General features: G+C 64.8%; 100 protein-coding genes and 1 tRNA gene. 41 read left to right on the top strand and 60 right to left on the bottom strand.

All coding sequences use genetic code 11. The features are described 5' to 3' along the window. Window positions 1–92: 92 nt before the first annotated feature. Both IB236_RS21780 and xseA read right to left on the bottom strand, forming a co-directional pair. Window positions 93–674, bottom strand: coding sequence for a superoxide dismutase (locus IB236_RS21780; protein WP_056062412.1), 582 nt, complete (start codon window positions 672–674; stop codon window positions 93–95). 209 nt (window positions 675–883) lie between these two features. Further along, window positions 884–2,209: an exodeoxyribonuclease VII large subunit gene (xseA, locus tag IB236_RS21775; protein WP_099730138.1), complete on the bottom strand. Its 1,326-nt coding sequence runs from the start codon at window positions 2,207–2,209 to the stop codon at window positions 884–886. A 352-nt stretch (window positions 2,210–2,561) separates the two neighbouring features. Here xseA and IB236_RS21770 point away from each other — a divergent pair, with 352 nt between their 5' ends. The 6 genes from IB236_RS21770 to adk all read left to right on the top strand — a co-directional run bounded on the left by IB236_RS21770 (window position 2,562) and on the right by adk (window position 6,707). Continuing rightward, window positions 2,562–3,209: a MotA/TolQ/ExbB proton channel family protein gene (locus tag IB236_RS21770; protein WP_056062406.1), complete on the top strand. Its 648-nt coding sequence runs from the start codon at window positions 2,562–2,564 to the stop codon at window positions 3,207–3,209. Window positions 3,210–3,214: 5 nt separating this feature from the next. Further along, window positions 3,215–3,649, top strand: a complete 435-nt coding sequence (locus IB236_RS21765) for a biopolymer transporter ExbD (RefSeq protein ID WP_056062402.1) — start codon at window positions 3,215–3,217, stop codon at window positions 3,647–3,649. 5 nt (window positions 3,650–3,654) lie between these two features. Beyond that, on the top strand, window positions 3,655–4,755 hold the full coding sequence (gene lpxK / locus IB236_RS21760) for a tetraacyldisaccharide 4'-kinase (protein WP_192422194.1): 1,101 nt from the start codon (window positions 3,655–3,657) through the stop codon (window positions 4,753–4,755). Between the two features lie 28 nt (window positions 4,756–4,783). Next, window positions 4,784–4,966 (top strand): Trm112 family protein, encoded by a 183-nt coding sequence (locus tag IB236_RS21755; RefSeq protein WP_056062396.1) that lies wholly within the window; start codon window positions 4,784–4,786, stop codon window positions 4,964–4,966. Continuing rightward, on the top strand, window positions 4,963–5,793 hold the full coding sequence (gene kdsB, locus IB236_RS21750; RefSeq protein ID WP_192422193.1) for a 3-deoxy-manno-octulosonate cytidylyltransferase: 831 nt from the start codon (window positions 4,963–4,965) through the stop codon (window positions 5,791–5,793). The genes IB236_RS21755 and kdsB overlap by 4 nt, the downstream gene beginning before the upstream one ends. Before the next feature lie 257 nt (window positions 5,794–6,050). Then, a complete protein-coding gene (gene adk, locus IB236_RS21745; protein ID WP_056062394.1) occupies window positions 6,051–6,707 on the top strand; it encodes an adenylate kinase in 657 nt (218 codons plus the stop codon). A 152-nt stretch (window positions 6,708–6,859) separates the two neighbouring features. On the opposite strand, the gene IB236_RS21740 is transcribed toward adk, so the two are convergent. The 3 genes from IB236_RS21740 to IB236_RS21730 are packed head-to-tail and all read right to left on the bottom strand — an operon-like array spanning window position 6,860 to window position 8,770. Further along, window positions 6,860–7,330, bottom strand: coding sequence for a DUF6152 family protein (locus IB236_RS21740; RefSeq protein ID WP_121943015.1), 471 nt, complete (start codon window positions 7,328–7,330; stop codon window positions 6,860–6,862). Between the two features lie 41 nt (window positions 7,331–7,371). Beyond that, complete coding sequence (locus tag IB236_RS21735; protein WP_192422192.1) at window positions 7,372–7,791, bottom strand: hypothetical protein; 420 nt, start codon at window positions 7,789–7,791, stop codon at window positions 7,372–7,374. 19 nt (window positions 7,792–7,810) lie between these two features. Beyond that, window positions 7,811–8,770, bottom strand: a complete 960-nt coding sequence (locus IB236_RS21730) for an asparaginase (protein WP_192422191.1) — start codon at window positions 8,768–8,770, stop codon at window positions 7,811–7,813. Window positions 8,771–8,853: 83 nt separating this feature from the next. Here IB236_RS21730 and lexA point away from each other — a divergent pair, with 83 nt between their 5' ends. The 3 genes from lexA to IB236_RS21715 all read left to right on the top strand — a co-directional run bounded on the left by lexA (window position 8,854) and on the right by IB236_RS21715 (window position 11,602). Beyond that, window positions 8,854–9,528, top strand: coding sequence for a transcriptional repressor LexA (gene lexA, locus IB236_RS21725; protein ID WP_056062380.1), 675 nt, complete (start codon window positions 8,854–8,856; stop codon window positions 9,526–9,528). Between the two features lie 566 nt (window positions 9,529–10,094). Further along, window positions 10,095–10,280, top strand: coding sequence for a hypothetical protein (locus tag IB236_RS21720; RefSeq protein ID WP_192422232.1), 186 nt, complete (start codon window positions 10,095–10,097; stop codon window positions 10,278–10,280). 314 nt (window positions 10,281–10,594) lie between these two features. After that, the gene (locus IB236_RS21715) at window positions 10,595–11,602 is read left to right on the top strand and encodes a D-2-hydroxyacid dehydrogenase family protein (protein WP_056746014.1); all 1,008 of its coding nucleotides are present in this window, start codon (window positions 10,595–10,597) and stop codon (window positions 11,600–11,602) included. Between the two features lie 129 nt (window positions 11,603–11,731). Here the strand turns inward: IB236_RS21715 and IB236_RS21710 are convergent, their stop codons facing one another. From IB236_RS21710 to IB236_RS21695, 4 genes are all read right to left on the bottom strand, one after another. Next, entirely contained in the window at window positions 11,732–12,859 is a 1,128-nt protein-coding gene (locus IB236_RS21710) for a branched-chain amino acid ABC transporter substrate-binding protein (RefSeq protein WP_056062370.1), read from the bottom strand. Window positions 12,860–12,990: 131 nt separating this feature from the next. Beyond that, window positions 12,991–13,191 (bottom strand): hypothetical protein, encoded by a 201-nt coding sequence (locus tag IB236_RS24420; protein ID WP_225581307.1) that lies wholly within the window; start codon window positions 13,189–13,191, stop codon window positions 12,991–12,993. A 392-nt stretch (window positions 13,192–13,583) separates the two neighbouring features. Continuing rightward, complete coding sequence (locus tag IB236_RS21700; protein ID WP_056062368.1) at window positions 13,584–14,018, bottom strand: DNA polymerase III subunit chi; 435 nt, start codon at window positions 14,016–14,018, stop codon at window positions 13,584–13,586. A gap of 6 nt (window positions 14,019–14,024) precedes the next feature. Next, a complete protein-coding gene (locus IB236_RS21695; protein ID WP_192422189.1) occupies window positions 14,025–15,581 on the bottom strand; it encodes a leucyl aminopeptidase in 1,557 nt (518 codons plus the stop codon). A gap of 23 nt (window positions 15,582–15,604) precedes the next feature. On the opposite strand from IB236_RS21695, the gene lptF reads away from it, so the two are divergent. The 5 genes from lptF to IB236_RS21670 all read left to right on the top strand — a co-directional run bounded on the left by lptF (window position 15,605) and on the right by IB236_RS21670 (window position 20,463). Further along, window positions 15,605–16,711 (top strand): LPS export ABC transporter permease LptF, encoded by a 1,107-nt coding sequence (gene lptF / locus IB236_RS21690; protein ID WP_056746020.1) that lies wholly within the window; start codon window positions 15,605–15,607, stop codon window positions 16,709–16,711. Then, complete coding sequence (gene lptG / locus IB236_RS21685) at window positions 16,708–17,817, top strand: LPS export ABC transporter permease LptG (RefSeq protein WP_056062363.1); 1,110 nt, start codon at window positions 16,708–16,710, stop codon at window positions 17,815–17,817. The genes lptF and lptG overlap by 4 nt, the downstream gene beginning before the upstream one ends. A gap of 27 nt (window positions 17,818–17,844) precedes the next feature. Further along, on the top strand, window positions 17,845–18,216 hold the full coding sequence (locus tag IB236_RS21680; protein WP_056746021.1) for a sirohydrochlorin chelatase: 372 nt from the start codon (window positions 17,845–17,847) through the stop codon (window positions 18,214–18,216). Between the two features lie 72 nt (window positions 18,217–18,288). Next, a complete protein-coding gene (locus tag IB236_RS21675; protein ID WP_056746023.1) occupies window positions 18,289–19,230 on the top strand; it encodes a CysB family HTH-type transcriptional regulator in 942 nt (313 codons plus the stop codon). Between the two features lie 66 nt (window positions 19,231–19,296). Then, complete coding sequence (locus IB236_RS21670; protein ID WP_056746026.1) at window positions 19,297–20,463, top strand: pyridoxal phosphate-dependent aminotransferase; 1,167 nt, start codon at window positions 19,297–19,299, stop codon at window positions 20,461–20,463. Window positions 20,464–20,485: 22 nt separating this feature from the next. Here the strand turns inward: IB236_RS21670 and IB236_RS21665 are convergent, their stop codons facing one another. Then, the gene (locus IB236_RS21665; protein WP_192422188.1) at window positions 20,486–21,388 is read right to left on the bottom strand and encodes a DMT family transporter; all 903 of its coding nucleotides are present in this window, start codon (window positions 21,386–21,388) and stop codon (window positions 20,486–20,488) included. Between the two features lie 491 nt (window positions 21,389–21,879). Between IB236_RS21665 and kdpF the strand changes: the two genes are divergently transcribed. From kdpF to IB236_RS21635, 6 genes are all read left to right on the top strand, one after another. Next, the gene (gene kdpF / locus IB236_RS21660; protein WP_056062349.1) at window positions 21,880–21,975 is read left to right on the top strand and encodes a K(+)-transporting ATPase subunit F; all 96 of its coding nucleotides are present in this window, start codon (window positions 21,880–21,882) and stop codon (window positions 21,973–21,975) included. Further along, window positions 21,972–23,765, top strand: a complete 1,794-nt coding sequence (gene kdpA, locus IB236_RS21655) for a potassium-transporting ATPase subunit KdpA (protein ID WP_192422187.1) — start codon at window positions 21,972–21,974, stop codon at window positions 23,763–23,765. The genes kdpF and kdpA overlap by 4 nt, the downstream gene beginning before the upstream one ends. Before the next feature lie 20 nt (window positions 23,766–23,785). Then, a complete protein-coding gene (gene kdpB, locus IB236_RS21650) occupies window positions 23,786–25,852 on the top strand; it encodes a potassium-transporting ATPase subunit KdpB (RefSeq protein WP_192422186.1) in 2,067 nt (688 codons plus the stop codon). 173 nt (window positions 25,853–26,025) lie between these two features. Beyond that, window positions 26,026–26,643: a potassium-transporting ATPase subunit KdpC gene (gene kdpC / locus IB236_RS21645; RefSeq protein ID WP_192422185.1), complete on the top strand. Its 618-nt coding sequence runs from the start codon at window positions 26,026–26,028 to the stop codon at window positions 26,641–26,643. Between the two features lie 67 nt (window positions 26,644–26,710). Next, entirely contained in the window at window positions 26,711–29,428 is a 2,718-nt protein-coding gene (locus IB236_RS21640) for a DUF4118 domain-containing protein (protein ID WP_192422184.1), read from the top strand. A gap of 23 nt (window positions 29,429–29,451) precedes the next feature. Further along, entirely contained in the window at window positions 29,452–30,174 is a 723-nt protein-coding gene (locus tag IB236_RS21635; RefSeq protein ID WP_056746036.1) for a response regulator, read from the top strand. Window positions 30,175–30,181: 7 nt separating this feature from the next. Here the strand turns inward: IB236_RS21635 and IB236_RS21630 are convergent, their stop codons facing one another. Beyond that, window positions 30,182–31,147 carry a YafY family protein gene (locus IB236_RS21630; RefSeq protein WP_192422183.1) on the bottom strand — a complete coding sequence of 322 codons (966 nt, stop codon included), beginning with the start codon at window positions 31,145–31,147 and terminating at the stop codon, window positions 30,182–30,184. Between the two features lie 94 nt (window positions 31,148–31,241). Between IB236_RS21630 and IB236_RS21625 the strand changes: the two genes are divergently transcribed. Further along, window positions 31,242–31,850, top strand: coding sequence for a glutathione S-transferase family protein (locus IB236_RS21625; protein WP_056746038.1), 609 nt, complete (start codon window positions 31,242–31,244; stop codon window positions 31,848–31,850). 186 nt (window positions 31,851–32,036) lie between these two features. Here IB236_RS21625 and rng read toward each other — a convergent pair whose 3' ends face one another. The 7 genes from rng to IB236_RS21590 form a co-directional block, all read right to left on the bottom strand. Next, window positions 32,037–33,527: a ribonuclease G gene (rng, locus tag IB236_RS21620; protein WP_056062322.1), complete on the bottom strand. Its 1,491-nt coding sequence runs from the start codon at window positions 33,525–33,527 to the stop codon at window positions 32,037–32,039. Between the two features lie 45 nt (window positions 33,528–33,572). After that, window positions 33,573–34,187: a nucleoside triphosphate pyrophosphatase gene (locus tag IB236_RS21615; RefSeq protein WP_192422182.1), complete on the bottom strand. Its 615-nt coding sequence runs from the start codon at window positions 34,185–34,187 to the stop codon at window positions 33,573–33,575. A 100-nt stretch (window positions 34,188–34,287) separates the two neighbouring features. Then, complete coding sequence (rlmH, locus tag IB236_RS21610) at window positions 34,288–34,755, bottom strand: 23S rRNA (pseudouridine(1915)-N(3))-methyltransferase RlmH (protein WP_010458753.1); 468 nt, start codon at window positions 34,753–34,755, stop codon at window positions 34,288–34,290. Between the two features lie 73 nt (window positions 34,756–34,828). After that, on the bottom strand, window positions 34,829–35,692 hold the full coding sequence (gene rsfS / locus IB236_RS21605; protein ID WP_192422181.1) for a ribosome silencing factor: 864 nt from the start codon (window positions 35,690–35,692) through the stop codon (window positions 34,829–34,831). 184 nt (window positions 35,693–35,876) lie between these two features. Next, window positions 35,877–36,866, bottom strand: a complete 990-nt coding sequence (hemF, locus tag IB236_RS21600; RefSeq protein ID WP_192422180.1) for an oxygen-dependent coproporphyrinogen oxidase — start codon at window positions 36,864–36,866, stop codon at window positions 35,877–35,879. Continuing rightward, window positions 36,866–38,146 carry a phosphoribosylamine--glycine ligase gene (purD, locus tag IB236_RS21595; RefSeq protein ID WP_056062310.1) on the bottom strand — a complete coding sequence of 427 codons (1,281 nt, stop codon included), beginning with the start codon at window positions 38,144–38,146 and terminating at the stop codon, window positions 36,866–36,868. The genes hemF and purD overlap by 1 nt, the downstream gene beginning before the upstream one ends. 114 nt (window positions 38,147–38,260) lie before the next feature. Next, window positions 38,261–38,980 (bottom strand): YebC/PmpR family DNA-binding transcriptional regulator, encoded by a 720-nt coding sequence (locus IB236_RS21590; protein ID WP_192422179.1) that lies wholly within the window; start codon window positions 38,978–38,980, stop codon window positions 38,261–38,263. A 250-nt stretch (window positions 38,981–39,230) separates the two neighbouring features. Between IB236_RS21590 and IB236_RS21585 the strand changes: the two genes are divergently transcribed. From IB236_RS21585 to IB236_RS21540, 10 genes are all read left to right on the top strand, one after another. Next, window positions 39,231–40,769: a helicase HerA-like domain-containing protein gene (locus tag IB236_RS21585; RefSeq protein WP_192422178.1), complete on the top strand. Its 1,539-nt coding sequence runs from the start codon at window positions 39,231–39,233 to the stop codon at window positions 40,767–40,769. Window positions 40,770–40,957: 188 nt separating this feature from the next. After that, the gene (locus tag IB236_RS21580) at window positions 40,958–41,770 is read left to right on the top strand and encodes a hypothetical protein (RefSeq protein WP_192422177.1); all 813 of its coding nucleotides are present in this window, start codon (window positions 40,958–40,960) and stop codon (window positions 41,768–41,770) included. A gap of 170 nt (window positions 41,771–41,940) precedes the next feature. Next, complete coding sequence (locus IB236_RS21575; protein WP_056746054.1) at window positions 41,941–42,783, top strand: enoyl-CoA hydratase-related protein; 843 nt, start codon at window positions 41,941–41,943, stop codon at window positions 42,781–42,783. Between the two features lie 205 nt (window positions 42,784–42,988). After that, on the top strand, window positions 42,989–43,963 hold the full coding sequence (locus IB236_RS21570; RefSeq protein ID WP_056062298.1) for a threo-3-hydroxy-L-aspartate ammonia-lyase: 975 nt from the start codon (window positions 42,989–42,991) through the stop codon (window positions 43,961–43,963). 83 nt (window positions 43,964–44,046) lie between these two features. Then, window positions 44,047–44,676 carry a uracil phosphoribosyltransferase gene (upp, locus tag IB236_RS21565; protein WP_056062295.1) on the top strand — a complete coding sequence of 210 codons (630 nt, stop codon included), beginning with the start codon at window positions 44,047–44,049 and terminating at the stop codon, window positions 44,674–44,676. A gap of 313 nt (window positions 44,677–44,989) precedes the next feature. Next, window positions 44,990–46,000, top strand: coding sequence for a BMP family protein (locus tag IB236_RS21560; protein WP_056062290.1), 1,011 nt, complete (start codon window positions 44,990–44,992; stop codon window positions 45,998–46,000). Window positions 46,001–46,224: 224 nt separating this feature from the next. Beyond that, the gene (locus tag IB236_RS21555) at window positions 46,225–47,196 is read left to right on the top strand and encodes a 5'-methylthioadenosine/S-adenosylhomocysteine nucleosidase (protein ID WP_192422176.1); all 972 of its coding nucleotides are present in this window, start codon (window positions 46,225–46,227) and stop codon (window positions 47,194–47,196) included. Further along, window positions 47,197–48,753 (top strand): ABC transporter ATP-binding protein, encoded by a 1,557-nt coding sequence (locus tag IB236_RS21550; RefSeq protein WP_056746062.1) that lies wholly within the window; start codon window positions 47,197–47,199, stop codon window positions 48,751–48,753. Between the two features lie 25 nt (window positions 48,754–48,778). After that, window positions 48,779–49,840, top strand: coding sequence for an ABC transporter permease (locus IB236_RS21545; protein WP_056746064.1), 1,062 nt, complete (start codon window positions 48,779–48,781; stop codon window positions 49,838–49,840). 114 nt (window positions 49,841–49,954) lie between these two features. Continuing rightward, entirely contained in the window at window positions 49,955–50,878 is a 924-nt protein-coding gene (locus tag IB236_RS21540) for an ABC transporter permease (RefSeq protein WP_056746065.1), read from the top strand. On the opposite strand, the gene IB236_RS21535 is transcribed toward IB236_RS21540, so the two are convergent. Continuing rightward, a complete protein-coding gene (locus IB236_RS21535; protein ID WP_192422175.1) occupies window positions 50,857–51,225 on the bottom strand; it encodes a VOC family protein in 369 nt (122 codons plus the stop codon). The genes IB236_RS21540 and IB236_RS21535 overlap by 22 nt on opposite strands. Before the next feature lie 71 nt (window positions 51,226–51,296). Between IB236_RS21535 and IB236_RS21530 the strand changes: the two genes are divergently transcribed. Continuing rightward, window positions 51,297–52,571 carry an amidohydrolase family protein gene (locus IB236_RS21530; RefSeq protein ID WP_056746069.1) on the top strand — a complete coding sequence of 425 codons (1,275 nt, stop codon included), beginning with the start codon at window positions 51,297–51,299 and terminating at the stop codon, window positions 52,569–52,571. Window positions 52,572–52,636: 65 nt separating this feature from the next. Here IB236_RS21530 and IB236_RS21525 read toward each other — a convergent pair whose 3' ends face one another. The 10 genes from IB236_RS21525 to IB236_RS21480 form a co-directional block, all read right to left on the bottom strand. Continuing rightward, window positions 52,637–53,770: an ABC transporter permease gene (locus IB236_RS21525; RefSeq protein WP_192422174.1), complete on the bottom strand. Its 1,134-nt coding sequence runs from the start codon at window positions 53,768–53,770 to the stop codon at window positions 52,637–52,639. 1 nt (window position 53,771) lies between these two features. Continuing rightward, window positions 53,772–56,576, bottom strand: coding sequence for a ribosome-associated ATPase/putative transporter RbbA (gene rbbA, locus IB236_RS21520; RefSeq protein WP_192422173.1), 2,805 nt, complete (start codon window positions 56,574–56,576; stop codon window positions 53,772–53,774). Further along, entirely contained in the window at window positions 56,540–57,610 is a 1,071-nt protein-coding gene (locus tag IB236_RS21515) for an HlyD family secretion protein (protein ID WP_192422172.1), read from the bottom strand. The genes rbbA and IB236_RS21515 overlap by 37 nt, the downstream gene beginning before the upstream one ends. 228 nt (window positions 57,611–57,838) lie before the next feature. Then, window positions 57,839–58,477 carry a DUF1569 domain-containing protein gene (locus tag IB236_RS21510; RefSeq protein ID WP_225581306.1) on the bottom strand — a complete coding sequence of 213 codons (639 nt, stop codon included), beginning with the start codon at window positions 58,475–58,477 and terminating at the stop codon, window positions 57,839–57,841. 164 nt (window positions 58,478–58,641) lie between these two features. Beyond that, complete coding sequence (locus IB236_RS21505) at window positions 58,642–59,733, bottom strand: GGDEF domain-containing protein (RefSeq protein WP_370539941.1); 1,092 nt, start codon at window positions 59,731–59,733, stop codon at window positions 58,642–58,644. A gap of 355 nt (window positions 59,734–60,088) precedes the next feature. Next, the gene (locus IB236_RS21500) at window positions 60,089–61,381 is read right to left on the bottom strand and encodes a hypothetical protein (RefSeq protein WP_192422170.1); all 1,293 of its coding nucleotides are present in this window, start codon (window positions 61,379–61,381) and stop codon (window positions 60,089–60,091) included. A 169-nt stretch (window positions 61,382–61,550) separates the two neighbouring features. Further along, the gene (locus IB236_RS21495) at window positions 61,551–62,312 is read right to left on the bottom strand and encodes a hypothetical protein (RefSeq protein WP_192422169.1); all 762 of its coding nucleotides are present in this window, start codon (window positions 62,310–62,312) and stop codon (window positions 61,551–61,553) included. A gap of 5 nt (window positions 62,313–62,317) precedes the next feature. Beyond that, window positions 62,318–62,893, bottom strand: a complete 576-nt coding sequence (locus IB236_RS21490; protein WP_056746082.1) for a hypothetical protein — start codon at window positions 62,891–62,893, stop codon at window positions 62,318–62,320. Beyond that, complete coding sequence (locus IB236_RS21485) at window positions 62,890–63,186, bottom strand: DnaJ domain-containing protein (RefSeq protein WP_015014301.1); 297 nt, start codon at window positions 63,184–63,186, stop codon at window positions 62,890–62,892. Before IB236_RS21485 ends, IB236_RS21490 begins: the two co-directional genes overlap by 4 nt. Before the next feature lie 84 nt (window positions 63,187–63,270). Continuing rightward, on the bottom strand, window positions 63,271–63,984 hold the full coding sequence (locus tag IB236_RS21480) for a YebC/PmpR family DNA-binding transcriptional regulator (protein ID WP_056062254.1): 714 nt from the start codon (window positions 63,982–63,984) through the stop codon (window positions 63,271–63,273). 277 nt (window positions 63,985–64,261) lie between these two features. On the opposite strand from IB236_RS21480, the gene IB236_RS21475 reads away from it, so the two are divergent. Next, window positions 64,262–65,491 (top strand): nucleoside recognition domain-containing protein, encoded by a 1,230-nt coding sequence (locus IB236_RS21475; protein ID WP_099730105.1) that lies wholly within the window; start codon window positions 64,262–64,264, stop codon window positions 65,489–65,491. 63 nt (window positions 65,492–65,554) lie between these two features. On the opposite strand, the gene IB236_RS21470 is transcribed toward IB236_RS21475, so the two are convergent. From IB236_RS21470 to sbcB, 3 genes are all read right to left on the bottom strand, one after another. Beyond that, on the bottom strand, window positions 65,555–66,883 hold the full coding sequence (locus tag IB236_RS21470) for a protein kinase (RefSeq protein WP_192422168.1): 1,329 nt from the start codon (window positions 66,881–66,883) through the stop codon (window positions 65,555–65,557). Window positions 66,884–66,921: 38 nt separating this feature from the next. Continuing rightward, a complete protein-coding gene (locus tag IB236_RS21465) occupies window positions 66,922–68,169 on the bottom strand; it encodes a cystathionine gamma-synthase family protein (RefSeq protein ID WP_192422167.1) in 1,248 nt (415 codons plus the stop codon). 168 nt (window positions 68,170–68,337) lie between these two features. Next, on the bottom strand, window positions 68,338–69,786 hold the full coding sequence (sbcB, locus tag IB236_RS21460) for an exodeoxyribonuclease I (protein ID WP_192422166.1): 1,449 nt from the start codon (window positions 69,784–69,786) through the stop codon (window positions 68,338–68,340). Window positions 69,787–70,007: 221 nt separating this feature from the next. On the opposite strand from sbcB, the gene IB236_RS21455 reads away from it, so the two are divergent. Beyond that, window positions 70,008–71,381: a lytic murein transglycosylase gene (locus IB236_RS21455; RefSeq protein WP_192422165.1), complete on the top strand. Its 1,374-nt coding sequence runs from the start codon at window positions 70,008–70,010 to the stop codon at window positions 71,379–71,381. 154 nt (window positions 71,382–71,535) lie between these two features. Here the strand turns inward: IB236_RS21455 and clpA are convergent, their stop codons facing one another. From clpA to dnaE, 3 genes are all read right to left on the bottom strand, one after another. Further along, the gene (gene clpA, locus IB236_RS21450) at window positions 71,536–73,884 is read right to left on the bottom strand and encodes an ATP-dependent Clp protease ATP-binding subunit ClpA (RefSeq protein WP_056063359.1); all 2,349 of its coding nucleotides are present in this window, start codon (window positions 73,882–73,884) and stop codon (window positions 71,536–71,538) included. Between the two features lie 57 nt (window positions 73,885–73,941). Further along, window positions 73,942–74,310: an ATP-dependent Clp protease adapter ClpS gene (clpS, locus tag IB236_RS21445; protein ID WP_015013909.1), complete on the bottom strand. Its 369-nt coding sequence runs from the start codon at window positions 74,308–74,310 to the stop codon at window positions 73,942–73,944. A gap of 97 nt (window positions 74,311–74,407) precedes the next feature. Further along, window positions 74,408–77,941 carry a DNA polymerase III subunit alpha gene (gene dnaE / locus IB236_RS21440; protein ID WP_192422164.1) on the bottom strand — a complete coding sequence of 1,178 codons (3,534 nt, stop codon included), beginning with the start codon at window positions 77,939–77,941 and terminating at the stop codon, window positions 74,408–74,410. A gap of 209 nt (window positions 77,942–78,150) precedes the next feature. Between dnaE and IB236_RS21435 the strand changes: the two genes are divergently transcribed. After that, entirely contained in the window at window positions 78,151–78,948 is a 798-nt protein-coding gene (locus IB236_RS21435; RefSeq protein ID WP_056744462.1) for an outer membrane protein assembly factor BamD, read from the top strand. On the opposite strand, the gene IB236_RS21430 is transcribed toward IB236_RS21435, so the two are convergent. Next, window positions 78,911–80,983, bottom strand: a complete 2,073-nt coding sequence (locus tag IB236_RS21430) for an ATP-dependent DNA helicase (protein ID WP_192422163.1) — start codon at window positions 80,981–80,983, stop codon at window positions 78,911–78,913. The genes IB236_RS21435 and IB236_RS21430 overlap by 38 nt on opposite strands. Next, complete coding sequence (locus IB236_RS21425; RefSeq protein WP_108499247.1) at window positions 80,983–81,186, bottom strand: YdcH family protein; 204 nt, start codon at window positions 81,184–81,186, stop codon at window positions 80,983–80,985. Before IB236_RS21425 ends, IB236_RS21430 begins: the two co-directional genes overlap by 1 nt. A 107-nt stretch (window positions 81,187–81,293) precedes the next feature. On the opposite strand from IB236_RS21425, the gene IB236_RS21420 reads away from it, so the two are divergent. Then, entirely contained in the window at window positions 81,294–82,100 is an 807-nt protein-coding gene (locus IB236_RS21420) for a PP2C family serine/threonine-protein phosphatase (protein ID WP_056063373.1), read from the top strand. Window positions 82,101–82,233: 133 nt separating this feature from the next. Here IB236_RS21420 and IB236_RS21415 read toward each other — a convergent pair whose 3' ends face one another. The 5 genes from IB236_RS21415 to IB236_RS21395 form a co-directional block, all read right to left on the bottom strand. Then, complete coding sequence (locus IB236_RS21415) at window positions 82,234–82,929, bottom strand: hypothetical protein (RefSeq protein ID WP_192422162.1); 696 nt, start codon at window positions 82,927–82,929, stop codon at window positions 82,234–82,236. After that, complete coding sequence (zapE, locus tag IB236_RS21410; RefSeq protein WP_056063379.1) at window positions 82,926–84,023, bottom strand: cell division protein ZapE; 1,098 nt, start codon at window positions 84,021–84,023, stop codon at window positions 82,926–82,928. The genes IB236_RS21415 and zapE overlap by 4 nt, the downstream gene beginning before the upstream one ends. 81 nt (window positions 84,024–84,104) lie before the next feature. Next, on the bottom strand, window positions 84,105–85,532 hold the full coding sequence (gene lpdA / locus IB236_RS21405) for a dihydrolipoyl dehydrogenase (protein WP_146870766.1): 1,428 nt from the start codon (window positions 85,530–85,532) through the stop codon (window positions 84,105–84,107). 90 nt (window positions 85,533–85,622) lie between these two features. After that, on the bottom strand, window positions 85,623–86,894 hold the full coding sequence (gene odhB, locus IB236_RS21400; RefSeq protein ID WP_192422161.1) for a 2-oxoglutarate dehydrogenase complex dihydrolipoyllysine-residue succinyltransferase: 1,272 nt from the start codon (window positions 86,892–86,894) through the stop codon (window positions 85,623–85,625). Window positions 86,895–86,945: 51 nt separating this feature from the next. Continuing rightward, complete coding sequence (locus IB236_RS21395) at window positions 86,946–89,825, bottom strand: 2-oxoglutarate dehydrogenase E1 component (protein WP_192422160.1); 2,880 nt, start codon at window positions 89,823–89,825, stop codon at window positions 86,946–86,948. A gap of 243 nt (window positions 89,826–90,068) precedes the next feature. Between IB236_RS21395 and IB236_RS21390 the strand changes: the two genes are divergently transcribed. Further along, window positions 90,069–91,133 (top strand): AI-2E family transporter, encoded by a 1,065-nt coding sequence (locus IB236_RS21390; RefSeq protein ID WP_192422159.1) that lies wholly within the window; start codon window positions 90,069–90,071, stop codon window positions 91,131–91,133. Between the two features lie 140 nt (window positions 91,134–91,273). Here the strand turns inward: IB236_RS21390 and IB236_RS21385 are convergent. The 5 genes from IB236_RS21385 to tolB form a co-directional block, all read right to left on the bottom strand. Beyond that, window positions 91,274–91,349: transfer RNA gene (locus tag IB236_RS21385), tRNA-Lys, on the bottom strand. A 42-nt stretch (window positions 91,350–91,391) separates the two neighbouring features. After that, window positions 91,392–92,219: a ThiF family adenylyltransferase gene (locus tag IB236_RS21380; RefSeq protein WP_225581305.1), complete on the bottom strand. Its 828-nt coding sequence runs from the start codon at window positions 92,217–92,219 to the stop codon at window positions 91,392–91,394. Next, complete coding sequence (gene ybgF, locus IB236_RS21375) at window positions 92,219–93,010, bottom strand: tol-pal system protein YbgF (protein ID WP_192422157.1); 792 nt, start codon at window positions 93,008–93,010, stop codon at window positions 92,219–92,221. The genes IB236_RS21380 and ybgF overlap by 1 nt, the downstream gene beginning before the upstream one ends. Beyond that, complete coding sequence (gene pal / locus IB236_RS21370) at window positions 93,010–93,552, bottom strand: peptidoglycan-associated lipoprotein Pal (RefSeq protein ID WP_099730420.1); 543 nt, start codon at window positions 93,550–93,552, stop codon at window positions 93,010–93,012. The genes ybgF and pal overlap by 1 nt, the downstream gene beginning before the upstream one ends. A gap of 44 nt (window positions 93,553–93,596) precedes the next feature. Continuing rightward, entirely contained in the window at window positions 93,597–94,916 is a 1,320-nt protein-coding gene (gene tolB, locus IB236_RS21365) for a Tol-Pal system beta propeller repeat protein TolB (RefSeq protein WP_192422156.1), read from the bottom strand. Window positions 94,917–95,056: 140 nt separating this feature from the next. Between tolB and msbA the strand changes: the two genes are divergently transcribed. Then, complete coding sequence (gene msbA / locus IB236_RS21360; protein ID WP_192422155.1) at window positions 95,057–96,859, top strand: lipid A export permease/ATP-binding protein MsbA; 1,803 nt, start codon at window positions 95,057–95,059, stop codon at window positions 96,857–96,859. Window positions 96,860–96,950: 91 nt separating this feature from the next. On the opposite strand, the gene IB236_RS21355 is transcribed toward msbA, so the two are convergent. The 6 genes from IB236_RS21355 to mltG all read right to left on the bottom strand — a co-directional run bounded on the left by IB236_RS21355 (window position 96,951) and on the right by mltG (window position 101,559). After that, window positions 96,951–97,625, bottom strand: coding sequence for an ankyrin repeat domain-containing protein (locus IB236_RS21355; RefSeq protein ID WP_192422154.1), 675 nt, complete (start codon window positions 97,623–97,625; stop codon window positions 96,951–96,953). Continuing rightward, window positions 97,622–98,428, bottom strand: a complete 807-nt coding sequence (locus tag IB236_RS21350) for a TatD family hydrolase (RefSeq protein WP_056744435.1) — start codon at window positions 98,426–98,428, stop codon at window positions 97,622–97,624. The genes IB236_RS21355 and IB236_RS21350 overlap by 4 nt, the downstream gene beginning before the upstream one ends. Before the next feature lie 63 nt (window positions 98,429–98,491). After that, window positions 98,492–98,851, bottom strand: a complete 360-nt coding sequence (locus IB236_RS21345; RefSeq protein WP_015013859.1) for a PilZ domain-containing protein — start codon at window positions 98,849–98,851, stop codon at window positions 98,492–98,494. Window positions 98,852–98,866: 15 nt separating this feature from the next. Further along, window positions 98,867–99,874 (bottom strand): DNA polymerase III subunit delta', encoded by a 1,008-nt coding sequence (locus IB236_RS21340; RefSeq protein WP_192422153.1) that lies wholly within the window; start codon window positions 99,872–99,874, stop codon window positions 98,867–98,869. Then, window positions 99,871–100,548 carry a dTMP kinase gene (gene tmk, locus IB236_RS21335; RefSeq protein ID WP_121942774.1) on the bottom strand — a complete coding sequence of 226 codons (678 nt, stop codon included), beginning with the start codon at window positions 100,546–100,548 and terminating at the stop codon, window positions 99,871–99,873. Before tmk ends, IB236_RS21340 begins: the two co-directional genes overlap by 4 nt. Before the next feature lie 24 nt (window positions 100,549–100,572). Continuing rightward, window positions 100,573–101,559: an endolytic transglycosylase MltG gene (mltG, locus tag IB236_RS21330; protein ID WP_370539940.1), complete on the bottom strand. Its 987-nt coding sequence runs from the start codon at window positions 101,557–101,559 to the stop codon at window positions 100,573–100,575. 45 nt (window positions 101,560–101,604) lie between these two features. Here mltG and IB236_RS21325 point away from each other — a divergent pair, with 45 nt between their 5' ends. After that, window positions 101,605–102,522, top strand: a complete 918-nt coding sequence (locus IB236_RS21325; RefSeq protein ID WP_192422152.1) for a folate-binding protein YgfZ — start codon at window positions 101,605–101,607, stop codon at window positions 102,520–102,522. Between the two features lie 63 nt (window positions 102,523–102,585). On the opposite strand, the gene IB236_RS21320 is transcribed toward IB236_RS21325, so the two are convergent. From IB236_RS21320 to IB236_RS21310, 3 genes are all read right to left on the bottom strand, one after another. Continuing rightward, a complete protein-coding gene (locus IB236_RS21320) occupies window positions 102,586–103,443 on the bottom strand; it encodes a YbgC/FadM family acyl-CoA thioesterase (protein ID WP_192422151.1) in 858 nt (285 codons plus the stop codon). An 8-nt stretch (window positions 103,444–103,451) separates the two neighbouring features. Further along, window positions 103,452–104,372 (bottom strand): alpha/beta hydrolase, encoded by a 921-nt coding sequence (locus IB236_RS21315; protein WP_225581310.1) that lies wholly within the window; start codon window positions 104,370–104,372, stop codon window positions 103,452–103,454. A gap of 103 nt (window positions 104,373–104,475) precedes the next feature. Continuing rightward, the gene (locus tag IB236_RS21310; protein WP_099730427.1) at window positions 104,476–105,348 is read right to left on the bottom strand and encodes a 2-keto-4-pentenoate hydratase; all 873 of its coding nucleotides are present in this window, start codon (window positions 105,346–105,348) and stop codon (window positions 104,476–104,478) included. 96 nt (window positions 105,349–105,444) lie between these two features. On the opposite strand from IB236_RS21310, the gene IB236_RS21305 reads away from it, so the two are divergent. Together IB236_RS21305 and IB236_RS21300 are read left to right on the top strand one after the other, a co-directional pair. Further along, window positions 105,445–106,581: an iron-containing alcohol dehydrogenase gene (locus IB236_RS21305; RefSeq protein ID WP_099730428.1), complete on the top strand. Its 1,137-nt coding sequence runs from the start codon at window positions 105,445–105,447 to the stop codon at window positions 106,579–106,581. A 267-nt stretch (window positions 106,582–106,848) separates the two neighbouring features. Next, window positions 106,849–109,671: an EAL domain-containing protein gene (locus IB236_RS21300; RefSeq protein WP_099730429.1), complete on the top strand. Its 2,823-nt coding sequence runs from the start codon at window positions 106,849–106,851 to the stop codon at window positions 109,669–109,671. Between the two features lie 331 nt (window positions 109,672–110,002). On the opposite strand, the gene IB236_RS21295 is transcribed toward IB236_RS21300, so the two are convergent. From IB236_RS21295 to IB236_RS24415, 4 genes are all read right to left on the bottom strand, one after another. Then, a complete protein-coding gene (locus IB236_RS21295) occupies window positions 110,003–111,175 on the bottom strand; it encodes a patatin-like phospholipase family protein (RefSeq protein WP_056745124.1) in 1,173 nt (390 codons plus the stop codon). 99 nt (window positions 111,176–111,274) lie between these two features. Beyond that, complete coding sequence (locus IB236_RS21290) at window positions 111,275–112,105, bottom strand: HDOD domain-containing protein (protein ID WP_056063447.1); 831 nt, start codon at window positions 112,103–112,105, stop codon at window positions 111,275–111,277. Window positions 112,106–112,192: 87 nt separating this feature from the next. Next, window positions 112,193–114,562 (bottom strand): Tex family protein, encoded by a 2,370-nt coding sequence (locus IB236_RS21285; RefSeq protein WP_192422149.1) that lies wholly within the window; start codon window positions 114,560–114,562, stop codon window positions 112,193–112,195. Beyond that, window positions 114,516–114,812 (bottom strand): hypothetical protein (locus tag IB236_RS24415; RefSeq protein WP_225581304.1); only part of this gene is annotated, 297 nt, incomplete at its 5' end. The genes IB236_RS21285 and IB236_RS24415, both read right to left, overlap by 47 nt.

Raw genomic sequence — 114,812 nt, 5'->3', positions numbered from 1 at the left:
TCAAATTTTCTGTCGTGCAACAAAAAACGGCCCTCGGGCCGTTTTTTGTTGCCTGCACGATGTGAGCGCCACACCGCGACTGCGCGGGTCGATCAGGCGAAGTTGGCTTCAGCAAACTTCCAGTTCACCAGCTTGTCGAGGAAGGTTTCGACGAACTTGGGACGCATGTTGCGGTAGTCGATGTAGTACGCGTGTTCCCACACGTCCACCGTCAGCAGGGCCTTGTCGGCGGTGGTCAGGGGCGTGCCAGCGGCGCCGGTGTTGACGATGTCCACGCTCCCGTCGGCCTTCTTCACCAGCCAGGTCCAGCCCGATCCAAAGTTGCCCACGGCGGACTTCACAAAGGCTTCCTTGAAGGCGGCGTAGCTGCCCCACTTGGCGTTGATGGCTGCGGCCAGTGCGCCCGACGGCTCACCGCCACCCTGGGGAGCCATGCAGTTCCAGAAGAAGGTGTGGTTCCAGATTTGCGCAGCGTTGTTGTAGATGCCACCGCTGGCCTTCTTGATGATCTCTTCCAGCGTCAGGGATTCGAACTCGGTGCCCTTTTGCAGGTTGTTGAGGTTCACCACGTAGGCGTTGTGGTGCTTGCCGTGGTGGTACTCCAGGGTTTCCTGGCTGTAGTGCGGGGCCAGGGCGTCGATGGCGTAGGGCAGCGGGGGAAGGGTGTGTTCCATGGTGGTGTTTCCTCGTGGTTTGAAATTCTGGGATGCCGTCTGCAACGCGGGCTTTCCTGAGCAATGCAGTCGGACACAGCGCGAAGGGGGCATTGTAGGAACATCAGGTGACCTGTGCAGCATGTGGGCTCCCGGTTCCCCACCCGCAACGCCACAAACCGCCGCTGTCCTACAAAAAAGCCCTGCCGCCCTCGCCCTCCGCGATCCGCTCACAGCAACCGTGGCTGCGACACCGTCACATCCACGGCGCCGTCGGCCAGCGTGGCCCGCAGCGCGTCGCCCGGCTGGGCCTGGCGCACGCTGGTCACCGCCTGGCCGCTGGTGTCGGTCAGCAGCGCATAACCGCGCTGCAGTACCAAGCGTGGGTCCAGCAGCTCCAGCCGCAAGGCAGCACGGTCCAGCCGCTCGGCGTGCTGCGCAGCACTGCGTTGCAAAGCCTGGGGCAATTGGGTTTCCAGTGTTTGCTGGCGTTGCGCCAGGCGCTGCATTTTCAGGAGCACCCCATGGCGCATGCGCTGCGCAAGGCGCGCCAGTTGCAGCTGCTGGCGCGCCACCAGGCCCGAGGGACGGCCGAGGCGGGCTGCGGCCTGGTCCAGACGCTGGTGGCGGGTATCCAGCTGGCGCTGCACACCATCGCTGAGGCGGCCTGCCAGCAAATCCAGCGCGCCCAGCCAGACCTCGCGCGGCTGAGCCACCAGCTCGGCCGCCGCGGTGGGGGTGGGTGCGCGCAGATCGGCGCAAAAGTCAGCGATGGTGAAATCGGTCTCATGCCCCACCCCGCTGACCAGGGGCACCGGGCTTTGCACGATGGTGCGGGCCAGTTGCTCGTCGTTGAAGGCCCACAGGTCCTCGATGGAGCCTCCCCCACGGACCAGCAAAATCACGTCAATGGGCGGATGCCGGTTCGAATCAGCCCCAGGCGCCTGCCCCGCTTGCGCGAGCAGATACAGTTTTGATAGCGCCGCAATGATCGACGGCGGGGCTGCCACACCCTGGACCTGCGCTGGCACCAGCACCACCGGAATGTGCGGCACACGCCGGCGCAACGCCGTGACCACATCGTGCAGCGCGGCTGCGCCGGCTGACGTGACCAGGCCAATGCCGCGGGGCTGCAGCGGCAGCGGGCGCTTGCGCGCCGTGTCGAACAGGCCTTCGGCGTCAAGCTGCGCCTTGAGCCGCAGGAACTGCTCGAACAACGCGCCCTGCCCCGCGCGCTGCATGCTTTCCACGATGAACTGCAGGTCGCCCCGCGCCTCATACACACCGAGACGCCCGCGCACTTCCACCAATTCACCATCGCGCGGCGAAAAGTCAAGCAGCGTGGCTGCGCGGCGGAACATGGCGCAGCGCAACTGCCCGTTGGCGTCCTTGATCGAAAAATAACAATGACCGCTGGACGCGCGCGAGAAGCCCGTAATCTCGCCGCGCACCGCGACAGGATTGAAGCGCGCCTCCAGGGCATCAGCAATGGCGCGGCACAGCGCGCCAACTTCCCAGATACGGGGCGCCGCTGCTGGGCTTGAACGATCAAACATGAGAAACGGCGCGCGTTGGCGCCGCGCCCCCCCGGCAAGTACTCCACAGTTTCGAGCCAGCGGGAGTCGCCTTCAAACTGGGCACCCCAATCGGCCGCAAAACACGAGAGCACGTGCAAGTTATTGATTTATATACATTTTTCACTGCACAATTTTTCATCAATCTGTTGCAAGCACGGCGCGGAGCCACTTTGCGAGGCTGTGGATGTGGGTTGCCCACAAAGTTATCCACAGTTTTTGTGGGTGAGCGCGGTGATGGGTGGCGTGCGCGATAACGTAACGGTTTGTGACGCGGTGGCCGCCGCAAGCTAGGCCATAATCGCCGATTGCTTTCATCTGCGCGGAGAGAGATTTGCTGTCCATCATACAAGCCGCAGGCTGGCCCATCTGGCCCCTGATCGCGTGTTCCGTCCTGGGACTGGCACTGATTTTTGAACGTTTTCTCGCCCTGAAAACGGCCCGCGTGGCCCCCCCCAAACTTCTCGACGAAGCCATCACGGTGTCGTCCAAGGCCTTGCCCACCCCCGACGTGGTGAACCAGCTGGCCCAGAACTCGGCCCTGGGTGAAGTGCTGGCCAGCGGCCTGCGCACCCTCAACAGCAACCCCCAGTGCAGCGAAACCGACCTGCGCGCCGCCATGGAAGGCACCGGCCGCGCGGTAGCGCACCGGCTGGAGAAGTACCTGTCGGCCCTGGCCACCATCGCTTCAGCCGCGCCACTGCTGGGCCTGCTGGGCACCGTCATCGGCATGATTGAGATTTTTGGTTCGCAGGCGGGCGGCGGCGGTGTGGGCCAGGCCATGGGTGGCGGCAACCCGGCCCAGCTGGCGCATGGCATCTCCATCGCGCTCTACAACACCGCGTTTGGCCTGATCGTGGCGATCCCCTCGCTGATCTTCTGGCGCTACTTCCGGGCCCGCGTGGACGCGTATCTGCTCACGCTGGAGCTGGCGTCGGAGCAATTTGTTCGCCACATCCTGCGCCTGCGCAAAGCCAAGTAAGCGCCATGAACTTTCGTCCCCGCGCCAAGGATGAGCCTGAGATCAACCTGATCCCGTTCATCGACGTGCTGCTGGTGATCCTCATCTTTCTGATGCTCACCACCACCTACAGCAAGTTCACGGAGCTGCAACTCACCCTGCCCGTGGCCGATGCCGAGCAGCAGCGCGACCATCCCAAGGAAGTGATCGTGTCGGTGGCCGCAGACGGCCGCTACGCCGTCAACAAGACCGGCGTGGAAGGCAAGAGTGTGGATGCCATCGCCCAGGCTCTGCGCAGTGCCGCCACCGCAGGCCGCGACAGCGTGGTCATCATCAGCGCCGACGCCATGTCGCCACACCAGTCCGTGGTCACCGTGATGGAAGCCGCGCGCCGCGTGGGCCTCACGCAGATCACGTTTGCCACGCAGTCGTCCGCGTCGGGACGCGCGGCCAGCCGCTGACGGGCATGGCCGCTTCCGGGCCGCAGCCGCCCCGGGCTTCGGCCCCGCAGGTCTCTCCGCCCACGGCCGAACAACGGCTTCACAACATCTGGCAGTCCCGGGGTCCAGCGGCTTGGGCACTGTGGCCCGTCTCCCTGATGTATGGCGCGTTGGTGGCGCTGCGCCGCTGGCTGTATGGCAGGGGCTGGCTTCGCTCCGAACACCCGGGCCGCCCCGTCATCGTGGTGGGCAACGTGATTGCCGGAGGCGCCGGCAAGACCCCGATAGTCATCGCACTCGGCAAACACCTGCAGGCGCGTGGTCTGCGCCCGGGCGTGATCTCGCGCGGTTACGGTCGCAGCACACAAGACTGCCGAGCCGTGCAACCCGACAGCCCCGCCAGCGAGGTGGGCGACGAGCCGGCCTTGATTGCCCGCAGCGTAGCGGGTGGCGGCACGGTGCCGGTGTTTGTGGCCCCGCGCCGCATCGCTGCCGCACGCGCGCTGCTGGCCGCGCACCCTGACACCGACGTTCTCATTTGCGATGACGGCTTGCAGCACCTGGCGCTGCAGCGGGACTTGGAGATCTGCATCTTCAATGACCAGGGCATCGGCAACGGATTTCTGCTGCCTGCCGGCCCGCTGCGGGAGCCCTGGCCCCGCGCCGTGGACATCGTGCTGCACACAGGCAGTGCGCCACCGCACGGGACCACCGCGCCTGCATTTGAGCTGCAGCGTAGCCTGGCGCCCTATGCCCTGCGGTCGAACGGCCAGCAGGTGCCACTGGCCCAATTGCAGGGGCAACCGCTGCATGCGGTGGCAGCCGTGGCCAGGCCCAGCGAGTTTTTTGCCATGCTGCGCACCCAGGGCCTGGCGCTGGAGCGCACCGAGGCCCTGCCAGATCACTATGATTTTGATAGCTGGCAGCGCATATCCGACCAGCGCATGCAGCTTGTTTGCACTGAAAAAGACGCCGTAAAGCTCTGGACCCGCCATCCTGACGCACTGGCTGTTCCCCTGGTCGCGCAGATGGACCCGCAATTTTTTACCGCCCTCGATGCCTGGCTCCATCGAATTACGACCGGCCCAGGAGCCCAAAGGCCGCCGCTATCATCTGCCCCTGCCTGAACGAACCCTCCCGGAAAGCTCCTCCCCCATGGACCCCAAACTGCTTGAACTGCTGGTCTGCCCCGTCACCAAAGGCCCCCTGACCTATGACCGCGAGGCGCAGGAACTCGTGTCGCGCAGCGCGCGGCTGGCCTACCCGGTGCGCGACGGAATTCCGGTGTTGCTGGAAAACGAAGCACGCACCCTGACCGACGAGGAACTGGAGCAGTGAGCGCACCCGTGCCCGCCTTAGCCCACACCCCCTTCACCGTGCTGATCCCGGCACGCATGGCCTCAAGCCGCTTGCCAGACAAGCCTCTGGCCGACATTGCGGGCCTGCCCATGGTGGTGCGCGTGGCCCGGCGTGCTGCGCAGAGCGCCGCAACCCGCGTCGTGGTGGCGGCCGACGATGCCCGCATCCTGCAAGCCTGCGCAGTGCATGGCGTGGATGCCGTCATGACGCGCACCGACCACGCCAGCGGCAGCGACCGCCTGGCCGAGGCCTGCCTACAGCTGGGACTGGACGGCGACGACATCGTGGTCAATGTGCAGGGTGACGAGCCGCTGATAGACCCCGGCCTCATCAATGCCGTGGCAAGCCTGCTGCAAGACCGAGATGGAAAGCGCCCCGAAGCCAGCATGGGTACCGCTGCCCATGCCATTGCGTCTCTGGCCGACTACACCAACCCCAATGTGGTGAAGGTGGTGCTGGACGCGCGGGGTCTGGCCCATTACTTCAGCCGTGCACCCATCCCTTTTGGCCGCGACCACGCGAGCACGGCCTGGTGGGAGGGCGCGGCACAGGCCGCCCAGCCCGGCGTCAAGGCACTGCAAGGCTTTGCACCGCTGCGGCACGTGGGCATCTACAGCTATCGCGCAGGGTTCTTGCGGAAATTTCCGCAGCTGGCGCCAGCACCGACCGAGGCGGTGGAGGCCCTGGAGCAGCTGCGCGCACTCTGGCATGGCCACCACATCGCCGTGCACCTGGCAGACGCAGCGCCCGGCCCTGGCGTGGATACGCCGGAGGACCTGGAGCGGGTGCGCGCGCTGTTTCGCTGAAAGCTCTCTGGCGCCGCCATGCGGTGTGCGCTGCGGGCGCACTTTCAACGCACTGGGGACGTACAGCGGGGCGCCGTGGTGGGCACGTGGAGGCGCCGACCTAGAAACGGTCACCCATGTAAGTCAGCGCAAGGTGGTCACATGCTATCCTCAACTGTAACGAGAGCACCGCATCCCGGGCGCACAGAACGGCTTCAGGCGCCCTTCGAACGTCCCCGCCAGCGGCGCCACCCGATTTCTAACCTTCGAGGACATCCATGAGACTGATTCTGTTGGGCGCGCCTGGCGCCGGAAAGGGCACGCAAGCCACGTTCATCTGCCAGAAGTACGGCATCCCCCAGATCTCCACCGGCGACATGCTGCGCGCAGCGGTCAAGGCCGGCACCCCCCTGGGCCTGCAGGCCAAGGCCGTGATGGATTCGGGCGCCCTGGTCAGTGACGACATCATCATCGGTCTCGTCAAGGAGCGCATCACGCAGGCAGACTGTGCCAACGGCTTCCTGTTCGACGGTTTCCCCCGCACCATTCCCCAGGCCGACGCCATGAAGGCCGCAGGCGTCAAGCTGGACTATGTGCTCGAAATCGACGTGCCCTTTGACGCCATCATTGAGCGCATGAGCGGCCGCCGCTCGCACCCCGCCAGCGGACGCACTTACCACGTCAAGTTCAACCCCCCCAAGGTGGAAGGCAAGGACGACGTGACCGGCGAAGAACTGATCCAGCGCGAAGACGACAAGGAAGAAACCGTCAAGAAGCGCCTGCAGGTCTACAGCGACCAGACGCGCCCCTTGGTGGACTACTACAGCAACTGGGCCAAGGATGAACCCGCTGTAGCGCCCAAGTACCGCGCCATCAGCGGCACCGGCAGTGTGGACGAGATCACCGCACGCGCGCTGCAGGCGCTGGCCAGCTGATACATTGAACCAGGAGCAAAAAACCGCCTGACACACGTTGGGCGGTCAAGCCCCATCAAAGCGACGCACCGCACCAGGGCGTCGCTTTTTTCATGGGCCGCCTTGAAGCATGGCAGCCGCGACAGCCGCCTGCTGCGGGCGTGTGCGTTGACTCAGGCAGGACTGGACCGCAGGCCGTAGGCTTTGCCGTCCACAAACAGGTACTCGGCGCGCAGTACCGCCTCGCCCTTTTCGTCCCGCAGGCCAAAACCCACGACTGATACAGCGGTGCCTGGCTTGATCTCTGGCACCTGCCACGCCTGCATGCGGGTCAAAGGCGCCAGCTCAATCTCCCAGACGCGGTCCTTGCGGGTGGGGAGCACCGTTTTGGCCAGCAGCGCGCGGCCATCCACGGGCGCTGCCTGCGCGGGGATGGCACGTTGCGCAAGGTCCGCTGGCAACCGGAGCGCAGCGGGCAGTTCCAGCTCCAGCTCTGCGTGCGGGTTTTGCCAGCGCACTTTGCGCGCTGTGCCCTCCAGATACAGCGGTCGGTCTGCATCGAAACTGCTCCAGCCATGGTGGGCGTGCACCCCCAAAGGCAAGGCACTGGCGGCGATCAGCACATGACGACGTTGCAAGCCCATAAAGACTCCCGCAGGAATAAAACCCGGTTCAAGAGGCCATATCAAAGGTACGCAATCCAGCGGCCACAGGCCACCACCGACAGCCAGATCACGGTGGACACCAGCATCTGCAGACGTGCCAACCCGTCCAGGCGTGCAAGCGAACCGCGTGCATGAAACCACGCCGCGTTACAGCCCGCAAGCATTAACAACAGCATCTTCAAGGTAAAGGCGCGGTTGCTGAGCAGCTCCGCAGGCTGGGTGGCAAACATCAACAGACCCGATGCTGCCGCCAATCCAAAGCCACACACGGCCAAAGTCAGACCCAGCCGCGCGAGGTCTTTCATCGGCAAGGCCGCACCGCGCCCAAACACCCGCAACTCCAGCAACACCAGATTGCCCAGCAACAGCGCAATGCCCACAATGTGGACGACTTCGAGCGCTGGATAAGCCCAGGCGTGTGTCTTGAGTGCGGTGAACACGGCTGGCAGTCCTTTTGGATCAATCCGCCCGCAGCAAATCAAGCATCAGAGCGACCCGCGCCTTGACTGGCGACAGGCCTTGCGAGGCAGACAGCGCATCACCCGGCTTGGGTAGCACCTGTCCCTCGGCGCAGCGGGTGGAGCGCACCACCCGCACTCCGGCTTTCTGCGCGCGCACCAGGGCAGCCTCCAGATCGTGGTGGATCGTGCCATTGCCGGTGCAAGCCACCACCAGGCCCTGCACCCCCTCTCGCACCAGAGCATCAACCGCCCTGCCCGACGCGCCTGCGTGGTTCATGACGATTTCCACCCAGGGCCAGGCAACAGCGTTCACTATACTATTTATAGCGTTATCGGCATGATTGACATGCGCTACCGGGCTAGTGCAGGCCCAACGGACCACGCCCTCTTCCACCCAGCCCAAAGGACCGGCCTCGCCCGATCTGAAAGCATTGACGCGGTAGGGATGCACTTTTTGCACATGCCGAGCGCCATGCACTTCACCCGCAGCAACGGCCAGCACACCTGTTGTACCCGGTGCCAACACCAAAGCCACCGCATCCAGCAGGTTCTGGGGTCCATCGGGGGTCAGGGCTGTGGCGGGCCGCATGGCGCAGGTCAGCACCACGGGCTTGCGCGCATCCAGCACCTCGTGCAAAAACCACGCGGTCTCTTCCAGGGTGTCTGTGCCATGGGTGATGACCACACCTCTCACCTCCGGGTCGCTCAAATGGTGCGCGCACCGCAGAGCCAGCGTGCGCCACACCTCGCAATCCATGTCCTTGCTGTCGATCTGCGCCACCTGCTCAGCAGCCAAGGCGCCCCCTGCCAGTGCCTGCAGGCCTGGCACGGCCGTCAGAAGTTGCTCCACCCCCACCTGGGCAGCGGTGTAGCCAATGTTGTCTCCCGCCTGCGCAGAGGTGCCCGCAATCGTGCCACCGGTGCCCAAAACCACAATTTTTTGCCCACTCACTTGCATACTCCGAAAAACTGGTGAAAAATACAGTTACTGGATTAAAAAACAGTTGTTCGCCACTGTAACCGCCTGCACCGGAAACCACCATGCTCGACAACCCCAAACTCACCGCCCGCCAGCAGCAGATTCTGGATCTCATCCAGACCGCCATCGCACGCACCGGCGCGCCTCCCACCCGCGCAGAAATCGCGGCCGAGCTGGGTTTCAAGTCAGCCAACGCGGCAGAAGAGCACCTGCAGGCCCTGGCCCGCAAAGGGGTGATCGAACTGGTCAGCGGCACCTCGCGCGGCATCCGCTTGCGCGGAGACACAGTGCGCTCCATCAACGCAGCCCGTGGCAACCAATTCAGCCTGCCCATCCCGGGTCTGTCGCAGCTGGTCTTGCCCCTGGTAGGTCGGGTGGCTGCTGGGTCGCCCATTCTCGCGCAGGAACATGTGGACCAGACCTACAGCGTGGAAAACAGCCTCTTCCAACACAAGCCCGACTACTTGCTCAAGGTGCGGGGCATGTCCATGCGCGACGCCGGCATCATGGATGGTGACTTGCTCGCCGTGCAGTCCACCCGTGAGGCTCGCAATGGTCAGATCATCGTGGCCCGCCTGGGCGATGATGTCACCGTCAAGCGACTTCGCCGCACGGCCACTGCCATCGAGTTGCTGCCCGAAAACCCCGACTATCCCGTGATCGTGGTGCAGCCCGGCGAGCCTTTCGAAATCGAAGGACTGGCAGTGGGACTTATCCGCAACACCATGCTGATGTAGCTTGTGCCCCAGGGGCCGCACCGTGGGTGGCGGGCGTTTGGTGAACGGATACAACCGATTCACCAGCCCTGCGGTGCAGGTCCCGTTGAATGCCAAGGCCTCTCAGGCAATGCTTGATGGATCGGCGGAGCAGCTGGCTGCACTGTCGAGGGATCAACTCGCACTGCGTCTGTCTGCACTGGTTTTCGACCACTTTGCAATCCTGCCTATGTTCAACCCCCGACTTTCGGAGTTTTCACATGGGAATTGCTTTGTTCACCCTGTCTGCTGTGCAGAACCCTCTTCGCAGTCTTAAAAAGCTGCTTGCCAACCCAGCCGGTGCCCCCAAAGACAGACTGGACCTGCGGGCACAGCCAGTCGGCATGAGACGTGCCAGGCCAGGCAACGCCCCAGCATCGGCCTCCCGCAGCGATGAAGCTCAAGCCCTGGTTCCCAGCAACTCCACAGAGCCAAAGGCGCAACGTCCATTGCGCGGAAATTGGCCCTTTACCGCCAAACCTCCAGCACGAACGCCGGAAAGCCCGACCAGACCCTCTGCCACCCACCGCTCCTTCCTGCCAACACACATGGCCAGCAGCAAACGACAGGCCTTCTTGGCGTCGGTGGGTGCAGACCACTGCCCACCACAATCCACCCGGGTGCTGCGTCGGGCCTCTGACACAGGCACCTGCCGCCTGGTAATTGCTGGCCGCATGGCCGATGTGTGCGCAGAGCTGGACCGCCTGGCAGCGTCCGAGGCGCTCCGGGCCTGATTCGCAGAGCGCAGCAGGCGGCACGAGCGCCAAGCCCTCTTCTACGCCCCGCGCACCAAGGCTGCGGCAATGTCAGGCAGTGCTCGATCCGCAAACGTCTAACACCGGGGCACCGGCAGGTCCAAAAATCTGCGCCGAGCTGCAGCAGTCGTGGTGCATGGAACTCTCTGAGTGCGGACTTCCGTGCACGCGCAGTGCAAGAAATACGTCTGCGGGGCCCATGCAGCACTCAGTCACCAAAAAACCGCAGGCTTTGGTATGCCCAGCACGGCCCCTGTTGCATTCCCCTGCGCCCGTCAAGGCACAATGTCGGCATGAATATTGTGATCCTCGACGATTACCAGGATGCAGTGCGCAAGCTGCATTGCGCCTCTCGGCTCGACGCATACACCGCCAAGGTGTACACCAACACGGTCAAAGGGCTGGGGCAGCTTTCGGTGCGGCTCAAAGACGCCGACATCATTGTGCTGATCCGCGAACGGACCCAGATCACACGCCAACTGGTTGAAAAGCTCCCGCGGCTCAAGCTCATCGCCCAAACTGGCAAGATTGGGAGCCACATTGATGTAGCGGCATGTACCGAGCGGGGGATCGCCGTGGCAGAAGGGGTCGGCTCCCCTGTGGCTCCCGCCGAGCTGACCTGGGCCCTGGTGATGGCCTCCATGCGCCGCCTGCCACAGTACATCTCCAACCTCAAGCATGGCGCTTGGCAGCAGTCCGGTCTCAAGACCGCGTCCATGCCCCCCAACTTCGGAGTCGGCAGCGTGCTGCGGGGTAAAACACTGGGTATCTGGGGCTATGGCCGCATAGGACAACTGGTGGCCGGCTATGGACGGGCGTTTGGCATGAACGTGCGCGTCTGGGGGCGTGAAGCCTCGCGCGCGCAGGCGCTGACGGATGGATACCAGGCCGCCGCCACGCGCGAAGAGTTTTTTTCGCAGTGCGACGTGATCTCGTTGCACCTGCGCCTGAACGACGAAACGCGCGGCATCATCTCGCTTGAAGACCTTTCGTGCATGAAGCCCACCTCGCTGCTGGTCAACACGTCGCGTGCAGAATTGATTGAACCCGACGCGCTCATCGCAGCACTCAACCGGGGTCGCCCGGGCCTGGCAGCCGTGGACGTGTTTGAGAGCGAACCCATCCTGCAAGGCCACGCCCTGCTCCGCCTGGAAAACTGCATCTGCACGCCACACATCGGGTACGTGGAGCAGGACAGCTACGAGCTCTACTTTGGTGCAGCTTTCGACAATGTGGTGAATTTCATCAAAGGCACGCCTACCAACATCGTGAATCCTGGCTCGCTACAAGTCAGGCGCTAACAGATCAACCCGTTGCAGCGTTGGCAACGCTGACCACACCGCGCAATTAAAAAAGGCTTCCCGAGGGAAGCCTTTTTTGCGATTGTTGCAAGGCACCGAAAAGCCCCGCAGCAGAAAGCAACACTCCAATTACAGAGGTGTCTTCTTGCCGTCCTTGTAGACGTACAGCGTGATCGCTGGGTTCTTCATTTCGCCGTTGGGTTCAAAGGCGATGGTGGAGGTCACGCCCTTGAAGTTGGACTTGGCGAGTTCGTTCACGTACACCTTGGGGTCCACGGAGTTGGCGCGCTTCATAGCGTCCACCAGCAGGAACGTGGCGTCATAGGTGTAGGGGCTGTACACCTGGAACTGGTTGGGGTACTTGGCGTCGTACTTGGCCTTCCAGGCCGTACCGCCAGGCATCTTGGCCAGCGAGGAGCCGCCTTCCGCGCAGATCACGTTAGCCAGGGTCTTGGCACCGGCAGCCAGCTTGGCGATTTCGGACGTGCAGACGCCGTCACCACCGAAGTACTTGACGTTGGCCATGCCCAGCTGTTCCATCTGACGCAGCATGGGGCCGGCTTGAGGGTCCATACCACCGTAGAACACGGCATCAGGGTTCTTGGCCTTGATGGCGGTCAGGATGGCCATGAAGTCCGTGGCCTTGTCGGTCGTGAACTGCTCGTCCACCACCTTCATGCCCTTGGCCGTAGCGGTCTTCTTGAACACATCGGCAACACCTTGGCCGTAAGCAGTACGGTCATCGATGATGGCAACGGTCTTGAGCTTCAGGGTGTCCACAGCGTAGAAGGCCAGACCAGCGCCCAGGGCGTTGTCGTTGGCGATGATACGGAACGTGGTCTTGTAGCCAGGCTTGGTCAGGTTGGGGTTGGTCGCAGCGCCCGTCACCATGGGGATGCCGCAATCGTTGTACACCTTGGAGGCGGGGATCGTGGTACCGGAGTTGAGGTGGCCGACAACGCCAGCGACCTTGGAGTCGCACAGCTTTTGTGCGGCAGCAGTGCCCTGCTTTGGATCGGCAGCGTCATCTTCAGCCTGCAGCTCGAACTTGATCTTCTTGCCGCCGATGGTGACGCCTTGAGCGTTCAGCTCTTCAATGGCCATGCGGGCGCCATTTTCGTTGTCCTTGCCGTAGTGGGCTTGGGCGCCGGAAACCGGAGCCACGTGGCCGATCTTGACCACCTGCTCTTGTGCAGAGGCCACACCAGCAACAGCCGCGATAGCAGCAACCACGGTCAGTTTCAACTTCAATTGCATATCAAATCTCCAGTAAAGATAAACGCTGAGAATCTTCTTGTGTCTCAACGCAGGCGAACATATCGCAATTTACGGGCCAGATCATTAGGGAACACGATTAAACGCAAGAGAAACCACAGGGGAATACCCTGTCATCCCTTGGACACAGGGGGCGCACCACTCGCCAGCTCGTCCGCCACCGCCTCGTACACCGCATGCCGCACCACCGATTCGATCTCTTCGCGCAGACGCGGAAGCACTGACCGCGTCTGCTCCTGCACCACTGTGGCGATTGCTTCGCGCAAGCGCTGGTCCAGCACTACATCCACGCGCTGCATGACGCGGTGCACCATGAACTCCTCCATCCCATCTGGCAAGGCGCGGGCCGCAACGGGCGCAGCCCCTGGCTTTGGGCCAGCAGGGGTGGCAGCATGAACCGCCGGGCGAGGTTGGACATGGGATACCGGAGAACGTGATGCCAGGGGAGCAGCCACAGGGATTGGCGCAGCCACCGGGGAGGCCACAGGACGCTCTGTGGCAGGGGGCGCAGCGACCTGCGCCGCACCAGCCGGTCGCGCAGTGGGCAATGCAGGCCTGGCCAACGCCACAGACTGCGACGGCGACAGGACGGTGGTGCGGACCGCCGGATTTGGAGCCCCCGGCGCGAGGGGCGCCACGCCAGGCACCTGCACCACTTCGGTGAGCGTGGGTACAAACCGTGGAGGGGTTTTGGGTGGGAGCGCCATCAGCCCGCTTTCAACACCAGATCATGGCGGGTAATGGCATAACCTCGGGACGCGTAATGGCGCCAACGCGCACGCGCCTGAGCACGGTCGGCTTCGTCCTGGGCGCTCACCACTTCGACCAGACGGTCAAACCGGCCAAAACCTTCCGGGACTTCCGCATTCAGGTTCAACAGCACTTCGTGATGCGGTGCCAGGCGTGCATCCTGCGCCAGCAACACCGGAGAGGCCTGAACCAGCTCCTCGTCCGAGTCGGCATGGCAATGGGCCACAAAGTCCTGAGGGGCCAACAACCAGAGCATGCGGTCCAGCGCCTGAAGCGCATCCGCAGGCGCGGCAATGACCAAACGAGCCCCGCTGCGCTGCACCTTGCGCGCAAACCGGCATGCGTAGGCCAGCTTGTCGGGCGCGTTGAAGTGAAAGGCCACCTCGGTCATGACGCGTCAAGCAGCCTTGGGGCTGGAGGACCGCTTGGCGGCTGGCTTGCCCACAGCTCCAGCAGCGGCCGTCCTGGTCACGGAGCGTGACGCGGACTTGGGTGCCTTGGCTTGTCGGACCTGCGACCTGGACTGCTCCAGCACATAGTGCACCAGCAGGCCGACCGGGCGTCCTGTGGAACCCTTGGCCGCGCCTCCCTTCCAGGCAGTGCCCGCAATGTCCAGGTGAGCCCAGGGCATGTCGCCGACGAACTTTTGCAAGAACTTGGCAGCGGTAATGGAGCCACCCGCACGCCCCGCCACGTTGCCCATATCGGCAAAGTTGGTCTTGAGGCCGTCGGCATAGTCATCGTCCAGCGGCATGCGCCAGCAGAGGTCTTGCGCGGCCTCACCAGCCGCCTGCAAGGACTCCGCCAGACCGTCGTTATTGGCAAACAGACCGCTGCGTACGCCTCCCAAGGCGATCACGCAGGCGCCGGTCAGCGTCGCAATGTCCACCACAGCAGCAGGCTTGAATCGCGCTGCATAGGTCAACGCGTCACACAACACCAGGCGCCCCTCCGCGTCGGTGTTCAAAATCTCGATGGTCTGGCCGCTCATGCTGGTGACCACATCACCAGGCTTGACGGCGCGCCCGTCCGGCATGTTTTCGCATGCGGGGATCAGGCCCACCACATTGACGGCAGGCTGCAGTTCGCCCAGCGCGCGGAAGGTTCCCAGCACGCTGGCAGCGCCGCACATGTCGAATTTCATCTCGTCCATCTCGGGCGCGGGCTTGATCGAGATGCCGCCGGTGTCAAAGGTGATGCCCTTGCCCACCAGCACGATGGGTGCCTGGTCCTTGGCAGCGCCGTTGTAGCGCAGCTCGATGAAACGCAGGGGCTCTTCAGAGCCCTTTGCCACAGCCATGAAGGCGCCCATGCCGAGACGCGCCACCTCTGCCGGGCCATGGACCTTGCACTGGATGCGTGGCAACTTGGCCAGGGTTTTGGCCGCATCCGCCAGCAGGCTGGGAGTGGCGTGGTTGGCTGGGCGATTGCCCCACTCCCTCGCAAACTCCACACCAGCGACCAGGGCGACCCCGCTGTCAAACCCGTCACGCGCACCGGTGGCATCGGGCACACCCACCACACAGCGGCTCAGGCTGCGTGCCTCCACCTTGGTCTTGGTGGTGGTGTAGACATAGCTCACGTCTGCCACCGCCTGCACAGCAGCGCTGACAGACGCCGCCGGGGCTGCGCCGGCAAAACACAGCACCACGCGCTTGGTCTGGGGCGCCTTGATGGCACCACCCAGTGCCTGCAGCGCCTGGCGCGTTGCGCGCGCCGATCCATCGCCCAACCCCACCAGCACCACGCGGCGGGCTGCAACGGCAGGCACCTGGTACAGCTGTAGGTGCTTGCCCGCCTTGGTGGTCAGATCTCCGTTCTTGAGTGCCAAGGCCGCCAGAGCAGAAAGCGCGTCCTTGCCCGGCTTGAAGCCCTCGGGAAGCAGGACGATCAGCAGGTCGCATTTCTCCGAGGCTGCCGCAGCAAGTTCAAGGGTCTTGAGATCAAAGTTCATAATTGGTGTTTTCCTTCCAGCCAATGTTATTCGATTCATCCATCCGCAAGGAGCTGGCGCGCAGCTTCGGCGCGACCCTTGTGGTGCTGGTGACCGTGGTCATGACCATGATGCTCATCCGCACGCTGGGCCAGGCCTCCAAGGGCAGTGTCAGCCCATCCGACGTGATGCTCGTCATGGGCTTCACCGTCTTGGGGCAATTGCCCACCATTCTCAGCCTCAGTCTGTTCATTGCGGTGGTCGGCACGCTGTCGCGCATGTACCGCGACAGCGAAATGGTGATCTGGTTCGCCAGCGGGCGCGGCCTGATCAGTCTGGTGCGACCCCTGCTGCGCTTTGCCTGGCCGGTGATGGTGGTGATTGCCGTACTGTCGCTGCTGGTGTGGCCTTGGGCCAACTCCCAGATCCAGGAACTCAAGACCCGCTACGAGCAGCGCAGCGACATCGACCGCATTGCACCGGGCGAGTTCCAGGAGTCGTCCAACGGCAGCCGGGTGTTCTTCATCGACAAGGACACCCCAGACACGCAGGCCGCCAACAACGTCTTCATTGCCGCCAATGACGGCAAACGCGAATCCGTCACCTCCGCCCGCAGCGCCCGGCTGGAGACCCAGGGCGGTGAACGCATGGCCCTGCTGAGCGACGGTCAGCGCCTGGAGACCTCGCGGGACAAGCCTGGCGTGAAGATCAGCGAGTTCAGCCTGTACGGCACCCGCATCGGTAGTGCAGCCCCAGGTGCGGCGGAAGAACTGGCGGTGAAGACACGCACGACCTACGACCTCGTGATGCGGCCGCTGCCGGCCTACCGCGCCGAGCTGGGCTGGCGGCTGGGCCTGGCACTGGCCGCGCTCAACTTTGTGCTGCTGGGTCTGGCTGTGGCCAGCGTCAACCCACGCGCAGCGCGCAGCACGAGCATGGTGTTTGCGCTGTTTGCCTTCATCGTGTACTACAACCTCATGACCTTGGGCCAGAGCTGGGTGGGCGCGGACCGGCTGGGCCTGACCAGTTTCATGGTGCTGCTGCATGGCGGCATGCTGGCGGCCTCACTGCTGGTGCTTGCTGTCCGACACAACCAATGGACGATGGGCCGGCTATGGCAGTCCGTGCGCGCCGGAGGGCAGTCCGCATGAAAACCATCCGCCGCCTGATCCACCGTGAGGCGCTGGGCGCCGTCACCTTCGTCACAGTGGGCTTTCTGGCCCTGTTCTTCTTTTTTGACTTGGTGGATGAGCTCCGCTGGGTGGGCCGTGCGGGGGAGGATGGCTACCAGCTATCGCACGCGCTGCTGTTTGTGGTGCTCAGCATTCCCAGCCATCTGTATGAACTGCTGCCCATCACCGTGCTGATCGGCACCATCTTTGTGATGGCCCGCCTGGCCCAAAGCTCGGAGTTCACCATCATGCGCACCAGCGGCATGGGCCCCTGGCGGGCGCTGCGCACCCTGCTCACGCTGGGTGGCGTCTTCGTGCTGCTGACCTTTGCTGTCGGTGACTACCTGGCCCCCCTGACGGACCGCACCGCCCAGCTCATCAAGGTGCGCTACCTGGGGCGGCTGACAGCAGGCGCCACGGGCGCATGGCTCAAAGAGCGGCAGGAAGATCACTCCTTTGCCGTCAACGTGCGCGCGCTCACCCCCAATGGCGGCATGCTGGACGTGCGCATCTTCGAGTTTGACGACAAGGGCCGTCTGGCGTCGCAGACGCGGGCCGCGTCAGGGCAGTTCGGCTCGGATGGAGCGTGGACCCTGGAGAAGGTGCAGCGCAGTCACTTTGAACAGCAAAGCGACAAGAACGAGGCCCGCGTGGAGCACCTGGAAAGCCCCTCCCTGCAGTGGCCGACCAAGATCAGTGCCGACATGGTGGCAGCCTCTTTGCTCAAGCCCGACCGCATGGCCACTCTGGACCTCTTTCAGTTCATCCGGCACCTGAACGCCAACGGCCAGTCTGCCCAAAAGTACGAGATCGAGTTTTGGCGCAAGGTGTTCTACCCCTTGAGCTGTCTGGTGATGGTGGTGCTGGCGCTGCCTTTTGCGTACCTGCATTTCCGCTCGGGCGGCATCGCGGGCTACGTGTTCGGCGGCGTGATGGCGGGCATCAGCTTCTTCCTGCTCAACAACGTCTTTGGCTATGCGGGCAACCTGCAAAACTGGTCGCCATGGCTGACAGCGGCGGCGCCCGGCCTGATCTACTCCCTGCTCTCGCTGGCGGCCTTTGGCTGGCTGGTGCTGAGACGCTGACACCCTGACCTCGCCCCGCCCCGCCCCATGACCCACGCCATCGTCCTGTTTGCCCACGGGTCCCGAGACCCCCTGTGGCGCGCCCCTATGGAGGCAGTCGCAACGCGCATTGCAGCGCAAAGTCCGGGCCGCCGAGCCATCTGTGCCTACCTGGAACTGTGTGAACCAGCCCTGCCGGACGCCGTCCGGCAACTGGTGGCCGATGGGGCCACCGCCGTCACGGTGGTTCCGATGTTTCTGGGCACCGGCAAACACGCGCGGGAGGATTTGCCCCTGCTGGTGCAGGAGCTGCGCACCGCCCACCCCGCCGTGCAATTCCACGTCCAGGCCGCCATCGGGGAGGATCCACGCATGACGGCCTTGATGGCAGAGATCGCCTGCGAAAGCCCGCCGCTCTGAAATTTCTGCGGTGCGGTTCATTCGCTTAGACGATTACAGCATAATGATGCAATCTTTTAGGCGATATTCGATATGAATCTGCACCAATTCCGCTTCGTTCAAGAGGCTGCGCGCCGCAACCTCAACCTGACCGAGGCCGCCAAGGCCCTGCATACCTCGCAGCCAGGCGTCTCCAAAGCCATCATCGAGCTGGAAGAAGAACTGGGCGTGGACATCTTCGCCCGACACGGCAAACGCCTCAAGCGCATCACCGAACCCGGCCAGCATGTGCTCAAAAGCATCGAAGTCATCATGCGCGAGGTAGGCAATCTGAAGCGCATTGGCGAGCAGTTCAGCGCGCAAGACAGCGGCACCCTCAGCATCGCCACCACCCACACCCAGGCGCGCTACGTGCTGCCGATGCCTGTGGCCCGCCTGCGCGAGGCCTACCCCAAGGTCAACGTGAGCCTGCACCAGGCCACACCGCACGAAGTGGCCCGCATGATCATCGACGAGGTGGCCGAGATCGGCATGGCCACCGAATCCCTGGCCGACTACCCCGAACTTGTCACCCTGCCCTGCTACGAATGGCAGCACGTGCTGGTGGTGCCCAACGACCACCCTCTGGCGCAAAAGGAACGCATCGGTCTGGACGACCTTGCGCACGAAGCGCTGATCACCTACCACCCCTCCTTCACCGGGCGCGGCAAGATCGATCACGCCTTTGCAGCGCGCAAGCTCACGCCCCGCATCGTGCTCGAAGCCATCGACTCTGACGTGATCAAGACCTATGTGCGCCTGGGCCTGGGCATCGGCATCGTGGCCGAGATGGCCATGCGCGACGACCCGGTGGGCGACCTGGCCGTGCGCCCCGTGGGTCACTTGTTTGGGCAGAGCGTGGCCCGCGTGGCCTTCAAGCGCGGCGCCTACCTGCGCAACTTTGTCTACAAGTTTGCCGAGCTGCTCAGCGACCGCCTGAGCCGCGAGCTGATTGCCCGTGCAATGACTGGGCACGTCAACGATTACGAACTCTGACTTGCGCTCTCCACCAGAAGCCTTCTGACTCTTCCAGAATTCCCCCGTTTTCCAAGCTGCTGCGCCATGACCTCCACCACCGCCCGCACACCCGCCTTCCCCAGCAAGCTGCCCAACGTCGGCACCACCATCTTCACCGTGATGTCGGCGCTGGCCACCGAACACAAGGCGGTGAACCTGGGCCAGGGCTTTCCTGACTTTGAATGCGCGCCCGAGCTGGTGAACGCTGTCACCGCCGCCATGCAAGCCGGCCACAACCAGTACCCGCCCATGACCGGTGTGCCCGCCCTGCGCGAAGCCGTGGCCCGCAAGATCGAGACACTGCATGGCCGCGCCTACAACCCCAACACCGAAATCACCATCACCGCCGGTGCCACGCAGGCCATCATCACCGCCATCCTGGCCATCGTGCACCCGGGTGACGAGGTGATCGTGCTCGACCCGTGCTACGACAGCTATGTGCCCAACATCGAGCTGGCCGGCGGCAAGGCCGTGCGCGTACCGCTCACACCCGGCACCTTCCGGCCCGACTTCGCCAAGATCAGCGCGGCCATCACACCCCGCACCCGCGCCATCCTCATCAACAGCCCGCACAACCCCAGCGCCACCATCTGGACGGCCGAGGAAATGCGCCAGCTGGAAGACCTGCTCGCCCCCACCGACATCCTGCTTATCAGCGACGAGGTGTACGAACACATGGTGTTCGACGGTGTCGAGCACCAGAGCGCTGCGCGCTTTCCCGGCCTCGCCGCGCGGGCCTTCATCGTGTCCAGCTTTGGCAAAACCTTCCACGTCACCGGCTGGAAAGTCGGCACTGTGGCAGCGCCTGCAGCGCTCACAGCAGAGTTCCGCAAGGTCCACCAGTTCAACGTGTTCACCGTCAACACACCGGTGCAGCACGGCCTGGCGGCCTACCTGCAAGACCCCACGCCCTACCTGCAGTTGCCCGCGTTCTACCAGGCCAAGCGCGACCTGTTCCGCGAGGGCTTGGCGGGCTCGCGCTTCAAGCTGCTGCCCAGCACCGGCAGCTACTTCCAGTGCGTGGACATTTCGGCCATCAGCGATTTGAACGAGGCCGATTTCTGCCAGTGGCTCACCCGCGAGGTGGGCGTGGCGGCGATTCCACTGTCCGCGTTTTATGGCGACGGGTTTGACCAGCGTGTGGTGCGGTTCTGCTTCGCCAAGAAGGACGAGACGCTGCGCGCCGCGCTGGAGCGGCTGCGCAAGCTCTGATCCGCAGGGCCCTCCAGGACTCTTACTTCGTCTGCCGCGCCAGCCACACACCCGCAGCCGCCAGCGCCATCCCCGCCAGCGCCCAGCCGCTGAGCGTCTCGCCAAACATCGCCCAGGCGATCAGCGCTGTGGTGGGCGGGGTCAGGTAGAACAGGCTGGCCACATTGACCGCGCCGCCCCGGCGGATGAGCAGGTTCAACAGGCTCACGGCCCCCAGTGAGAGCACCAGCACCAGCCAGCCCAGCGCAAACACAAACTCGCCGGTCCACGATATGGCCATGGATTCGGTGGCGTAGGCGACGGCGGCCATGGCCACCGCACAGGGCAGGTACTGAATGACAGAGCCCGTGCGCAAGTCGAACGAGGGGCAAAACCGCTTCTGGTACAACGTGCCCGCCGTGATGCCCAGCAGCGCGACCACCGCCGGCAGCAGCATGCCCAGCAAAGCACCAGCCGGCACGGTAGCCACCTTGCCGGCCACTACCAGCGCCACGCCGGTGAAGCCCAGGGCCAGGCCCGCCCATTGGGCTGACCGCACCTTCTCGCCCAGCAAAGCCCCGGCCACCAGGGCTGTCAGCAGCGGCTGCAACCCCACCACCAGCGCTGTAATGCCCGACGGCAGCCCGTGCCCGATGGCCATGAACACCCCGCCCAGGTACACACCGTGCACCAGCAGGCCCGACACCCCGATGTGCAGCCAGGCCCTGCCCGAAGGCGGCCACGGCGCACGCGCTACGGCGACCACCGCGAGCATGAGCACGATGACGATGGCAAACCGCAGCGCCAGAAAGGTCAGCGGCTCCACATACGGCAGCCCCAGCTTGGCGCCGATAAATCCGGTGCTCCAGAGCGCCACAAACAGCAGGGGGACGAGGGAATCGAGCGGACTGGAAGCGCTGGGACGGAGCGGTGTGGCCTGGGTCATGGAGAACAGAAGCGTGATGCAGGGTGGGATGATCGCAGCTTGCGAGCGCTTTTGCTGCAGGCCAATGTGAGCGTTCTCTAATGACCCGTTGGAAGAACGGACAGACCTCAAGGTGCGCCACACCTGCCGAGCGCGCAGACGCCCGAAACCAGTGCGAGAACCGGCAAACCCGCGCTTCAAAGTAACGTTTTGAATAAAAACGGCCTGTAGCGCTTGAATGGCAAGCGCATAAAGCTATAAATTCAATAGCAAATTGCTATGCATCTTGATGCCAGCACAGCCTGGCGCCCGCGCATCTTGATGCGATCTTGATACCCCGCGCCCCACTCTTGCGCCCGTCTTGATGCGGCCGTTCCTAGCATCGGTCCATGTCTCAAGGAGGACGCTATGGACTGGATATTGATGGCGGTGGGAGGCCTGCTGTGGCTGGCCGTCTATGGCTTGGCCAAGGGTTGCGCGCTGCTGCAACGCCAGGCACAAGGGGGGCGGTCATGACCAGCGGCTGGATGATTCTGGCGGCCGTGCTCGCCGCTGCGCTTTTGGTGTACCTGATCGCCGTGCTGCTGCGGCCGGAGGACTTTTCATGAGCACCGGTGCCTGGCTGCAATTGGCGGTGTTTTTGGCACTGCTGCTGGCGCTGGCTTGGCCGCTGGCGCGTTATATCGACACCGTGATGGCGGGCCGCTTTGCGCTGGGACGGAGGCTGGAAGGCCCGCTCTTCAGGCTGGCAGGCGTGCGGCCCGACGAAGAGACCGGCTGGCTGCGCTACGCGCTGGGCCTGCTGGTGTTCAACGGCCTGGGCGTGCTGGCGGTGTATGCACTGCAGCGTTGGCAGGCTGTGTTGCCGCTCAACCCGCAGGGCATGGCTGCGGTGGCGCCCGATTCGGCCTTCAACACCGCCATCAGCTTTGTCACCAACACCAACTGGCAAGGCTATGGCGGCGAGAGCACCATGAGCTACCTCACGCAGATGCTGGCGCTGACGGTGCAGAACTTTCTGTCTGCCGCCACGGGCTTGGTCGTCGTCATTGCGCTGGTGCGTGGCTTTTCAAGGCACTCAGCACAATCCATTGGCAATGTGTGGGCCGACCTGACCCGCGCCACGCTGTGGGTGCTGCTGCCCCTGTCGCTGGTGTTGGCCGTGGTGTTTGCAGGCCAGGGCGTGATCCAGAACCTGTCGCCTTACACCGAAGTACAGACACTTGAGCCCGTGCACTACGACGCGCCCAAGCTCGATGGTGCGGGCCAGCCGGTGCTGGACGCCCAGGGCGCCCCGGTGACGGAACCCGCCACGCAAGCCACCCAAACGCTGGCCATGGGCCCCGTGGCCTCGCAGTTGGCCATCAAGATGCTGGGCACCAACGGTGGCGGCTTCTTCAACGCCAACTCGGCCCACCCGTTCGAGAACCCCTCGGCCGCCAGCAACCTGCTGCAGATGCTGGCGATCTTCCTCATCCCCGCCGCGCTGTGCCTGGTGTTTGGCCGCATGGTGGGCGATGAGCGCCAGGGCTGGACGATTCTGGCCACGATGAGCCTGCTCTTCGTGGTCGCAGTAGTGGCAACCACCGCCTTCGAGCAGCAAGGCAACCCACTGCTGGCATCGCTGGGTGTGGACCAGGCAGCCAGCGCCCTGCAGGCAGGCGGCAACATGGAAGGCAAGGAAACGCGCTTTGGCATCGCCACCTCGGCCCTGTTCGCAGTGATCACCACGGCCGCCAGCTGCGGCGCGGTGATTGCGATGCACGACAGCTTCACCCCCCTGGGCGGCATGGTGCCCATGGTGCTGATGCAGATGGGCGAGGTGGTGTTTGGCGGTGTCGGCTCGGGCCTGTACGGCATGCTGGTGTTCGCCATCATGGCGGTGTTCATCGCCGGGCTGATGATTGGCCGCACGCCCGAGTACCTGGGAAAGAAGATCGAGACGCATGAGATGAAGCTCGTCTCCATCGCCATCCTCGTCACGCCCCTGCTGGTGCTGCTGGGCACGGCCGTGGCGGTGATGAGCGAGGCAGGCCGCGCAGGCCTCTCCAACCCTGGCGCGCACGGCTTCAGCCAGGTGCTGTATGCGCTGTCTTCCGCCGCCAACAACAACGGCAGCGCCTTCGCTGGCCTGTCGGCCAACACCCCCTTCTACAACGTGCTGCTGGCCGTGGCCATGTGGCTGGGCCGCTTTGGCGTGATCGTGCCGGTGCTGGCCATGGCCGGGTCGCTGGCCGCCAAGAAGCGCGCCACCGCCACCGATGGCACCTTGCCCACCCATGGCCCGCTGTTTGTGGCGCTGCTGGCGGGCGTGGTGCTGCTGGTGGGCTTGCTGAACTATGTGCCCGCCCTCGCGCTGGGCCCGGTGGTAGAGCATCTCGTGCTCACACCCCGTTAAGAAATGGCTGGGAGATTGTGATGACCCGCAAAACATTGACCCTGTTCGACCCTGCCCTGGTGCGCCCCGCGCTGCTGGAGGCTTTCAAGAAGCTGGACCCGCGTGTGCAATGGCGCAACCCGGTGATGTTTGTGGTGTATGTAGGCAGCGCCTTCACCACCGCGCTGGCCGCCAGCAAGCCCGAGGGCTTCACCGCCGCCGTGGCGCTGTGGCTGTGGTTCACCGTGCTGTTTGCCAACTTTGCCGAGGCCATGGCCGAAGGCCGCAGCAAGGCCCAGGCGGCCTCGCTACGCGGGCTGAAAAAGCAGACCTGGGCCAAAAAGCTCGACGGCCAGTTTGACCGCACCACGCCACGCTCCGAGCTGACCTGGCTGCCGCTGGAGGCTGCGAACCTGCGCAAGGGCGATGTGGTGCTGGTGGAAGCCGGTGACACCATTCCCGCCGATGGCGAGGTGATCGACGGCGTGGCCTCGGTGGACGAAAGTGCCATCACGGGCGAATCGGCCCCGGTGATCCGCGAATCGGGCGGCGACTTCTCGGCCGTGACCGGCGGCACTCGCGTGCTGTCCGACTGGATCGTGGTGCGCGTGGCCGTGAACCCCGGCGAGACCTTTGTCGACCGCATGATCGCCATGGTGGAGAACGCCAAACGCCACAAGACACCCAACGAGATCGCGCTGACCATCCTGCTGGTGGCGCTGACCATCGTGTTCCTGGGCGTGGTGGTTACGCTGCTGCCGTTCTCGCTGTTCAGCGTGCAAGCCAGCGGCGCGGGCGAGCCTGTGAGCCTGGTGGTGCTGGTCGCCCTGCTGGTGTGCCTGATCCCCACCACCATTGCGGGCCTGCTCAGCGCCATTGGCGTGGCGGGCATGAGCCGCATGATGCAGGCCAATGTGATCGCCACCTCAGGCCGCGCGGTGGAGGCGGCAGGTGATGTGGATGTGCTGCTGCTGGACAAGACCGGCACCATCACCCTGGGCAACCGCCAGGCCAGCCAGTTCGTGTCTGCGCCCGGAGTGACCGATGCCGCATTGGCCGATGCCGCCCAGCTCGCATCGCTGGCCGACGAAACCCCCGAAGGCCGCAGCATCGTGGTGCTGGCCAAGCAGAAGTTCAACCTGCGCGAACGTGACCTTTCCAGCCTGCAGGCCCAGTTTGTGCCCTTTACGGCGCAAACCCGCATGAGCGGGGTGGACTTGCCCGGCCCACGCCTGCTGCGCAAGGGCGCGGCCGATGCCATCCGCAAACATGTGGAGGCACTGGGCGGGCGCTTTCCTACCGCCGTGCAGACGGCGGTGGACGATGTATCACGCCGTGGCAGCACCCCGCTGGTGGTGGCCGACGGCGCCCACGTGCTGGGCGTGGTGGAGCTCAAGGACGTGGTCAAGGGCGGCATCAAGGAGCGCTTTGCCGAGCTACGCCGCATGGGCATCAAGACCGTGATGGTGACCGGCGACAACCGCCTCACGGCCGCCGCCATCGCGGCCGAGGCGGGTGTGGACGACTTCCTGGCCGAGGCCACGCCTGAGGCGAAGCTGCAGCTCATCCGCAGTTACCAGGCCAATGGCCAGCTGGTGGCCATGACCGGTGACGGCACCAACGACGCGCCCGCCCTGGCCCAGGCCGACGTGGCCGTGGCCATGAACACCGGCACCCAGGCCGCCAAGGAGGCGGGCAACATGGTGGACCTGGACAGCAACCCCACCAAGCTCATCGAGATCGTGGAGACCGGCAAGCAGATGCTGATGACGCGCGGCTCGCTTACCACCTTCAGCATTGCCAACGACATCGCCAAGTACTTCGCGATCATCCCGGCGGCGTTTGTCACCACCTACCCGCAGCTGTCGGCGCTGAACTTCATGCACCTGGCCAGCCCCTCGTCGGCCATCCTGTCGGCCGTGGTGTTCAACGCATTGATCATCATCTTTTTGATCCCGCTGGCCTTGAAGGGCGTGGCTTACCGCGCCGTGGGTGCCGCCGCGCTGCTGCGCCGCAACCTGGCCATCTACGGGCTGGGGGGCATGGTGGTGCCGTTCATTGGCATCAAGCTGATTGACATGGTGTTGGCCGCAGCCGGGTTGACTTGAACCAGGACCTCCCCCTGTGTCGCTTCGCGCCTTCCCCCTCCTCTCGCTTCGCTGCGCTACGCGGGGAGGGGGACGACACCCTCGCTGCGGGGCGGCCCTTGCTCGGTGTCCCCTGGCCTGGGCCGCGCCAGTCTGATGCGCAGCTCCCGGAATTTCATTGAAAGGAAAATCGTATGCCTATCCGTATTCCCCGCGACGACGTGCCCGCCAGCCCAGGCGGCCTGTTGCGCCCTGCCCTCACGCTGTTTATCGTGCTGTCCCTCGTCACCGGCCTGCTCTACCCGCTGGCCGTGACCGGTGTCGCACAAACGGCCTTCCCGCACCAAGCCAACGGCAGCCTCATCGCCCAGGGTGGCAAGGCGGTGGGCTCCGAGCTGATCGGCCAGTCGTTCAGCGAGCCCGGCCACTTCTGGGGCCGCCCATCGGCCACAGCGCCCATGCCCTACAACGCATCGGCCTCGGGCGGCTCCAACCTGGGCCCCACCAACCCGGCGTTGACCGATGCCGTCAAGGCGCGCATTGAAGCCCTGCGTGCTGCCGACCCGGGCAACACCCGCTCCGTGCCGGTGGACCTGGTCACCACATCGGCCAGCGGGCTGGACCCACACATCAGCCCGGCAGCCGCCGCCTACCAGAGCGAACGCGTGGCCCGTGCCAGAGGCCTGCCCGTGGGACAAGTGCAAGCCTTGGTGCAGCAGCACACCGACACCCCCTGGCTGGGCCTGCTGGGCGAGCCGCGTGTGAACGTTCTGGCCTTGAATCTGGCACTCGATTCGCTATCAAATAAATAGCCATCAGCGCAATTGATACTAGCGCTTGAGGCCTATTCGACATCAAATTGGTGGATACACTGTGCCCATGCAGGATCGCCCCGACCCCGACGCGCTGCTGCAGCGCATCCAGCAAGAGCGGGCCCAGCAGCAGCGCGGGCGGCTCAAGGTGTTTTTTGGCGCCTGCGCCGGGGTGGGCAAGACCTTTGCCATGCTGTCCGCCGCCCGGGCGGCACAGGCACAGGGCCTGCCCGTCACCATCGGCGTGGTCGAAACGCATGGCCGCACCGACACCGAGGCGCTGACCGCACACCTGCCGCGCCTGCCGCTGCGCGCCCTGCCCTACAAAGATCGCACCCTGCCCGAGTTTGACCTGGACGCCGCCCTGGCCTGGGGCGCTGCGCACCCCGAGGGCCTGGTGCTGCTGGACGAGCTGGCCCACAGCAATGTGGCCGGATCGCGCCACCCCAAGCGCTGGCAAGACGCCGAAGAGCTGCTGGCCGCTGGCATCGACGTGTGGTCCACCATGAACGTGCAGCACCTGGAGAGCCTGAACGACATCGTCAGCGGCATCACCGGCATCCGCGTGTGGGAGACGGTGCCCGACCAGTTTTTTGACGCTGCCGACGAAGTGGTGGTGGTGGACCTGCCGCCCGACGAGCTGCTGGCGCGCCTGAAAGCTGGCAAGGTCTACCTGCCCCAGCAGGCAGAGCGTGCCGCTGCCAACTTTTTCCGCAAAGGCAACCTGCTGGCCCTGCGTGAGCTGGCCCTGCGCCGCACCGCCGACCGGGTGGACGACGAAATGCGCGCCTACCGCCGCGCCAGCACCACCACGACGGAGACGGTGTGGCCCAACCGCGAAGCCCTGCTGGCCTGTGTGGGCACCGGCGACAACGCCGAAAAAGTCGTGCGCAGCTGTGCCCGCCTGGCCGCACAGCTCGACCTGCCCTGGCACGCCGTGCATGTGGAAACGCCCGAGCAGCAAGGCCAGTTGGCCACGCTGCACCCGCAGGTGGAGCGCACGCTGAAGATCGCGCAGCAACTGGGCGCCGCCGCCTGCGCCGTGCTGCCCGCAGCCCAGCCCGCACAAGCCCTGGTGCGCTACGCACGTGAGCACAACCTGGTGCGCGTGGTGATGGGGCGCAGCACCCGGCGCTGGCCCTGGCAGGCCACGCTGGCCGACCAGATCGGACAAAGTGCCAGCGACCTGGACCTGCTGCAGGTGGGCACACTGCCCAGCCGCAGCGCCGACACCACCGAGCGCAAAACCACCCGCACCAGCACCGCAGCCCCCCGCGCTGCATTCTGGCCCGGCTACATCGCCGCCGCCCTGGCCTGCTGCATTGCCGCCGTCATTGCCACACCGCTGGCCAACGTGCTGGAGCTGACCAACATCGTCATGCTGTTTTTGCTGGTGGTGGTGGGGGTGGCGCTGCGCTTTGGGCGCGGCCCGGCCATCATGGCGGCGTTCCTGGGCGTGGGGTTTTTTGACTTCTTCTTTGTGCCGCCCCGCTTCAACTTTGCGGTGAGCGACGCGCAGTACGTCGTCACCTTCGCCGTGATGCTCGTGGTGGCCCTGGTGGTGGGCCAGCTCACCGCCGGGCTCAAGGTGCAGGCCGAGGCCGCCACCGACCGCGAGCACCGTGTGCGCAGCCTATACGACATGGCGCGTGACCTGTCTGCCGCCCTGCTGCCCGAACAGGTGGCCGAGATTGGCGCACGCTTCATCACGGGCGAGTTCAGCGCAGGCAGCACGCTGGTGGTGGCCGACGATGACAACCGCCTGCAAGTGCTGCCCGGAGGCACCGCCCCCGTGGACATGGCCGTGGCGCAATGGGCATTCGAGCGCGGCGAGCCCGCAGGCCGGGGCACGGACACCTTGCACTCCAGCCCCACGCTGGTGCTGCCGCTCAAGGCGCCCATGCGCATCCGTGGCGTGCTGGTGGTGGCGATGCCGCAAGGCCAGGTGCCGGGCGTAGAACCGCGCCGCCTGCTGCAGACCTGCGCCTCGCTGCTGGCCATTTCGCTCGAACGCATCCACTACATCGACGTGGCGCAGAGAAGCACGGTGCAGATCGAGTCCGAGCGGCTGCGCAACTCGCTGCTCTCGGCCATCTCGCACGATTTGCGCACGCCGCTGGCCTCACTGGTCGGCCTGGCCGAATCACTGGCCATGGTGCAGCCGCCCCTGCCTGCCCATCAACAAGAGCTGACCGGCGCCATCCAGCAATCCGCCCAGCGCATGAGCGCGCTGGTCAACAACCTGCTGGACATGGCCCGCCTGGAGGCCGGGGCCGTGCAGCTCAACAAGGCCTGGCAGCCGCTGGAAGAAGTGGTGGGCAGCGCCCTCGCCGCCAGCGCCCCGGCCATAGCAACGCACCGGGTCGAAGTGACTCTGCCCGACGACCTGCCGCTGCTGCAGATCGATGCCGTGCTGATGGAGCGCGTGCTAGTCAACCTGCTGGAAAATGCTGCCAAGTACACGCCTGCAGGCACCACCCTCCATATCAGCGCGCAGCCCCAAAGCGATGCGGTGGCACTGACCCTCACCGATGAAGGCCCCGGCCTGCCCAAAGGCCGCGAAGAGTTGCTGTTTGAAAAGTTCGAGCGCGGCGCCCGCGAGAGCGCGACGCCCGGTGTGGGCCTGGGGCTGGCCATCTGCCGCGCCATCGTGCAGGCGCATGGTGGCAGCATCCGAGGCGATACGATCTTGAACGCTCAAGGCCAGGCTGCCGGGGCGCGCTTTACGCTGCTGCTGCCACGCGGCACACCGCCCACCGACCTGGGCGATGACGCCGACGCCTGACACCCTTGCATCCATGCCATGCCATGACCGACCTGCCCACGCACATCCTCATTGTTGAAGACGAAGCCGATATCCGCCGCTTTGTGCGCCTGACGCTGGAGACCGAAGGCCACACCGTGCACGAGGCCGCGACCCTGCAGCGCGGCCTGATCGAAGCCGGCACCCGCCGCCCCGACCTGGTGGTGCTGGACCTGGGCCTGCCCGATGGGGATGGCGTCGATTTGATCCGAGACCTGCGCACCTGGTCGGCCATGCCCATCATCGTGCTCTCGGCCCGCAGCGCCGAGGCCAGCAAGATCGCGGCGCTGGATGCCGGCGCCGACGACTACCTCGTCAAGCCCTTTGGCTCGGGCGAGCTGATGGCCCGCGTGCGCGCCCAGCTGCGGCGCAGCCAAAGGACATCCGGCGCCGAAGCCACACCCGTCATCCAGTTCGGCGCCATCACCGTGGACCTTGCCCGCCGTACGGTGGAGCGCCGCACGCAAAGCAATGGCGAAGGCGATGGCAGCGAGGCCCTGCACCTCACGCCCATCGAATACAAGCTGCTCACCTATCTGGCCTCCCAGCCTGACCGCGTCATCACCCACGCCCAGCTGCTCAAGGCCGTATGGGGCCCAGGCCATGCTGAAGACACGCACTACGTGCGCGTACACATGGCCAACCTGCGCAAGAAGGTGGAGGACAACGCCTCCATGCCCCGGCACTTGCGGACTGAGGCGGGTATCGGGTACCGGTTCGTACCCTGACGCCAACTCACGAACTGCGCGCGCCAGTGCAACGCAACGCCCGCTCCCCCGCCACGCGCAGCCGCTCCTGCAGCGACGCGGGCGCCAGCACCTCAAACTCCACGTCCAGCGCCATGAGCCAGAACACCAGTGCATCGCTGGCGGCGCATGCCAGCTGGCACTGCTGCCCATCGGCCAGCGTTGTGACCACACCGGCCGACTGCGGAATGCGCCGCGCCATTTCTGCATAAGGTGCATGCAGCACCACCCGCGCCTGGTCGGGGTGCGGCGCTGCGGTGATGGAGCGGGACACGTACGCCTTGAGGTCGCCGCCGTCCGGCCCGGGGCGCGGCGAGAAATGCGCGCCGACTTCGGGCTTTGCCACCATGCGGTCGATGCGAAAAGTGCGCCAGTCGCCACGGTCGCAGTCCCACGCCACCAGGTACCAGCGCATGCCGGTGTGCACCACGCCCTGTGGCTCCACCGAGCGCTGGGTAGCGCGCCCCCTGCCGTCTTCGTACGAGAAGCCAAGCCGCAACTGGTCGCGGCAGGCCGACGCCAGTGTCGCCAGCAGCGAGGCCTCAACCACGGGCCCGGTGCGGTCCAGCGGCAGGATGGTGGAGCGCAACGCGTCCACTTGCTCACGCAGCCGCAGGGGCATGGCCTGCTCCAGTTTCACCAAGGCGCGCAAGGCGGGCTCTTCAATGCCGCCCACGGCACCCGCAGTGGCGGTGCGCAGCGCAATCGATACGGCCAGGGCTTCTTCATCGTCGAGCAGCAATGGGGGCAACGCCTGCCCCGCGCGAAAGGCATAGCCGCCCGCCACGCCACTGCTGGCCTGCACCGGGTAGCCCAGCTGGCGCAGGCGATCGATGTCGCGCCGCAGCGTGCGCGGATGCACTTCCAGCCGCTCGGCCAGCTCGGGGCCCATCCAGTGGCTGCGGGTTTGCAGCAGGGACAGCAGGCGCAACAGGCGTGTGGAAGAACTGAGCATGCCGCCACTGTACGTTGAATCGAGGACTGAAATTGTCCGCAATGGTTCTTACAGTGACTCCACCTTTTCTTCCACCACGACCAAGGAGTTTTCCATGTCCATCGTCCTTTACTGGCACCCCATGTCCAGCGCCACCCCGATTGCCTGCGCACTCACCGAGCTGGGCGTGCCCCACGAGCGCGTGAAGATCGACATCCGCACCGGAGAGCAGCGCCGCCCCGAATATCTCGCCCTGAACCCCAACGGCAAGGTCCCCACGCTGACGGTGGACGGTGCGCCCATGTTCGAGGCCCTGGCCATCCACTTGTGGCTGGGCCATCGCTACGGCATCGAGCGTGGCCTGTGGCCTGCCGCCGGCACGCCCGAGGCGCTGCAGGCGCTGTCGTGGTGCACCTGGGCGTACGTGACCTATGGCACGGTGCTGGTGCGCCTGCAGTTGGCCACGCAGGGCGAAGAGGCGCTGCGCAGCCCTGCCCATGCACAGGCAGCCACAGCGGGGCTGAACGACCTGCTCACCCTGCTGGATGCCCGCCTGGCCGCCCAGCCCTGGATGCTGGGCGCGGACTATTCGCTGGTGGATCTGGTGGTGGGCTCGGTGCTGGGCTACAGCGTGTACCTGGGTGCCCCCGTCAATGCACACCCGCATGTGCAGGCCTGGCTGGCGCGGGTGCAGGCGCGACCTGCGATGCAAATCGAGGCCTGAGAGGCTGAGAGTCTTTTATCCACGCCCGCCTTGCACGCCAAAAAGCCCCGGCTCTTCGTTGCAAATGCTCGCCATAGCTCGAGCTATGGCTGTGCTTTGCGCCTCGATCCGAGGCGTTTTCGCGCGCCTTTCGGGCTCGGCTAAAAAACTCTCAGCCTCTGAGCGCGCGGTCGATCAACGCTGCTGCTACAGCAGCACGATGTCGTACTGCTCCTGCCCCATCGCGCTTTCGGCCTGCAGCGAGATGGGTTTTTTGATGAAGTCCGAGAGGCCGGCCAGGTGCTGGCTTTCTTCGTCCAGGAACAGCTCCACCACCCGCGCGGACGCCACCACGCGGAACTCGCGCGGGTTGAATTGGCGGGCTTCGCGCAGGATCTCGCGCAGGATGTCGTAGCACACGCTGCGCGCGGTTTTGACGCTGCCCTTGCCCTGGCACACCTCGCAGGGCTCGCACAGCATGTGGGCCAGTGACTCGCGGGTTCGCTTGCGCGTCATCTCCACCAGACCCAGTTGCGAGAAGGTGCCAGATGACATGGTCTTGACCCTGTCGCGGGCCAGCTGCTTTTTGAACTCCGACAGCACGGCCTGCTGGTGGTCGTCCCGCACCATGTCGATGAAGTCCACGATGATGATGCCACCCAGGTTGCGCAGACGCAGCTGGCGCGCAATGGCTTGCGCGGCCTCCAGGTTGGTCTTGAAGATGGTGTCGTCAAAATTGCGCGCACCCACGTAGCCGCCGGTGTTCACGTCGATGGTGGTGAGCGCCTCGGTCTGGTCCACGATGAGGTAACCGCCCGATTTCAAATCGACCCGGCGGCCCAGGGCCTTGGCCACCTCTTCGTCAATGGAGTACAGGTCAAAAATCGGCCGCTCGCCCTTGTAGTGCTGCAGCTTGCCAGCGGCTGCGGGCATGAACTCCTGCCCGAACGCGCGCAGGCGCTGGAACTGCTCCATCGAATCCAGGCGGATGGTCTGCGTGTGGTCGCCCACCAGATCGCGCAGCACACGCTGCAGCAGGTCCAGGTCCTGGTGCAACAGCGACATGGCCGGCAGCTTGAGCGATGCCTCCTTGATGCGCGCCCAGGTCTTGCGCAGGTAGGCGATGTCTTCGGCCAGCTCGGCATCGGTGGAATCTTCGCCGTTGGTGCGCAGAATGAAGCCGCCGCCACCGCCCGTGGACTTGTCGCCCACCAGCGCCTGCAGCCGCGCGCGCAGCGCATCGCGCTCGGCGGGAGGGATCTTCTGCGACACGCCCACATGGTCGTCCTGCGGCAAAAAAACCAGCAAGCGACCGGCAATGCTGATCTGCGTGGACAACCGCGCGCCCTTGGTGCCAATCGGGTCCTTGATGACCTGCACCATGAGCGCCTGGCCCTCGAACACCTGCTTTTCGATCGGTACCTGCGGCTCGTTCTTGCGGGCAAATGCGGGCGGCTCGCCATCGGGCTGGCGCTGCCACACGTCAGCCACGTGCAAGAAGGCGGCACGCTCCAGCCCGATGTCGATAAAGGCCGACTGCATGCCTGGCAGCACGCGCGAGACCTTGCCCAGATAGACATTGCCGACCAGACCCCGCTCCAGCGTGCGCTCGATGTGCAGCTCCTGCACGGCGCCGTGCTCCACCACGGCCACCCGGGTTTCCTGGGGGGACCAATTGATCAGGATGTCTTGTTGCATGGCTTCGTGGTGGTTGTCTATTGTTCGCGTCGCTTGGATCGCAACTTAGATCGCAAATCCCGCTGCGCGCAGCAGCTGCGCGGTCTCGTACATCGGCAGCCCCATGATGCCCGAATAGCTGCCCGCCAGGTGCTCCACATACGCCGCCGCCCGGCCCTGGATGCCGTAGGCGCCTGCCTTGCCCAGCGGCTCGCCCGTAGCCACATACGCCTCGATCTGCGCAGGTGCCATGGGCGCGAAAGTGACGCGCGATACCGACAATGCCGTCAGCCGTTTGGTGCCTACCTGCACAGCCACGGCGGTCAGCACGCGGTGCTCGTGCCCTGCCAGTTCAGCCAGCATGCGCGTCGCATGGGCGGCATCGTCTGGCTTGCCATAGATGGTGCGGCCCAGGGCTACGGTGGTATCGGAACACAGGATGGGCGCATCCGGTAACTGGCGCCGTGCGCGCCGGGCCACGGCCGCGTCGAGCTTGAGGGCCGTCACGCGCTCCACGTACGCTGTGGGCGCTTCGCCAGGCAGCACCACCTCGATGGCCTCGGCATCCTCGGGCTCGTCGCCATCCACGTTGGGCAGCAGCAGTTCGTGGCGCACGCCCAACTGCTCAAGCAACTGGCGGCGGCGCGGGCTCTGGGAGGCGAGGTAGATGAAGTCGGGCATGAACGGATTTTGAATAAAAATCGGCTCTAGCGCTTATTCATCAAGCGCTAGCAGCTATGAAAACAGGAGTAGCACAGACCATCATCGCAAAGGGTCTGCTTCATTCACGATGGTAAGGATGCCCGGCGTTCACCGACCAGGCGCGGTACAGCTGCTCGATGAGCAGCACCCGCACCATGGCGTGCGGCAACGTCAGGTCCGAGAGGCGGATGCGCTCGTGCGCACCCTGGCGAAAGGCCGGGTCCAGCCCGTCGGGGCCACCGATGACCAATGCCACATCGTCACCGCCCAGTTGCCAGCCCTTGAGCCGTTCGGCCAGGGCCTTGGTGGTGAGGTTGGTACCACGCTCGTCCAGTGCCACCACGCGCGTGCCACGCGGAATGGCGGCTTCGATGCGCTCGCGCTCGGCGGCATAGAGCGTCTCCAGCGTCTTGGAGCCGCGCGGCTCGGTCTTGACGGCCTTGAGCTCGACCTTGAGTTCAGGTGGAAAACGTTTGGCGTAATCGTCGTACGCGGTCTGCGCCCAGTCGGGCACCCGCTGACCGACCGCCACTATCAGCAGCTTCATGGATCAACCTGGATGCGTGAGGGAGTCACCGCTGCCGCGCGCAAGCGATGGAGCGCGCGGCAGCTGAAACGGATCAGCCCTTGCTGCGAGCAAGTGCCTTCTTGGCCGCGGGCTTGGAGCCCGATGCGGAGGCTGGCTTGGCAGCTGCGCGCGCAGGGGACTTGGCAGCTGGCGACTTCTTGGCCGCAGGCTTCTTGGCGCCACCGGGCTTGACCACCACCGTCTTGACAGGGGTCTTGGTGGCTGCGGGCTTCTTGGTGGCAACTGCGCCAGTGGTCTTGCTGGCTGGCTTGGCGGTGCTTGTCTTGGCAGCCGATTTGGCAGGTGCAGCCTTGGCCGCAGTTTTTGCAGCGGGCTTGGGGGCTGTTTTGGCAGCAGTCTTCGCAGCGGTCTTGGCGACCGCCTTGACGGTGGCCTTGCCCGAACGGGCGGCTACGGTGGGGGCCGCCGCCTTCTTGGCGGGCGCCTTACCTGCCGCCTTGGCGTCCGACTTGGCCGCCTTCTGGGCCGACTTCTTCTCGGCCAACTCCGTGGCAGCGCTGGACACTGGCTTGGCTGCGCCGAGCTTCAGGCGCACGGGGGTGTCGCCCCACAGCTCTTCCAGGCGGTAGTACTGGCGGATGGCCGGTTGCATGATGTGCGCCACAGCCGCGCCGCAGTCCACGATGATCCATTCGCCGTTGTCTTCGCCTTCGATGCGGGGCTTGGAGAACCCAGCCTCCTTGACCGCGTCGCGTACGCTGGCGGCCAGGGCCTTGGTCTGGCGGTTGGAGGTGCCCGATGCCACGATCACCCGTTCAAACAGCGGCGAGAGATGCTCGGTGTTGAAGACCTGGATGTCTTGCGCCTTGACGTCTTCCAGGCCATCAACAATGGCGCGCTGGAGTTTGGTGACGTCTTTTTTGGCAGCGGTTTCCGATTTGGTGGAGGTGGTCATCAGGCGGTGAATAGAGAGGGAATGGAATCAATATAGCGTGCAACGCATCGCGCAGCCAGCGGGCTGGGCCTTGAGTGTTGCGCGGGTGTTGTGCTGGGGCGCTGCAGCAATATGAGGTGTTTTTGACCTCTTGCGCTCATGTGAAAAGCGCTGGCAGCTATTGAAATTATAGCTTTTGCGTTTTTCAGGCCATTGACTGCGCTGCGCCAAGGCCTTCAGCCAGCCAGTCGCGCCGCACCAAAAAGCGCTGCGTGAGGTCGGCTTCGGCCGAATCGGCTGCGTCAGAGCGCTGGTAAGACCACGACACAAGCGGCGGCATGGACAGCAAAATGGACTCGGTTCGCCCGCCCGACTGCAGGCCAAAGTGTGTACCCCGATCCCACACAAGGTTGAACTCGACATAGCGGCCCCGGCGATACAGCTGGAAGTCGCGTTCGCGCTCGCCGTGGGGCATGCCCCGACGTTTCTCGACGATGGGCAGGTAGGCGCTCAGGAAGGCGTCGCCCACCGACTGCGTCATCGCCAGGCTTTGTTCAAAGCCCAGCTCCGAGAAATCGTCATAGAACACGCCGCCCACGCCGCGCTGCTCGCTGCGGTGCTTGAGATAAAAGTACTCGTCGCACCATTGCTTGAAGCGGGGGTACTTGTCGTCGCCAAAGGCGCTGAGCGCATCGCGGCAGGTGCGGTGAAAGTGCACCGCATCCTCTTCAAACCCGTAGTACGGCGTGAGGTCCATGCCGCCGCCAAACCAGCAGGTGGGCGCCTGACCGGGGTGGCCGGCGGCGATCATGCGCACATTCATGTGCACCGTGGGCACATATGGGTTGCGCGGGTGGAACACCAGCGACACGCCCATGGCCTCGAACGGCGCACCCGCCAGCTCGGGCCGGTGCTGCGTGGCCGAAGGTGGCAGCTGCGGGCCGCGTACGTGGCTGAAGCCGCAACCCGCGCGCTCGAACACCCGCCCGCCTTCCATGATCTTGGTGATGCCGTCACCTTGCAGCGGCTCGCCGGGTGGCTTGCTCCAGGCATCGGCCAGAAAGCGTGCGCTGCCCTCGCCTTCAGCGGCTTCCATGGCTTCCAGCGCATCGGTGATGCGGGCCTGAAGGCCCACCAGGTAGCCGCGCACGCGGGTCACCGTGTCGGCAGGGTTCAGGGTCTGAGCGTCTGCCATCAGCTTTTCAGGGCACGGAAGCCAATATCGCGGCGGTACTGCGCGCCGTCAAACTGGATGCCGCGTGCCACGTCATACGCACGCTGCTGCGCCTGCTTGACGCTGTCGGCCAGCACCGTCACACACAACACCCGGCCACCGGTCACGCTGACCACACCATCCTTCAGCTGCGTGCCCGCATGGAACACCACGGCATCGTCCGCCTCAGCCGGCAGGCCAGTGATGGGGTCACCCTTGCGCGGATTCTCCGGGTAGCCATGGGCGGCCATGACCACGCCCAGCGCGGTGCGGCGGTCCCATTGCAGTTCCATCTGGTCGAGTTTGCCGTCAGCAGCAGCGGCCATCACGTCGCTGAAGTCACTCTTCAGGCGCATCAGGATGGGCTGCGTCTCGGGGTCACCCATGCGGCAATTGAATTCGAGCGTCTTGGGCTGGCCCTTGGCGTCGATCATCAGGCCCGCATACAGGAAGCCGGTGTAGGGAATGCCGTCCTTTTCCATGCCCCGGATGGTGGGCAGGATGATCTCGCGCATCGCGCGGGCATGCACATCGGCCGTGACCACGGGGGCGGGCGAATACGCCCCCATGCCGCCGGTGTTGGGGCCTTCGTCGCCGTCTTTGAGGCGCTTGTGGTCCTGGCTGGTGGCCAGGGCCAACACGTTCTTGCCGTCGCACAGCACGATGAAACTGGCTTCCTCGCCTTCGAGGAATTCCTCGATCACCACGCGCGCGCCGCCTTCGTTGTGCGTCACACCGTATTTGTTGTCCACCAGCATGAAGTCCACCGCGTCGTGGGCTTCCTGCAGCGTCATGGCCACGACCACGCCCTTGCCCGCTGCCAGGCCGTCGGCCTTGATGACGATGGGTGCACCCAGCCGGTCCACAAACGCGTGGGCGGCGACCGGGTCGGTAAAGGTATCGTAGTCGGCCGTGGGGATGCCATGGCGGCGCATGAAGGCCTTAGAGAAGGCCTTGGAGCTTTCGAGCTGGGCTGCCGCCTTGGTGGGGCCGAAGATGCGCAGGCCGTTGGCACGGAACTCATCGACCACACCGGCCGCCAGCGGCGCCTCTGGGCCCACCACCGTCAGTGCGATCTTTTCGGCCTGGGCCCACGCGCGCAGCTCGCGCACGTCGGAGATCGCCACGTTTTCGAGCTTGGGGTTCAGGGCCGTGCCACCGTTGCCGGGCGCCACAAACACCTTGGTCACCTTGGGGGACTGGCTCAGTTTCCACGCCATCGCGTGTTCACGGCCGCCGCCACCAATCACAAGTACTTTCATAGGAACCTTTGGTGAACCCTGCCCACAGCGCTGCGCTGCTGGGCGGGACTCGGGGGAATATCAGTCGGAAAACAAGTCAGGGCAAGAAAAAAGCGGCGACCTGCAGGGGCAGGGTCACAATGCCGCGTTGTGGTAAACCTCCTGGGTGTCGTCCAGGTCTTCCAGCACATCCAGCAGTTTTTGCATCTTGACGGCATCTTCGCCGGTCAGCTCGATCGTGTTTTCGGGCCGCATGGTCACGCCCGCCACTTCGGCCGTCAGGCCTGCGGCCTCCAGCGCGTTTTTCACCGCTTCAAAGTCGGCTGGGGCGGTCAGCACCTCCACCGCGCCGTCTTCGTCGGTCACCACGTCTTCAGCGCCTGCCTCCAGCGCCACTTCCATCACCTTGTCTTCGCTGGTGCCGGGGGCAAAAATCAGCTGGCCGCAGTGCTTGAACTGGAACACCACCGAGCCTTCGGTGCCCATGTTGCCTCCATGCTTGCTGAACGCGTGGCGCACTTCGGCCACGGTGCGCACGCGGTTGTCGGTCATGGTATCGATCATGATGGCTGCGCCACCAATGCCGTAGCCTTCGTAGCGGATTTCTTCGTACGTCAGGCCTTCGGCGTTGCCCGTGGCCTTGTCGATGTTGTACTTGATGCGGTCGGCGGGCATGTTGGCCGCCTTGGCCTTGTCCACCGCCAGGCGCAGGCGGGGGTTGGCTGACAGGTCACCGCCACCGGCGCGGGCGGCCACAGTGATTTCACGAATGATGCGGGTCCAGATCTTGCCGCGTTTTTCATCCTGGCGCCCTTTGCGGTGCTGGATATTCGCCCATTTACTGTGTCCTGCCACGGGAAGTCCTTCTGTACTTGGTGTATTGATTTAATCTACTCAGTGGATTTTACTTTTTGCTGAACCCAGGGAACCTCTGCACGCTTCGCGCGGAAAGTGGGCGCTGTGGATCGGGATGGGCTGCCAGGCACAAAGCGCAGCAATAGCTACAGCTATTGCGAGCATTTGTAACGCAGCAGGCCGCCCGAGACCGCAGATGCACACGGCGCGCGACGCGTGCAGAGGCTCCCTCACCCCGAGGAAACCCGAAATGGCCGAACCCCTGCTGATTGCCAAGCACGACACGATTGAATGCCACCTGCTTCCCGGCCTGGCCAACCGCCACGGGCTCATCACCGGCGCCACCGGCACGGGCAAGACCGTGACGCTGCAGACCCTGGCTGAGAACTTCTCGCGCATCGGCGTGCCAGTATTCATGGCCGATGTGAAGGGCGACCTCACGGGCGCCAGCCAGCCCGGCAAGATTGGCGACAAGCTAGCCGGCGTGCTCAAGGAGCGGGGCCTGGACCTGCCCACGCCCCTGGCCTGCCCCACCACGCTGTGGGATGTGTTTGGCGAACAGGGCCACCCGGTGCGCGCCACGGTGTCGGACATGGGCCCGTTGCTGCTGGGCCGCATGCTCAACCTGAACGAGACCCAGCTGGGCGTACTCAACCTGGTCTTCAAGATCGCCGACGATAACGGCATGCTGCTGCTGGACCTGAAGGACCTGCGGGCCATGCTGCAATATGTGGGCGACAACGCCAAGGACTTCACTACCGAATACGGCAACGTCAGCGCCGCCAGCGTGGGCGCCATCCAGCGCGGACTGCTGCAGATCGAGCAGCAGGGCGGCACGCAGTTCTTCGGCGAGCCCATGCTCAACATCCAGGACTTCATGCAGACCGTGGACGGCCATGGCGTGGTCAACATCCTGGCGGCCGACAAGCTGATGAACTCGCCGCGCCTGTACGCCACGTTCTTACTGTGGATGTTGTCGGAGCTGTTCGAGCAACTGCCCGAAATCGGCGATCCCGACCAGCCCAAACTGGTGTTCTTCTTTGACGAGGCCCACCTGCTGTTCAACGAGGCGCCCAAAGTGCTGGTGGAGCGCATCGAACTCGTGGTGCGCCTGGTGCGCTCCAAGGGCGTCGGGGTTTACTTCGTGACCCAAAACCCGCTCGACATCCCCGACAGCGTGCTGGCCCAGCTGGGCAACCGCGTGCAGCATGCGCTGCGCGCCTTCACCCCGCGCGACCAGAAGGCCGTGAAGGCCACGGCCACCACCATGCGGCAAAAGCCGGGCCTCGATATCGAGACCGCCATCACGGAGCTGGCCGTGGGCGAGGCGCTGGTGAGCTTTCTGGACGCCAAGGGCCGCCCCAGCGTGACCGAGCGCGTGTTCGTCCTGCCCCCGGGCAGCCAGCTCGGACCCATCACCCCGCAGCAGCGGCAGGCGCTGATGGCCAGCTCGCTGGTCGCGGGCGTGTATGAAAAGGTGGTAGACCGCGAGTCGGCCTACGAAAAACTCAAGGGCCGCGCCGCCGAAGCCGGCGGGCAGGCGGGCAACGCAGCGGGCGGGGGCAACGGCAAGGTGGCCACCGGTACGCCCACCGAAGAAGGCGGCGGCCTGCTGGGTGGGCTGAACGACGTGCTGTTTGGCAGCACCGGCCCGCGAGGCGGCAAACGCGACGGCCTGGCGCAGACCATGGCCAAGTCCGCCGTGCGCACCATGGGCACCACGATCGGCAAGGAGATTTTGCGGGGCGTGCTCGGCGGCATCTTTGGCGGCGGCAGCAAGCGCCGCTGACCTCAGTGATACGGCGCCAGGTGTCCCAGACCGGCGCCACAACACGCCAGCGCCCCTGGCGGCTTGCCTCCCCTGCCAAAGCGCACCCCCAGGCGCCTGTGACTGTTTGGCGACACTGCGCAATTCGTCACAAATCAGTCACATGACCGCCGTGAAATCGCCATACACAACAAAAAGAAGGAGGGACGATGACACGCATTGAAAACGTTCTGCTGCGCTGGGGCGGCAAGGTCATGCTGCTGGCCATTGGGGTGTGGGTGGCAGCCATCCTCGGGATCTTTGCAGGCGCCTGGCGCCTGCGCTGGCCCTGGGTCCTGTACTTCATTGCCACCGTCATCATCACGGCGCTGGTGATCCAGTGGACCAACGCAGTGCGCCAGCGCTACATCCGCGAGGCTCCCCTGCCCCGCTTTCTGCAGCGCAAGCTGCGCGAAACCTACCCCCACCTGAGCACCCGCGACCGTGAGCTGGTGGAACGCGGCCTGCGCCAGTTCTTCATGGCCTGCCTGCGCAGCAACCAGCAGTTTGTGGCCATGCCTTCCAAGGCGGTCGATGCGTTGTGGCACGAATTCATCCTGCACACCCAGGCGTACAAGCTGTGGTGCCAGAACGCGCTGGGTTTCTTTTTGCACCACACACCCGCCGAGGCGCTGGGCCACAAGGCGCGCCACAACGACGGACTGCGCCGCTGCTGGTACTGGGTGTGCAAGGAAGAATCCATCGACCCCAAGGCGCCCAGCCGCCTGCCCCTGCTGTTTGCACTGGACGCCAAGTTCGCGATTGCCGGAGGCTTCAGCTACGTGCCCGACTGCTCCGACATTGCCCGCAAGAGCGACGCGGGCGGCAGCGGCGGCGACAGCTACTGCGGCACCAGTTTTTCGGACGGCAGCTACAGCGGCAGCTCGGGCGACTTTGGCGGCGCCGAGAGTTCGGATGCAGGCAGTGACGGCGGCGGGGATGGCGGGGGAGACGGCGGCGGTTGTGGTGGCGGCGGGGACTGAGCGCCTGGTCCACCGGCCCCACTGGCGGCACAACGCCAGCCCCAATCACTCTCCTTTTGATAGCTACCCAGGCATGATGCACTAGCGCATGCAGCCAAAATGGCCTGAAATCACGCCCAGTCACCCAGGCGACGACCGGGCCTGCGCCCACCGGTCTACAGTGGCATCCCATGAACACCCTCACCTGCTTTTCCCTCAGCATCACTGACCACGTGGCCCATCTGGTTCTGAACAAACCCGAGGCCATGAACACCATGCATCCCACCTTCTGGCGTGAGCTGGACACGGTGCTGGCCCAGCTGCACCAGGCGGGCGAGGCGCGGGCGCTGGTCATCAGCAGCACCGGCAAACATTTCAGCGCCGGGATGGCGCTGGAGACCTTTGGCGGCGCCATCACGATGGACGACCAGAGCCCCGAAGGCCGGGCCGCCATCTTCGACCTGCTGACCGACATGCAGGCCACCTTCACACGCATCGACAACCTGCGCATCCCCGTGATCATGGCCATCCACGGCGGCTGCATCGGCGGCGCGGTGGACATGGTCACCGCAGGCTGCATCCGCTACGCCACGCAGGATGCGTTCTTCTGCATCCAGGAGATCAACATCGGCATGGTGGCCGACGTGGGCACGCTGCAGCGCCTGCCCAAGCTCATTCCGCTGGGTGTGGTCAAAGAACTGGCCTACACCGGCCGCCGCCTGAGCGCCGCCAAGGCCCTGGACTATGGCCTGGTCAACGAGGTGTTCGACACACAAGAGGCCATGCTGGCTGCTGCGCTGCAGTGCGCCAAGGAGATCGCGTCCAAACCCCCGGTGGCCATCTGGGGCACCAAGCAGGCCGTGAACTACGCGCGCGACCACAGCGTGGAAGACAGCCTGCGCCAGATGGGCTGGCTGCAGGGCGCCATCTGGAGCAACCAGCATGTGCGCGAATCGGTCACGGCCATGAAGCAAAAACGCGCGGGCGAGTTCCCGGCGCTCACACCCTTGCAACGGTTCAGCGAGCTGGGCTGAGCGCCGCCGGGCCGCGCCATGCGGCCCGGATTGTGGTGCGCGCACGGGCATGTGCCACATCAAAATGTATAGCTGCCCAGGCATGCAGCACTAGCGCTTGCAAGTCCTTTTGCTTGAAATGGCGAGGCAAAGGGCTATCATCAGGCTTCAAGGGCTGGGCCAGGTATGGCCGTCTTCCAGCCCTGTCCACAAGGATGCCGCCACCATGACGCTGCCCAGCCTGACCCCACCCACCTACGACGATGTGGCCGCTGCCGCGCACCGGCTCAAGGGCATGGCGCACCGCACACCCGTGCTGCGCTCCAGCACCGCCGACGAGCGGCTGGGCGCGCAGCTGTTCTTCAAGTGTGAGAACCTGCAGCGCACCGGCGCGTTCAAGTTCCGGGGCGCGTTCAACACCCTGGCCCAGTTCACCGATGAGCAGCGCGAACGCGGTGTGCTCGCCTTCTCGGCCGGCAACCACGCCCAGGCCATTGCACTGTCGGCCCGGCTGCTGGACATGCCTGCCGCCATCGTCATGCCCGAGGACGCCCCCGCCTCCAAGATGGCCGCCACGCGCGACTATGGCGCCCAGGTCGTCACCTACAACCGCTACACCGAAGACCGCGAGGCCATCAGCCGCCGCCTGGCGCTGGAGCGCGGCATGACGCTGGTCCCCCCGTTCGACCACCCCCATGTGATCGCGGGCCAGGGCACGGCGGCCAAGGAGCTTTTTGAAGAAGTGCCCGACCTGGACTACCTGTTCGTCTGCGTCGGTGGCGGCGGCCTGCTGGCGGGCAGCCTGCTGGCCGCCGAGGCCCTGGCGCCGCAATGCCGGGTGGTAGGGGTGGAGCCCGCAGCGGGCAACGACGGCCAGCAGTCGGTCAAGGCCGGGCATGTGGTGCAGATCCCCACGCCCCACACCATTGCCGACGGCGCACAAACCCAGGCGCTGGGCCAGCTCACCTTCCCCATCATCCAGCGCCTGGCCGACGACATGGTCACCGCCACCGACGAGCAGCTGGTCGAATCCCTGCGCTTTTTTGCCGAGCGCATGAAGATCGTGGTCGAGCCCACGGGCGCCCTGGCATTCGCCGGGGCCCAGCATGGCAACGTGGACATCCACGGCGCGCGCGTCGGCATTCTCATCAGCGGCGGCAACGTCGATTTGTCGCGCCTGGCACGGTTTCTGGCAGACTAGCCCCCACTTTTTCACTCACCGCGCGGCAGAGCGTGCCTGATCATCAGCGCAAAGGCCTCTGCCCTTCTCCTTTCAGGTTCCCCATGAGCAACGTCACCGTCATCACCCACCCCCTCGTCCAGCACAAGCTCACGCTGATGCGCAAGAAAGACGCCAGCACCAACAGCTTTCGCCGCCTGCTGGGCGAGCTGTCCACGCTGATGGCGTACGAAGTGACCCGCGACATGCCGCTGCAGGATGTGCAGATCGAAACCCCGCTGGAGACCATGACCGGCAAGATGATCGATGGCAAGAAGCTGGTGCTGGTCTCCATCCTGCGCGCGGGCAACGGCTTTCTGGACGGCATGCTCAACGTGGTGCCCGGCGCTCGTGTGGGCCACATCGGCCTGTACCGCGACCCGGCCACCCTGCAGCCCGTGGAGTACTACTTCAAGATGCCGTCCGAGATGGACGAGCGCGACATCATCGTGGTGGACCCGATGCTGGCCACTGGCAACTCAGCCGCCGCCTGCGTGGACCGCCTCAAGAAGCTCAACCCCCGCTCCATCAAGTTCGTCTGCCTGCTGGCCGCCCCTGAAGGCGTGGCCACGCTGCAGAAGGCGCACCCCGACGTGCCCATCTTCACCGCCGCCATCGACCGCGAGCTGAACGACCACGGCTACATCCTGCCGGGCCTGGGCGATGCGGGTGACCGCATTTTTGGCACCAAATAAGCGCACACCGGCAGCGCCCGTGCACCAGCCACCGCAGGGCCTGCCGCCCAGCGGTGGCTTTTTTTTCATCACCGGGCCTCCCTGCGTTGCGTAACAGCCCATTGGGAGCCCTACTCTGGTGGGGTGCCCTGGTGGGGTGCCCCAGCCTGGTTTCCGGATGCGCTGCACGCATGCACCATTTTTTTACCAACTGGTGGCTTTCCTCTGGCAGACTTGCCGCTGGTTTGCAGTTACACAGCCACCGACTGGCGCGCTCCTTGCTTGGTAGCAGCACACCCAACCTCCTTGTTTGCTTGTCTGAAGGAACCCCACCATGACCACTCGCCGCATCTTCACCGGACGCCTGCTCTGCACCTCCATGGCCCTCTCGGCCGCCATGGCGATGGCGCCCTCTTTGGCCTTCGCGCAGTCCAAGATCAAGGTCGCGGCGATCTACACGGTGCCTTTTGAACAGCAATGGGTCAGCCGCATCCACAAGGCCCTCAAGGCCGCCGAGGCACGTGGCGAGATCGAATACAAGGCCAGCGAAAACGTGAGCAACGCCGACTACGAGCGCGTGATGCGCGAGTACGCCACCGGCGGCAACCAGCTCATCGTGGGCGAGGCCTTTGCGGTAGAAGCCGCCGCCCGCAAGGTGGCCAAGGACTTCCCCAAAACGTCCTTTCTGCTCGGCTCCTCCGGCAAGCCGCAGGCGCCCAACTTCAGCGTTTTCGACAACTACATCCAGGAGCCCGCATACCTGAGCGGCATGGTGGCTGGCGGCATGACCAAGACCAACAAGATCGGCATGGTGGGCGGCTTCCCCATCCCCGAAGTCAACCGCCTGATGCACGCCTTCATGGCGGGCGCCAAGGAGACCAACCCCAAGGTCGAGTTCACCATCACCTTCATCAACAGCTGGTTTGACCCACCCAAGGCCAAGGAAGCCACCTTCGCCATGATCGACAAGGGCGCCGACGTGCTCTACGCCGAGCGCTTTGGCGTGAGCGACGCGGCCAAGGAAAAAGGCAAGCTCGCCATCGGCAACGTGATCAACACACAAGAGCAGTACCCCGACACCGTGGTGGCATCGGCCCTGTGGCACATGGAGCCCAGCATCGAGCGCGCGCTCAAGCTGGTCAAGGACGGCAAATTCACGGCCGAGGACTACGGCCCATATTCGATGATGAAACACAAGGGCTCCGAACTCGCGCCCCTGGGCACATTCGAGAAGAAGGTGCCGGCCGACATCGTCGCCAAGGTCAAGGCCAAGGAGGCCGACATCCTGGCCGGCAAGTTCACCGTGAAGGTGGACGACAGCCAGCCCAAGTCCACGGCCAAGTAAGGGGAGTGGATGACAAAACTCTTCTGGCGTTGTTGCTGTGTCTTGTCGTACTTGCAGTACTGCCTGCGACACAGCGCCTAGCCAGAACCGCTGCGCTGAGCTTTGTCAGCCGCTCCAAACCACCCATGCGAGACAAAGCGGGCAAATACCTGGGCCACCACTCATCGCGGTGGCCCTTTTTTGTTGCCGTTATCCGTCCGTCTCTGTCCCTGCCTGGTATGCCCATGACCACCTCCTCGTCCATCCCATTGCGGCACTCCGTCGCCTCTCATTTCACCCGCCTGCTGGGAGCACTGGCACTGGCTGGCGCACTCGCCGGTTGTGCATCCGGCCCGACAGGCAAGACAGCGGTCCGGCTGGACGACACACCCCGCATCGCCGTCATCTCTGCCTTTGCGCCCGAGCTGACGGTGCTGCTGCCCCAGGTGCAGCAACCCGCCAAGCACAGCATCAACGGCGTGGAGTTCACCACCGGCACGCTCGAAGGCAAGCCCGTGGTGGTGTTCCTGTCGGGCATCAGCATGACCAACGCGGCCATGAACACCCAGCTGGTGCTGGACCGCTTCCACGTGAGCCATGTGGTCTTCAGCGGCATTGCGGGCGGCGTGAACCCTAGCCTGCACATTGGCGACGTGACGGTGCCCGCACAGTGGGGCCAGTACATGGAATGGCTTATGGCGCGCGAAGAGCAGCCCGGCCAGTACAGCGCCCCCGCGTGGATGCAAAGCGAGCTGACGATGCCCGCCTTCGGCATGATGCACCCGCGCCCGGTGGAGGTGCGATCGGCTGCAAACCCCCAGCTCAGCAAGAAGTTCTGGTTCGAAGCCGACCCCAAGATGCTGGCCACCGCCCGCAGCCTGCAGAACGTGGGCCTGGAGCACTGCCTGGCCGCCACCTGCCTCAAGCAGCGCCCACAACTGGTGGTGGGCGGCAACGGCGTATCGGGCCAAGCCTTTGTGGACAACAAGGCCTTCCGCGAATACGCCTTCAAGACCTTCGAGGCCAACGTGCTCGACATGGAAACCGCCGCCACCGCCATGGTCGCGCACAGCAACGGCGTGCCCTACATCGCCTTCCGGTCGCTGAGCGATCTCGCCGGTGGTGGTGATGGCGAGAACGAAATGGGCACCTTCATGGGCCTGGCGGCCGCCAACTCGGCCAAGGTGTTGCGGGCGTTTCTGGCGGCGTGGAAGTAGATGGCCTCCACCAACGCCCCCGTCCTGAAACTGTCGGGCATCACCAAGCGTTTTGGCAAGCTCGTCGCCAACGACAGCATCAACCTGACTCTGGCACGCGGCGAAGTGCTGGCGCTGCTGGGCGAAAACGGCGCAGGCAAGTCCACGCTGATGTCCATCCTGTTCGGGCACTACGTGGCCGACGAAGGCAGCATCGAAGTCTTTGGCCAGCCCCTGGCGCCCGGCCAGCCGCGTGCAGCGCTGGCGGCGGGCATTGGCATGGTGCACCAGCACTTCACGCTGGCCGACAACCTCACGGTGCTGGACAACGTGCTGCTGGGCAGCGAGCCGCTGTGGCAGCCCTTCTCGCGCCGCAGCGATGCCCGCGCCAAGCTGCTGGCGGTGTCGCAGCAGTTCGGCCTGCCAGTGAACCCCGATGCAAAGGTCGGCAGCCTCTCGGTGGGCGAGCGCCAGCGCGTCGAAATCCTCAAGGCACTGTACCGGGGCGCCCGCATCCTCATCCTGGACGAGCCCACCGCCGTGCTCACCCCGCAGGAGAGCGAGGCGCTGTTCGACACCCTGGCGCAGATGGTGGCGCAGGGCCTGTCCATCATCTTCATCAGCCACAAGCTGGGCGAGGTGCTGCGCGTATCGCACCGCGTGGCCGTGCTGCGCCAGGGCAAGCTGGTGGCCGAGGCGCCTGCGCAGGGCACCACCCAGGGGCTGCTCGCGCAATGGATGGTGGGCCATGCGATTGAGGCGGCAGAGCGCCGCCCCGCCAAGAATGTGGGCGAGCCCATCTGCACCCTGACCAACGTCAGCACCGGCCCCACGGGGCGCGACCGGCTGAACGGTGTGTCCCTCAGCTTGCGCGCAGGCGAGATCGTGGCGATTGCGGGCGTGAGCGGCAACGGCCAGGTGGCGCTGGCCGATGTCTTGTGCGGCGTGCGCAACGCCTCCACCGGCCAGGTCACGCTGCGCGGCGCACCGTTGCAAGCGCGGCCTGCCTGGCTAGTAAGCCAGGGCGTGGCCCGCATCCCCGAAGACCGCCACGCCGTGGGCGTGGTGGGCGACCTGCCCGTGTGGGAGAACGCGGTGGCCGAACGCCTGCGCGGCCCCTGGTTTGCGCACCCGTGGTTCCGAGCCTTCTGGGTCAAACGCCGCGCTGCGCGCCAGCATGCACAGCGCGTGGCCGAGACCTTTGACGTGCGCGGCGGCGGGCCGGACACCCCCGCCCGGTCGCTGTCGGGCGGCAACATGCAAAAGCTCATCCTGGGCCGGGCGCTGATGCCGCCGAAGGACGCAGCGGGCTACACCGCGCCTGCACCCCAGCTCATCGTGGCCCACCAGCCCACCTGGGGGTTGGACATTGGTGCGGTGATGTTTGTGCAGCAGCAACTCATCAACGCGCGCGATGCGGGAGCGGCCGTGCTGCTGATCTCGGACGATCTGGACGAAGTGCTGGCGCTGGGTGACCGTGTGGCCGTCATGCACGACGGACAACTGAGCGAGGCGCGACGCGCCGAAGACTGGACACGCGAAGCCATCGGCCTGGCCATGGCGGGCGCTGCCCATTGAGCGACAACTACAAGAACAACCCAGCATGAGACTTGAAAAACGCAACCACACCTCCCCCGCCGCCTACGTGCTGGCACCGGTGGGTGCCGTGGTGTTCACACTGATCGTCAGCGCTTTGCTGGTGCTATGGGCTGGTGCGCCCGTGGGGCAGACCTATGCGCTGCTGCTGCAGGGCGCGTTCGGCTCGGTGTTTGCACTGACAGAAACCCTCACCCGCGCCACGCCACTGATCCTGACCGGGCTGGCAGCGGCCGTGGCCTTCCGCGCGCGGCTGTTCAACATTGGGGCCGAGGGGCAGCTTTACGCCGGGGCGCTGGCCGCCGTGGCCGTGGGCGGCATGCATGGGGGCACGGGGCTGGAGTGGTCGCCCTATGTGCTCTTTCCGCTGATGATGCTGGCGGCCGCGCTGGCAGGCGCGGCGCTGCTGCTGGGCCCGGCGCTGATGAAGGCGCGGCTGGGCGTGGATGAGGTGGTCACCACACTGCTGCTCAACTTCATCATGCTGCTGCTCGTCTCTGCCCTGCTCGATGGGCCGATGAAAGACCCGCTCTCCATGGGATGGCCGCAGAGCGTGGCATTACAGGGCGATCTGGAACTCTCCAAGCTGGTGCCTCAGACGCGGCTGCACACGGGCCTGCTGTGGGCCGTGTCGCTGGCCGTGATGCTGTGGGCGCTGCTGGCACGCACGGTGCCGGGGTTTGACATTCGTGCTGCGGGGGCCAATGCACGCGCTGCTGCCTTTGCGGGCGTGCCTATCACCCGCACGGTGGTGCTGGTCGCCCTGCTCTCCGGCGGGCTCGCAGGTCTGGCTGGCGCCATCGAAGTGGCCGGTCGCACTGGCTATGTGACGCTCGACATGTCGCCCGGCTACGGCTACAGCGGCATCGTGATCGCCATGCTGGCCGGACTGCACCCGCTGGGCGTTATTGCGGCGGGCACCTTTGTGGCGGGCGTGCTGGTAGGGGCTGACAGCATGAGCCGCGCGGTGGGCGTGCCCACCTACATTGCGGATGTGATCGTGGCGACTTCGCTGATTGCGGTGCTGGTGGCCGGGCTGCTGACGCAGTACCGCGTGCGGTGGAAGTGAAGCAGCCATGACAACCCAAACACACCACAATTTCAAGCCCAATAGGCCTCAAGCGCTAGTGAATCATGCGCCGAATGCTATCGAAATGAAAGCAAATTTCCACGGAGCAGCCGCATGACCGAACTGCTCGACATCCTCGCCAACCCCGCGTTCTGGATTGCCACCCTGCGGGTCGCCACCCCGCTCATTCTGGGCACGCTGGGGGTTTTGCTGTGCGAACGCGCCGGGGTGCTCAACCTGGGCATTGAAGGGATCATGGTCGCAGGCGCCTTCACCGGCTGGCTCGCGGTGTACACGGGCCATGGACTGTGGGCCGGGGTGCTGGTGGCTGCGCTCACCGGCGCAGTGTTTGGATTGCTGCACGCATGGCTCACCGTGGGGCTGGCGCTGTCGCAGCATGTGTCCGGGCTGGGCATCACGCTGCTGGCTACGGCGCTCAGCTACTACGGCTACCGGGTGAGTTTCCCCAAGGTGAACACGCCACCCACCATCGAGCCCTTTGCACCGATGGAGTGGCTGGGCATTCCCATCCTGTCGGCACAAACCCCACTCACGCTGCTGGCCCTGCTGCTGGTGCCGCTTTTGGCCTGGGTGCTGATGCGCACCCCCCTGGGCCTGGCGGTGCGCATGGTGGGAGAGAACCCGCAGGCGGCCGAGGGCCAGGGCATCTCGGTGGCGGCCATGCGCACCGGCGCCATCGTGGCCGGTTCGGCGCTGATGGGCGTGGCGGGCAGCTTCCTCACCCTGTCGGCGTTCAACGCGTTTTTCTTCAACATGATCAACGGGCGCGGCTGGATCTGCGTGGCGCTGGTGGTGTTTGCCTCGTGGCGGCCTGGCAAGGCGCTGCTGGGTGCGCTGCTGTTTGCCTTCTTTGACGCGCTGCAGCTGCGGCTGCAGCAGGCGGGCGATGCGTGGCTGCCGTACCAAGTGTATCTGATGCTGCCGTACCTGCTGTCCATTCTGGCGCTGGTGCTGGTGGCACGCAAGGCGGCGTATCCGCAGGCGCTGATGAAGCCCTACCGCAAGGGGGAGCGGTGATCGGACCACACCGCAAACTCGTTGCCGCTGGGCTCGGTGAAGTGAAAGCGCCGTCCTCCCGGAAAGTCGAACACCGGCTTGACCACATGGCCACCTGCCGCCTCCACCTTGGCCAAGGTGGCTTCGAGGTCTGCGCTGTAGAACACCAGCAAGGCGCCGCCAGTGGCTGGGGTGGAACACAGGCTGGCGCGGAAGAAGCCGCCGTCCAACCCCTGACCCGAGAAGGCCGTGTACTCCGGCCCATAGTCCACAAAGGTCCATGCAAAGGCCTTTTCAAAGAACGACTTGGTGGCGGGCACATCGCGCGCGGCAAATTCGACGTAGTTCAGCTTTTCATGTGCGTTCATCGGATGACCCTTTCTTCTTGAGACCCCGCAGTGTGCCTGCACGTCCCGACGAATATCTACACTTCCCCACCATGCTCGACCTGCTCATCACCCACGCCAGCCTGCCCGACGGCCGCCAGAACATGTCCATCGCCGTGCAAGGCGGCCGCATCACCGAAGTGACCAAAGGCCTGCAAGCCCCCGCGCATGAGACGGTGGACGCCGGCGGCCTGCTGGTCAGCCCGCCGTTTGTGGACGCGCATTTCCACATGGATTCGACCCTGAGCTACGGCCAGCCGCGCGTGAACGAGAGCGGCACCCTGCTCGAAGGCATTGCGCTGTGGGGCGAACTCAAGCCCACGCTGACCCACGACGCCATCGTGCAGCGCGCGCTGCAGTACTGCGACATGGCCGTGGCGCGCGGGCTGCTGGCCATCCGCAGCCATGTGGACACCAGCCACCCCAGCCTGCTGCCGGTGCAGGCGCTGCTGGAGGTAAAGCAGCGCGTGGCGCCGTACCTGGATTTGCAACTGGTGGCCTTCCCACAAGACGGCGTGCTGCGCGCGCCCGGAGGGCTGGCCAACCTGAAACGCGCGCTGGACATGGGTGTGGACGTGGTGGGCGGCATTCCGCACTTCGAGCGCACCATGGCCCAAGGGGCCGAGAGCGTGAAGATCCTTTGCGAACTGGCGGCCGAACGCGGCAAACGCGTGGACATGCACTGCGACGAGAGCGATGACCCGCATTCGCGCCACGTGGAAACCTTGGCGTACGAAACCCAGCGCCTGGGCCTGCAGGGCCGCGTGACGGGCTCGCACCTCACCTCCATGCACAGCATGGACAACTACTACGTGAGCAAGCTGATGGCGCTGATGGCCGAGGCCGACCTGGGCGTGGTGGCCAACCCGCTCATCAACATCACGCTGCAAGGCCGCCACGACACCTACCCCAAGCGCCGTGGCATGACCCGCGTGCCCGAGCTGATGGCTGCGGGCCTGACGGTGGCTTTTGGCCACGACTGCGTGCTCGACCCCTGGTACAGCGGCGGCAGCGCCGACATGCTGGAGGCCGCGCACATGGGCCTTCATGTGGGCCAGATGACCAGCCAGGCCGCCATGCGGCAGTGTTTTGATGCGGTGACGGTGAATCCCGCCAAGCTGCTGGGGCTGGAGGGCTACGGTATCGCCCCCGGCTGCCATGCCGACTTGGTGCTACTGCATGCGCGCAACCCGGTGGACGCCATCCGCCTGCGGGCCACGCGCCTGGGTGTGTGGCGGCGTGGCCAGCGGGTGGCCAGCAGCCCGGCGCCCGTGGCGCAGCTGCACCTTCCTGGGCGGCCCGGCAGCGTTGATTTTGCGTCCAACTAGCCTCAAGCGCTAGTGGAACATGCCTTTGCAGCTATATATTCAATAGCACAAAGTCATCCTGACATTCAGGCCATGCGCGCAATCGTCCTGCGAAACCGCGCCAGCGCCAGGCTGAACAGCACCGCCCCAATCCCCAGCAGCCACACCAGCGACGGCCACACCACCGCCCAGCCCGCACCCCGGTAGAGGATGGCCTGGGCCAGCTCGGTGAAGTGCGTGGTGGGCGCCAGCGCCATGCCGTACTGCACCCACAGCGGCATGCTCTCGCGCGGGGTGACGCCGCCCGACAGCATCTGCAGCGGCATCATCACCAGCACCATCAGCAGCCCAAACTGCGGCATGCTGCGCGCCACCGTGGCCATGAAGATGCCCATGGACGTGGTGGCAAACAGATGCAGCGTGGCTCCCAGCAGAAACAGCGGTACCGAGCCCTCGATGGGCACACCAATCGCCCAGCGGATCACCGCCGTGAGCGACACCCAGGTAGCCACCAGCACCACCAGCGCCATGGCCCAGACCTTGGCCAGCATGATCTCGCCGGGAGTGACGGGCATCACCAGCAAATGCTCCACCGTGCCATGCTCGCGTTCGCGGATCAGCGCGGCGCCGGTGAGGATGATGGAGAGCATGGTCACGATGTTGATCAGCTCCATCAGCGAGCCAAACCACGCGGGGTTCAGCGCCGGGTTGAAGCGCGAGCGCACCGTCAGCTCGATGGGCTGGGCGGCCACGGCGCGGTCGCGCTGCACGAACTCGGCCACCTCCAGCTGCACGATCTGCTGCACAGCCCCATTGGCCGCAAACGCCTGCCCCATGCGCGTGGCGTCGATGTTGAGCTGCACCTGCGGCACCCGGCCCGCCAGCACATCGCGCTGGAAATGCGCGGGGATGTGCAGCACCAGCGTGAAGCGGCCGGCGTCCAAGCCCGGGTCCACCTCGCGCATGCTGATCATGGCGGGGCGCGTGAACTGGGGCGTGTAGAACGCGGTGGCGATGCGCCGGGACAGCGCCGAATCGTCCTCGTCCACGATAGCGATCGGCACGTGGTGCAGCGTCTCGGGCTGCGCCATGCCCGCCGAGTAAACCGCCAGCGTGGTGGTGTAGACGATGAGGAACAACATGGCCGGGTCGCGCCAGAGGCTCCACAGCTCCTTGATGCCTAACCTGAAAATGTTCGACCAACGACCTCTCAGCGCCATGTCAGCTCTCCTGCTTGCGTAACAGCAAGATCGCAGCACCGACGATGACCGGCACCGCCACCAGCATGGGCCAGAACTCGGCCTGCAGATCCTGCAGGCCCAGCGCCTTGTTGAACACGCCCCGGCTGATGGTGAACATATGGCTGGCCGGGTAGGCCTCTCCGAACCGGCGCGCAAAGCCCGTCATGGACGACACGGGGTTGATGAGCCCCGCAAACTGCACGGCCGGAATGATCGTGCCCACCATGGCAAAGAACATCGCCGCAATCTGGCTGCGCGTGACGGTGGAGGCCAGGAGGCCCATGCCCGTGGAGCACAGGCTGAACACCACGGCGGCCAATGTCAACGTGGCAAAACTTCCCGTCATCGGCACGCCAAACACCGTCACCGCTGCCAGGCACATCAGGCCAAAGTTGAACAGCGCCAGCAGCACATAGGGCAGCTGCTTGCCCAGCATGAATTCGGTGCGTGTGGTCGGCGTGACATACAGGTTGATGATGGAGCCCAGCTCCTTCTCGCGCACCACGGCCAGGGCGGTGAGCATGGCAGGCAGCATCAGCAACAGCAGCGGGATCACGGCAGGCACCATGGACGGCAGGCTGCGCACGTCGGGGTTGTAGCGATAGCGTGGCTCCACCTCCAGCAGGCCCCGGGGCACGGTGCCTGTGCGGCTGCGGCTTTGCTCCACCAGCCACTGCTGGTGCAGGCCCTGGGCGTAGCCGATGACGGTTTCGGCGCGCTGGGGCATGGCGCCGTCCACCCAGGCGCCGATCTGCACCGGCTGGCCGCGTGCCACGTCGCGGGCAAAGCCGGGCGGGATCTCCAGCGCCAGCGATATCTCGGCGGAGCGCATGCGCGCATCCAGCTCGGCATAGGTGGTGATCGGCGGCTGCTCGGTGAAGTAGCGCGAGCCCGCCAGGTTCAGCGTGTAGGCGCGGCTCAGCGCGGTCTGGTCGCGGTCCAGCACGGCAAAGCGCAGGTTCTCCACGTCCATGCTGATCCCGTAGCCCATCACGAACATCAGGATCAGCGAGCCCAACAGCGCCATGGCGCCCCGCACCGGGTCGCGGCGCAGCTCCAGCGCTTCGCGCCACTGGGTGCTGTGGATGCGGGCCAGGCTTTGGCGCAGGCGGATGGGCCAGGTGGGAGTATTGGGCGCGGACACCGGCGATAGCGCAGTGGGGCCCGAAGCCGCCACGGACACAGGAGCCTGGGCCGTGCCCGCAGCATCTTCCAGGTAGCCGATGAAGGCTTCTTCCAGCGTGGCGGCGCCGCGCTTAGCGACGATGTCCTGCGGCGCAGCGCTTTCCAGCACGCGCCCTGCGTGCATCAGCGAGATGCGGTCGCAGCGCTCGGCCTCGTTCATGAAGTGGGTGGAGATGAAAATGGTGACCTTGTCGCGCCGCGCCAGCTCCACCATCAGGCGCCAGAAGTTGTCGCGTGCCATCGGGTCCACGCCCGAGGTGGGCTCGTCCAGGATCAGCAGCTCGGGCTGGTGCACCATGGCCACGGCCAGCGACAGGCGCTGGCGCATGCCCAGGGGCAGCTTCATGGGCAGTGCGCTGCGAGCGGCCTGCAGGTCAAAGCGCTCCAGCATGGCCGTCACGCGCGTGGGCACCTCGGCCTCGGGCACGTGGAACAGCCGGGCATGCAGCACCAGGTTCTGCTCCACCGACAGCTCGCTGTACAGCGAAAACGCCTGCGACATGTAGCCCACCCGCCGCCGCGTGGCCATGTCCTTGGGGTCCACCGGTTGGCCAAACAGCCAGGCCTGCCCGTCGCTGGCGGGCAGCAGGCCGGTAAGCATCTTCATGGTGGTGGACTTGCCGCAGCCATTGCTGCCCAAAAAGCCAAAGATCTCGCCCCGCTGGATGCGAAAGCTCACGTGGTCCACCGCCACAAAGTCGCCAAACCGCATGGTCAGGTCGCGCGCCTCGATGGCCACATTGGCGGCATCATGGGCCTGCGACCGGTCCAGCGGCGGAATCTGCACCGCCTGGTGGCCCCGGCGCTTGGCCTCGGGCAGCAGTGCCACAAAGGCCTGCTCCAGCACATCGTGCCCGGTGCGGGCCATCAGCTCGGCAGGCGTACCCGTGGCCAGGATGCGCCCCTCGTCCATCGCCACCAGCCATTCAAAACGCTGGGCCTCTTCCATGTAGGCCGTGGCCACGATGACGCTCATGCCTGGCCGCGCGGCGCGGATGCGGCCGATCAAATCCCAGAACTGCGCGCGCGCCAAAGGGTCAACGCCGGTGGTGGGCTCGTCCAGGATGAGCAGGTCGGGGTCGTGGATGAGCGCGCAGCACAGGGCCAGCTTTTGCTTCATGCCGCCCGAGAGCTTGCCCGCAGGCCGCGCCAGGAATGGATGCAGACCGGTGCTGCGCGTGAGTTCATCGATGCGCCGGCGACGCTCGGCCGCGTCGTGCCCGAACAGGCGGCCAAAGAACTGCAGGTTCTCTTCCACCGACAGCGTGGGATACAGGTTCTTGCCCAGCCCTTGAGGCATGTAGGCGATGCGGGGGCACACCCGGCTGCGGTGGCGGCTTTGGGACATGTCGCCGCCCAACACTTCTAACGTGCCCTGCTGCACTGCACGAGCGCCCGCCACCAGCGCGAGCAGGCTGGACTTGCCCACGCCATCCGGCCCGATCAGGCCCACCATGCGGCCCGCGGCCACTTCCAAATCGATGTCTGCGAGCGCCACCGTGCGACCGTAGCGCTGGCCCACGCCACGCAGGCGGGCCACGGGTGCCACGCTGCCGGGGAGGCTCACTGGTCGGCCTTGATGGCGAGGTTGGCGGGCCATTCCACCACAGGGTCCACCCGCAGCCAGGCCACGCCAGGCAGACCGGTCTTGACCTGCTCCTGGTGGCGCAGCAGCAGCGCCTTGTCAATCTGCGCGCGCACGCGGAACATGAGCTTCTGGCGCTCGCTGGCGGTCTCCACCGTCTTGGGCGTGAACTGCGCGGTGCTAGCCACAAACGACACGGTGGCCGGGATCACAAAGCCCGGTGCGGCATCGAGCACGATGCGCACCTCGCTGCCCAGTGCTACCCGGCCCGCCACGGTCTCGGGCAAAAAGAAGGTCATGTACACGTCGCTCAGGTCCACCAGCTGCAGCACCCGTGCGCCCGCGCCCACCACCTCGCCGGGCTGCACCACGCGAAACTGCACGCGCCCGTCGCGCGGGGCCTTGAGCTCGCTGTCGGTCAGCTCCACATCGATGCGGGCCAGCGTGGCCTCCAGCGCGCGCACGTTGGCCTCGGCGCTGGTCACCTGCGTGCGCGACGCGCCAATGCCCGCCTGTGCAGCCTTGGCCTGCGCCTTGGCCGCGACCACGGCGGCCTGCTGGCTGCGCACCTTGGCGCGGTCGTCGTCGAGCAACTGGCTGGAGAAAAAGCCTTCGCGCGCCAACTGCTCAGAGCGCGGCAAGCGGCGGCGGGCGGTGTCGAGGTCGCTCTCGCGCTGGGCCACCACGGCCAAGGCGGCCTGGTAGTCGCTCTCGCGCTGGGCCACCTGCACCTGTGCGCTGCTGATGGCCAGCTGCGCTTGCTGCAGCCGGGCCACGGCCTCTTCGCGCTGGGCTTGCAGACCGTCGATCTGCATACGGGCCACGGGCTGCCCGGCCTTCACGAAATCACCCTCGGCCACCAGGATGTCCTGCACCCGGCCCGCGAGCTTGGTGGCCACAGCGATCTCGGTGGCCTCAATGCGGCCGTTGCCGCTCACAAACCCCGGGCCTGGGCCCTTGGGCTGCCAGGGCGCCCAGCGCACGACCAATACGGTGCCCAGCAGCAACAGCGCTGCGACGGCCGCATAAATTTTCCACTTGCTGCCCATGGCTCTGATCCCTTTTGATGCGGAGGCAGGAGCGCATTTCCAGTCACGTCAGCAAAGGCGCCTCACCTCAAAATGCATCGTAAGCGCAGCGCCTTCATGGGCTGCTTGTGGCCAGCCGCCTCGCTTGACTTGCATCAATTTGGCTGCAATTGCGTGGGGCTTCCGCCTGCGACACAAGCTTGCCGCTGCGGGTTCTGAGAGGCGGTGCGTCGGTTGCCGGAGACTGCCCTACCCGCGCCCGTCAAAGGCCGACAGGTGGTTGGCCAGGTGCATGGCATGCGCTTGCTCGTACTGCGACCGGCTCAGTGCACCATAGGCAAAGTGAGGCTGCAGCGCCCCCGTGTGGATGGCAAAGTCCTGCACCGCCTGGCGCAGGCGGGCCATAGCGGCCGATGTATCCGTGGCCTGCGCATCCAGCGCGGGGGCGCCCGGGATAGGCTCTGCCAGGTTGTGGCTCATGCGTCCCCGCAGGGTAAACACCTTGAAAGCTGCAGCCCCCAGGGTGTTCTGGAACAGCGCAGATTTGGGCAACGGAAAACCCTGCAGCGAGTATTCAATGCTCTGTGCGCAATGCACCAGCGTCTGTGCCCAGGTCCAGGCCGTGGCGGGTTCCAGCGCGTGGACGGAAGCTGCGTTCAGCCGCTCGGCCTCGCGCATCGCATCGTGCAGGGTGGCAAATACCAGCTGCCTGTCGTTGTCCGGCTGGTGCAGAAAATACCCGACAGCACCAGCCGCTGCGAGCGCCACCCCCGTGCCGATGGCCAGAAACGCCCTCCGGTCGGGCGCTGCAGGCGGTGCAGGGGGCGAGGGGTGGATGGCTGCGGGGGTAGCGGCTTTGGGTGCGCCAGAAGGGGGTGGAACTGCCATGGGGTTGTCTGCCCGCATCACCGGGGGTGGTGTGAAAGCTTTGATTGTGCCGGGCAGCGCCTGCCTTGTGCCCCCTGCGGCCATCGCCAGGGTCGGGCAGCCGACACAGCCCGCCATGGCGCAGGGCTGCAAGGCCTGGGCGCCCTCCCGGCGCTCCGCTGCGCCTAGGCCGCCAGGGTGGTTGGTGCGGCCGGCGCGGGGGTTGCCGTAACGGGGACCAAGGGCGCTGCTGGGGCCACCGTCATCTCCACCCGGTTGCGCCCCCGCTCCTTGGCCAGGTACATGGCCTCGTCCGCACGCTGCAAGGCCGTACCCGCCGACTCGCTGCCCGCGCACAGGGTGACACCAACACTCACCGTGAGCGCAATGCTGCGCTGCTCGGTCACCACAGGGTGGGCCTCCACCATGGCGCGCAGGCGCTCGGCCACCGCAATGGCGCCACCGGCCCCTGCATTGGGCAAGAAGATCGCGAACTCCTCACCCCCCAGGCGGCCCATCACGTCTTCCTTGCGCAGGCAGCGCTGGGCCAACATCACAAAATGGCGCAGCACATCATCGCCCGCGCGGTGGCCCCAGCTGTCGTTGACCTTCTTGAAATGGTCCAGGTCCATCACCAGCACGGGCAACGTCGTCTGCGTGCGCTGGGCGTTGCTGATGGCCTTGTCCAACAAGGTCAGAAACGCGCGGCGGTTGAACACATTGGTCAGCGGGTCCACCTCGGCGAGGTGGCGCAGTTCGTTGGTGATGAACTCATTGGTCAGCATCAACGCGCCAAACGCCACCAGCACCAGCGCCATGGTGGACTCCAGCACCACAAACTGCGACAGCGCAGCCACCATGCCCGTTTCGGGTTGCGACGCATCGGCCGGTGCGGCCAGCTTGAACAACAAGGGCCGCACCAGCAAAAACACGCCATGCACACCCACCGTGCCCGCAAACAGATACCGGGCCGGAACCTTGCGAAAGCCACCTTTGACCATGGTGTGCGCAGCAAACAGAAAGCACGTGCCCGGCACCAGCCCCGACAGCACAAAACGCACCCCCAGATGGGGCTGCACCACGGTGAAATACGCCACCGTTACCAGCAGCAGCACCATGGCAACCGCAGCCATGCCATGCCGCAGCGGCGCTCGTCCCATGTATTCACGCGCACCCAGCAGGCACAGGTAGGCCGTCAACGCAATAGAGCCCTGCGCCAGCAATACCGAAGGCAACTGCGGGACATGGTCGCGCAACATCAGGTTGGCGCAAAACACGGTGGTGCAAAACAGTGCTAGCGCCCACAAGCGCAGCCCTGGGATGTTCCTGTTGAAGAACCACACGGCAGACAGCACAGTGGTAACCAGCGCTGCAAGGATGGCCGCTACGATAACGAGGGTGGGACTGTGCACTGTGGGAAGGGACGGAGCAATCGGGACTGGCCAGGCAACTTCATCTTGCATGCGTGGCAGCTATGGCAAGCCAGGCAGATGGGGCCCCTCATCAACGTGAACAATGGTAACCGAGAGCATTGACCGCCACGCGACAGTCTGCGGGCAGCAATGCAGTCCTTGAGCCAGCTGCAGGGGTCCCTCCGGCCGCACCTCCTCGCGTGGCGGTTGGGAGCACCTGTCAACCCACCACGTGGCATTCGCGCCGCAGCAGCGCCAGCGCATCGTGCATCTGGTAGTCGCGGTCGCTGGTCAGCGTAGCCTGCGCGTCTTGCAAAAAACCAGACCAGAGAGCCAGGTAGTCCTGCTGGAAGGCGGCAGCCGCGTGGCTGCGGATGAAGTCAGACGCCAGCTCGGGCTGCAGGCCAGACTTGCGGATCTTGCGCACCAGGCTGGCGGCGGTTTTTTCGGTGAGCAGCGTCTTCTTGGGCGCACCGGCGGCCAGGCACAGAAACAGCGTGAGCAGCGAGTGCTCATCGTCGTTGCCCCCGGTCGCCTTGGTCCATGTCTTGCTGGCAGGCTGTGGAGGCTCATCGTCGTCCTCCAGCACATCCAGGCTGCGGTGAAAGCTGTCCACTTCGGCCAGAGGGTCGTCCAGCAGGAAGTAGCTTGCCCTGAAGGCGCCCATGGGGCGCAGCAGGGTGCGCAGCGGCGCAGCGGATTGCAGCAGCTTGGGCAGGTCGGCCAGCACGGTGGCGCATTGGGCTTGCAGCACGTCACGCAGCTCTGCCGGCACGCCGGCGGGCAGGCGCAGCGCCGTCGGCAGGGGTGCCTTCTTTTTGCGCAGTGCAGTCACCAGCTTTTCAAACACCGGGGCGCTGGGCCACTCACTCGCCGCCATGGCCTTGGGGTTCAGCGCCTGCATCAGCAGCCCTGTGCGGATCACGGCCTCGGCGTCGGCCCCGGCGGTTTCCAGCTCGTCGGTATCCAAGTCGTACTGCGCGGCCAGCCACTCGGCGGCGGCGATGGCCTGGGCGATGTGGCTGCGGCGGGCCAGCTCGGCGCGGTAGTCGGCATGGCTGCGCAGCGACCAGGCAGCCAGCAGTGGGGTTTCGGCATCCGCATAGCCGCCCATGCCGAAGTTGCTGCTCTCGGGCATGGCGATCAGGCGCTTGAGCATGTCCGAGCCGCCTTTGGAGCGCGACAAAAAGGAGTTGTCGCGCAGCGACACCGCCGCCTTGGCCAGATCACCGGCTGTGGTCTCCAGCAGGTACAGGCTGATCAGGTTGACCATGCGGTCCCGCGCCTTCTCGATCTCCGGGCGCAGAAACTCGCTGCCAAAGTAACGCGCGATCTGCACCATGCCCTTGGGCGCATCGGCATTGATGGCCGCCAGCCGGTCCGCGTCAATCAGGCCGTGCTGCACGCCGTAGACCAGCGCCTTTTCAAAGAAAGGGCGCGCGTCGTGCAGTTGCAGGGCATTGGCAGTAGCGACTGGTGCAGAAATTGAGGAAGGCGTGGGAGGCACGGTCATGTCTGAATCTATCGCGCTTCGCGCTGCTCATGGGCTATGAAACTGGCGCGGCCCATACCAGGACCGCCGCGCAAGGGCCGCCCCGCCGCGCTGGCGGTGTCCCCCTTCCCGAATGGCACAGCCATTCGAGAGAAGGGGGAAGGCGCGAAGCGCCTCAGGGGGTTGTTCACTAAATTGCAGACTCTTCGTCGGAAGCCCGTGCGGCAGGCGTGGCCTTGCCGCGGTCGGTTTCGCTGGTCTCGAACTTGCCATCGTCTTCTTCGGACGTCTCTTCGCCCTCTTCCAGTCCCTGGTCAAACGCGCGGGCCTTGGCACGCAGCACCAGCAACATCTCGATGAACAGGTCGCGGCACTCATAGCGCAGCAGCCAGGCCATCTGCATCCAGTCGCGGTCGGCCACTTCATCGAGGTCGATGCGCGGCTGCACATAGCCCGAGGCCAGCAGCTCGTCGTCGCTCAGTGTGACGCCGTAGTCTTCGGTGGCGTCAAAGGTGCCGGTGCGGGCAAAGGCCTCGATGCGGCTCCACTTTTCGGCAAAGTAGTTGGCCAGTGCCTCGGCGCCACCCTCCAGGTCGCCAATCGCGGTGAGGAACTCCACCGGGTCGGCATCGTCACGCAACACCACCGCGTTGACCATGTTGCGCAGGTGGGTGTGGGTGAGGTCCTTGTACTGCTTTTCCAGCACCATCGCGCGCGCAAACTGCTCGGGCGTGACCAGCATGTTGACCACCGAAGCCTTGGAGTCGTCGTACTCGCGCATCACGGCCAGAATGTCCTTGGGCGCCAGCTGGTCCAGCACCACCATCAGCGCGCCGTCGCCATCGCTGTCGGCCAGTTCGGCCAGCGCCGACTCGGCGCCCACGATGTCACCGGCCGCAATGAGGCTGGTGGTCTTGGTGATCAGGGCCAGGTGTTGGTTGCTGCTGCTCATGGTCGTCATTCCTTGCGCTCAAAGCCCACATCGGCCAGCCAGTTGGCGCTGGACTCTTCGCGCGTACGGCTGTTTTGCGGGTCCACCGCGTCGTCGGCACTCAGGGCGCTGTAGTCATCGTCGTGTTCGGCGGCATCTTCACCATCGTCCTCGGCATCGCTGTCGCCATGCGACGCTGCGGCCGGAGCCAGGCGCGCGTGCTGTTGCAGGTATTCCAGGCCGGCGGCTACCGTCAGAAAGCGTGCGCCCTGGGGCTCGCGCAACACGGTCTGGGCCAGACTCATTGCCCAGGGCTCCAACGCTACGGCATGGGTCAGGCTGTGCCAGTCGGGCAGCTCGTTCACCGGCAAGCCCAGCAGGTGCTCCAGTGCAGCCGGTTTGGTAAAGCGAAAGCCCCGGTGAAAGACCACGGCCACCATTTCGGGGGCCAGTTCCATCATCTGCACCAAAAACGCCATCTCGTTGCGCTTTTCGGCCAGGCGCTTGCGCAGAACGTCGTTGCCCTCGGAGTCGGACACCAGGTCGTCCAGCTCGGCCTGGTAGGCCGAGCGCAGGTCATAAAAATAGGGAGAAAGTTTCACAGGGCGGAAGGATGAGAAAGAATGCGTGCGCTGTAGGCCTGCCAGATCTCCTGGGCGGTCTGCAGCGGGTCGTCCAGCAGATTGCGGCGGCGGTTGTCGTCATAGGCCTGGCGGGCGTCGTCGTCAGACAGCACCTCATAGGCCTTTTGCACCTCGGCAAAGCGCTGTGCGGCGTCGGGCGCCGTGTTGCGGTCGGGGTGGTAGAACGAGGCCTTTTGTCGAAAAGCCTTCTTGATGTCCGCCAGCGACGCGTTGGCCGCCAGCCCAAGGGCTGCGTAGTGGTCAGCAGTCATGAAACAGTCAGTCCGTCCGTCAAAGCCAGGGGCGCCATCCAGGGCACCCTCTTCAGCACCTGTGTCGGCGCCTGCGCGCGCACATCAACCACCCAGGCTCACAAACACGTTTTGCACGTCGTCGTTCGAATCGATGGCCGCCAGGAAGTTCTCAACCTCCTCCAGCTGCTCAGCCGTGAGGTTGGCGGGGTTCACCGGGTTCTTGGGCTTGTACCCCAGCTTGGCGGACAGCACCGTGAAGCCGTGGGCGGGCAACGCGCGGCTGACCAGGTCAAGGTCGGTGGGGTCGGTCCAGAAGGTGGTGGTGCCCTCTTCGTCGCCCGCTTCAAAGTCCTGCGCACCGGCCTCGATGGCGGCCAGTTCGGGGTCAGCGTCGGGGGTGGCGGGCTCGGCTTCGATCATGCCGACATGGTTGAAGTCCCAGGCCACCGAGCCCGAGGTGCCCAGCTGTCCCTTGCGGAACAGCACGCGCATCTCGGGGGCCGTGCGGTTCACGTTGTCGGTCAGGCATTCAACCATCACAGCCACCTGATGGGGGGCAAACCCTTCGTAGATCACGCGTTCGTAGTTCACCGCGTCCGCGCCGGTGCCCGAGCCCTTCTTGATGGCACGCTCCAGCGTGTCCTTGGGCATGGAGGCCTTGCGAGCCTGCTCCACCACCAGGCGCAGGCGGGCATTGCTGGCCGGGTCGGCACCGCCGCGTGCAGCCACGGTGATTTCCTTGACCAGCTTGCCAAACAGCTTGCCCTTGGCGTCGGCCACCTGTGCCTTGCCTTTTGCTTTCCACTGCGCGCCCATGATGGATCTCTTTTCCTTGATGTGAATGCGGCGCGCTGGGGCGCCGTGTGTGGGAGTTGCTGCAGCCATGCAGGAGCCGCCGGGAGAAAAAACGCCTCCCGAACAGCCCCCAGAGGATGGGAGTGCAACTTCAGACCGAACCCTATAGGGTACCACTGACCACCATGGACACTTTCGTTGCCCTTCCGCCACGCTCTCTATCAGCCGCACGCAGCGGTGCAGTTAACCTCGGCGACATGCGCAAAGCTACTTCCTTTGACCCCTGCCCGGTGCACTGATGCTCAACACCCTTTGGCTGGGCTTTTTCCTCACGGCGGCCATCGCGGCCCTGGCCCAATGGCTGGTGGGGGGCAACGCCCAGATTTTTGCGGCCATGGTCGAAGCGCTGTTTGCCATGGCCAAACTGTCGGTCGAGGTGATGGTGCTGTTGTTTGGCACCCTCACGCTGTGGCTGGGCTTTTTGCGGATTGCCGAGAGGGCGGGCCTAGTCGATGCCCTGGCCCGGTGGCTGGCCCCGCTGTTCCTGCGCCTGATGCCGGGTGTGCCCCGGGGCCACCCTGCCCTGGGCCTGATGACGCTGAACTTTGCCGCCAACGCCCTCGGGCTGGACAACGCGGCCACGCCCATGGGCCTAAAGGCCATGAAGGCCCTGCAGGAGCTGAACCCCGAGCCCGACACCGCCACCAACGCGCAGATCCTGTTCCTGGTGCTCAACGCCTCGTCGCTCACGCTGCTGCCGGTGACCATCTTCATGTACCGCATGCAGCAGGGCGCGCCCGACCCGACGCTGGTCTTCCTGCCCATCCTGCTGGCCACGTCTGCCTCCACCCTGGTGGGGCTGCTGAGCGTGGCCGTGGTGCAGCGCCTGCCACTGTGGAGCCCCGTGGTGCTGGCCTATCTGCTGCCCGTAGCGCTGGTGCTGGGCGGCTTCATGGCGCTGCTCACCACGCTCAGCGCTGCGGCCCTGGCCTCGCTGTCGTCGCTGCTGGGCAACCTCACGCTGTTTGCGCTGGTCGTGCTGTTTGTGGCGCTGGGCGCATGGCGCAAGGTGCCGGTGTACGAGGCGTTTATCGAGGGAGCGCGCGAAGGCTTTGACGTGGCCAAGGGCCTGCTGCCCTACCTGGTGGCCATGCTGTGCGCCGTGGGCGTGTTCCGGGCCTCGGGCGCGCTGGGCTATGTGCTGGACGGCATCCGCTGGTGCGTGACCACGCTGGGCGCCGACGCCCGGTTTGTGGACGCGCTGCCCACCGCCCTGGTCAAGCCGTTCTCGGGCAGCGCGGCGCGCGCCATGCTGATTGAGACCATGCAGACCCAGGGCGTGGACAGCTTTGCCGCCCTGGCCGCCGCCACCATCCAGGGCAGCACCGAGACCACCTTTTACGTGCTGGCCGTGTACTTTGGGGCCGTGGGCATCCAGCGCGCGCGGCACGCCGTGGGCTGCGCCTTGCTGGCTGAGCTGGCGGGGGTGGTGGCCGCCATTGTGGTGTGCTACCGGTTTTTTGGATAGTTTTGGCTGATAGCGCCAGTGCAATATGCCCTAGCAGCTATCAATTAAGTAGCAATCAGGGCATCAACCGCCAGCGGGCCCTGGCGCCGCCACCAGCTCCCACTCAGCCAGCTGCTCGTTGGTGGCAATCAGCCGCCCGACCAGCAGCTTGATGAAGGCCTTGTCAAAGCGCGACTGCAAATCCTCCGACGCCTCGCGCAGCGCGGGGTTGCGCACCTTGAGCACCAGCACCTCGGTCTCGGCCACGGCGGTGGCGGTGCGGATGCGGTTGTCGGGGCGCAGGTAGGTCATCTCGCCCAAGGTCACGCCGGGGCCCAGGGTGCTGAGGTTCCAGCCCTGGCGGCTGACGGCCACCTGGCCTTCGATGAGGATGCAGAACGAGTCGCCGGGCGTGTTCTCGCGCATCAGCACCGTGCCCTGCTCCAGCCGGCGCCAGCTGCCCAGGCGCATCAGCTCCCACAGCGCCACGTCGTGAAAGTCGGCAAAAAACGGCAGCGCACGCAGGCGTGCAAAGCGCTCGGCCTCGGTGTCTTGCGACTTCTGGCGGGGCAGGCCCCGGTGCGCGGCCAGCAGTGCTTGGGCAAAGTCGGCCCAGGTGGCAAAGCGGTCGACGGGCTGCTTGGCCAGCGCACGCAGCAGCACCTCGTCCACATGCGCTGGCAGCGACGCGCGCAGCAGGCTGGGCCGGGTGGGCGTCTCGTTGCTGATCTTATAGAGCGTGGCGAAGTCGGTGTCGCCATCAAACGGGCGGCGGCCGGTGAGCAGCTCGTACACCACCACGGCCAGCGAAAACATGTCGCTGTGGTGGGTGAGGCCCTGCTCGCGCACCTGTTCGGGCGACATGTACGAGGGCGACCCCACCAGGCCGGACAGCTGCGTGGCATCGCTGCGCAACGACAGGGCGGCGCCAAAGTCGGTCAGCTTCACATCGCCGCCGCGCGCCAGCATCAGGTTGGCGGGCTTGATGTCGCGGTGCACCAGGCCCTCGCGGTAGGCGTATTCGAGCGCGTTGCAGCACTTGAAGGCAATGTCCAGCACCTGGGGCACGAGCAGCAAGGTGTCGGGCGTTGCAAAGTCGGACAGCGGCTGGCCGTCCACGTATTCGAGCACCAGATACGGCGGCAGCGCTTCTTCGTCCGCATCCAGCAGGCGCACGATATTGGGGTGGCGCAGGCGGCCCGACAGCGCGGCCTCGTTGCGCAGCAGCTTGCGGTAGCGCTCGGCCTGCTCGGGCACCTTCAGCAGGTGCGCGTGGGTCTGCTTGATGGCCACCTTGCGGCCCCGGAAGCAGTCGAGCCCCAGGTACACGATGCCACTGGCGCCCCGCCCCAGTTCACGCTCGATGCGGTACTTGCCGATGTTGGCGGGCGGTGCAGAGGTGGCAGTGGCCATGGCGGGGCTCCCGGTCAGGGTGGGCAGTTCAGGTGGGGTCAGGCTCCGGCCAGCGCCTGCTCAAAGTCGGCCAGCAGGTCTTCCGCCTCTTCCAGACCCACCGACAGGCGGATCATGCTGTCGGCAATGCCCATGGTGGCGCGCACGGCGGGGCCGGCCTCCCAGAAGATGGTGTGCGCCACCGGGATAATCAGCGTGCGCGTGTCGGCCAGCCCCGTGGCCTTGATGGGCAATTGCAGGCGGTTGCACACGGCCAGGCACTGGTCGGGGTTGCGCAGCTCGAACGACAGCAGCCACGAGCCCGCCTTGAGGTGCTTGCGCGCAAACGCGTGCTGCGGGTGCGAGGGCAGCATGGGGTACAGCACGCGCGAGACGGCCGGGTGCGCCTCCAGCCGCTGCGCCAGCGCCAGGGCGGTGGCACTGGTGCGGTCCATGCGCAGCGACAAAGTCTCCGCGCCCAGGGCCAGCTGGTGGGCGGCGTGGGACGACAGCGTGCCGCCCATGTCGCGCAGGCCCTTTTTGCGCAGCTGCTGCAGGCCCCAGCCCTTCGCGTCGCCCTTGCGGTAGGCCGCAAAGATGTTGGGGTAGCCCGACCAGTCGTACAGGCCCGTGTCGGTGATGGCGCCGCCCAGCGCATCGCCCTGCCCGCCAATGCTCTTGGTGAGCGAGTTGACCACCAGCCCCGCGCCCACCGTGGCCGCGCGGAACAGGTAGGGCGATGCCACGGTGTTGTCCACCACGTAGAGCGCGCCATGCGCCTTGCACAGCGCGCCAATGCCTTCCAGGTCGGGGATCTGCGTGCCGGGGTTGGCAATGGTTTCGACAAACACCATGCGGGTGTTTGGGCGCAGCGCGGCAGCCACGTTGGCCGCGTCGATCACGTCCACCGTGGTTACTTCAATGCCCAGGTCGGCCAACGTGCCGAACACGCTGTTGGTGTTGCCAAACACGAACTGGCTGGCCACCAGATGGTCGCCCGCCTTGAGCAGCGTGAGGAACACCGCGCAGATGCCCGCCATGCCGGTGGAGAACACGATGGAGCCGTGCCCGCGCTCCATCTGCGTGATCTTGGTCTCCAGCGCCGCCGTGGTGGGCGTGCCCTGGCGCGCGTAGTTGAAGCCGCCCTTGGCGGTGCCCTGGAAGACGGCGATCAGGTCCTCGACCTTCTCGTAGCCGTACTGCACCGAGGTGTGGATGGGCTTGTGGATGGCTCCGTGCTCGGCGCCGCCCAGGCGGTCGGCGTGCACGATCTGGGTGGTGAAACTGTGGTTCTGCGGTGTCGTCATAAAAATCTGCGGCTGCTCTGTTGCAACTGGTCTACGTGAAAGGCAAAACGATAAATACCGGCGCGCCCTTGACGCCAGCGCACCCTTGGAACTGGCTCTGCCAGGCCACCGGGTGCGTCCCCCTCCGGGGGAAGGCGCGCAGCGCCTCAGAGGGGCTTCTCCCGATGGCTACCGTTCAGGTGCGATGTGTTCAGCGTAATCGTACAAGGCGCCCAGGATGTCCTGCGTCCGCTCATCGTCGGCGGTCTCCGAGAGTTCGTCGATTTCGGTGAACAGTTGCTCCACCGTGCGCGCCCCGCCCTGCCCGTCGAACAGGCAGGCGGCGCGGTGCGCCTCCCAGCGCTCCTGCTCCTCGGGCGACAGCGTCTGCGGAAAGTTGCGCGCCCGGTAGCGCCACAGCAGCTCGGCCAGGCGCGGGTCATCAAAGTTCGCACGCGCCTTGGCCAGTCGGTCGCCGCTCAGGGTGCGCAGGTCGTTCAACAGGCGCCGGTCGTTGTTGCCCACAAAACCGCCGTACAGGTCCTGGTCCACATCCGGTGCCGGCTCTTGCGGGCGGGCAAACACCGCCGGCCAGATGCCACTCATGTCGGGCAGCGCGCGCGCCACCTCGGCGTGCTGTGCGGCCTGGGCCAGGTCGATGCCCCAGCGCTGTGCCAGCGCGGGCGTGAGGGTGTTCACATTGCCCACCACCATGGGCGACTTGTTGAGGTGGATGGTCTTGATGGGCAGGCGCGCCACGCCCTCGGGCAGATCGGCCGTGCGGGTGAACATGCGCAGGCGGATGTCGTCCACGTTCAGCGTGGCCAGCTCGCGCGGGTCGTGGGCCAGGTCCCAGGCGATCAGCTCGTTCTTGTTGGTGGGGTGGCTGGCCAGCGGCCACATCACGCCCAGGCAACCACGCTCCACCGGGAACATGCCCGACACATGCAAAAACGGCCGCGCCGTGATGGCCGTGGCGGGCAGGCGCAGCTCGGCGGCCACGCGGTCCTTCTTGTGCAGGCTCAGCGCAAAGTCAAACAGCTTGGTGTTGTGCTGGCGAATGAGGCGCGCGAGGGCAATGGTGGCGCGCACGTCCGACAGCGCATCGTGCGCGGCTTCGTGCAGCAGGCCGTTGGCCTTGGACAGGTGCTCCAGCTTGAAGCTGGGCGTCACGCCGTCTTCCTTCTTGGGCCAGGTGATGCCGTCGGGCCGCAGCGCATAGGTCATGCGCACCACGTCCAGCAGGTCCCAGCGGCCGCACTGGTTTTGCCACTCGCGCGCATAGGGGTCGATGAGGTTGCGCCAGAACATGAAGCGCGTGATCTCGTCGTCAAACCGGATGGTGTTGTAGCCCACGCCAATCGTGCCGGGCTGCGCAAACTCGGACTCGATGCGCGCGGCAAACTGGTGCTCGGGCACGCCCTGCTCCAGGCACTGCTGGGGCGTGATGCCGGTGATGAGGCACGACACCGGGTCGGGCAGATAGTCGTTGGCGGGCTGGCAGTACAGCATCAGCGGCTCGCCGATTTCGTTCAGCTCGGCATCGGTGCGGATGGCCGCGAACTGCGCAGGCCGGTCGCGGCGCGTGTTGGCGCCAAAGGTTTCGTAGTCGTGCCAGAGAAAGGTGTGGGGCGCCATGGTCGGTAGGCTAACAGGGGGCTGCAGGCGGAGGCTCGCGCACGGCGGGCGGGGCGCAAGGCGATCAAGCCGCCACTGTAACCGCATTTTTCAGTGTTTTTGACCGCAAGCGCCAGTGGAACATGCGCAAGCAGCTATCAAAAACATAGTAAATATATTCACCATACGGACTGATGCACATTCGCACCCCGCACGCAGGCTGGCACGCGGGACAATGGCGCATGCCCAGTTTCATTGCTTCCCCTTGCTCCCTGGGGCGCGCCCCCGCCCTGCCCGTCGCGGCCTCTCGCGCCCATGCCCCCACAGGTGTTGCCGGAGTGGCCCTGGCAGCCGCCCTCGCCCTCGCGGGCTGCGCGCCAGCCCCCAGCCCCACCCCCACACCCGCAGCAAAACCTGTGGCTGCGGCCACACCGCCCACAGCGTCGCCCACCACAGCCGCCACACCGCCACAGGCCAGCCCCGATGCCGACCACACGGCCGGCTTTGCCCAATGGCTGAGCAGCTTTTCGGCCCAGGCGCTGGAGGCGGGCATTCGCCCCGCCACTGTGCGCGACGTGCTGGGCAAGGCGCAGTGGCTGCCCCGCGTGGTCGAGCTGGACCGCGCCCAGCCCGAGTTCACCCGCACCCCATGGGCGTACCTCGACAGCGCCGTCTCGCCCCAGCGCATCGCCCAGGGCCAAGCGCAATTGGCGGCGCACAGCACCGCCCTGCAGGCGGCAGCCGCCCGCTACGGCGTGCCGGCCAGCGTCATCACCGCCATCTGGGGCATGGAGAGCAACTACGGCAGCAACTTTGGCACCTTCCGCACGGTGGATGCACTGGCCACCCTGGCGTATGAAGGCCGCCGCCGCGCCTGGGCGCAGACCGAGCTGCTGGCAGCGCTGCGCATCATTGACCAGGGCGACATCGCCGCCGACCGCATGATCGGATCGTGGGCTGGGGCCATGGGGCACACCCAGTTCCTGCCCTCGGTGTTCCTGGCCTACGCTGTGGATGCCGACGGCGACGGGCACCGCGACATCTGGGGCAGCGTGCCGGATGTGACGGCTTCCACCGCACATTTCCTTGCCCGGTCGGGTTGGAAATCTGGCGAGCCTTGGGGGGCCGAAGTGCAGTTGCCCCCCACGTTCGACCACGCCCGCGCCGACCCCGCCGTGCGCCAGACCACAGCCCAGTGGGAGTCCGAAGGGGTGCGGTCCATCGACGGGGCGCCGCTGCCCGATCTGGCCGGGGCCTCCATCGTCACTCCTGCGGGCGCGCGGGGCCCGGCGTTTCTGGTGGGCAACAACTTTCGCACCATCCTGCGCTACAACAACTCGGTCAACTACGCGCTGGGCGTGGCCCTGCTCGCGCGCCAGATCGACGGCGGCGGCCCGGTGGCCACTCCGTGGCCCCGCGACATCGAGCCGCTGTCGCGTGCACAGTTGCAAACGCTGCAAGAGGCCCTGAACCGCAAAGGCTTTGCCGCAGGCACCCCCGACGGCGTGATGGGCCCCGCCACCCGCGCAGGCCTTCGCGGCTACCAGCGCAGCCTGGGCACGGTGGCCGACGGGTATCCGACGCTGGAACTGCTGCAAAAGCTGCAGGCGCCCTGAGCGCCCCCGCCAGTCCATAGGTTCAACGGGAGGGAATGGCCGGCGTGAATAGGGGCATCGGAGACCTGCAGGTGGATTCGGATCCATCCGCCGCCAATGAAAAAGCCCACGGCGTGAACCGCGGGCTTCGGGTTGCCTTGTGAGGCCCCTGGGATCAGTCGGCCGTGGCCTCCTCTGGCTCGGCAGGCTCGGACTTCGCCGAACGCTCCTTCTTCGGCAAAGGCTGGATATCCAGCAGCACGTCGGGTGTTTCCACACCCTTGTCGTCCTTCTTCATGTCGATATCCACGGTCAACCGTCCGCCTTCGGTCAGGCGGCCAAACAGCAACTCGTCGGCCAAGGCGCGGCGGATGGTGTCCTGGATCAGGCGCTGCATAGGGCGTGCGCCCATCAGCGGATCGAAACCCTTCTTGGCCAGGTGCTTGCGCAGGGCATCGGTGAAGGTGACCTCCACCTTCTTCTCGGCCAACTGCGTTTCCAGCTGCAGCAGGAACTTGTCCACCACGCGCAGGATGATCTGTTCATCGAGTGCCTTGAAGTTGACGATGGCATCCAGCCGGTTGCGGAACTCAGGCGTGAACAGGCGCTTGATATCACCCATTTCATCGCCCGCCTGCCGCGGGTTGGTAAAGCCAATAGTCGCCTTGTTCATGGTCTCGGCGCCGGCGTTCGTGGTCATGATGATGAGCACGTTACGGAAGTCGGCCTTGCGACCGTTGTTATCCGTCAGAGTGCCGTGGTCCATGACCTGCAGCAGCACGTTGAAGATGTCCGGATGTGCTTTCTCGATCTCATCGAGCAGCAGCACCGCGTGCGGCTTCTTCGTGATGGCTTCCGTCAGCAGACCACCTTGGTCGAAACCGACATAACCTGGAGGCGCGCCAATCAGGCGGCTCACGGCATGGCGCTCCATGTACTCGGACATGTCAAAACGGATCAGCTCGATGCCCATGATGTAGGCAAGCTGCTTGGCCGCTTCGGTCTTGCCGACACCCGTGGGGCCGCTGAACAGGAACGAGCCGATCGGCTTGTCGCCCTTGCCCAGGCCAGAACGCGCCATCTTGACGGCACTGGCAAGCACTTCCAATGCCTTGTCCTGGCCGAACACCACGCTTTTCAGGTCGCGCTCCAGCGTCTGCAACTTGCCGCGGTCGTCATTGGACACGTTGGCAGGCGGAATGCGCGCGATCTTGGCCACGATCTCTTCGATCTCGGCCTTGCCGATGGTCTTCTTGCGCTTGCTCGGCACCATGATGCGCTGCGCCGCACCGGCCTCGTCGATCACATCGATGGCCTTGTCGGGCAAATGGCGGTCGTTGATGTACTTGGCGCTCAGTTCTGCCGCAGCCTGCAGGGCAGCTGCAGCGTACTTCACGCTGTGATGCTCTTCAAAACGAGACTTCAGCCCCTTCAGGATGTCGATGGTTTCGGCCACGCTGGGCTCCACCACGTCCACTTTTTGGAAGCGGCGCGACAAGGCAGCATCCTTTTCGAAGATCCCCCGGTACTCCGTGAAAGTGGTCGCACCAATGCACTTGAGCTGGCCGCTGGACAGCGCCGGCTTCAGCAGGTTGGAAGCATCGAGCGTGCCACCAGAGGCCGCACCCGCACCAATCAAGGTGTGGATCTCGTCGATGAAAAGGATGGCGTTGGGCTTGTCCTTGAGCGACTTGAGCACACCCTTGAGGCGCTGCTCGAAGTCGCCGCGGTACTTGGTGCCCGCAAGCAGCGCACCCATGTCCAGGGAGTACACCGTTGCCTCAGCCAGGATCTCGGGCACATCGTTTTGCGTGATTCGCCAAGCCAGGCCCTCGGCAATCGCAGTCTTGCCCACCCCTGCCTCACCCACCAGCAGAGGATTGTTTTTGCGGCGACGGCACAGAATCTGGATCGTGCGCTCGACCTCGTAATGGCGGCCGATCAATGGATCGATCTTGCCATCCTTGGCGGCCTGGTTCAGGTTCTGGGTGAATTGCTCCAACGGCGACGCCTTTTCGTTACGCTCGCCACCTCCACCCTCTTCGCCCTCGGCCTGATTCTCGGCCTTAGCAGGCTCGGGCGGCTCGCCCTTCTTGATACCGTGGGCGATGAAATTCACCACATCCAGCCGCGTGACACCTTGCTGGTGCAGGTAGTACACGGCGTGCGAATCCTTTTCGCCAAAAATTGCCACGAGCACATTGGCACCCGTCACCTCTTTTTTGCCGTTGCCCGTGGACTGCACGTGCATGATGGCGCGCTGGATCACGCGCTGGAATCCCAGTGTAGGCTGGGTATCCACCTCGTCGGTACCTGCGACCTGCGGGGTGTTGTCTTTGATGAAATTCGCCAGCGATGAACGCAGATCATCGATATTGGCCGAACATGCGCGCAGCACCTCCGCTGCGCTGGGGTTATCGAGCAATGCAAGCAACAGATGCTCCACGGTGATGAACTCGTGGCGCTGCTGACGGGCCTCAACAAAGGCCATGTGCAAGCTGACTTCCAGTTCCTGGGCAATCATGTGAACTCCTTTGTGCTTGCGTGGAAGGGATAACTTTAGATCGGGACAAAAGACCTGTTATTCAACAGGCTCACTGACACATTGCAGTGGGTGGCCCGCCTTGAGGGCGGCGTCAAGCACTTGCTCTACCTTGGTGGCTGCCACATCGCGCGAATAAACGCCGCAGACGCCTTTGCCATCGAGGTGGATCTTCAACATGATCTGGGTGGCAGTTTCGCGGTCTTTACTGAAAAACTCCTGCAAAACCACGATGACGAACTCCATGGGCGTGTAGTCGTCGTTCAACATGACCACCTGGTACATCTGCGGCGGCTGGGTCTTTTGGGTGCGCCTCTCGAGCACGACCGAACCGCCATCATCCCGCGCAGGCCGGGTCACGGGCGGCGCGGTGGGGGGTGAAGGTGGTTTTGTTGCCATGAAAATCATTCTAGCGACCCGAACAGGGTGCCGCTGCAGGAGAAGCTGGTTGTTGACCAGGTATTTTTCAACCCACGGCTTACAGAAACTTCTGCGGGGAACTCAATCACTCGTACACCACATTGGCGGCACCGGCACCCACTTGGGCGGTCCATGCCGCCAACGCAGCATCGCTGGGGTAGAAACGCGCGTTTTCGCCCAGTTGCAACTCTGCCACTGCAGCAGCATCGTCCGACTGGCAGCGCACGCCCATGCGCACGCGCAACCCGTGCACCAACTCCCCTTCGGCGACCTCTTCGCGCAACGGCGGAAACTCGCGCACCAAGCGCGGCACATCTGGCGCCTTATCACCCACGGTCACATGCAGGTATTTGCCAAACCGGCAGCGCGCGCCCGCCAGGTCCCATACCTGCTGCACCTTGACGCGCAGACCACCACTAAAGTGGTCCAGCTGCAGCCGGCCCATCATCACTACAAACTCATCTTCCTTGAGCTGATTGCGGTAGGTATTGAGCAACGCCTCATCGGCAGAAGCCTCAATCACAGCAGACTTGTCGTCCAGCTTGAAGAGTCCCAGCCTCCCGCGTTGCCCGTTGATGACCCGAAAGTCGCTGATGATGCCGGCAAGTACCTGGGGCTCACGGCTGTCAAGCAGCTCATCGATCTGGGTGCGCACAAAGCGGCGCACCTCGGTGGCCACTTCATCAAAAAGATGGCCAGACAGGTAGAACCCGACGGCGGTTTTCTCCAGAGTAAGCCGTTCCTTGATACCCCAGGGCGTTGCGTCCACCAGATCGGGCTCCTGGGTGCTGGAGCCATGGGCATCATCACCCATCATGTCAAACAACCCGCCCTGGTTGACGTTGGCCAGCGTTGCGGCAGCAAAGTCAAAGGCCCGATCAATAGAGGCCACCAGGGCCGCCCGGTTGAGATGGATCGAATCAAAGGCACCCGCCTTGATCAGGGCCTCGACCGTGCGCTTGTTCATGCGGGCCTTGTCCACTCGCACGCAGAAGTCAAACAGACTTTTGAAGGGCCCTTTGGTCGAACCCTGGGGGCCTTCACCGCGCCCTTCACGGGCCGCGACGATAGCTTCGATCGCCTGCTGTCCAGTGCCTTTCACCGCCCCCAGACCGTAACGGATGATCTTGTCGGTGACTGGTTCAAACCGATAGAAGCCCCGATTCACGTCCGGCGGCTCGAACGACAGCCCCATCTTGTGTGCATCCTCGAACAGCACCTTGAGCTTGTCGGTGTCGTCCATTTCCACGGTCATGTTGGCGCAGAAGAACTCGGCCGTGTAGTGCACCTTGAGCCAGCCAGTGTGGTACGCCAGCAGGGAGTAAGCAGCCGCGTGTGACTTGTTGAAGCCATAGCCCGCGAACTTCTCCATCAGGTCGAACACCTCGTCGGCCTTCTCCTGGCTGATGCCTTTCTCCGCGGCACCCTTGCGGAAAATGGCGCGGTGTTCGGCCATTTCCTCTGCCTTCTTTTTCCCCATGGCACGCCGAAGCATGTCGGCGCCGCCCAAGCTATATCCGCCCAGCACCTGGGCGGTCTGCATCACCTGCTCCTGGTACACCATGATGCCGTAGGTCTCGGCCAGCACCGGCTCTACCAGCGGGTGGGGGTAGATGACCTCTTCCTTGCCATGCTTGCGGTTCACAAAGCTGGGAATCAGGTCCATAGGCCCCGGTCGGTACAACGCATTCAAGGCAATGAGGTCTTCCAGCCGACTGGGGCGCGCCTCTTTCAACATACCCTGCATGCCGCGGCTTTCAAACTGGAACACTGCTTCGGTCTTACCCTCGGAGAACAGCCGATAAGTGGGTCCGTCGTCGAGGGGAATATTTTCGAACGCGAAATTCTCCTGGCCCTTGTGCCGCTTCATGATGAACTCGCGCGCAATTTCCAGAATGGTGAGCGTGGCAAGCCCCAAGAAGTCGAACTTCACCAAGCCGATGGCTTCCACGTCGTCCTTGTCATACTGGCTCACGGCGGAATCGCTGCCCGGCTGCTGGTACAGCGGACAAAAATCGGTGAGCTTGCCGGGCGCGATCAGAACGCCACCGGCATGCATGCCGATGTTCCGCGTCATGCCCTCAAGCTTTTGTGCCATCTCGATGACGGTCTTGACGTCTTCTTCCTTGCGCACGCGCTCGTAGAGCATGGGCTCCAGTTCCAGCGCATAGTTGTTCTTGTCGCCTTCCTTTTTCACCTCAGGCGGATAGGCCAGGGTGTAAGACATGCCAGGCTTGCCGGGCACCAACTTGGAGATGCCATCACAAAATGTGTAGCTCATGTCCATGACCCGGCCCACGTCGCGGATGGCCGCCTTGGCCGCCATCGTGCCGAAGGTAGCGATCTGGCTCACGGCGTTCTTGCCGTACTTGTCCTTGACGTAGTCAATCACCCGGTCGCGGTTGGATTGGCAAAAGTCGATGTCGAAGTCAGGCATCGACACGCGCTCCGGGTTCAGGAACCGCTCGAACAGCAGGTTGTATTGCAGCGGGTCCAGGTCAGTGATTTTTAGCGCATAAGCGACCAGCGAACCGGCGCCGGAGCCACGGCCGGGCCCCACTGGGCAGCCGTTCTGCTTCGCCCACTGGATGAAATCACCCACGATCAGAAAGTAGCCCGGGAACCCCATTTTAAGGATGGTGCCCAGCTCGAACTCCAGGCGCTCGACATAGCGCGGGCGCTCCTTGTCCCTCTCAGCTTCGTTAGGAAAAAGATGTTTCAGGCGCTCCTCCAGCCCTTCGAACGACGCGTAGCGGAAATACTCGTCGATGGGCATGCCGTTGGGCGTCGGAAAATCCGGGAGCTGCGGCTTGCCCAGCACCAGGGTCAGGTTGCAGCGTTGTGCAATCTCGACCGTATTGGCGATGGCCGATGGCAGGTCGGCAAACAAGGCCTCCATCTCCGCCGAGGACTTGAAATACTGGTCGCGGGTGAACTTGCGGACACGACGCGGGTTTGCCAGGATTTCCCCCTCGGCGATACAGATGCGCGCCTCGTGGGCCTCGTAATCATCGGGCTCGGCAAACTGAACGGGGTGGGTCGCCACCACCGGCAGGTTCAACCGGGCAGCAAGCTGAGCGGCTGCCACCACATGGGCTTCATCGTCGTTTCGGCCGGCCCGTTGCAGCTCGATGTAAAACCGGTGCGGGAAAATGCCCGCCAAGCGCAACGCAACGTCGGCGGCACCTGACTCATCCCCCTTCATCAGCGCTTGCCCTACCGGGCCCGCCTGCGCGCCAGACAGGGCAATCAATCCCTCTGACAGCTCTTCCAGCCACGTCCAAGTGCTCAGCGCCAGATTCTTGACGATATTGCGCGTCCAGGCCCGGGCCAGCAGCTCCGACAGATTCAGATACCCCTGGCGACTCTGCACCAGGAGGATAAGGCGCGATGGGACACCTCCCGCCTCGCCTTCAAGAAAGATTTCTGCACCCAAGATGGGCTTGACACCTTTACCTCGCGCTTCCTTGTAGAACTTGATCGCCCCGAAAAGGTTATTGAGATCGGTGATGGCCAGAGCGGGCTGGCCGTCCTTGGCGGCCGCTTTGGCCACCTCGTCGATGCGATTGGTACCGTCAACGACGGAGAACTCGGTGTGCAGGCGCAAATGAACAAACATGCAGGCATTGTAGAAACCCCTGCGACTCTCCAACAGGACTTGCGTCGGCAGCGCCTTGGCGCTGCTGGCGCCACCAGTACAATGCTTTTTCGTGCCCGAAATGGCGCCGAAGGCTTCCGTGACGAGTACGCAGAGCGCACTCCCCTATGACTGAACCCTCGGGCCTTTCTTTGTGCACCTTTTTCCTTCTTTGCTGAAAGCTGCTTGCGATGCTGCGTGCCCCACTGCCCCTTGTTTCCGCCCTGCTGCTGGCTGGTTTGCTGGTTGGCTGCTCCAGCACCACAGTTGATAAAACGGCAGGCTGGAGTCCCAATCGCATCCACTCGGAAGCCCAGGACGAAATGAACAGCGGGGCGTATGACAAGGCCGTTCCTCTGCTGGAAAAGCTGGAAGGCCGTGCGGCAGGCACGCCACTGGCACAGCAGGCCCAGATTGACAAAGCCTATGCCCACTACAAGGCGGGCGAAAAGGCGCAAGCCGTCGCAACGCTGGACCGCTTCATGAAGCTGCACCCTGCCAGCCCTGCATTGGACTATGCGCTGTACCTGAAGGGCCTGGTCAACTTCAACGACAACTTGGGTCTGTTCTCATTTATCTCGCGCCAGGATCTATCAGAGCGTGACCAAAAGGCGGCCAAAGACTCCTTTGAAGCATTCAGCGAACTGGTCACACGCTTTCCTGAGTCCCGTTATGCGCAGGACTCGCGCCAGCGCATGACCTACATCGTCAACTCGCTGGCCCAATATGAAGTGCATGTGGCGCGGTACTACTTCCAGCGTGGCGCCTATGTGGCTGCCATCAGTCGCGCGCAGGTCGCATTGGCAGACTACCAGGGCGTGCCCGCGCTGGAAGAGGCGTTGTACATCCTGATCCAGTCGTACGACGCGCTCGGAATGACCCAGCTGCGAGACGATGCACGCCGCGTGATGGACAAGTCCTACCCTCAAAGCGCCTATCTGAATGGCGGCGTCAAAGGCAAGTCGGATCCGTGGTGGAAGGTTTGGTAAGCGCCATCAGCGCAGACTGAAACTCTTCGAGCGATTCCAGCCTGCGCATGGGGGGCAAAGCTGCCAGCAAGCGCTTGCCATAGCCCATAGTGATGAGGCGCGTGTCGCCCACCACCAAAATACCCCGATCCGCTTCATGCCGGATCAAACGCCCGGCACCCTGCTTGAGTGCCACCGCCGCCTCTGGCAGAGCGTAGGCAGTGAACGCTTTGCCACCGGCCATTTCGATGTGTTGGGTGCGAGCCTCCACCAATGGATCTCCCGGGGGCGGAAAAGGCAGCTTGTCGATAACCACCAGTTGCAGAGCATCGCCTGGCACATCAAACCCCTCCCAGAAGGACGCCGAAGCCACCAGCACACAACCCGGCCGCCCGTGCGATGCCCCCTCGCGAAAACGCTCCATCAGGCGCCGCTTGGGCCACTCGCCCTGCACCAGCACCTCCAACGTGCCTGAAGCCTGCCAACGTGCTTTGAGTGCGTCGCCAATGGTGCGCAAGGCCTTGAGCGTAGTGGTCAGCACCAGCGTGCGCCCGCCCAGCGGCTCGGCGGCCAGTGCAACCCAGTCCGCCACACTACGGCTGTGGGACGGATCTGCAGGCGACGGCAACTGGCGCGGCACATACAAAGCCGCCTGCCGCGCATAGTCGAAGGGGCTGGCCACCCGAAGGATGCGAGCATCCGTGAGCCCAGCTCGTTCGGTGAACCAGGTCAACGCGTCGTCCGCACCGAGGGTCGCAGAGGTGAAAATCCACGCCCTGCCGGCGTTTGAGCCAGGCTCCTCGGGCCAAGCTTCGCCGTCCGAGGTTTCAGCGGGCGACGCCAGAATCCGGGTGCGCATGGCGTCTGCAATGTCCAGCGGGGACTCGATCAGGCGCAACTGGTTGCCCACATCGAGCCAACGCACCGCATCGGCCTGGCACGGGCCTGAAAACCTGGCCAGCCGGGCCAATAGTGCACTGCCCCGTTCGTACAGGCGCTCCAGATCGGGGGACATTTCGCTCACGGTGTCCAGGGCCTCCAGCGCCTGTGCACACGCCAAGGCCAGTGCGCGCAGCGCGGACTGCCATACGGCGCCCGAGACACCTTCGGGAGCCTCCTCCGTCCAGCGCAATCTGCCCCCTCCCGAAATGCCATTCAGTCCCTGGAAAGCAGCGGTGCTCACGACCAGACGGAGGTCCCGTGCAGACAACTCCAGAAGCTGCGCCAGGCCTGTCCAGTCAGCCAGACCGCGCGCATGCTGCAGCCCGGCTATCAAAAGGTCACGGGCAAAGTCCATCCATTGCCCCGTGGAAATCTGCGTACCCAAGAACTGCACGCCAGTCTCATTGATCTGGTGGGCCTCATCAAAAACGACCACACGTACCGTCGGCAGCAACGCGGCCATGCCTGACTCGCGTACCGCCACATCCGCAAAGAACAGATGGTGATTGATGACCACGATGTCCGCCGCCAACGCCTCACGCCGCGCCCGATGAACATGGCAATCCCGAAAACGCGGGCAGGAAGACCCCAGGCAGTTCTCACGCGTCGAGGTGACCAGGGGGATCACGGGCGATCGCTCGTCCAACCCTGTCAGCTCGGCCAGATCGCCGGATACGGTCTGGCGCGACCAATCCTCCACCTTGGCCAGCACACGGGCGACGCCTCGATCCAGGGCCTGAGCATCCTGCCGTGCGTGCTCCATGCGGTGCAGGCACAAGTAACTGGCGCGCCCCTTGAGCAGGGCCATGCGAACGGGCAGCCCCAGGATGTGCGCCAAGCGGGGCAGATCGCGGGCGAACAACTGGTCTTGCAAGGCCTTGGTGGCCGTAGACAACAGCACCCGCTCGCCACTCAGCAAGGCCGGCACCAGGTAGGCAAAGGTCTTGCCCACTCCGGTGCCTGCCTCCACCACCAGCGCCCCTCCCTCTGTAATGGCCTGGGCCACCGCAATGGCCATCTGGGTCTGCCCGTCACGCCGTTGAAAATGCCCATCCGCCCTCGCCAGCACACCATCGGGGGCAAACACCTCAGGCACCATGGCCTCCAGTGACATCAGGCGGGCTCTTGCGGTTGAAGTTGCCGCTCCAGCCGCTCCATCGCGTCACGCAACACGAGTCGACGCTTTTTGAGACGGCGCAGGGTGAGTTCGTCGGGTGCCGCTTCGGGCTTACACCGGTCGATGAGTGCGTCGAGATCGGCATGTTCCATGCGCAGCTCGATCAACTGACGGTGGGGAGAGTGCAGGCTGGGTTTCAAGGCAGGAGGCCATGGGCATGGCAAAAATGCCACAGGCGGGCGGATAATACGCGCTTGGCCCGCTTTCCACGACAGGCGTTCGCGTAGGCGCCCCCACAATCTGCAGCATGACCAAAGCGTTTCGCCTCATCGCCTCCACCGGCATCCACAAGGGTGACCGCGAATACCAGCAAGACCAGGTGGCCCTGATCTCCCACGAGCGGCACAACGGCTGCGTTCTGGGTGTGGTTGCCGACGGGATGGGCGGCCGCAGCGGGGGGCGCAAAGCATCAGACCAAGTCATGATGACAGCACGGCAACTGTTCGAGCGGTACTCGCCCGACACCGATGACCCGGTGGCAATGCTCAAGAACATGGTTGAAGAGGCCCACATCGTTATCCGGTTGACGGCCATATCGGCAGAGCAGGAACCCCACAGCACCATCGCGGCGTTTCTCATCAATCCCCGGGGCGACTGCCATTGGGTGCATGCGGGCGACTCGCGCATCTACCACTTTCAAGGGTCACGACTGGCATTCCGCACCAGCGACCACTCTTATGTGCAAGCCCTGGTGGACCGGGGTGAGCTGACGGAAGCAGAGGCTAACAACCATCCTCATTCCAACATTCTGGTGGGTTGCCTGGGCACAGAGAGCGATCCGCCCATCACCACCCACGTCATTCCCCAACTTCAGCCGGGCGATGTCTTGCTGGCCTGCAGCGACGGGGTTTGGCACTACTTTTCTCCCACCGAACTGGCATCGGTGGTCGATTCGCTGTCGCCCCGCGAAGCGACGGAGTTCCTGATTGAAAAAGCCCGCTCCCGGGCACGCGGAGGCGGCGACAACCTGTCGCTGGTGGTCGTCAAGATCGAAGCCCTGGCCGAAGAGAAAAAGATTGCGCGCCTGACGCCGCTGGACACGGGTCGGCCCTGAGGGCCTTGTCTGCACCACCCATCGGTGTATCGACGGGTGAACGCGAACCCATCGAGCACCCAGCAGGTAGTCGCCGCTACCCTATCGTCAGCCACTCAGCCACTGATTGCTTGGCTCAGCGGCCCTTCCAAACTCAGCGAGGCGCAGAAGTAGCAGGCGCTGGCAAGGGCGCTGCAGGCTTGCGGCCCTGAGCCAGGGCATCAGCTTGAGATTTTTCGACCCGCGCGCGGCGCTCCTCCGCCGCTTTGAGCGCCTGGGTATGTTTGGCACGCGATTGGGCAGCGCGCTCGGCAGTCCCCGCAGCGCGGGCCGCCTGTTCACTGGCCTGAACCTGGGCACGGCTATTTTGTTGCTGCGCGCGTTGGTGTGCGTCCTGGTCCCGCTGTGCCTTGGCAACATCCGGATCGGCGGATGGCTTGCGAACCTGCGCGTCAGCGCGTTTGCTCGCTGGCGGTACGGCCATTTGCTTGTCTTCAATGGCCCGCATGCGCTCCGCCGCTTTCTCCCTGCGCTCGGCATCGTTGAGTTCAATTTCCTGCGCACGCAATCGGTCGTGGGACTCCCGTGCCTTGGCACGCACGCTGCGCAAGCAATCCTCCACGGCAAAACGTTGGTAGCACACCGCCTCATCCTGCTGCCGCCGGGCCGTCAGTGCCTCGCGCTCCATTTTGATTCGGTCACGCTCCACTTTGCGATGTGCAGCGGTCGACGCGGATGCGGCATCTACTTCTACCCCCGTCGCGGCCCAGGCCGGGGCGACCAGCACAGGCAGTGTTGAGCAAGCCAGCGCCAGCACTACCGCCAAAAAGCGACCACCGGTCTTGTTCATGTCAACCCCGTATCCACCATGCGGCGCTCTAGCGCCAGAAACTCCTTGGACTGCATCTCGTTGAGCCGGGACACTGTGCGCGGAAACTCGTGAGCCAAAGGCCCTTCGGTATACAACTGCTCGGGCGGCACAGCCGCCGACAGGATGAGTTTGACCCGGCGGTCATAGAGCACATCCACCAGCCAGGTAAAGCGCCGCGCAGGCGACGCCATGCTCACAGGCATGTAAGGAACATCGGACAGCAACACCGTGTGGAACTGCGTTGCAATTTCCAGGTAGTCGTTTTGCGACCGAGGACCACCACACAGTGTCTTGAAGTCAAACCACACCACCCCGCCAGCCTTGCGGCGGGCGCGAATTTCGCGCGCCTCGATATGCAGCACGGGATCTTCATCGTGCACTTCAGCGAGTTGGTCGAACGCCTGGTTCATCTCGGCATCCGCCTCTGCGCCCAGTGGCGTGTGATACAGCTTTACGTGCTCCAGCGTACGCCGGCGGTAATCGGTGCCATTGTCCACATTGACCACCTCCAGCCGCTCGTTGAGCAGTGCAATGGCGGGCAAGATGCGGTCCCGATGCAAGCCACCGGGGTAAAGGTCGTCAGGCTTGAAATTGGAAGTGGTCACGAAGCCGACGCCGTTGTCGAACAACGCCACCAGCAATCGGTGCAGGATCATCGCGTCCGTGATGTCCGCCACATGGAACTCATCAAAACAGATGAGCTTGTAGCGTTTGGCAATGCGCTCGCCCAACACATCCAGCGGATTGACCGTGCCCTGAAGGGCTGCCAGTTCGCGATGCACTTCACGCATGAATTCGTGAAAGTGCAAGCGCACCTTACGCTTCAGGGGCACAGCGTCAAAAAAGCACTCCATCAAAAAGCTCTTGCCGCGCCCCACCCCGCCATACATGTAGACACCGCGGGGAATCTCCGGGCGGTTGATCAGCTTCTTGATCGCGTTGGAGCGCCGAGCCTTGTACTGGGCCCACTCGTCAGCACAGCGCTGCAGGGCTTCCACTGCTCGCAGCTGGGCGGGGTCGCTTTGATAGCCTTTGGCGGCCAGCTCGGCCAGGTAAGCCTGTTTGACGGTCACTTTGCGGTTGCTCTGATACTACAAAATTAATAGCTACAAGCGCATGTTAATCATGCGCTTGCAACCGATTGAGACCCAATATCAGAAGTTCAGCGTGCGCTTGTCCACCGCCAGCGCTGCTTCCTTGGTGGCTTCGCTCAAGCTGGGGTGCGCATGGCAAATGCGTGCGATGTCTTCGCTGCTGGCCTTGAATTCCATGGCCACAACGGCCTCGGAGATCAGCTCGCTGGCCTGTGGGCCCACGATGTGCACGCCCAGGATCTCGTCGGTCTCGGCATCCGCCAGCATCTTGACCATGCCGGTGGTGTCGCCCAGCGCACGTGCGCGGCCATTGGCCAGGAACGGGAAGCTGCCCGCCTTGTACTTGACCCCATCAGCCTTGAGCTGCTGCTCAGTGCGGCCCACCCAGGCGATCTCGGGGCTGGTGTAGATGACCCAGGGGATGGTGTTGAAGTTGACATGGCCATGCTGGCCGGCAATGCGCTCAGCCACGGCAACGCCCTCTTCCTCGGCCTTGTGGGCCAGCATGGGGCCGCGCACCACGTCGCCCACCGCCCAGACGCCGGGCAGATTGGTCTTGCAGTCGGCATCCACCACGATGGCGCCGCGCTCGTCGAGCTGCAGGCCCACCGCTTCGGTGTTCAGGCCGATGGTGTTGGGCACGCGGCCGATGGAGACGATGAGCTTGTCCACGTCCAGCGACTGGGCTTCGCCCTTGGCGTTGGTGTAGGCAATGCTCACACCCTTTTTGCCGGTCTTGATCTCGCCGACCTTCACGCCCAGCTCGATCTTCAGGCCCTGCTTGTCGAAGGCCTTCTTGGCTTCCTTGGCGATCTGCTCATCCACCGCGCCCAGGAAAGTGGGCAGACCTTCGAGGATGGTGACTTCAGCACCCAGGCGGCGCCAGACCGAGCCCATTTCCAAGCCGATCACGCCCGAGCCGATGAGGCCGAGCTTCTTGGGCACGGCGCCAACGCGCAGCGCGCCATCGTTGGACAGCACCAGCTCTTCGTCAAACGGCGTGCCGGGCAGCGCACGGGCGTTGGAGCCGGTGGCGATGATGATCTGCTTGCCAGTCAGCGTCTCTTCAGCGGCACCTGCCACCTTGATCTCGTAACCGCCTTCGGCAGCCTTCACGAACGAGCCACGGCCATGGAAGAAGCTGACCTTGTTCTTCTTGAACAGGTACAGGATGCCGTCGTTGTTCTGCTTCACGACGGTGTCCTTGCGGGCAATCATCTTGGCCACGTCCATCTTGACGCCAGTGGCGGTGATGCCATGCTCGGCAAAGTGTTTGTTGGCATGCTCGAAATGCTCTGACGACTGCAGCAGGGCCTTGGAGGGAATGCAGCCCACGTTGGTGCAAGTGCCGCCCGGTGCGGGGCCACCCTTTTCGTTCTTCCATTCGTCGATGCACGCGACATTGAAGCCCAGCTGGGCGGCGCGGATGGCAGCGATGTAGCCGCCGGGGCCGCCACCGATGACGATCACATCAAATTGTTTGCTCATGGGAAATCTCGTTCAGTCAGTTGGAGAAAGACCCACCGGCGGGCAGGACCAGAGGCCGGGCCACGCGGGTGGGTCGATACAGTCAGGGGATCAGATGTCGAACAGCAGGCGCGATGGGTCTTCCAGCGCGTCCTTCATCGCCACCAGGCCCAGCACGGCTTCGCGGCCGTCGATGATGCGGTGGTCATAGGACATGGCCAGGTAGTTCATCGGGCGGATCACGATCTGGCCGTTTTCGACCACGGCGCGATCCTTGGTGGCGTGCACGCCCAGGATGGCCGACTGGGGCGGGTTGATGATGGGGGTGGACAGCATGGAGCCGAACGTGCCGCCATTGGAGATGGAGAACGTGCCACCGGTCATTTCTTCAATGCCCAGCTTGCCTTCCGCAGCCTTCTTGCCGAACTCGGCGATCTTCTTCTCGATATCGGCGAAGCTCATCTGGTCTGCATTGCGCAGGATGGGCACCACCAGGCCACGGGGCGAGCCCACGGCGATACCGATGTCGAAGTAGCCGTGGTAGACGATGTCGTTGCCGTCCACCGAGGCGTTCAGCACAGGGTACTTCTTGAGGGCATGCACAGCAGCCTTGACGAAGAAGGACATGAAGCCCAGCTTGGTGCCGTGCTCTTTGGTGAAGCTGTCCTGGAACTTCTTGCGCAGGTCCATCACCGGAGCCATGTTCACTTCGTTGAACGTGGTCAGGATGGCGTTGGTCGATTGCGACTGCAGCAGACGCTCGGCCACGCGGGCACGCAGGCGGCTCATGGGCACGCGCTGCTCGGGGCGGCCGCTCAGATCTTCCTTACCAGCGGGCGCTGCCACCTGGGGCAGTGTCTTGGAGGGCACACCGGTGGGGATCACGCTGGGGGCTGCCACGGCAGCCTTGGCGCCACCGGCCACAGCGGCCAGCACATCGCCCTTGGTCACACGGCCTTCCTTGCCCGAACCGGCCACGGCCGACACAGACAGGTTGTTGTCGGCGAGCAGCTTGGCGGCGGCAGGCATGGCCACATCGCCCTTGGAGCCACCGGCAGCGGCAGCGGCAGGAGCAGCAACAGGCGCTGCGGCGGCAACAGGAACTGCTGCTGCCGGAGCAGGAGTCGCGGCACCAGCCTTGCCTTCGGTGTCGATCTTGGCGATGAGCTGGTCGGCAACCACCGTGGCGCCGTCGCCCTGGATGATTTCAGCCAGCACGCCAGCGGACGGTGCGGGCACTTCGAGCACAACCTTGTCGGTTTCGATCTCGATCAGGATCTCGTCCACAGCTACGGCCTCACCGGCCTTTTTCTTCCAGGTCAGCATGGTGGCTTCGGCCACGGATTCGGACAGCTGGGGGACTTTGACTTCTACGATAGCCATATCAATTCTTTCGGAATGGGGTTTTGTTCTGTTGTCGGGTCGCAGCTGGCCTTACTTGGTCAGGACAAAACCCTTGAGCTTGGCAAACGCGCCGTCCACCAGCGCCTTTTGTTGTTCCTGGTGCAGGTGCGAGTAACCCACGGCTGGCGATGCCGAAGCAGCGCGACCGGAGTAGCCCAGCTTCTGGCCTTCGAGCATGTTCTCGTGGATGTAGTGCTGCACGAAGAACCAGGCACCCTGGTTTTGCGGCTCGTCCTGGCACCACACCACGTCGGTAGCGTTGGGGTACTTCTTCAGTTCAGCGGCAAACGCCTTGTGCGGGAAGGGGTACAACTGCTCGACGCGCAGGATCACCACATCGTCGGCCTCCTTCTCTGCGCGCTTCTTCACGAGGTCGTAGTAAACTTTGCCAGAGCATGCGATCACGCGCTTGACCTTGGCAGCCTTCTTGACGATGGCTTCATCCTGCTCGGGAATCACCGTCTGGAAGCTGCCCTTGGTGAACTCGGACAGCGGCGAGGTCGCATCCTTGTTACGCAGCAGCGATTTGGGCGTCATGATGATCAGCGGCTTGCGCAGATCACGCACCATCTGGCGACGCAGCACGTGGAAGATCTGGCTGGCCGTAGTGGGCTGCACGATCTGCATGTTGGCGTCGGCAGCCAATTGCATGAAGCGCTCCAGGCGGGCAGAGCTGTGCTCTGGGCCCTGGCCTTCGTAGCCGTGGGGCAGCATCAGGGTGATGCCGTTTACCCGGCCCCACTTCACTTCGCCGGAGGCGATGAACTGGTCGATCACCACTTGGGCGCCATTGGCAAAGTCGCCGAACTGCGCTTCCCAGATCACCAGTGTGTTGGGGTCGTTCGACGCATAGCCGTACTCAAAGCCCAGGACGGCCTCTTCGGACAGGATGGAGTCGATCACAACAAACGGGGCCTGGTTGTCGGCCACGTTCTGCAGCGGCACGTAGGTACCAATGTCCCACTTCTCGCGCTTTTGGTCATGGATCACGGCGTGGCGGTGCGTGAACGTGCCGCGGCCGCAGTCTTCACCAGACAAGCGCACGGGATAGCCGCTGGCCACCAGCGAGGCAAATGCCATGTGCTCGCCCATGCCCCAATCCACAGGGATGTCACCACGGCCCATGGCCGCGCGGTCGTCATACACCTTCTTCACCAACTGATGCGGCGTCACGCTCTCGGGGATGGTGGTGATCTTCTCAGCCAGGCGCTTCCACTCGGCCAGAGGAATAGCCGTGTCTCCAGCATCGGTCCACTTTTTGCCCAGGAACGGGCTCCAGTCCACCGCGTACTTGCTCTTGAAGTTGGTCAGCACGGGATCGACCGTGTGCTTGCCCGCATCCATAGCAGCGCGGTAGGCCTTGACCATGTCGTCGCCCAGTGACTCGCCCAGACCCTGCGCCGCCAGCTTGTCGGCGTACAGCTTTCGTGTGCCGGGGTGTGCGCCGATCTTCTTGTACATCAGCGGCTGCGTCAGAGCCGGGGTGTCCTGCTCGTTGTGGCCCAGCTTGCGGAAGCAGATGATGTCCACCACCACGTCTTTCTTGAACTCCATGCGGAACTCAAGCGCGAGCTGAGTGGCCAACACCACGGCTTCCGGATCATCACCGTTCACGTGCAGTACGGGCGACTCGATCATCTTGACGATGTCGGTGCAGTACAGCGTGGAGCGGGTGTCACGTGGATCGGACGTGGTGAAGCCGATCTGGTTGTTGATGATGATGTGCACCGTACCACCCGTGTAGTAGCCACGGGTCTGGGCCAGCGCCAGAGTTTCCTGATTGACACCCTGGCCTGCAAAGGCTGCGTCACCGTGCACCAGCACTGGCAAAACCTGCTTGCCGTGTGGATCGGCACGGCGGTCCATGCGAGCACGCACAGAGCCTTCGACCACGGGGTTCACGATTTCCAGGTGCGAGGGGTTGAATGCCAGCGACAGGTGAACCGGACCGCCGGGGGTCGTCACATCCGAGCTGAAGCCCTGGTGGTACTTCACGTCACCCGCAGGCAGGTCTTCGGGAGCGGTGTGATCGAACTCAGCGAACAGGTCCTTGGGCATCTTGCCCAGCGAGTTGACCAGCACGTTCAGGCGGCCGCGGTGGGCCATGCCGATCACGATTTCTTGTACGCCCTTGGCGCCTGCAGACTGGATGAGTTCATCCATCGCAGCAATAAAGCTTTCGCCGCCTTCCAACGAAAAGCGCTTCTGACCCACGTACTTGGTGTGCAGGAAGCGCTCCAGCCCTTCAGCAGCCGTCAGGCGGTCAAGGATTTGTTTTTTCTTGTCAGCACCAAAGCTGGGCTTGCTGCGGATCTTTTCCAGCTTCTCCTGCCACCAGCGCTTCTGGTTCTGGTCGGTGGCGTACATGTATTCAGCACCGATGGAGCCACAGTAGGTCTCACGCAGCGCGTTGATGAGTTCACGCAACGTCATCGACTCTTTGCCGAAGAACGTGTTGCTGGTGTTGAACACAGTTTCCTGATCAGCGTCGCTGAAACCGTAGAACGAAGGCTCCAGTTCAGGAATTGCGGGACGCTCTGTACGCTTGAGCGGATCCAGATCGGCCCAGCGCTGACCTACATTGCGGTAAGCGGCGATCAGCTGCTGAACGGCGGTACGCTTGCGGCCCAGTTCAGAGTCGGCGCCCGTCGCAACCACAACCTTGGTGCCGCCTTGCTTGGCACGCTCGGCAAAGGCATTGATGACAGGCAGATGGGGAACGTCTTTGGCGTTGCTGCCATCCACGGCGGGGACATGCTGCAGCGCGTCAAAGTACTCGCGCCACGTATCTGGCACGCTACCGGGATTGGCGAGATAGTTCTCGTACATCTCTTCGACATAGGGCGCATTGCCGCCGAAGAGGTAGGTGTTGCCTTGGTAGGCTTGATAGACGGATGTCATATCGCTCATATTCCGCTGACCTCCGCTTTCCTTGGGAAAGCATTAGCTGGTTGAGAAACCTTCCGCGACACGGCTGAACCGGTTGGCGGATGCGACTGTGGCTGGGGAAGGGCCTTGGTACGGGCGCCATTGTGCCACCGAACCGAAGTCCACCCCCAAAAAGTGGATCCAAACCATCGCCGCACAGCGCAAGAAGCTGCGCTGATCAGCGCCTCGCGTACATTCCGGGTATCCCATTGCAAACCCCACTCCATGCCGCATCAACAACTCCAGGACAAAGCCTTTTTGCTGCTGCTCACCCTTGTCACCGTCGCGTTCGGAGCGATCCTGTGGCAGTTTCACGGAGCCGTTTTCTGGGGCGTCATCCTCGCCATTCTTTTTGCCCCACTGCACCGCAAACTGCTGCGAAAAATGCCCAAGCGGCCCACGCTTGCGGCCTTATGCACACTCGGTTTGTGCCTTGTGGTGGTGATCTTGCCGATGACGGCCATCACGGTGTCGCTCATTCAGGAGGCCACCGCAATCTACGAACGGGTGCGCTCAGGTCAAATCAATTTTGGGCTGTACCTGCAGCAGGTCATTGCTGCACTGCCAGCTTGGGCTGTCGGCCTGCTTGACCGCCTCCAACTTACCAGCGTAGGCGAGTTGCAGCAAAAGCTCTCGTCTTTCGCGGTGCAGGCCAGTCAATTCGTTGCGACACAGACGCTGAGCATCGGTCAAAACACCCTAGAGTTCATTGTCAGCTTCGGCATCATGTTGTACCTGTTGTTCTTCCTGCTGCGAGACGGAGCCAGTCTGGCACAGCGTATCGGGCAGGCCACCCCCCTGGAAGAAGCGCACAAGCGCCAGCTGGTCGGTAAATTCACGACCGTGATCCGGGCCACGGTCAAAGGCAACATTGTGGTGGCGGCTTCTCAGGGCGCGCTGGGCGGCATGATTTTCTGGATCTTGGGCATCCAGGGACCGGTGCTGTGGGGGGTGCTCATGGCCTTCCTGTCCCTTTTGCCAGCCGTGGGCGCCGGGCTGATCTGGGTGCCTGTGGCCATCTACTTTCTGGCAACAGGCGCTGTGTGGCAAGGCGTGGTGCTGACTGCATTCGGCATCTGCGTGATCGGGCTTGTGGACAACATCCTGCGCCCCATTCTGGTGGGCAAAGACACCAAGATGCCCGACTACATCGTGCTGATCTCTACCCTGGGCGGCATGGCCTTGTTCGGCCTCACGGGGTTTGTGATCGGTCCAGTGATAGCTGCACTGTTCATGGCCAGCTGGGACCTTTTTTCACCACCGCCGGAGGCGGACGCACCCACCCGGTGATCCCCCCCAACCTCGGCCACGTGTACCAGTCAGGGGCAACGATGGGCTTTGACTGGCGCTTTAAATGAGCGCGAAAAACAAAAGCCTCCCAAGGGAGGCTTTTGGCTGAAAACACATTCAATGATGCGCTTTGAATCGGGTGGTAGGACGTACAAGATTCGAACTTGTGACCAACGGATTAAAAGTCCGCTGCTCTACCAACTGAGCTAACGTCCCGACCGATTGCAGCTATCGTATCGATTGCTGCAAAGCCTTGAATTATAGCGTCTTTTTTCCGGCCGATTTGGAATTGGTTGCAAGTTTATCGAGCACCCAGCCTGCGGCACATTGGCCGAAGGTCGCGGTCACAGCGACCACCGAGCCGTAGCCGTGGCAGTTCAAAGAACCATCGCCATCGATATTGCAAGAAGCATCTGGCGGGGCTACGGCCTCACGGCTGAAAACGCAGGTGACCCCGATCTTCTTGCCCTCCCGCGGTGCGCCGTGGTGTTTGCGCAGCTGATAGCGCATTTGGGCCAACAGCGGGTCATGGGTGGTCAGTGCGAGATCATCCACATCCACCTTGTGCGCATGCCGCTTGCCCCCTGCTGCACCCACGGTGATGTGAAGCACCCCATGGGCCTGCGCCCATATGGACAGTGCAGTTTTGGCTTTGATCTGGTCACAGGCATCAATGAGAGCGTCTACGGGCGTTTGCAGCAAGGCAGGCCAGTTTCCAGGCTCCACAAACTCCTCCACGCAATCAACGATGCAGTCCGGGTGGATTTGTGCGATGCGATCACCCATGGCCAGAACCTTGGCCTGTCCCACCGTATCGGTGAGCGCGTGGATCTGTCGGTTGATGTTGGATTCAGCCACATGGTCCAAGTCGATCAGGGTAATTTGCGCGACGCCACTGCGCGCGAGGGCCTCTGCGGCCCACGACCCGACTCCACCAATACCAACCACGGCCACGTGCGCGGAGCGAATTCTGGCTGCGCCCTGCACTCCGTAGAGCCGCTGAAGCCCACCAAAGCGGCGCTCCGAAGCGTGTTCCGCACCACCATCTGGCGCAGCCTGCGAGGCAAAAGCCACATCACCCGCCATCACCTGAGCCGCGACAGGCGTTCTTTAGCGGCCACAGCGGCCTCAGACTGCGGATAAGCCCGGATGAGGTCTTCCAGTGTCTTGCGCGCGGTGCGTGTGTCTTTGAGCTCAATCTGGCAATTGGCGATGGACAGAGCTGCCTCGGGCGCACGGGCGTGCGTGGGGGCGTCGGTCAGCATTTGTTTGAAATTGCCGATGGCTTCCTTGTACTCACGCGTAGCGTACTGGGCATTTCCCAACCAGAAACGCGCAGAGGGCACGTACCCGCTGCGCGGATACTGTCGCACAAAGCCAGCGAAAGCGACGCTTGCATCAGGGAATTTGCCGGAGCGAAAGACAGCCAGAGCCGCTTCAAAATCCCGCTTTTCGGCAGGATCTGCCTGGAAATCTCGGCCATCCACATTGACCTTGATGGGCTCGAACTGCCGCAATCGCTCATCCACGCCCTGCGCGATGTCTTTCTGCCGACGCTGCAGTTCACCGACATCGCGCAACAGCTGCTCGTTCTGGCCGTTGAGTTTGGCTTGCTCGGCGCGCAAGGTCTCGATCTGCGTCTGCAAATCCAGCAGGCTGCGGCGCAACTGAGCGTTTTCTTCGCCCAGCTTGCGCACCTCTTCGGCAGAGCGCTGCTGAGACAACTGCAGACCATCAACGCGCTGTCGCATCTCCAGGATAGCCCGTCGCGCTTCGCCGTCTTCAAAGATGGCTGCATAGGCAGAAGACATCGACACGGCGAGCAATGCCGCCGTGGCCAGCGCCCGCAACGAGAAAACCGGTGCAGCGGATGTCATCAACGGTACGACAGTTCAGCGCGGCGGTTCTGGGCGCGTGCATCTTCGGTAGCGCCTTGGGCTGCAGGCTTTTCCTTGCCAAAACTCACGGCCTCGACCTGGCTGTCAGGCACGCCCAGCAAGCCCAGAGAACGGCGCACTGCTTCTGCGCGCTTCTGGCCCAGTGCCAAGTTGTACTCGCGGCCACCACGGTCATCCGTGTGACCTTCGATCATGACCTTGCGGTTGGGGGCCGCTTTGATGAAGCGGGAATGCGCTTCAATCAGCGACTGGAACTCGGGTTTGATCACGTAGCTGTCGTAATCAAAGTACACGACGCGCGCGACCCCCACGGGGCCTGCACCGTCACGGCCGGACTGGCCGAGGTCCACGCCCGCCACGCCGCTTTGCGAGGTATTGCCGGAGTTGGCACCGTTGTTGGCTCCACCCATGGTGGAGGTGGCATTTTTGTCTTCGACCGGCACATCATCCAGCTTCACGCCAGAGCTGCAGCCCGCCACGAGAGCGGCAACGGTGAGGGCAAGGGTAATACGTTTCATCATCCAAATTTCTCCTGAAGGCTTGATAACTGAAAGTGCAGATAAGTTCATTGCTTTTGGAACGGGCCCCAGTCCGGCTCGCGGATGTCGCCCGCCTGACCGGCGAGACGCGCCTTGATCTTGCCGTCCAAGGTGGTGGTCATGAGGGCTTCACGGCCCTGCTGTTGGGTGGCGTAAACAATGAGCCGGCTGTTGGGTGCAAAGCTGGGATTTTCGTCCGCCGTCGTGTCAGTCACTGCATTGACGGTGCCCGTGGACAGGTCCATCACATGCAGCTTGAATGCACCACCCACGCGGGAGATGTAGGCCAGCCAGCGACCGTCGGGACTCACGCTGGGTGAGATGTTGTAGGTGCCGGTAAAGGTCACGCGCTCCGCATTGCCACCGGACGCACCCACCTTGTAGATTTGCGGGGCACCGCCCCGGTCGCTCACAAAGAAAATGCTGCGGCCGTCGCCCGAAAACACGGGTTCGGTATCGATGCCGGCGCTTTGCATCAGGCGGCGCGGCTCGCCGCCGTTGGCATCAATGGTGTACAGCTGCGAGCCGCCATCGCGGCTCAACGTGACCGCCAGCGTACGGCCATCCGGCGCCCAAGCTGGCGCACTGTTGGAACCACGGAAGTTCGCGATCAGGCGCCTGCGACCTGTGGCCACATCGTGCACATAGACCACCGGCTTGCGCGACTCGAACGACACGTAGGCCAGTTGCCCCCCGTTGGGCGACCATGCAGGCGAGATGATGGGTTCGGGGCTGGACAGTGCGGACTGGGCGTTCTCGCCGTCGGCATCCGCAACCCAAAGGCTGTAACGGGGGCCGGTTTTGGTCACATAGGCAATGCGCGTCGAGAAGATACCGCGCTCACCCGTGAGCTTTTCGTAGATGAAGTCGGCAATGCGGTGCGACACCAGGCGCAGGTCGCCCTGCGTGACCACAAAACTCTGTCCGCCCAGGTCTTGGCCCTTGACCACATCCCACAAGCGAAACCGCACATCAAAACGCCCATCAGCCAAACGCGTGACGCTGCCAGTGGCCAGCGAATCCGCACTTTTCTGGCGCCACAGTGCGACGTCTGGCCGCGCGGTTTCGTCCAGCGCTGCGCCGGAGGCGTCAATAGCGCGGAACTGCCCGCTTCGCTCCAGGTCGGCCTGGACGATGGCCGCAATTTTTTGGGGCGATTGCGCCTCGCCCCGAAACGGAGCAATGGCGATGGGCAATTGGGTCAGCCCAACGCCGGTGACTTCCACACGGAACTGAGCAAGCGCTGGAATGGATGGTGAGGCGATGAGTGCGGCCAGCAACTGGCGGCGCAGGGGAAGCAGCGGAGCTGCGGAAGATGGGTGTTGGGAGATTCGATCTGTGGTCATTGGCATCCAGCAGTGGCCGAACAAGTGCCGAAAGGGCAAACCCGAATGTTACACACAGCGGCGAGCCCCCTGTGACAAACTGTGCGCGACACACCGTGCCGGACAGGCTGCGCATGGCACAAACGTAGAATCCGGGCGACATGCAAGCCACCGACACGGGCACCAAGCCCGCCACAGCCCCTACTCCCCCCACGACCTTGATGGCGCGCCTGAGGCGGCTGTCGGTGTACTTTGGCGACCAGCGAATGGCCTGGAGTCTGGCAATTGTTGCAACCTTGGTGGGTGCAATCACCGAACCCCTGATCCCTGCCCTGCTGCAGCCGCTGCTGGACAAGGGCTTTACCCAAGGGACCTTGCAGCTGTGGATGGTGCCCCTGGCGATTCTGGGGGTTTTCTTCGTCCGCGGCGTAGCCCAGTTTGTGGGTCAATATGCACTGGCGCGCATCGCCAACGAAGGCATGCTGACACTGCGCCAGGCGCTGTTTGATCGTGTTCTGGCCGCAGAGATGGGATTGTTTGCGCGCCAGTCGGCCAGCGCCCTCTCCAACACCGTGGTCTATGAAGTGCAGACCGGTGCCACGTTGCTGGTGCAGGCCCTGCTCGGCCTGTCGCGCGATGGCTTCACGCTGGTCGCGCTGCTGGTCTATTTGCTGTACCTCAACTGGCAGCTCACACTGATTGTTGCCGTCGTCGTTCCGGGGGTCGCCTGGATCATGAAGACCCTGTCGCGGCGGCTGTACCACCTGACCAAGAGCAGCCAGCAGGCCACGGATGAGCTGGCCTATGTGGTCGAAGAAAACGTGCTGGCGCATCGTATGGTGCGCCTGCATGGCGCGCAAGGTGGGCAGGCGCAGCGTTTTGCCGACCTGAGCCGCAGCCTGCGCCGCCTGGCCATCAAGTCCACCATCGCCTCCGCAGCCATGACACCGCTGACCCAGTTACTGGCCGCCGCTGCGCTGTCGGTGGTGATCTGCATTGCGCTCTGGCAGAGCCGGGGTGCGGTCGATACGAAGGACGTGACCGTGGGCGGGTTTGTGTCTTTTATTACGGCCATGCTGATGCTGATCGCGCCCATCCGGCGCCTGGCTGATGTGGCCAGCCCCGTGACCCGGGGTGTAGCAGCTTTGGAACGCGGCCTTGGGCTGCTGGGCGACACGGGTGCAGAAACTGGTGGCATCTACCGCAAGGACCGCGTGCAAGGCGCGCTCACGCTGAGCAATGTCACTGTATCGTTTGGCGCCGACCACGCCCCCGCCCTGGACGGGGTCAACCTGCAGGTGGCCCCGGGCGAGATCGTGGCGCTGGTGGGGCCCTCTGGCGCCGGCAAGACCACGCTGGTCAACCTGCTGCCGCGTTTTGTCATGCCCTCAGCGGGCACCATCGCGGTCGACGGGCATGCCTTGCCGGACTGGGACCTGCCCTCCCTCCGGTCGCAATTTGCCATGGTGAGCCAAGACGTGGTGATGTTCAATGACACCATTGCCACCAATGTGGCGCTGGGACAGGCCGTGAACGAAACCCGGGTGCGGGAATGCCTGGCTGCCGCCAACCTGGCAGAACACGTAGCAGGTCTCCCGCAGGGCATCCACACGGTGGTGGGACACAACGCCACGCAGTTGTCAGGTGGGCAGCGTCAGCGGCTGGCCATTGCGCGGGCCCTGTACAAGGACGCCCCCATCCTCATCCTGGACGAGGCGACGTCTGCCCTGGACACCGAATCGGAACGCCTGGTGCAAGAGGCCCTGCAGCGCCTGATGCAGGGCCGCACGACCCTGGTCATTGCACACCGGCTGTCCACCATCGAGCATGCCGACCGCGTCGTGGTGATGGAGCGCGGGCGCATCGCCGAGCAAGGCACCCACAGCGAGCTGATGGCGCAGGGTGGGCTGTATGCGCGGCTGCAGACACGCGCCGCGTCGGGCACAGGGGCCATCGCCGAATAAGCACGCACGGCCCACCAGGGTGGCCGCCGCTGGCTTCAATGCAGCCGCCGTGGTCCGCTTTGCACCAGCGTGCTGCCGTCACCTGCCGTGGTTACCACTTGCCCCGGTTGGGCTGGCGGCGGCGGATGGCCGCAGCGATTCTCTCCGCAGACTCGGTACGGCTCACACGCAAGGCGAAATCAGCGGCAGTCAAGCCCAGATGGTTCTTGAGCGTGGGGTCGGCACCTTCGTCCAGCAGCAGTTGCACGGCCTCGGTAGAGCCGTAATGCGCCGCCATCATCAGCGGCGTGGTGCCGTTGGGCGATGTTGCGTCGATGTAGGCGTGGTTTTCGAGCAGCAATGAAATGATCACCGCATGCTGCGGCGAACCAGCCGACGCGGCGTAGTGCAGCGGCGTCCAGCCCGTCTTGTTGACATCGGCATCGCGCGCGATAAGCGCCTTGACGGCCTCCACGTTGCCCTTGATGGCAGCCATCATCAACGGGCTTTCGTCCTTGGCATTGCGGGCCTCCACATTCAGCCGACGGGATGCCAGCAACGCAGCAACGGCCTTGTTTGCGCCGTTTTGCAGGGCAATCATGAGCCCCACCTGCCCCTTGGGATCACGGGTGTTCGGATCAAACCCCCGGCGCAGCAGCGCAGTGATTGCATCACCGTCATCGCGCAGGACGGCCACAAAAAAGTCTTCATAGGCACCGGCCCAGGCCCGGACTGACACCAGGCCCAACGCCACGGCGGCCAAAGCAGAACGTCGTTGCAGGCTCATGCCATCACCTCAGGGAACAAGCGGTCGAAATTGCGGCTGGTGGCCTCCGCCACCACCTCCAGCGTGAGGCCCTTGGTCTCGGCCACCTGCCGGGCCACATGGGGCACATACGACGGATTGTTGGTCTTGCCACGGTAGGGCACCGGGGCCAGGTAGGGGCTGTCGGTCTCGATGAGCATGCGGTCCAGCGGCACAAAGGCCACCACGTCGCGCAGCTCCTGCGCGCTCTTGAAGGTGACGATGCCCGAGAACGAGATGTAGTAGCCCCGATCCAGCGCGGCGCGCGCGACCTGCATCGATTCGGTAAAGCAGTGGAAAACGCCACCCGCCAGATTGCCTGCGCCATCCTCGCCCTCTTCCTGCAGGATGGCCAGCGTGTCGTCGGAGGCACTGCGCGTGTGGATGATGAGGGGCTTGCCACAGGCGCGCGCCGCGCGGATGTGGGTGCGGAAGCGGTCGCGCTGCCACTCCAGGTCGGCAATGCTGCGCCCGCCCTTGCGATCTTCCATGCCGTAGTAGTCCAGGCCCGTCTCGCCAATCGCCACCACGCGGGGCAGCGCCGCGCGGTCCAGCAGGTCCTGCACGCTGGGCTCCGTCACGCCCTCGTTGTCGGGGTGCACGCCCACCGTGCTCCAGAAGTTGTCATGGGCCAGGGCCAAGGCGTGCACGCCCTCGAACTCTTCCATGGTGGTGCAAATGCACAGGGCCCGGGTGACCTGCGCCTCGGCCATGGCCTGGCGGATGGCGGGCAGCTGGCTGACCAGTTCCGGGAAGTTGAGGTGGCAGTGCGAATCAGTGAACATGTGATGAAAAACAAAAAAGCCGACCAGCCAGCGCGGGTCGGCACGGGGGCGGCGGTGGCGCGGTCAGATCGTCTGGGTAGGACGGTCGGAGCCCAGCGCAGTTCCCAGCAATTCCTCGATCTTGGCCTTGAGCTGGCGGGATTTTTCGTCCTTGGGGAACTGGATGCCCACGCCCTGGGTGCGGTTGCCTGCAGCACGGGCCGGTGTCACCCAGGCCACGCGGCCTGCTACGGGGTAGCGCTGGGTGTCGTCGGGCAGGGTCAGCAGCACATACACATCGTCGCCCAGCTTGTAGTCGCGCTGGGTGGGCACAAAGATGCCCCCTTCGGCAAAAAAAGGAATGTAGGCGGCGTAGAGCGCGGCCTTTTCCTTGATGGCCAGCTGCATGACGCTGGGACGGGGCGCGGTGGATGGACTGCTCATGGGTGGGTGTGCGGCTTAGTGTCTGGAGTGTAGGGTGTTTCGCGCCTGGGCGACAAGCGCCTCCAGCATGAGCCCGCCATTGAACGGGTGGTCTGCCGTGCGCGCCGCCTTGGACAGTGCGCGAGACCAACGTGTGAGCGCACCCAGTGGCGGCGTCTTGGGCAGGTCGGCCTGTGCAAAGTACCGCGGCGCGGCGCCCACGCTGGCGGCCAGCAGGTCGTGGCAGAGCTTTTGCAGCGCATCGATCACCTGGGCCGGGGCCCAGTCGCCCAGCGCCGTCACATCACCCCGCGCCACGGCCTGGGGCAAGGCGGACCAGGCCTGCGGGCTGCGGCCCGACTGGGCCAGCGCCAGTGCGTCCTCAGGCCGCCCGCCTGCTGCACGCAGAAACGACACTGCCGCATCCCGGGCCACGCCCTGGGCCTGCAACCAGGCCAGGCTGTCGGCCTCCGCCGGCCAGACCATGGTGTGACCCAGGCAGCGGCTGCGGATTGTGGGCAGCAGCTGGTGCGCAGCCTCGCTGGCCAGCACAAAACGCACGTCGCCCGGCGGTTCTTCCAGCGTCTTGAGCAGCGCGTTGGCCGTGACATGGTTCATCTGCTCGGCGGGGTAAACCAGCACGGCCTTGCCTTTGCCACGCGCCGAGGTGCGCTGCGAAAACTCCACCGCGTCGCGCATGGCCTCCACGCGGATCTCGCGGCTGGGCTTGCGCTTTTTGTCGTCAATGTCGGCCTGGGCCTTTTCCGACAGGGGCCAGCCCAGCGCCATCATCTGCACCTCGGGCATCAGCACGCACAGGTCGGCATGGGTGCGCACGTCGATGGCGTGGCAGCTGCCGCAGTGGCCGCAGGCGCCCTGCTCTGTCGGCGCATCGCACAGCCATGCTCGCACCATTTCCAGCCCCAGGGTGTATTGCCCCAGGCCCGACGGCCCTTGCAACAGCCACGCGTGGCCGCGCTGGGCCAGCAGGCTGGTGCGCTGCGCAGCGATCCAGGGCGCCAGGGCCACGGCGGTCTCGCTCATTGCGCCCCTCCCTGCGTAGCCACCATGATGGCAAGCCAGCCCTTGCGCACAAACACGCTGGTGAGCTGCTGCCACACGCGGTGGCGGTCCTGCGCCGCATCCAGGCGCGCAAACCGCTGCGGTGCAGCGGCTGCGCGGTCGGCATAGCCCTGTGCGACGCGGCGGAAGAACTCGACCGGTTGGGCCTCGAAGCGGTCAGGCACACGCGCACCGGCCAGCCGCTCGGCCGCCACCTCGGGCGCCAGGTCAAACCACACCGTCAGATCGGGTTCACGCATCAAACTGGTCTCAGGCGCTAGTCCTGTCTGCGCCAGGCGCTCCAAAGTTGATAGCACACCCAGATCGAAGCCCCGTCCCGCGCCCTGGTAGGCAAAGGTGGCGTCGGTGAACCGGTCGCACAGCACCACGTCGCCACGGGCCAGCGCGGGCTCGATCACGTTGCGCAGGTGGTCGCGGCGGGCCGCAAAGATCAGCAGGGACTCGGTAAGCGCATCCATCGGGTCGTTCAGGACCATTTCGCGCAGCTTTTCGGCCAGCGGCGTGCCGCCGGGCTCGCGGCTCACGGTGACAGTACGGCCCTGGGTGCGGAAGGCCGCGGCCAGGCCTTCGATGTGCGAGGACTTGCCCGCACCGTCGATGCCTTCAAACGTGATGAACAGACCGGGTCGTGACATGGGCGCCTTGGTTCAAGAAACGGTTTACTGCTGCCCGCGCTGGTAGCGGTTGACGGCGCGGTTGTGCTCCTCCAGCGAGGCACTGAAATGGCTGGTGCCGTCGCCCTTGGCCACAAAGTAGAGCGCGCGCGTGGCCTGCGGCTGCACGGCTGCCAGCAGCGAGGCCTTGCCGGGCATGGCGATGGGCGTGGGCGGCAAGCCGGGGCGGGTGTAGGTGTTCCAGGGGGTGTCGGTCTGCAGGTCGCGCTTGCGCAGGTTGCCGTCAAACTTTTCGCCCAGGCCGTAGATCACCGTGGGGTCGGTCTGCAGCAGCATGCCCACCCGCAGGCGGTTGACGAACACGCCCGCAATCTGGCCCCGGTCGCTGGCCTTGCCAGTTTCCTTTTCGACAATGCTGGCCAGCGTCAGCGCCTCGTCCGCCGACTTGAGCGGGGTGTCGGCCGCGCGCTGGGCCCAGGCCGCCTCCAGATGGCGGTCCATGGCGTGCATCGCCCGGCGCAGCAAGGCGATGTCGCTGGAGCCTTTGGCGTAGGTGTAGGTGTCCGGGAAGAACCGCCCCTCGGGCGCCACGCCGGGGCGGCCCAGCTGGGCCATCAGCGCCTCGTCGGTCAAGGCGGCAGCATCGTGTTTGATCTGCTCTTCCTTGGCCAGCGCTTGGCGCACCTGGCGCCAGTTCCAGCCTTCAACCAAGGTGAGTGCGCGCAAGGCCTCTTCGCCCCGGGCCAGCTTCTGCAGCAGGCTGATGGGGGTGGTGCCGGGCGGGATTTCGTAGTTGCCCGCCTTGATGGCGCGGTCTTGCCCCGAGACGCGGAACCAAGCGTAGAGCAGGCGCGCGTCCGTCTTCACCCCAGCAGCCACCACATCGCGGGCCACGCCGCGCGGCGTGGTGCCGGGCTCGATGGCCAGCTCCAGCGGCTCGGGGCCCACGTCGAGCGGCTGGTGCAGCCACCAATACGCAGCGCCGCCCAGTGCGATCCCCACCAACACGATCAAAGCCAGTAAACGTCGCACAACCCTGCTACCAATATGTATGAATCAGGGCATCATAATTCAGCGATGACCTACCCCTTGAATGGCATAGCCCCCTTGTCCCACCTCGGCGTGATTCGCGTGGAAGGCGAAGACGCCGCCAAGTTTCTGCACGGCCAGCTCACCCAGGATTTCGCCCTGCTCGGCATGGACCAGGCCCGCCTCGCGGCCTTCTTGTCGGCCAAGGGCCGCATGCAGGCCAGCTTCATCGGCTTCAAGCGTAGCGCCACCGAGGTGCTGCTGGTCTGCAGCCGCGACCTGCTGCCTGCCACGCTCAAGCGCCTGTCGATGTTTGTGCTGCGTGCCAAGGCCAAGCTGACGGATGCCACCGGTGACATCTCCCTTTATGGCGTTGCCGGAGACGCTATCAACTCCGTAGCTGGCAGCACCCAGCCCGCCTGGACCAAGGCCGATGTGGGTGCCGCCGCCGTGGTGCACCTGTACCCCGCCGACGGCACTCCGCGCGCCCTCTGGGTAGCCCCCGCCACAGAGCCAGCGCCCGCCGGCCCTGCGCTGGAGGCCACGCTGTGGCTCTGGAGCGAAGTCATCAGCGGTGTCGCCACGCTGACCACGCCGGTGGTCGAAGCCTTTGTGCCCCAGATGCTCAACTACGAATCGGTGGGCGGCGTGAACTTCAAGAAGGGCTGCTACCCCGGCCAGGAAGTGGTGGCGCGCAGCCAGTTCCGTGGCACGCTCAAGCGCCGCGCCTACATTGCCCATGCAGCAGCCGAGGTGGCGGTGGGCGCCGAGGTGTTCAGCACCAGCGACCTGGAGCAGCCCTGCGGCACCGTGGTGCAGGTGGCCGCCGCGCCGGGCTGCGGGTTTGACACCATCGTGTCGCTGCAGATCAGCGCTGCCCAAGAGGGCTCGCTGCAAGTGGGCGCAGAAGGCGGCGTGGCGCTGTCGCTGCTGCCCCTGCCCTACCCGCTGCTGGACGATATTTGAGCCAAATCGGGCACAGGTGCTAGTCCAACATGCCCGAGCAGCTCCCCTTTTAATAGCAAACCATCAGAGCTTGCGGGCCATGGCGATGTGCGCAATGCCCGCCTCTTCGTACGGCTCGCCCACCACCGTGAACCCCGCGCGGCGGTAAAAGCCCTCGGCGCTTCGCTGGGCGTGCAATTGCACTTCGGCATCGCCCCGGGCACGCGCCGCGTCCACCAGCGCATCCAGCAATTGGCGGCCCCACTGCGCACCGCGTACCGACCGATCCACCGCCATGCGGCCGATGCGGCCCACGCCGGGTGCGTGCTGCAGCAGGCGGCCCGCAGCGACGGGCATGCCCAGCCGGTTGTACAGCACGGCGTGGCGCGCCGAGATGTCGTGCCTATCGGCCTCGACCTCGGCCGGAATGCCCTGCTCATGCACAAACACATCGGTGCGTACGCGGCCTGCATCGCGACCCAGGGTGTTCCAATCGCCAGTGCGCACCTCGGCCATCTCAGCGCCCGCTTCAAAACCTTCAAAAATCGCGCGCAGTGTGGGTGGCACAGGGCGCGAGGTCTGCGTGGCTGGGTCGGCAAACACATAGACCAGCTCGGCAGAAATCAGCAGCCGGTCGCCACAAAAGATACCCGCAGTGAACAGGCACGACGAATTGCCGATGCGCCCGCACTTCAGGCCCACGTCCAGCGTGTCGTCGAGCCGCGCCGAGGCGTGGTACTCCACCGTCGCCTTCTTCACATACATCTCGCCGCCCAGCGCCAGCATGCTCGCCTCGTACGGCAACGCCAGCGCGCGCCAGTACTCGGACATGGCGGTATCCACGTACATGAGGTAGTGCGCATTGAACACAATCTTTTGCATGTCCACCTCGGCCCAGCGCACGCGCAGGCGGTGGAAACAACGGAAATCACTGCGTTGCATGGGTTCGTTTACTCCAGGTGAAAAGCCAGGCGCAACGCGCGGGCTGCGTCGGCATGGGCCTTGCGCGCTTCGGGGATGGCGCGGCCCATCTTGATGAATTCGTGGGTCACGCCCCGGTAGATGTCCAGGTCCACGGGCACGCCCGCCAGGCGCAGCTTGTCGGCATAGTCAACGCCTTCGTCCACCAGCGGGTCGCATTCGGCCAGGCCAATCCACGCGGGTGCCACGCCCTCCACGTCCGGCGCCAGCAGCGGCGCAAAACGCCAGTCTTCGCGCTCCTCGCGCGTGGTCACGTAATGGCCAAAGAACCAGCTGATGGCGGGCTCCTCCAGCACCAGGCCGCGTGCAAAGGTGGCGTGTGAAGGCGTGTCCTGGTGCGCGGCGCAGCCGGGGTAGATCAGCAGTTGCAGCACCAGCGGCAGGCCGGCATCGCGCGCCAGGATGGCGTTGACGGCGGCTAGGGTGCCCCCCGCGCTGTCGCCGCCCACGGCCAGGCGCTGGGGGTCGGCGCCCAGGCTTTCTGCATGGGCGGCCAGCCACTGCAGCGCATCCCACGCATCATTACTGGCTGTGGGAAAGCGGTGCTCCGGCGCCAGCCTGTAGTCCAGCGACACCACCATGCAACCGGCCAGACGCGCCAGCTCGCGGCACAGGATGTCGTGCGTGGCGATGTTGCCGATGGTGAAGCCGCCGCCGTGCGTGTACAGCAGCATGGGCAAGCCCTTGTCGGTGCTGGGCGCGTACAGCCGTGCGGGCAGCATGGCTCCGTCGCGGGTGGGGATCTGCAGGTCTTCCACCCGCGCCAGCGCGGCCTTGGGCACCTCCAGCACGTCGGCGCCCGCCTGGTAGGCGATGCGTGCCTCCTGCGGCGTGCGTGTGTGCAGCGGCGGGTGCCCGGCGCGGGCCATGCGTTCGAGCACGCTGCGCATCTGGGGGGTCAGGCGGGTGTGATGGATGTGCAGGTCGATCAACGGTCGGGGTCTCGGCAGAAAAGACAACGGCCCGCAAGGCGGCGGGCCGATCAGGGGTGGGTTACTTGAAGCTCAGTCGCACGGGTGCCGCGCCGGGCAAGCCGTCGTAGGTGGCCGTCACCGACAAGCCAGCCTTGGGCGGCAGCAATGCGGAGAACGAGCCCAGGCTGATCAGGTCGCCCGGCTGCATGGCCAGGCCTTCCTGCGCGAGCGCACCGGCCAGCCACACCACCGCGTTGAGCGGGTGGTCCAGGATGTCGCTGCCTTTGCCGCCACCCAGGCGCGCACCCGCGCCATCGGTCAGCGACACGTTCATGTCGGCCAGGGCCTGGAGCATGGCAAAACGCTCGCCCCGGTACGCCGGCACGGCAATCGGGGCACCCGCCACACCCAGGCGCGCGCCCACGTTGATGGCGGTCACGCCCGCGCCGTTGAGCTTGGGCGGCGCCTGCACCATCAGGTCGGGCAGCTCGATGAAGGGGATGATCTGGTCCACGGCGTCCAGCACGTCCATGGGGGTCTTGGCCTGGTTGATGGCGGCGCTTTTCACGCGCACCAGCATGTCGGCCTCGTACAGGGGGCGGGCACCGAAGGCTGCATCCACCGTGGCGCCACTGGGCAGCACCATGCCCTCGTAGAGCTTGCCCCACACGGGCTTGTCGGTGTTGAAGCGCTTTTGCACGGCGGGGTTGGTCAGGCCCGCCTTGTAGCCAATCACCTTGCCCATGCGCTGGGCCAGCAAGGCGTTGACCTTGCCGCGTGTGCAGGCGCCGTCGGCGTCCGTCAGGTTCTCGGGGTTGGCTGCCGGGGTCTTGGCCACATAGTTGGCCACCAGGTCGGCGGCCTGCGCGTCCGTGAGGCACTGGGCCTGGGCGCTTGTTGTCACAGATGCGACGGCCACCAGGGCCGCCATCAGGGTTTGCTTCGTTTTCAAGGCTGTCTCCTCCTTATAAAGTGGGCTCAGAACCTTTTCAAAGGCTGGCGAGCTATCGTAATCGCTGGCACCCCCATTCACACACCTTGTTGCACCATGGCTTTCATCTACTACGTCACCCAGATCCAGTTTGAATTCGGCGCCGTCCAGCTGCTGAAGCAGGAATGCGACCGCGTGGGCATCACCCGCCCTCTGATCGTGACGGACCCCGGCGTGAAGGCCGCCGGCGTGCTGCAAAAGGCGCTGGACGCGCTGCCCGGCATGACGGTGGCCGTGTTTGATCAGACCCCCTCCAACCCCACGGAGGCCGCCGTGCGCGCCGCCGTGGACATGTACAAGGCCCAGGGCTGCGACGGGCTGATCGCCGTGGGCGGGGGCTCCGCCATCGACTGCGCCAAGGGCATCGCGATTGCGGCCACGCACGAGGGGCCGCTGACGTACTACGCCACCATCGAAGGCGGCTCGCCCCGCATCACCGACCGCGCCGCGCCGCTGATCGCCGTGCCCACCACCAGCGGCACGGGCAGCGAGGTGGCGCGCGGCGCGATCATCATCGTGGACGACCACCGCAAGCTCGGCTTCCACTCATGGAACCTGGTGCCCAAGACCGCCATCTGCGACCCCGAACTCACCCTCGGCCTGCCCCCCATGCTCACAGCAGCCACGGGCATGGACGCGATTGCGCACTGCATGGAAACCTTCATGTCCGCCGCGTTCAACCCGCCCGCTGACGGCATTGCGCTGGACGGCCTCACGCGCGGCTGGGCGAACATCGAGCAGGCCACCAAAAACGGCAGCGACCGCGATGCACGCCTGCACATGATGAGCGCCAGCATGCAGGGCGCCATGGCCTTCCAGAAGGGCCTGGGCGCCGTGCACTCGCTCAGCCACAGCCTGGGCGGCGTGAACCCGCGCCTGCACCACGGCACGCTCAACGCCATGTTCCTGCCCGCCGTGGTGCGCTTCAATGCGCAGGCGGAATCGGTGCAGAAGGAAAAGCGCCTGGAACGCATGGCCCACGCCATGGGCCTGGCCAGCGCAGGCGATATTCCCGAAGCCATCCGCGACATGAACGCCCGCCTGAGCCTGCCCACCGGCCTGGCCGCGATGGGCGTGAACGAGGCGATGTTCGACGACATCATCAAGGGCGCGATGGCCGACCACTGCCACAAGACCAACCCGCGCATCGCCACACCCGAGGAATACCGCGACATGCTGGCCCAGTCGCTCTGAACCCAGCCGCCTCACCCTTGGGCCAACTGCCGCGCACCTGGGCGCGGGGGCACATGGCGGGGAGCCAGCGCGTGCCCGGGCACTTGTCAGGCGCGCATTGCGCGTGCGGGCAGCTCCGCAGTTTTACAAAACGTCACACATCAGCAACACCGCGCCGGTAGCGCGATGCAAAACCACGCTCACAACTTCTCACAAGATAGACTCGCCGCTGTCAACAATTAATTAACCATTCATTACCACTGGGGTTGTGGGGGAGGACCACCGTCAATGCGCACCGGAAATCTCACCACCTGGCTTCTGCGGGGCACCTACCCCCGGCTGTATGTGCCCATCGTGGCGATCATCCTGCTGGTCACCGGGGTGCGTTACCACTACCTGCTGGCCGCGGAAACCGACGAAGCCCTGCAGCAAGGCTCTACCGAACTGCGGCGCGCCAGCGATCCTTTGCAGCTGCGCCTGGCCGCCGTGCCCGCGCCCGATGCCGACACCGTGACCCGTATCCTGACCGAGGGGTTGGCGCAGGCGGCGCCAGCGGTGGCGTCCATCAAATGGCAGGCCGCCGACCAGCCCGCCATTGAGGTCACCGCCCTTCCCTACCCCGCCAATGCTCCGAAATGGTTTACCGATTGGCTGGACCTCTCCGCCCCTGTGCAGCAGTCCGGCCTCGCGCTGGCAGACGGCACATCGGGCCGACTGACGGTGACGGCCCACCCGCAGCCCCTGGCGGACCAGGTGTGGGCCACGGTGCTGGTACAGGCGCGCATCTCGGCGCTCAACATCTTCACCATCTTCTTTCTGCTGACGCTGCTGCTGCGGGCCAATGCCCGCATGCTGCAGCGCCTGGCCCAGGCCACCGACGCGTTTCGCCAAGGCTATCTGAGCACCCGCATGGAAGTCACCGGCACGCTGGAGTCCCGCGCCATGGCCGAGACCTTCAACGACATGGCGGGCAAGGTGCAGTCCTTGGTGCTGTCCTTGCACGAAACGCAGCGCCAGCAAAGCGAGCAACTGCACTTCACCCGCCAGTTGATCGATGCCTTGCCCCTGCCCGTGTTTGTGCGCCATGCCGACGGCACCTACCTGGACGCCAACCGCGCATGGCAGCGCCTGTTCCAGTCGCAGCCAGGTGCTGACGGCGCTACAGGGGCCAGCCTGCCGGCCGAACTGGCCCCGGAACGGTCGGCCCGGATCGCCAGCGCGCACGACAACGAGATCCGCATCCGCCCGCCCCACCAGCCCCCGCTGGACATGGCCTATTTCGAAGCGCCCTTCACCAGCACCAACGGCGAACTGGCTGGCACCATCGGCACGCTGGTGGACGTGACCGAGCGCAAGCGCGCCCAGGAAGCCCTGCGCGCTGAAAAGGAACGTGCCGAGGTCACCCTCGCCTCCATCGGCGACGGGGTCATCACCACCGACCCGGGCGGGCGCATCGAGACCATCAACGAGGCCGCACAGCTCATGACCGGGTTCACGGCCGACCAGGCGCTGGGCCGGCAGCTGGACGACGTGTTCCGTCTTTACGAAGAGCCCGCCAGCCGCACCGCCAGCGCGGCCGCCGAACGCGACACCCAGCCGGGTGGGCTGCAGCAGGCCACCTACGAGGTGCTGATCCACCGCTCTGGCGAGCGCTATGCCATCGAGTACACGGCAGCCGCCATCCGCGAAGGAAGCGGCCACGCGGCGGGCTGCGTGCTGGTATTCCGCGACGTGACCGAAACACGCAACCTGCGCCACCAGATCTCGTGGCACGCCCGCCACGACGCGCTCACCGGTCTGTACAACCGTGCGGCCCTGGCCGAAAAGCTCACACACGCCCTGTTTGTGGCCCGCAACAAGCAGCTGCTGCTGGCGGTGTGCATGCTGGACCTGGACCACTTCCAGGCCGTGAACGACACCTTTGGCCAGCGCGTGGGCGACCGTCTGCTCAAGGAAGTGGCGCGGCGCCTGGGCGCATTCATCACGGCCCACGAAGCCGTGGCCCGCATGGGCGGCGACGAGTTTGTGCTGCTGCTGGGCGAACAGCCCGATGTGCCCGCCATCGAGGCGCGCCTGGCCGTGCTGATGCAGCAACTGGCCGCGCCCTATGCGATTGACGACCGCCTGGTGAACATCACCGTCAGCATTGGCGTGGCCGTGTTTCCGCAAGACGACGCCAACCCCGACACCCTGCTGCGCCATGCCGACCAGGCCATGTGCCAGGCCAAGAGCTTCGGGCGCAACCAGCTGCACGTGTTCGACGTGCAACACGACCACGCCGTGCAGACCCAGCACACCCGCCAGACCCGGGTGGCCCGCGCACTGCACGCGGGCGAGCTGGTGCTGCACTACCAGCCCAAGGTCAACCTGCGCACGGGCGAGATCATCGGGCTCGAAGCCCTGCTGCGCTGGCAACACCCGCAAGAGGGGCTGCTGGGCCCGCAGCATGTGCTGCCGCTGGTGGAGGACACGGACCTGCAGGTCGAGCTGGGCGAATGGGTGCTGCGCCAGGCCCTGGCGCAGATGCGGGTGTGGAGCGATGCGGGCATGGGATGGGAGGTCAGCGTCAACATCGCAGCGCCCCACTTTCACCGGCCCAACTTTGTGCAGCGGCTCAAGGACATCCTGCACACCTGCCCCGAGGTGTCTCCCTCGCGGCTGGAGCTGGAGATCCTGGAATCCGCCGCGCTCGAAGACATGCAGTACATGCGCCGCATGATGCAAAGCTGTCAGGCCCTGGGCGTGCGTTTTGCGTTGGACGACTTCGGCACCGGCTTTTCGTCCCTGTCCTACCTCAAGCGCCTGCCCGCGGAGACCATCAAGATCGACCAGTCCTTCGTGCGCGGCATTCTGGAGGATGGCGACGACCTCACCCTCGTCAAAGCCATCGTGGCGCTGGCGGCTGCGTTCCACCGCCATGTGGTGGCCGAAGGCGTCGAAACCGCCGAGCACTGCGCCAAGCTGCTAGAGCTGGGTTGCGAACGCGCACAAGGTTATGGCATTGCCCGACCCATGCCCGCGGCCGACGTGCTGCCTTGGGCCCGGGACCACGCTGCACGCCATGCTGCCCGGGCGGTGCAAGAGGCGGCACGTCGCCCTGCTTCGACCTAAGAACCTGTTCAAAGTCATTTTGGAGATTGCATTGAAGTGCAATCGGGATGAGTGGATGTCTCGGGTGCGCCGCATGGGCTCGTGCCCATGCAAGCAGCCGGGGCGTTCAATCGCCCGATTTCACTCCAACCCTGCGGGCAAGTGCCTTGCCGGGCGGTCTGCGGCGTTGCGGCGCTTGCCGATAGCACGGGCTATCGGCGGCGCACCGCGCCTTGCATCCCATCCCGGCAAGGTACTTGTGCAACTCTAAAAAGACTTTGAACAGGTTCTGAGAGCCTGCGGCCAGCGCAGGAGACCCAATGGGCCCCAGAGGCGCGTCCGCCCTGGCAGCCTACAACGGCTGCACCGCGCCCATGTCCGGCCGCTCCAGCCATTCGCACCACTCATCCACCAGCTGCTGGCTGGCGCGCGTGGCCGTCAGCCACGCCTGGGCCCGGGCACGGCTGTCCGTGCCGTAGTGGGTGAAGTCGTTGCGGTCGGGCAGCTTGGCGTTGGGCAATCGGCGCACCCAGTCCGGGTCGGGCGACAGCACCACCATGTTGTCGAGCGCCGACGTGGCCTTGTGGCGCCACTTCAGCCCCTTGTCCAGCCAGCCCGGCACCACGCGGTGCTGGAAGTGGGGGTAGAGCACGAGGCCGCCAGCACCCGCGCGCAGCGGCTCGGCCGCAGTTTTTGAGCCTTTTTCGCTGGGAGCGCTAGTGCTTATTGCCTGAGCAGCTATCAATTCAGAAGCACCGACATTCGGCAAACCATAGGCAAGATGCAGGTGGTAGTCGGTGATGCCGCCGTCCCAGTAAGCGCCCCGCGGGGCGCCCGGGATGTTGTGCACGGCCTGCAAGACAAACGGGATCGAGCAGCTGGCCTGCAGCGCCTGCATGAAATTGTCTGAGTTCAGCCCCACCTGCCGGGTGCGGTAGTCGGTCGTGGCAAAAGGCAGTGCCGCACCCGATGAGGAAAACACCACCCGCTCCAGCCAGGCCCCCATCGCCTTGCGGTGCACGGTGTTGGTCACAAACGCCCCCAGATACCCCAGCGGCGTGCCCAGCGCATGCTCCCGCCCCAGCACATGGCGGCCCCGGGACGTGACGATGTGCAGGCGGTAGCGGGGGTGGCTGAGCACTTCCTGCACCCGCCCGCCGTAGAAGGCCTCCAGGTTCTGGCCGAACCGCTCGCTCACATGGGCGGCCGTGGGGCGCTTTTTGCCGGGTGGCAGCTCGTAGTCCTGGTGGATGTAGTCATGCTCCAGCCGCTCAAAAGCCGCCACCGATTGCTGCAGGCAGGCCGTGGCCATGCGCCAGGCGCCAATCGAGGCGCCCACCAAGTGCACGGGCTGATCGGAGCGCGGCAGCCACTCCCCAAAAATGAACCGGTCCATCGGCCCCAGGATCAGTCCCTTGGGACCGCCAGCCGCTGCCGGGATTACGCTCACGTCAGCGGGCCGCAGGCCCTGTTGTTCCAGGTGTTGGCGGGCGCGGGGGCCAGCATGGATGCGCAGTGCTTTCATGGCGCTGATTGTCGCAAAGCGGCTGGGGCAGCACCGTCAATCCGTAGACCTTACTCAACAGCGCCTTCCCCGGCAACCGCCTGACCCGCAACCGGGCAACTAGACGATGAAATCCGCCGCCGCATCCGGTCGAGCGGTCCAGTCGATGGGGTCTTGCTGCAGCACCATGTCGATGTCGAGCCCCAGGGCCAGCCCCACTTCGCCAGGGAAGGACACGGCCAGCTCTTTTTCGTTGAGCTCGGCCTCGCGGGCGCGGGCGCGCCAGGCGGCCAGGTGGATGACGCCCGCCAGGGGTTCGTAGACCTTGTTGTCAAACGGTGCGTGCTGGTGCTGCAGGGCGTCAATCACCACCTCGGGCAGTTGCCAGCGGCGCGCGCAGCCCGCAGTGACCTGGCCGTAGCTGTAGCCAAAGATGCGCTGCTCGATCTTGTCGCGGCGCAGGTCAAACGGTGCCACCAGGGTGTTGACCGACTGTGCCTTCTCGGGGTCGGCCAGGTGGATCACCAGCTCGCCCAGGGCATGCAGCAAACCGGCGGTATACGCCGCGATCTGGTTGTGGTGGACGATGCCAGCGAGCGAGCGCGCGAGCTTGGCGGTGTTGAGGCTGTAACGCCAGAACTGCTGCATGTTCACCCCTGGCACCGAGCGCGACGTGGTGCCCAGCGGCGCCGAGGTGACCAACGTGCGCAGCTGTGCGGTGCCCAGCAGCGCCAGCGCCTCGGGGATGCCCGCGATCTGCCCGGGCAGCTGGAAGGTGGGGGAATTGGCCAGTTCCAGCAAACGAGCCGCAAGGGCCGGATCGGTGCCAAACAGCTGGTTCAGGCGCCGCAAGCTGGGTTCGTTCTGGGCCAGCTCGCTCATCAGCAGCGCCACGGCGCGCGGAAGGCTGGGCAGTGCCACAGGTTGGGCCAGCAGTGCGTTCAACTCCATGGGGTACGGCGCCGGTGGTTGGTTCAGGTGCTGGCGATTATGGGCCCCTGCACGGCCAAAAAACCACCGGCGGCACAGCCGGCTGCGTCAGCGGCCTTTGGCCTGTTGCAACTTCGCAAATGCGGACGCCATGGCCGACTGCTGCACAGGCTCGGGCCCACGGCGCTGGGGTTGTGCGTAGCCACGGCCTGCGCCCTCAAAGCGGTTGTCACGGGGTGCGCCCCGGTCGCCGCCCTGGCGCGGTGGCGCGGCATCCAGCTTCATCGACAGGCCGATGCGCTTGCGCTCCACGTCCACTTCCATGACCTTGACCTTGACGATGTCGCCGGTCTTGACCACCTCGCGCGCATCGTTCACGAACTTGTGCGCCAGCTGGCTCACATGCACCAGGCCGTCCTGGTGCACGCCCAGGTCGATGAAAGCGCCAAACTGGGCCACGTTGCTCACCGTGCCCTCCAAGATCATGCCTTCCTTGAGGTCCTTGATGTCTTCCACGCCGTCGTTGAAGCGCGCCACCTTGAAGTCGGGGCGCGGGTCGCGGCCGGGCTTCTCCAGCTCGGCCAGGATGTCCTTGACAGTGATCACGCCAAACTTCTCGTTGGCAAACAGCTCGGGCTTCAGGGTCTTGAGCATGTCGGTACGGCCCATGATCTCGGCCACCGGCTTGCCAGTCTTTTCCATGATCTGCTCGACCACCGGGTAGGTCTCGGGGTGCACGCCCGTCATGTCCAGCGGGTTGTCACCACCGCGAATGCGCAAGAAGCCCGCGCTCTGCTCAAAGGTCTTGGCACCGAGCCCGGCCACATCCATGAGCTGCTTGCGGCTCTTGAAAGCACCATTGGCCTCGCGCCAGCGCACCACGGCCTTGGCCACACTGCCCGACAGGCCCGACACGCGGCTGAGCAGCGGCACACTGGCCGTGTTCAGGTCCACGCCCACCGAGTTCACGCAGTCCTCCACCACCGTGCCCAACGTGCGGGCCAGCTCGCTCTGGTTCACGTCGTGCTGGTACTGGCCCACGCCGATGCTCTTGGGGTCGATCTTCACCAGCTCGGCCAGCGGGTCTTGCAGGCGGCGGGCGATGGACGCCGCACCGCGCAGGCTCACGTCCACATCGGGCATCTCTTGCGACGCATATTCGCTGGCGGAATAGACCGAAGCCCCCGCCTCGCTCACCACCACCTTCTCGATGGCGCGGTCGGCCTTGGCGGCCATCTTGATGAGGTCAGCGGCCAGCTTGTCGGTCTCGCGGCTGGCTGTGCCGTTGCCAATGGCGATCAGGTTCACGCCGTGTCTTTCCACCAGCTTGGACAGGGTGAACAGCGAGCCATCCCAGTCGCGCTTGGGCTCGTGCGGGTACACCGTGGCCGTCTCCACCAGCTTGCCCGTGGCATCCACCACGGCCACCTTCACGCCGGTACGGATGCCTGGGTCCAGCCCCATCACCACGCGCGGGCCGGCCGGTGCGGCCAGCAGCAGGTCACGCAGGTTGTCGGCAAACACCTTGATGGCGACCTTCTCGGCCTCATCGCGCAGGCGGGCGAACAGGTCGCGTTCGGTCGAGAGGCTGAGCTTCACGCGCCAGGTCCAGGCCACGCACTTGCGGATCAGGTCATCGGCCTTGCGGCCCTGGTGGCTCCAGCCCAGGTGCAGGGCGATCTTGCCTTCGGCGATGCTGGGCTTGCCGGGTTCGGGCTCCACCGGCAATACCAGCTTGGCTTCCAGAATTTCGAGTCCGCGCCCGCGAAACACAGCCAGCGCGCGGTGCGAGGGCACGCGGCCGATGGGTTCGTCGTAGTCGAAGTAGTCGCGGAACTTGGAGACCTCGGGGTCGTTCTCGTTCTTGCTGTCCACCTTCTTGCTGCGCAGCAGGCCTTCGGCCCACAGCCACTCACGCAGGTTCTGCACCAGCGCCGGGTCTTCGGCCCAGCGCTCGCTGAGGATGTCGCGCACACCATCCAGCACAGCGGGCACGGTAGAGAAATCGGCACCGGGCTTGCCGTCATCCAGCACTTCGGGTGGCTTGGTGAACGCCGCAGCTTCGACGGCGGGGTCCAGTGTGGGGTCAGCAAACAGCTTGTCGGCCAGCGGTTCGATGCCGAACTCGCGGGCGATCTGGCCCTTGGTGCGGCGCTTTTGCTTGAACGGCAGGTAGATGTCTTCCAGCTCCTGCTTGGTCGGGGCGGCCGCAATGGCGGCACGCAGTGCATCGGTGAGTTTGCCCTGCTCGTCAATCGCCTTGAGCACGACCACACGGCGGTCTTCCAGCTCGCGCAGATAGGACAGGCGCGCCTCCAGTTCGCGCAGCTGAATGTCGTCCAGCCCGCCCGTCACTTCCTTGCGATAGCGCGCAATGAAGGGCACCGTGGCACCGCCATCCAGCAGCTCCACCGCTGCGCGCACCTGTTGTTCACTGACTTTGATTTCTGCGGCCAACTGCCGAACGATCTGCTGCATGGGTGGGGCGGACTCTCTGAGACTCGGTCAAACAAAAAAGCGAAGCGCGCGAGTTTGCCACAGGCGGTTTGGCAGCCCGGCGACGGGTGGGCGGATTGTTCTCAATACTGGAACAGTTAGTTCGCGACTGGGTGGTTTTTCCCTGAACACCATCGGCGTACAGTTCATCCCATCGATGAGCCGAACCCGCAAGGCGACTCACCGAACCCGGTTCAGGAATCGTTTTTGACCCGGCTTTTTTGAGACGCTT

This window comes from Acidovorax sp. ACV02 (genome assembly GCF_014851475.1).
Classification (GTDB): Bacteria; Pseudomonadota; Gammaproteobacteria; order Burkholderiales; family Burkholderiaceae_C; genus Acidovorax; species Acidovorax delafieldii.
Note: the sequence above shows the minus strand (reverse complement) of the source record. Positions and strands in the feature narration are given on the sequence as shown.

Bases quoted from the DNA above. Each gene is read 5' to 3' on its own strand.
- IB236_RS21780 (WP_056062412.1), bottom strand. From the start codon at position 674: ATGGAACACACCCTTCCCCCGCTGCCCTACGCCATCGACGCCCTGGCC.
- xseA (WP_099730138.1), bottom strand. From the start codon at position 2,209: ATGTTTGATCGTTCAAGCCCAGCAGCGGCGCCCCGTATCTGGGAAGTT.
- IB236_RS21765 (WP_056062402.1), top strand. From the start codon at position 3,215: ATGAACTTTCGTCCCCGCGCCAAGGATGAGCCTGAGATCAACCTGATC.
- lpxK (WP_192422194.1), top strand. From the start codon at position 3,655: ATGGCCGCTTCCGGGCCGCAGCCGCCCCGGGCTTCGGCCCCGCAGGTC.
- IB236_RS21755 (WP_056062396.1), top strand. From the start codon at position 4,784: ATGGACCCCAAACTGCTTGAACTGCTGGTCTGCCCCGTCACCAAAGGC.
- adk (WP_056062394.1), top strand. From the start codon at position 6,051: ATGAGACTGATTCTGTTGGGCGCGCCTGGCGCCGGAAAGGGCACGCAA.
- IB236_RS21740 (WP_121943015.1), bottom strand. From the start codon at position 7,330: ATGGGCTTGCAACGTCGTCATGTGCTGATCGCCGCCAGTGCCTTGCCT.
- IB236_RS21730 (WP_192422191.1), bottom strand. From the start codon at position 8,770: ATGCAAGTGAGTGGGCAAAAAATTGTGGTTTTGGGCACCGGTGGCACG.
- lexA (WP_056062380.1), top strand. From the start codon at position 8,854: ATGCTCGACAACCCCAAACTCACCGCCCGCCAGCAGCAGATTCTGGAT.
- IB236_RS21720 (WP_192422232.1), top strand. From the start codon at position 10,095: ATGGCCAGCAGCAAACGACAGGCCTTCTTGGCGTCGGTGGGTGCAGAC.
- IB236_RS21715 (WP_056746014.1), top strand. From the start codon at position 10,595: ATGAATATTGTGATCCTCGACGATTACCAGGATGCAGTGCGCAAGCTG.
- IB236_RS21710 (WP_056062370.1), bottom strand. From the start codon at position 12,859: ATGCAATTGAAGTTGAAACTGACCGTGGTTGCTGCTATCGCGGCTGTT.
- IB236_RS24420 (WP_225581307.1), bottom strand. From the start codon at position 13,191: ATGGTGCACCGCGTCATGCAGCGCGTGGATGTAGTGCTGGACCAGCGC.
- IB236_RS21700 (WP_056062368.1), bottom strand. From the start codon at position 14,018: ATGACCGAGGTGGCCTTTCACTTCAACGCGCCCGACAAGCTGGCCTAC.
- IB236_RS21695 (WP_192422189.1), bottom strand. From the start codon at position 15,581: ATGAACTTTGATCTCAAGACCCTTGAACTTGCTGCGGCAGCCTCGGAG.
- lptF (WP_056746020.1), top strand. From the start codon at position 15,605: ATGTTATTCGATTCATCCATCCGCAAGGAGCTGGCGCGCAGCTTCGGC.
- lptG (WP_056062363.1), top strand. From the start codon at position 16,708: ATGAAAACCATCCGCCGCCTGATCCACCGTGAGGCGCTGGGCGCCGTC.
- IB236_RS21680 (WP_056746021.1), top strand. From the start codon at position 17,845: ATGACCCACGCCATCGTCCTGTTTGCCCACGGGTCCCGAGACCCCCTG.
- IB236_RS21675 (WP_056746023.1), top strand. From the start codon at position 18,289: ATGAATCTGCACCAATTCCGCTTCGTTCAAGAGGCTGCGCGCCGCAAC.
- IB236_RS21670 (WP_056746026.1), top strand. From the start codon at position 19,297: ATGACCTCCACCACCGCCCGCACACCCGCCTTCCCCAGCAAGCTGCCC.
- IB236_RS21665 (WP_192422188.1), bottom strand. From the start codon at position 21,388: ATGACCCAGGCCACACCGCTCCGTCCCAGCGCTTCCAGTCCGCTCGAT.
- kdpF (WP_056062349.1), top strand. From the start codon at position 21,880: ATGACCAGCGGCTGGATGATTCTGGCGGCCGTGCTCGCCGCTGCGCTT.
- kdpA (WP_192422187.1), top strand. From the start codon at position 21,972: ATGAGCACCGGTGCCTGGCTGCAATTGGCGGTGTTTTTGGCACTGCTG.
- kdpB (WP_192422186.1), top strand. From the start codon at position 23,786: ATGACCCGCAAAACATTGACCCTGTTCGACCCTGCCCTGGTGCGCCCC.
- kdpC (WP_192422185.1), top strand. From the start codon at position 26,026: ATGCCTATCCGTATTCCCCGCGACGACGTGCCCGCCAGCCCAGGCGGC.
- IB236_RS21640 (WP_192422184.1), top strand. From the start codon at position 26,711: ATGCAGGATCGCCCCGACCCCGACGCGCTGCTGCAGCGCATCCAGCAA.
- IB236_RS21635 (WP_056746036.1), top strand. From the start codon at position 29,452: ATGACCGACCTGCCCACGCACATCCTCATTGTTGAAGACGAAGCCGAT.
- IB236_RS21630 (WP_192422183.1), bottom strand. From the start codon at position 31,147: ATGCTCAGTTCTTCCACACGCCTGTTGCGCCTGCTGTCCCTGCTGCAA.
- IB236_RS21625 (WP_056746038.1), top strand. From the start codon at position 31,242: ATGTCCATCGTCCTTTACTGGCACCCCATGTCCAGCGCCACCCCGATT.
- rng (WP_056062322.1), bottom strand. From the start codon at position 33,527: ATGCAACAAGACATCCTGATCAATTGGTCCCCCCAGGAAACCCGGGTG.
- IB236_RS21615 (WP_192422182.1), bottom strand. From the start codon at position 34,187: ATGCCCGACTTCATCTACCTCGCCTCCCAGAGCCCGCGCCGCCGCCAG.
- rlmH (WP_010458753.1), bottom strand. From the start codon at position 34,755: ATGAAGCTGCTGATAGTGGCGGTCGGTCAGCGGGTGCCCGACTGGGCG.
- rsfS (WP_192422181.1), bottom strand. From the start codon at position 35,692: ATGACCACCTCCACCAAATCGGAAACCGCTGCCAAAAAAGACGTCACC.
- hemF (WP_192422180.1), bottom strand. From the start codon at position 36,866: ATGGCAGACGCTCAGACCCTGAACCCTGCCGACACGGTGACCCGCGTG.
- purD (WP_056062310.1), bottom strand. From the start codon at position 38,146: ATGAAAGTACTTGTGATTGGTGGCGGCGGCCGTGAACACGCGATGGCG.
- IB236_RS21585 (WP_192422178.1), top strand. From the start codon at position 39,231: ATGGCCGAACCCCTGCTGATTGCCAAGCACGACACGATTGAATGCCAC.
- IB236_RS21580 (WP_192422177.1), top strand. From the start codon at position 40,958: ATGACACGCATTGAAAACGTTCTGCTGCGCTGGGGCGGCAAGGTCATG.
- IB236_RS21575 (WP_056746054.1), top strand. From the start codon at position 41,941: ATGAACACCCTCACCTGCTTTTCCCTCAGCATCACTGACCACGTGGCC.
- IB236_RS21570 (WP_056062298.1), top strand. From the start codon at position 42,989: ATGACGCTGCCCAGCCTGACCCCACCCACCTACGACGATGTGGCCGCT.
- upp (WP_056062295.1), top strand. From the start codon at position 44,047: ATGAGCAACGTCACCGTCATCACCCACCCCCTCGTCCAGCACAAGCTC.
- IB236_RS21560 (WP_056062290.1), top strand. From the start codon at position 44,990: ATGACCACTCGCCGCATCTTCACCGGACGCCTGCTCTGCACCTCCATG.
- IB236_RS21555 (WP_192422176.1), top strand. From the start codon at position 46,225: ATGACCACCTCCTCGTCCATCCCATTGCGGCACTCCGTCGCCTCTCAT.
- IB236_RS21550 (WP_056746062.1), top strand. From the start codon at position 47,197: ATGGCCTCCACCAACGCCCCCGTCCTGAAACTGTCGGGCATCACCAAG.
- IB236_RS21545 (WP_056746064.1), top strand. From the start codon at position 48,779: ATGAGACTTGAAAAACGCAACCACACCTCCCCCGCCGCCTACGTGCTG.
- IB236_RS21540 (WP_056746065.1), top strand. From the start codon at position 49,955: ATGACCGAACTGCTCGACATCCTCGCCAACCCCGCGTTCTGGATTGCC.
- IB236_RS21535 (WP_192422175.1), bottom strand. From the start codon at position 51,225: ATGAACGCACATGAAAAGCTGAACTACGTCGAATTTGCCGCGCGCGAT.
- IB236_RS21530 (WP_056746069.1), top strand. From the start codon at position 51,297: ATGCTCGACCTGCTCATCACCCACGCCAGCCTGCCCGACGGCCGCCAG.
- IB236_RS21525 (WP_192422174.1), bottom strand. From the start codon at position 53,770: ATGGCGCTGAGAGGTCGTTGGTCGAACATTTTCAGGTTAGGCATCAAG.
- rbbA (WP_192422173.1), bottom strand. From the start codon at position 56,576: ATGGCCCGCCAACCTCGCCATCAAGGCCGACCAGTGAGCCTCCCCGGC.
- IB236_RS21515 (WP_192422172.1), bottom strand. From the start codon at position 57,610: ATGGGCAGCAAGTGGAAAATTTATGCGGCCGTCGCAGCGCTGTTGCTG.
- IB236_RS21510 (WP_225581306.1), bottom strand. From the start codon at position 58,477: ATGGCAGTTCCACCCCCTTCTGGCGCACCCAAAGCCGCTACCCCCGCA.
- IB236_RS21500 (WP_192422170.1), bottom strand. From the start codon at position 61,381: ATGACCGTGCCTCCCACGCCTTCCTCAATTTCTGCACCAGTCGCTACT.
- IB236_RS21495 (WP_192422169.1), bottom strand. From the start codon at position 62,312: ATGAGCAGCAGCAACCAACACCTGGCCCTGATCACCAAGACCACCAGC.
- IB236_RS21485 (WP_015014301.1), bottom strand. From the start codon at position 63,186: ATGACTGCTGACCACTACGCAGCCCTTGGGCTGGCGGCCAACGCGTCG.
- IB236_RS21480 (WP_056062254.1), bottom strand. From the start codon at position 63,984: ATGGGCGCGCAGTGGAAAGCAAAAGGCAAGGCACAGGTGGCCGACGCC.
- IB236_RS21475 (WP_099730105.1), top strand. From the start codon at position 64,262: ATGCTCAACACCCTTTGGCTGGGCTTTTTCCTCACGGCGGCCATCGCG.
- IB236_RS21470 (WP_192422168.1), bottom strand. From the start codon at position 66,883: ATGGCCACTGCCACCTCTGCACCGCCCGCCAACATCGGCAAGTACCGC.
- IB236_RS21465 (WP_192422167.1), bottom strand. From the start codon at position 68,169: ATGACGACACCGCAGAACCACAGTTTCACCACCCAGATCGTGCACGCC.
- sbcB (WP_192422166.1), bottom strand. From the start codon at position 69,786: ATGGCGCCCCACACCTTTCTCTGGCACGACTACGAAACCTTTGGCGCC.
- IB236_RS21455 (WP_192422165.1), top strand. From the start codon at position 70,008: ATGCCCAGTTTCATTGCTTCCCCTTGCTCCCTGGGGCGCGCCCCCGCC.
- clpA (WP_056063359.1), bottom strand. From the start codon at position 73,884: ATGATTGCCCAGGAACTGGAAGTCAGCTTGCACATGGCCTTTGTTGAG.
- clpS (WP_015013909.1), bottom strand. From the start codon at position 74,310: ATGATTTTCATGGCAACAAAACCACCTTCACCCCCCACCGCGCCGCCC.
- dnaE (WP_192422164.1), bottom strand. From the start codon at position 77,941: ATGTTTGTTCATTTGCGCCTGCACACCGAGTTCTCCGTCGTTGACGGT.
- IB236_RS21435 (WP_056744462.1), top strand. From the start codon at position 78,151: ATGCTGCGTGCCCCACTGCCCCTTGTTTCCGCCCTGCTGCTGGCTGGT.
- IB236_RS21430 (WP_192422163.1), bottom strand. From the start codon at position 80,983: ATGTCACTGGAGGCCATGGTGCCTGAGGTGTTTGCCCCCGATGGTGTG.
- IB236_RS21420 (WP_056063373.1), top strand. From the start codon at position 81,294: ATGACCAAAGCGTTTCGCCTCATCGCCTCCACCGGCATCCACAAGGGT.
- IB236_RS21415 (WP_192422162.1), bottom strand. From the start codon at position 82,929: ATGAACAAGACCGGTGGTCGCTTTTTGGCGGTAGTGCTGGCGCTGGCT.
- lpdA (WP_146870766.1), bottom strand. From the start codon at position 85,532: ATGAGCAAACAATTTGATGTGATCGTCATCGGTGGCGGCCCCGGCGGC.
- odhB (WP_192422161.1), bottom strand. From the start codon at position 86,894: ATGGCTATCGTAGAAGTCAAAGTCCCCCAGCTGTCCGAATCCGTGGCC.
- IB236_RS21395 (WP_192422160.1), bottom strand. From the start codon at position 89,825: ATGAGCGATATGACATCCGTCTATCAAGCCTACCAAGGCAACACCTAC.
- IB236_RS21390 (WP_192422159.1), top strand. From the start codon at position 90,069: ATGCCGCATCAACAACTCCAGGACAAAGCCTTTTTGCTGCTGCTCACC.
- IB236_RS21380 (WP_225581305.1), bottom strand. From the start codon at position 92,219: ATGGCGGGTGATGTGGCTTTTGCCTCGCAGGCTGCGCCAGATGGTGGT.
- ybgF (WP_192422157.1), bottom strand. From the start codon at position 93,010: ATGACATCCGCTGCACCGGTTTTCTCGTTGCGGGCGCTGGCCACGGCG.
- pal (WP_099730420.1), bottom strand. From the start codon at position 93,552: ATGATGAAACGTATTACCCTTGCCCTCACCGTTGCCGCTCTCGTGGCG.
- tolB (WP_192422156.1), bottom strand. From the start codon at position 94,916: ATGACCACAGATCGAATCTCCCAACACCCATCTTCCGCAGCTCCGCTG.
- msbA (WP_192422155.1), top strand. From the start codon at position 95,057: ATGCAAGCCACCGACACGGGCACCAAGCCCGCCACAGCCCCTACTCCC.
- IB236_RS21355 (WP_192422154.1), bottom strand. From the start codon at position 97,625: ATGAGCCTGCAACGACGTTCTGCTTTGGCCGCCGTGGCGTTGGGCCTG.
- IB236_RS21350 (WP_056744435.1), bottom strand. From the start codon at position 98,428: ATGTTCACTGATTCGCACTGCCACCTCAACTTCCCGGAACTGGTCAGC.
- IB236_RS21345 (WP_015013859.1), bottom strand. From the start codon at position 98,851: ATGAGCAGTCCATCCACCGCGCCCCGTCCCAGCGTCATGCAGCTGGCC.
- IB236_RS21340 (WP_192422153.1), bottom strand. From the start codon at position 99,874: ATGAGCGAGACCGCCGTGGCCCTGGCGCCCTGGATCGCTGCGCAGCGC.
- tmk (WP_121942774.1), bottom strand. From the start codon at position 100,548: ATGTCACGACCCGGTCTGTTCATCACGTTTGAAGGCATCGACGGTGCG.
- IB236_RS21325 (WP_192422152.1), top strand. From the start codon at position 101,605: ATGACCTACCCCTTGAATGGCATAGCCCCCTTGTCCCACCTCGGCGTG.
- IB236_RS21320 (WP_192422151.1), bottom strand. From the start codon at position 103,443: ATGCAACGCAGTGATTTCCGTTGTTTCCACCGCCTGCGCGTGCGCTGG.
- IB236_RS21315 (WP_225581310.1), bottom strand. From the start codon at position 104,372: ATGCGCAGCGTGCTCGAACGCATGGCCCGCGCCGGGCACCCGCCGCTG.
- IB236_RS21305 (WP_099730428.1), top strand. From the start codon at position 105,445: ATGGCTTTCATCTACTACGTCACCCAGATCCAGTTTGAATTCGGCGCC.
- IB236_RS21300 (WP_099730429.1), top strand. From the start codon at position 106,849: ATGCGCACCGGAAATCTCACCACCTGGCTTCTGCGGGGCACCTACCCC.
- IB236_RS21295 (WP_056745124.1), bottom strand. From the start codon at position 111,175: ATGAAAGCACTGCGCATCCATGCTGGCCCCCGCGCCCGCCAACACCTG.
- IB236_RS21290 (WP_056063447.1), bottom strand. From the start codon at position 112,105: ATGGAGTTGAACGCACTGCTGGCCCAACCTGTGGCACTGCCCAGCCTT.
- IB236_RS21285 (WP_192422149.1), bottom strand. From the start codon at position 114,562: ATGCAGCAGATCGTTCGGCAGTTGGCCGCAGAAATCAAAGTCAGTGAA.